General features: G+C 59.3%; 101 protein-coding genes and 1 pseudogene (2 of these 102 only partly in view). 57 read left to right on the top strand and 45 right to left on the bottom strand.

The annotated features are described in order from the left end of the window. The 3 genes from ureG to BLW50_RS28660 all read left to right on the top strand — a co-directional run. Window positions 1–493, top strand: partial view of an urease accessory protein UreG gene (ureG, locus tag BLW50_RS28670; RefSeq protein ID WP_090710235.1) — the 3' portion only. The gene continues 158 nt to the left of window position 1, outside the view; the window shows 493 of its 651 coding nt (coding positions 159–651); its start codon lies beyond the left edge, outside the window; its stop codon occupies window positions 491–493. A gap of 151 nt (window positions 494–644) precedes the next feature. Beyond that, entirely contained in the window at window positions 645–1,697 is a 1,053-nt protein-coding gene (locus BLW50_RS28665) for an alpha/beta hydrolase (protein WP_090710233.1), read from the top strand. A gap of 64 nt (window positions 1,698–1,761) precedes the next feature. Continuing rightward, window positions 1,762–2,811 (top strand): AI-2E family transporter, encoded by a 1,050-nt coding sequence (locus BLW50_RS28660; protein ID WP_090710229.1) that lies wholly within the window; start codon window positions 1,762–1,764, stop codon window positions 2,809–2,811. A gap of 15 nt (window positions 2,812–2,826) precedes the next feature. Here BLW50_RS28660 and BLW50_RS28655 read toward each other — a convergent pair whose 3' ends face one another. The 4 genes from BLW50_RS28655 to ureA form a co-directional block, all read right to left on the bottom strand. After that, window positions 2,827–3,879, bottom strand: coding sequence for an urea transporter (locus BLW50_RS28655; protein WP_244544511.1), 1,053 nt, complete (start codon window positions 3,877–3,879; stop codon window positions 2,827–2,829). A gap of 62 nt (window positions 3,880–3,941) precedes the next feature. Next, window positions 3,942–5,645 carry an urease subunit alpha gene (gene ureC, locus BLW50_RS28650; RefSeq protein ID WP_090710223.1) on the bottom strand — a complete coding sequence of 568 codons (1,704 nt, stop codon included), beginning with the start codon at window positions 5,643–5,645 and terminating at the stop codon, window positions 3,942–3,944. 2 nt (window positions 5,646–5,647) lie between these two features. Then, window positions 5,648–5,959, bottom strand: coding sequence for an urease subunit beta (locus BLW50_RS28645; protein ID WP_090710220.1), 312 nt, complete (start codon window positions 5,957–5,959; stop codon window positions 5,648–5,650). 10 nt (window positions 5,960–5,969) lie between these two features. Beyond that, window positions 5,970–6,272, bottom strand: a complete 303-nt coding sequence (gene ureA, locus BLW50_RS28640) for an urease subunit gamma (protein ID WP_090710218.1) — start codon at window positions 6,270–6,272, stop codon at window positions 5,970–5,972. Between the two features lie 494 nt (window positions 6,273–6,766). Here ureA and BLW50_RS28635 point away from each other — a divergent pair, with 494 nt between their 5' ends. From BLW50_RS28635 to BLW50_RS28625, 3 genes are all read left to right on the top strand, one after another. Then, the gene (locus BLW50_RS28635) at window positions 6,767–7,273 is read left to right on the top strand and encodes an urease accessory protein UreE (RefSeq protein ID WP_090710216.1); all 507 of its coding nucleotides are present in this window, start codon (window positions 6,767–6,769) and stop codon (window positions 7,271–7,273) included. 66 nt (window positions 7,274–7,339) lie between these two features. Beyond that, entirely contained in the window at window positions 7,340–8,533 is a 1,194-nt protein-coding gene (locus BLW50_RS28630) for a M14 family metallopeptidase (RefSeq protein ID WP_090710213.1), read from the top strand. Between the two features lie 88 nt (window positions 8,534–8,621). After that, a complete protein-coding gene (locus BLW50_RS28625) occupies window positions 8,622–9,692 on the top strand; it encodes a patatin-like phospholipase family protein (protein ID WP_090710211.1) in 1,071 nt (356 codons plus the stop codon). 59 nt (window positions 9,693–9,751) lie between these two features. Here the strand turns inward: BLW50_RS28625 and BLW50_RS28620 are convergent, their stop codons facing one another. From BLW50_RS28620 to BLW50_RS28595, 7 genes and pseudogenes are all read right to left on the bottom strand, one after another. After that, window positions 9,752–11,587, bottom strand: coding sequence for a metallophosphoesterase family protein (locus tag BLW50_RS28620; protein WP_090710209.1), 1,836 nt, complete (start codon window positions 11,585–11,587; stop codon window positions 9,752–9,754). Between the two features lie 194 nt (window positions 11,588–11,781). Next, the gene (locus BLW50_RS28615) at window positions 11,782–12,840 is read right to left on the bottom strand and encodes a helix-turn-helix domain-containing protein (RefSeq protein WP_090710207.1); all 1,059 of its coding nucleotides are present in this window, start codon (window positions 12,838–12,840) and stop codon (window positions 11,782–11,784) included. 11 nt (window positions 12,841–12,851) lie between these two features. Beyond that, window positions 12,852–13,715 (bottom strand): helix-turn-helix domain-containing protein, encoded by an 864-nt coding sequence (locus BLW50_RS28610; protein WP_170850437.1) that lies wholly within the window; start codon window positions 13,713–13,715, stop codon window positions 12,852–12,854. Between the two features lie 630 nt (window positions 13,716–14,345). Beyond that, window positions 14,346–15,335 (bottom strand): AraC family transcriptional regulator, encoded by a 990-nt coding sequence (locus BLW50_RS28605; RefSeq protein ID WP_170850436.1) that lies wholly within the window; start codon window positions 15,333–15,335, stop codon window positions 14,346–14,348. 1,099 nt (window positions 15,336–16,434) lie between these two features. Then, window positions 16,435–18,486 (bottom strand): elongation factor G, encoded by a 2,052-nt coding sequence (locus tag BLW50_RS28600; protein ID WP_090710198.1) that lies wholly within the window; start codon window positions 18,484–18,486, stop codon window positions 16,435–16,437. A 321-nt stretch (window positions 18,487–18,807) separates the two neighbouring features. Next, window positions 18,808–18,894, bottom strand: a pseudogene (locus BLW50_RS31185) (phytanoyl-CoA dioxygenase); the annotation flags it as partial. A gap of 16 nt (window positions 18,895–18,910) precedes the next feature. Beyond that, window positions 18,911–19,525: a TetR/AcrR family transcriptional regulator gene (locus BLW50_RS28595; protein WP_090710196.1), complete on the bottom strand. Its 615-nt coding sequence runs from the start codon at window positions 19,523–19,525 to the stop codon at window positions 18,911–18,913. A gap of 64 nt (window positions 19,526–19,589) precedes the next feature. Between BLW50_RS28595 and BLW50_RS28590 the strand changes: the two genes are divergently transcribed. The 7 genes from BLW50_RS28590 to BLW50_RS28560 all read left to right on the top strand — a co-directional run bounded on the left by BLW50_RS28590 (window position 19,590) and on the right by BLW50_RS28560 (window position 25,774). Then, on the top strand, window positions 19,590–19,997 hold the full coding sequence (locus BLW50_RS28590) for a hypothetical protein (RefSeq protein WP_090710194.1): 408 nt from the start codon (window positions 19,590–19,592) through the stop codon (window positions 19,995–19,997). Next, window positions 19,990–20,751 carry an SDR family NAD(P)-dependent oxidoreductase gene (locus BLW50_RS28585; protein WP_090710191.1) on the top strand — a complete coding sequence of 254 codons (762 nt, stop codon included), beginning with the start codon at window positions 19,990–19,992 and terminating at the stop codon, window positions 20,749–20,751. The genes BLW50_RS28590 and BLW50_RS28585 overlap by 8 nt, the downstream gene beginning before the upstream one ends. Before the next feature lie 516 nt (window positions 20,752–21,267). Continuing rightward, complete coding sequence (locus BLW50_RS28580; RefSeq protein ID WP_170850435.1) at window positions 21,268–22,401, top strand: ABC transporter substrate-binding protein; 1,134 nt, start codon at window positions 21,268–21,270, stop codon at window positions 22,399–22,401. A gap of 81 nt (window positions 22,402–22,482) precedes the next feature. Next, window positions 22,483–23,337, top strand: a complete 855-nt coding sequence (locus tag BLW50_RS28575; protein ID WP_090710186.1) for a branched-chain amino acid ABC transporter permease — start codon at window positions 22,483–22,485, stop codon at window positions 23,335–23,337. Window positions 23,338–23,346: 9 nt separating this feature from the next. Then, a complete protein-coding gene (locus BLW50_RS28570; protein WP_090710184.1) occupies window positions 23,347–24,309 on the top strand; it encodes a branched-chain amino acid ABC transporter permease in 963 nt (320 codons plus the stop codon). Beyond that, entirely contained in the window at window positions 24,306–25,055 is a 750-nt protein-coding gene (locus tag BLW50_RS28565; RefSeq protein ID WP_090710179.1) for an ABC transporter ATP-binding protein, read from the top strand. The genes BLW50_RS28570 and BLW50_RS28565 overlap by 4 nt, the downstream gene beginning before the upstream one ends. Window positions 25,056–25,057: 2 nt before the next feature. Further along, a complete protein-coding gene (locus BLW50_RS28560) occupies window positions 25,058–25,774 on the top strand; it encodes an ABC transporter ATP-binding protein (protein ID WP_090710177.1) in 717 nt (238 codons plus the stop codon). Here BLW50_RS28560 and BLW50_RS28555 read toward each other — a convergent pair. Both BLW50_RS28555 and BLW50_RS28550 read right to left on the bottom strand, forming a co-directional pair. Next, window positions 25,771–27,285: an amidohydrolase family protein gene (locus BLW50_RS28555; protein WP_170850434.1), complete on the bottom strand. Its 1,515-nt coding sequence runs from the start codon at window positions 27,283–27,285 to the stop codon at window positions 25,771–25,773. The genes BLW50_RS28560 and BLW50_RS28555 overlap by 4 nt on opposite strands. Window positions 27,286–27,303: 18 nt before the next feature. Then, complete coding sequence (locus BLW50_RS28550; RefSeq protein ID WP_244544534.1) at window positions 27,304–28,809, bottom strand: carboxylesterase/lipase family protein; 1,506 nt, start codon at window positions 28,807–28,809, stop codon at window positions 27,304–27,306. A gap of 230 nt (window positions 28,810–29,039) precedes the next feature. Between BLW50_RS28550 and BLW50_RS28545 the strand changes: the two genes are divergently transcribed. Then, on the top strand, window positions 29,040–29,909 hold the full coding sequence (locus BLW50_RS28545) for a VOC family protein (protein WP_139267779.1): 870 nt from the start codon (window positions 29,040–29,042) through the stop codon (window positions 29,907–29,909). Window positions 29,910–29,916: 7 nt separating this feature from the next. Here BLW50_RS28545 and BLW50_RS28540 read toward each other — a convergent pair whose 3' ends face one another. Together BLW50_RS28540 and BLW50_RS28535 are read right to left on the bottom strand one after the other, a co-directional pair. Continuing rightward, the gene (locus tag BLW50_RS28540; RefSeq protein ID WP_170850433.1) at window positions 29,917–30,894 is read right to left on the bottom strand and encodes a helix-turn-helix domain-containing protein; all 978 of its coding nucleotides are present in this window, start codon (window positions 30,892–30,894) and stop codon (window positions 29,917–29,919) included. A 314-nt stretch (window positions 30,895–31,208) separates the two neighbouring features. Then, window positions 31,209–32,324: an RHE_PE00001 family protein gene (locus tag BLW50_RS28535; RefSeq protein WP_170850432.1), complete on the bottom strand. Its 1,116-nt coding sequence runs from the start codon at window positions 32,322–32,324 to the stop codon at window positions 31,209–31,211. Window positions 32,325–34,106: 1,782 nt separating this feature from the next. Between BLW50_RS28535 and repA the strand changes: the two genes are divergently transcribed. From repA to BLW50_RS28510, 4 genes are all read left to right on the top strand, one after another. After that, complete coding sequence (gene repA / locus BLW50_RS28525) at window positions 34,107–35,315, top strand: plasmid partitioning protein RepA (RefSeq protein WP_090710856.1); 1,209 nt, start codon at window positions 34,107–34,109, stop codon at window positions 35,313–35,315. Further along, entirely contained in the window at window positions 35,315–36,334 is a 1,020-nt protein-coding gene (gene repB, locus BLW50_RS28520) for a plasmid partitioning protein RepB (protein ID WP_090710163.1), read from the top strand. Before repA ends, repB begins: the two co-directional genes overlap by 1 nt. A gap of 219 nt (window positions 36,335–36,553) precedes the next feature. Next, window positions 36,554–37,789, top strand: coding sequence for a plasmid replication protein RepC (repC, locus tag BLW50_RS28515; protein ID WP_090710160.1), 1,236 nt, complete (start codon window positions 36,554–36,556; stop codon window positions 37,787–37,789). 3 nt (window positions 37,790–37,792) lie between these two features. Then, on the top strand, window positions 37,793–39,385 hold the full coding sequence (locus BLW50_RS28510) for an MBL fold metallo-hydrolase (protein ID WP_090710158.1): 1,593 nt from the start codon (window positions 37,793–37,795) through the stop codon (window positions 39,383–39,385). A gap of 197 nt (window positions 39,386–39,582) precedes the next feature. On the opposite strand, the gene BLW50_RS28505 is transcribed toward BLW50_RS28510, so the two are convergent. Continuing rightward, a complete protein-coding gene (locus tag BLW50_RS28505; protein ID WP_090710156.1) occupies window positions 39,583–40,185 on the bottom strand; it encodes a cupin domain-containing protein in 603 nt (200 codons plus the stop codon). Beyond that, on the bottom strand, window positions 40,179–40,829 hold the full coding sequence (locus BLW50_RS28500) for a cupin domain-containing protein (RefSeq protein ID WP_090710154.1): 651 nt from the start codon (window positions 40,827–40,829) through the stop codon (window positions 40,179–40,181). Before BLW50_RS28500 ends, BLW50_RS28505 begins: the two co-directional genes overlap by 7 nt. A gap of 137 nt (window positions 40,830–40,966) precedes the next feature. Here BLW50_RS28500 and BLW50_RS28495 point away from each other — a divergent pair, with 137 nt between their 5' ends. From BLW50_RS28495 to BLW50_RS28465, 7 genes are all read left to right on the top strand, one after another. Then, complete coding sequence (locus BLW50_RS28495; RefSeq protein WP_090710152.1) at window positions 40,967–41,284, top strand: Rieske (2Fe-2S) protein; 318 nt, start codon at window positions 40,967–40,969, stop codon at window positions 41,282–41,284. Window positions 41,285–41,311: 27 nt separating this feature from the next. After that, window positions 41,312–42,496 (top strand): ABC transporter substrate-binding protein, encoded by a 1,185-nt coding sequence (locus BLW50_RS28490; protein ID WP_090710149.1) that lies wholly within the window; start codon window positions 41,312–41,314, stop codon window positions 42,494–42,496. 61 nt (window positions 42,497–42,557) lie between these two features. Beyond that, window positions 42,558–44,456: an ABC transporter permease gene (locus tag BLW50_RS28485; RefSeq protein ID WP_090710147.1), complete on the top strand. Its 1,899-nt coding sequence runs from the start codon at window positions 42,558–42,560 to the stop codon at window positions 44,454–44,456. After that, window positions 44,453–45,175 (top strand): ABC transporter ATP-binding protein, encoded by a 723-nt coding sequence (locus BLW50_RS28480; RefSeq protein WP_090710145.1) that lies wholly within the window; start codon window positions 44,453–44,455, stop codon window positions 45,173–45,175. Before BLW50_RS28485 ends, BLW50_RS28480 begins: the two co-directional genes overlap by 4 nt. A 5-nt stretch (window positions 45,176–45,180) precedes the next feature. Beyond that, window positions 45,181–45,909 (top strand): ABC transporter ATP-binding protein, encoded by a 729-nt coding sequence (locus tag BLW50_RS28475; RefSeq protein WP_090710142.1) that lies wholly within the window; start codon window positions 45,181–45,183, stop codon window positions 45,907–45,909. Beyond that, on the top strand, window positions 45,906–46,403 hold the full coding sequence (locus tag BLW50_RS28470) for a MarR family winged helix-turn-helix transcriptional regulator (protein ID WP_090710140.1): 498 nt from the start codon (window positions 45,906–45,908) through the stop codon (window positions 46,401–46,403). The genes BLW50_RS28475 and BLW50_RS28470 overlap by 4 nt, the downstream gene beginning before the upstream one ends. Window positions 46,404–46,485: 82 nt before the next feature. Continuing rightward, entirely contained in the window at window positions 46,486–47,670 is a 1,185-nt protein-coding gene (locus BLW50_RS28465) for a M24 family metallopeptidase (RefSeq protein WP_090710138.1), read from the top strand. Between the two features lie 64 nt (window positions 47,671–47,734). On the opposite strand, the gene BLW50_RS28460 is transcribed toward BLW50_RS28465, so the two are convergent. The 4 genes from BLW50_RS28460 to zwf all read right to left on the bottom strand — a co-directional run bounded on the left by BLW50_RS28460 (window position 47,735) and on the right by zwf (window position 52,068). Next, window positions 47,735–48,661, bottom strand: coding sequence for a class I fructose-bisphosphate aldolase (locus tag BLW50_RS28460; RefSeq protein WP_210186177.1), 927 nt, complete (start codon window positions 48,659–48,661; stop codon window positions 47,735–47,737). A 97-nt stretch (window positions 48,662–48,758) separates the two neighbouring features. Then, window positions 48,759–49,595, bottom strand: coding sequence for a Cof-type HAD-IIB family hydrolase (locus tag BLW50_RS28455; RefSeq protein WP_090710135.1), 837 nt, complete (start codon window positions 49,593–49,595; stop codon window positions 48,759–48,761). Continuing rightward, on the bottom strand, window positions 49,592–50,464 hold the full coding sequence (locus BLW50_RS28450) for a Cof-type HAD-IIB family hydrolase (protein ID WP_090710133.1): 873 nt from the start codon (window positions 50,462–50,464) through the stop codon (window positions 49,592–49,594). The genes BLW50_RS28455 and BLW50_RS28450 overlap by 4 nt, the downstream gene beginning before the upstream one ends. Then, a complete protein-coding gene (gene zwf, locus BLW50_RS28445) occupies window positions 50,461–52,068 on the bottom strand; it encodes a glucose-6-phosphate dehydrogenase (protein WP_090710131.1) in 1,608 nt (535 codons plus the stop codon). Before zwf ends, BLW50_RS28450 begins: the two co-directional genes overlap by 4 nt. Before the next feature lie 536 nt (window positions 52,069–52,604). On the opposite strand from zwf, the gene BLW50_RS28440 reads away from it, so the two are divergent. After that, window positions 52,605–54,797 carry an amylo-alpha-1,6-glucosidase gene (locus BLW50_RS28440; protein ID WP_090710129.1) on the top strand — a complete coding sequence of 731 codons (2,193 nt, stop codon included), beginning with the start codon at window positions 52,605–52,607 and terminating at the stop codon, window positions 54,795–54,797. Window positions 54,798–54,911: 114 nt separating this feature from the next. On the opposite strand, the gene BLW50_RS28435 is transcribed toward BLW50_RS28440, so the two are convergent. The 3 genes from BLW50_RS28435 to BLW50_RS28425 form a co-directional block, all read right to left on the bottom strand. Then, a complete protein-coding gene (locus BLW50_RS28435) occupies window positions 54,912–56,609 on the bottom strand; it encodes an amidohydrolase (RefSeq protein ID WP_090710127.1) in 1,698 nt (565 codons plus the stop codon). Between the two features lie 120 nt (window positions 56,610–56,729). Then, entirely contained in the window at window positions 56,730–57,698 is a 969-nt protein-coding gene (locus BLW50_RS28430; protein WP_090710125.1) for a Bug family tripartite tricarboxylate transporter substrate binding protein, read from the bottom strand. A 91-nt stretch (window positions 57,699–57,789) separates the two neighbouring features. Next, window positions 57,790–59,193, bottom strand: a complete 1,404-nt coding sequence (locus tag BLW50_RS28425; protein ID WP_244544510.1) for an MFS transporter — start codon at window positions 59,191–59,193, stop codon at window positions 57,790–57,792. Between the two features lie 323 nt (window positions 59,194–59,516). On the opposite strand from BLW50_RS28425, the gene BLW50_RS28420 reads away from it, so the two are divergent. The 3 genes from BLW50_RS28420 to BLW50_RS28410 are packed head-to-tail and all read left to right on the top strand — an operon-like array spanning window position 59,517 to window position 62,503. Further along, window positions 59,517–60,221 (top strand): FadR/GntR family transcriptional regulator, encoded by a 705-nt coding sequence (locus tag BLW50_RS28420; protein ID WP_090710121.1) that lies wholly within the window; start codon window positions 59,517–59,519, stop codon window positions 60,219–60,221. After that, a complete protein-coding gene (locus BLW50_RS28415) occupies window positions 60,221–61,483 on the top strand; it encodes a phenylacetate--CoA ligase family protein (protein WP_090710118.1) in 1,263 nt (420 codons plus the stop codon). Before BLW50_RS28420 ends, BLW50_RS28415 begins: the two co-directional genes overlap by 1 nt. 27 nt (window positions 61,484–61,510) lie before the next feature. Then, the gene (locus BLW50_RS28410; protein WP_210186176.1) at window positions 61,511–62,503 is read left to right on the top strand and encodes an NAD(P)H-quinone oxidoreductase; all 993 of its coding nucleotides are present in this window, start codon (window positions 61,511–61,513) and stop codon (window positions 62,501–62,503) included. A 384-nt stretch (window positions 62,504–62,887) separates the two neighbouring features. On the opposite strand, the gene BLW50_RS28405 is transcribed toward BLW50_RS28410, so the two are convergent. Genes BLW50_RS28405 through BLW50_RS28390 form a run of 4 tightly spaced genes read right to left on the bottom strand, consistent with a single transcriptional unit; the run spans window position 62,888 to window position 67,445 of the window. Beyond that, window positions 62,888–63,670 (bottom strand): alpha/beta fold hydrolase, encoded by a 783-nt coding sequence (locus BLW50_RS28405; protein WP_090710116.1) that lies wholly within the window; start codon window positions 63,668–63,670, stop codon window positions 62,888–62,890. Next, on the bottom strand, window positions 63,667–64,713 hold the full coding sequence (locus BLW50_RS28400) for a 2,5-dihydroxypyridine 5,6-dioxygenase NicX family protein (RefSeq protein WP_090710113.1): 1,047 nt from the start codon (window positions 64,711–64,713) through the stop codon (window positions 63,667–63,669). Before BLW50_RS28400 ends, BLW50_RS28405 begins: the two co-directional genes overlap by 4 nt. Beyond that, window positions 64,703–66,277, bottom strand: a complete 1,575-nt coding sequence (locus BLW50_RS28395; RefSeq protein WP_090710110.1) for a class I adenylate-forming enzyme family protein — start codon at window positions 66,275–66,277, stop codon at window positions 64,703–64,705. The genes BLW50_RS28400 and BLW50_RS28395 overlap by 11 nt, the downstream gene beginning before the upstream one ends. Window positions 66,278–66,299: 22 nt before the next feature. Next, window positions 66,300–67,445, bottom strand: a complete 1,146-nt coding sequence (locus tag BLW50_RS28390) for an acyl-CoA dehydrogenase family protein (RefSeq protein WP_210186175.1) — start codon at window positions 67,443–67,445, stop codon at window positions 66,300–66,302. Window positions 67,446–67,613: 168 nt separating this feature from the next. Here BLW50_RS28390 and BLW50_RS28385 point away from each other — a divergent pair, with 168 nt between their 5' ends. After that, the gene (locus BLW50_RS28385; protein WP_170850430.1) at window positions 67,614–68,222 is read left to right on the top strand and encodes a TetR/AcrR family transcriptional regulator; all 609 of its coding nucleotides are present in this window, start codon (window positions 67,614–67,616) and stop codon (window positions 68,220–68,222) included. A 293-nt stretch (window positions 68,223–68,515) separates the two neighbouring features. Here the strand turns inward: BLW50_RS28385 and BLW50_RS28380 are convergent, their stop codons facing one another. From BLW50_RS28380 to BLW50_RS28370, 3 genes are read right to left on the bottom strand one after another with little or no spacing between them, the layout of a single operon-like run. Continuing rightward, complete coding sequence (locus BLW50_RS28380) at window positions 68,516–69,022, bottom strand: VOC family protein (protein ID WP_090710103.1); 507 nt, start codon at window positions 69,020–69,022, stop codon at window positions 68,516–68,518. A 23-nt stretch (window positions 69,023–69,045) separates the two neighbouring features. After that, complete coding sequence (locus BLW50_RS28375) at window positions 69,046–70,083, bottom strand: CDP-6-deoxy-delta-3,4-glucoseen reductase (RefSeq protein ID WP_090710101.1); 1,038 nt, start codon at window positions 70,081–70,083, stop codon at window positions 69,046–69,048. 40 nt (window positions 70,084–70,123) lie between these two features. After that, window positions 70,124–70,729, bottom strand: a complete 606-nt coding sequence (locus tag BLW50_RS28370) for a glutathione S-transferase family protein (protein WP_090710098.1) — start codon at window positions 70,727–70,729, stop codon at window positions 70,124–70,126. Between the two features lie 232 nt (window positions 70,730–70,961). Between BLW50_RS28370 and BLW50_RS28365 the strand changes: the two genes are divergently transcribed. From BLW50_RS28365 to BLW50_RS28355, 3 genes are all read left to right on the top strand, one after another. Next, window positions 70,962–71,957 (top strand): ABC transporter substrate-binding protein, encoded by a 996-nt coding sequence (locus BLW50_RS28365; RefSeq protein ID WP_090710096.1) that lies wholly within the window; start codon window positions 70,962–70,964, stop codon window positions 71,955–71,957. 103 nt (window positions 71,958–72,060) lie between these two features. Continuing rightward, complete coding sequence (locus BLW50_RS28360; protein ID WP_090710094.1) at window positions 72,061–73,554, top strand: amidohydrolase family protein; 1,494 nt, start codon at window positions 72,061–72,063, stop codon at window positions 73,552–73,554. A 31-nt stretch (window positions 73,555–73,585) separates the two neighbouring features. After that, entirely contained in the window at window positions 73,586–74,509 is a 924-nt protein-coding gene (locus tag BLW50_RS28355) for an alpha/beta hydrolase (protein WP_090710092.1), read from the top strand. A gap of 235 nt (window positions 74,510–74,744) precedes the next feature. Here BLW50_RS28355 and BLW50_RS28350 read toward each other — a convergent pair whose 3' ends face one another. Further along, window positions 74,745–76,259, bottom strand: a complete 1,515-nt coding sequence (locus BLW50_RS28350) for a porin (protein WP_139267778.1) — start codon at window positions 76,257–76,259, stop codon at window positions 74,745–74,747. Window positions 76,260–76,551: 292 nt separating this feature from the next. Here BLW50_RS28350 and BLW50_RS28345 point away from each other — a divergent pair, with 292 nt between their 5' ends. The 6 genes from BLW50_RS28345 to BLW50_RS28320 are packed head-to-tail and all read left to right on the top strand — an operon-like array spanning window position 76,552 to window position 81,921. Further along, window positions 76,552–77,472 carry an ABC transporter substrate-binding protein gene (locus BLW50_RS28345; protein ID WP_090710087.1) on the top strand — a complete coding sequence of 307 codons (921 nt, stop codon included), beginning with the start codon at window positions 76,552–76,554 and terminating at the stop codon, window positions 77,470–77,472. Between the two features lie 25 nt (window positions 77,473–77,497). Beyond that, window positions 77,498–78,508 (top strand): ABC transporter substrate-binding protein, encoded by a 1,011-nt coding sequence (locus tag BLW50_RS28340; protein ID WP_170850429.1) that lies wholly within the window; start codon window positions 77,498–77,500, stop codon window positions 78,506–78,508. Next, window positions 78,505–79,266 (top strand): ABC transporter ATP-binding protein, encoded by a 762-nt coding sequence (locus BLW50_RS28335; protein ID WP_090710081.1) that lies wholly within the window; start codon window positions 78,505–78,507, stop codon window positions 79,264–79,266. The genes BLW50_RS28340 and BLW50_RS28335 overlap by 4 nt, the downstream gene beginning before the upstream one ends. Next, window positions 79,263–80,054 carry an ABC transporter permease gene (locus BLW50_RS28330; RefSeq protein WP_090710079.1) on the top strand — a complete coding sequence of 264 codons (792 nt, stop codon included), beginning with the start codon at window positions 79,263–79,265 and terminating at the stop codon, window positions 80,052–80,054. Before BLW50_RS28335 ends, BLW50_RS28330 begins: the two co-directional genes overlap by 4 nt. Then, window positions 80,054–81,424: a cytosine deaminase gene (locus BLW50_RS28325; RefSeq protein ID WP_170850428.1), complete on the top strand. Its 1,371-nt coding sequence runs from the start codon at window positions 80,054–80,056 to the stop codon at window positions 81,422–81,424. The genes BLW50_RS28330 and BLW50_RS28325 overlap by 1 nt, the downstream gene beginning before the upstream one ends. Window positions 81,425–81,453: 29 nt before the next feature. After that, window positions 81,454–81,921, top strand: a complete 468-nt coding sequence (locus BLW50_RS28320) for a MarR family winged helix-turn-helix transcriptional regulator (protein WP_170850427.1) — start codon at window positions 81,454–81,456, stop codon at window positions 81,919–81,921. 267 nt (window positions 81,922–82,188) lie between these two features. Here BLW50_RS28320 and BLW50_RS28315 read toward each other — a convergent pair whose 3' ends face one another. After that, window positions 82,189–83,106, bottom strand: a complete 918-nt coding sequence (locus tag BLW50_RS28315) for a LysR family transcriptional regulator (protein ID WP_090710072.1) — start codon at window positions 83,104–83,106, stop codon at window positions 82,189–82,191. A gap of 152 nt (window positions 83,107–83,258) precedes the next feature. Between BLW50_RS28315 and BLW50_RS28310 the strand changes: the two genes are divergently transcribed. Together BLW50_RS28310 and BLW50_RS28305 are read left to right on the top strand one after the other, a co-directional pair. Beyond that, window positions 83,259–84,878, top strand: a complete 1,620-nt coding sequence (locus BLW50_RS28310) for an FAD-dependent oxidoreductase (RefSeq protein ID WP_090710070.1) — start codon at window positions 83,259–83,261, stop codon at window positions 84,876–84,878. Between the two features lie 47 nt (window positions 84,879–84,925). Beyond that, the gene (locus tag BLW50_RS28305) at window positions 84,926–85,921 is read left to right on the top strand and encodes a Bug family tripartite tricarboxylate transporter substrate binding protein (protein WP_170850426.1); all 996 of its coding nucleotides are present in this window, start codon (window positions 84,926–84,928) and stop codon (window positions 85,919–85,921) included. 46 nt (window positions 85,922–85,967) lie between these two features. Here BLW50_RS28305 and BLW50_RS28300 read toward each other — a convergent pair whose 3' ends face one another. The 5 genes from BLW50_RS28300 to BLW50_RS28280 form a co-directional block, all read right to left on the bottom strand. Beyond that, window positions 85,968–86,453, bottom strand: a complete 486-nt coding sequence (locus BLW50_RS28300; protein ID WP_090710066.1) for a GlcG/HbpS family heme-binding protein — start codon at window positions 86,451–86,453, stop codon at window positions 85,968–85,970. Window positions 86,454–86,540: 87 nt separating this feature from the next. Next, the gene (locus tag BLW50_RS28295) at window positions 86,541–87,149 is read right to left on the bottom strand and encodes a response regulator transcription factor (RefSeq protein WP_090710064.1); all 609 of its coding nucleotides are present in this window, start codon (window positions 87,147–87,149) and stop codon (window positions 86,541–86,543) included. Continuing rightward, complete coding sequence (locus BLW50_RS28290; RefSeq protein ID WP_244544509.1) at window positions 87,146–88,618, bottom strand: sensor histidine kinase; 1,473 nt, start codon at window positions 88,616–88,618, stop codon at window positions 87,146–87,148. The genes BLW50_RS28295 and BLW50_RS28290 overlap by 4 nt, the downstream gene beginning before the upstream one ends. A 269-nt stretch (window positions 88,619–88,887) precedes the next feature. After that, window positions 88,888–89,286 (bottom strand): WGR domain-containing protein, encoded by a 399-nt coding sequence (locus BLW50_RS28285; RefSeq protein ID WP_090710060.1) that lies wholly within the window; start codon window positions 89,284–89,286, stop codon window positions 88,888–88,890. 172 nt (window positions 89,287–89,458) lie between these two features. Further along, window positions 89,459–91,330, bottom strand: a complete 1,872-nt coding sequence (locus tag BLW50_RS28280; protein WP_090710057.1) for a LysR family transcriptional regulator — start codon at window positions 91,328–91,330, stop codon at window positions 89,459–89,461. A 127-nt stretch (window positions 91,331–91,457) separates the two neighbouring features. On the opposite strand from BLW50_RS28280, the gene BLW50_RS28275 reads away from it, so the two are divergent. The 10 genes from BLW50_RS28275 to BLW50_RS28230 all read left to right on the top strand — a co-directional run bounded on the left by BLW50_RS28275 (window position 91,458) and on the right by BLW50_RS28230 (window position 102,699). Further along, window positions 91,458–92,630 (top strand): ABC transporter substrate-binding protein, encoded by a 1,173-nt coding sequence (locus BLW50_RS28275; RefSeq protein ID WP_090710055.1) that lies wholly within the window; start codon window positions 91,458–91,460, stop codon window positions 92,628–92,630. Window positions 92,631–92,726: 96 nt separating this feature from the next. Then, entirely contained in the window at window positions 92,727–93,593 is an 867-nt protein-coding gene (locus BLW50_RS28270; protein ID WP_090710052.1) for a branched-chain amino acid ABC transporter permease, read from the top strand. After that, window positions 93,590–94,438, top strand: a complete 849-nt coding sequence (locus BLW50_RS28265; RefSeq protein ID WP_090710049.1) for a branched-chain amino acid ABC transporter permease — start codon at window positions 93,590–93,592, stop codon at window positions 94,436–94,438. Before BLW50_RS28270 ends, BLW50_RS28265 begins: the two co-directional genes overlap by 4 nt. After that, the gene (locus BLW50_RS28260; RefSeq protein WP_090710046.1) at window positions 94,435–95,196 is read left to right on the top strand and encodes an ABC transporter ATP-binding protein; all 762 of its coding nucleotides are present in this window, start codon (window positions 94,435–94,437) and stop codon (window positions 95,194–95,196) included. Before BLW50_RS28265 ends, BLW50_RS28260 begins: the two co-directional genes overlap by 4 nt. Continuing rightward, on the top strand, window positions 95,183–95,893 hold the full coding sequence (locus tag BLW50_RS28255) for an ABC transporter ATP-binding protein (protein WP_090710041.1): 711 nt from the start codon (window positions 95,183–95,185) through the stop codon (window positions 95,891–95,893). Before BLW50_RS28260 ends, BLW50_RS28255 begins: the two co-directional genes overlap by 14 nt. Window positions 95,894–95,902: 9 nt before the next feature. Beyond that, window positions 95,903–97,282, top strand: coding sequence for a dihydroorotase (locus BLW50_RS28250; protein ID WP_090710039.1), 1,380 nt, complete (start codon window positions 95,903–95,905; stop codon window positions 97,280–97,282). After that, window positions 97,282–98,535, top strand: a complete 1,254-nt coding sequence (locus tag BLW50_RS28245; RefSeq protein ID WP_348272888.1) for a Zn-dependent hydrolase — start codon at window positions 97,282–97,284, stop codon at window positions 98,533–98,535. Before BLW50_RS28250 ends, BLW50_RS28245 begins: the two co-directional genes overlap by 1 nt. A gap of 11 nt (window positions 98,536–98,546) precedes the next feature. Then, window positions 98,547–99,635 carry a DUF917 domain-containing protein gene (locus tag BLW50_RS28240; RefSeq protein WP_090710035.1) on the top strand — a complete coding sequence of 363 codons (1,089 nt, stop codon included), beginning with the start codon at window positions 98,547–98,549 and terminating at the stop codon, window positions 99,633–99,635. An 8-nt stretch (window positions 99,636–99,643) separates the two neighbouring features. Continuing rightward, on the top strand, window positions 99,644–101,296 hold the full coding sequence (locus BLW50_RS28235) for a urocanate hydratase (protein ID WP_090710033.1): 1,653 nt from the start codon (window positions 99,644–99,646) through the stop codon (window positions 101,294–101,296). Window positions 101,297–101,334: 38 nt separating this feature from the next. Next, window positions 101,335–102,699: a UbiD family decarboxylase gene (locus BLW50_RS28230; protein ID WP_090710031.1), complete on the top strand. Its 1,365-nt coding sequence runs from the start codon at window positions 101,335–101,337 to the stop codon at window positions 102,697–102,699. 45 nt (window positions 102,700–102,744) lie between these two features. Here BLW50_RS28230 and BLW50_RS28225 read toward each other — a convergent pair whose 3' ends face one another. Next, the gene (locus BLW50_RS28225; RefSeq protein WP_090710029.1) at window positions 102,745–103,671 is read right to left on the bottom strand and encodes a LysR family transcriptional regulator; all 927 of its coding nucleotides are present in this window, start codon (window positions 103,669–103,671) and stop codon (window positions 102,745–102,747) included. Between the two features lie 213 nt (window positions 103,672–103,884). Between BLW50_RS28225 and BLW50_RS28220 the strand changes: the two genes are divergently transcribed. The 5 genes from BLW50_RS28220 (at window position 103,885) to BLW50_RS28200 (ending at window position 107,858) form a co-directional block, all read left to right on the top strand. Next, a complete protein-coding gene (locus tag BLW50_RS28220; protein WP_090710027.1) occupies window positions 103,885–104,340 on the top strand; it encodes a nuclear transport factor 2 family protein in 456 nt (151 codons plus the stop codon). 89 nt (window positions 104,341–104,429) lie between these two features. Next, complete coding sequence (locus tag BLW50_RS28215; RefSeq protein WP_139267777.1) at window positions 104,430–105,320, top strand: Bug family tripartite tricarboxylate transporter substrate binding protein; 891 nt, start codon at window positions 104,430–104,432, stop codon at window positions 105,318–105,320. Next, a complete protein-coding gene (locus BLW50_RS28210) occupies window positions 105,320–105,607 on the top strand; it encodes a UxaA family hydrolase (RefSeq protein WP_090710021.1) in 288 nt (95 codons plus the stop codon). Before BLW50_RS28215 ends, BLW50_RS28210 begins: the two co-directional genes overlap by 1 nt. Continuing rightward, the gene (locus BLW50_RS28205; protein ID WP_090710019.1) at window positions 105,607–106,803 is read left to right on the top strand and encodes a UxaA family hydrolase; all 1,197 of its coding nucleotides are present in this window, start codon (window positions 105,607–105,609) and stop codon (window positions 106,801–106,803) included. The genes BLW50_RS28210 and BLW50_RS28205 overlap by 1 nt, the downstream gene beginning before the upstream one ends. After that, a complete protein-coding gene (locus BLW50_RS28200) occupies window positions 106,800–107,858 on the top strand; it encodes an Ldh family oxidoreductase (protein ID WP_090710017.1) in 1,059 nt (352 codons plus the stop codon). Before BLW50_RS28205 ends, BLW50_RS28200 begins: the two co-directional genes overlap by 4 nt. Before the next feature lie 95 nt (window positions 107,859–107,953). Here BLW50_RS28200 and BLW50_RS28195 read toward each other — a convergent pair whose 3' ends face one another. The 5 genes from BLW50_RS28195 to BLW50_RS28175 all read right to left on the bottom strand — a co-directional run bounded on the left by BLW50_RS28195 (window position 107,954) and on the right by BLW50_RS28175 (window position 112,613). After that, on the bottom strand, window positions 107,954–108,985 hold the full coding sequence (locus BLW50_RS28195; protein ID WP_090710015.1) for an ABC transporter substrate-binding protein: 1,032 nt from the start codon (window positions 108,983–108,985) through the stop codon (window positions 107,954–107,956). A gap of 49 nt (window positions 108,986–109,034) precedes the next feature. Continuing rightward, on the bottom strand, window positions 109,035–109,883 hold the full coding sequence (locus BLW50_RS28190; RefSeq protein ID WP_090710013.1) for an ABC transporter permease: 849 nt from the start codon (window positions 109,881–109,883) through the stop codon (window positions 109,035–109,037). A 2-nt stretch (window positions 109,884–109,885) separates the two neighbouring features. Beyond that, a complete protein-coding gene (locus BLW50_RS28185; protein WP_090710011.1) occupies window positions 109,886–110,662 on the bottom strand; it encodes an ABC transporter permease in 777 nt (258 codons plus the stop codon). Between the two features lie 22 nt (window positions 110,663–110,684). Further along, window positions 110,685–111,515 (bottom strand): ABC transporter ATP-binding protein, encoded by an 831-nt coding sequence (locus BLW50_RS28180; RefSeq protein WP_244544508.1) that lies wholly within the window; start codon window positions 111,513–111,515, stop codon window positions 110,685–110,687. Between the two features lie 129 nt (window positions 111,516–111,644). Next, window positions 111,645–112,613 carry a LysR family transcriptional regulator gene (locus BLW50_RS28175; RefSeq protein WP_170850425.1) on the bottom strand — a complete coding sequence of 323 codons (969 nt, stop codon included), beginning with the start codon at window positions 112,611–112,613 and terminating at the stop codon, window positions 111,645–111,647. A gap of 136 nt (window positions 112,614–112,749) precedes the next feature. On the opposite strand from BLW50_RS28175, the gene BLW50_RS28170 reads away from it, so the two are divergent. Continuing rightward, window positions 112,750–113,667 carry a cupin domain-containing protein gene (locus BLW50_RS28170; RefSeq protein ID WP_170850424.1) on the top strand — a complete coding sequence of 306 codons (918 nt, stop codon included), beginning with the start codon at window positions 112,750–112,752 and terminating at the stop codon, window positions 113,665–113,667. Window positions 113,668–113,730: 63 nt separating this feature from the next. Here BLW50_RS28170 and BLW50_RS28165 read toward each other — a convergent pair whose 3' ends face one another. Beyond that, window positions 113,731–115,343: the 3' portion of a hydantoinase/oxoprolinase family protein gene (locus tag BLW50_RS28165; protein WP_090710005.1), read on the bottom strand. The gene runs 442 nt beyond the window's last position; 1,613 of the gene's 2,055 nt are visible here — the last part of the coding sequence; its start codon lies beyond the right edge, outside the window; it ends in the stop codon at window positions 113,731–113,733.

Below are 115,343 nucleotides of genomic sequence, written 5' to 3'. Positions count from 1 at the left end.
GGCAAAGCGCCAGGCTCTTTCAGAAGATCGCATCATGGGGGTGGAAACTGGCGGATGCCCACACACCGCCATTCGCGAAGATGCCTCGATCAATCTTCAGGCAGTCGCGGAAATGAGCGCCAAATTTCCCGATCTCGACATCATCTTTATCGAGTCCGGCGGCGACAATTTGGCGGCGACCTTCTCGCCGGATCTCGCCGACCTGACGATCTATGTCATTTCAGTTTGTCAGGGCGAGGAGATCCCGCGCAAGGGAGGGCCCGGCATTACTCGTTCCGATCTGCTCGTGATCAACAAGAGTGATCTCGCCCCTTATGTGAATGTCGATCTCGACGTCATGCGATCGGACACGCAACGCATGCGCGGCAAGCGGCCTTTTACCTTCACCGATCTCATGCGTGTGAAAGGGCTTGATGAAGTCGTCGACTTCATCGTGGCGAATGGGGGTCTATCGGCCAAGCAGAAAGACACCGATCTGATAACGGCAAGATAGAAACTTGAATTCCGGCTGCAAATTCCCGCGCGATTTCCGTCCGGCATCGTGGAGCGTTCGGACGGTTTTGGCTCGTTATTGCCATTTTTTATGCGGGCCTGTCATCGCCCTCGCATTGGGCTTGAGCGGGTGCGCTTCCGCGCCGGAGGGAATGTTGCAGCCGGTCAAACCCGCGCCAGATAGCGATCGCATCAAAATGTTGACGGCAACGACACGTGCGCCATCAGCGGACCCCGGCGTGCTTTTTAGCGGCGACCGGGGCGCGACGGTCTCGTTCACCGATATCGTCGTCTCTATCCCGCGCGAGCGAGAGGCCGGCACCGTCCAGCTGCCACGCACGACCCCGCCCAATCCAAAAACCGATTTTGCCGTTCTCTCCACCACGCCCATTCCTGCCGCACGGCTGGCGACATGGTTCAACGATGGCCGAAAGCACCGCGTATTTGTCTTCGTGCACGGGTTCAACACGCAGTTCGATCGCGCGGTCTTCCGTTTCGCGCAGTTAATTCACGATGCCGACGCCACGGCCGTGCCCGTCCTGTTCTCCTGGCCGTCGCGGGGCCGGCTGCTCGACTACAGCCGCGATTTCGACAATGCTTCCTATTCGCGCTCGGACCTCGCCAATCTGCTTAAAACGGCGGCCAACAGTGCCTCCGTTAGCGAGGTCGTCATTCTCGCTCATTCCATGGGAGGCTGGCCGGCGGTCGAGGCCGTGCGGCAGCTGGCCCTCGAATATCACGGTGTGCCGCAAAAGATACGCCAGCTCATTCTGGCATCGCCCGACCTCGACGTGGGCGTCTTCCGCCGCCAGATCGAGGACATGGGACCGCGGCGGCCTCAGATCACCTTGTTCGTCTCCCAGCGCGACAGAGCGCTGCAGGTGTCACGCTTCATTTCCCGGGGTGCGACCCGTCTGGGTGCGATCGACCTGACCCGCGACGAATACCAGCAGCAGTTAGCTGGGTTGAAAGGCATCACGGTTCTTGATCTCAGCGCCCTCAACGCCGGCGACCGCATCAATCATGATCTCTATGCCACGAGCCCTGACATGGTCCGGCTGATCGGCGATAGACTGCTTCAAGGACAGGTGATCACGGATTCGGACGTGGCACCGCCGGTCGCGGCGATTGATGCGCTGGGATCGACCGCGAGCTTTCTCGTCACCGCTCCCATCCGAGTATTCGATTCAGCGGCTTCTCGCTAATGATCTGGGCTCAGGCGATCGAAATCCATTACGGTTGCAAACACCATCCAAGCAGGGATCAGAGATGACTACGGGCAAACTCCGTCACGGCGCCGAGATCCTGATCGCCATCATCCTGGCCGTCGCGGCCCTGTCCATCGCCAGCTCGGTCTTTGCGCCTATCGCTTTGGCTCTCCTGATCATCGCTCTGGTTTGGCCGTTGCAGAAACGACTCCAGGATGTTCTGCCGCGGTTGATTGCATTGGCGATCAGCATGATCGTGGTGATTTGCGCTTTCTTTGCCTTCGGTTCCCTGATCGTTTGGGCTTTCGGCCGCGTTGGCCGCTGGATCATCGCTGACGCTGCCCGCTTCCAGCTTTTTTACGATCAGATCCTGGCGTGGTTGGATTCCCATGGCATTGCGCTAGCTGGCGTCTGGACCGAAGCCTTCAATGTTGGATCGATGGTGCGGATGGTCCAAACGGTCACCGGGCGGCTCAACAGCACGATGAGCTTCTGGGTCGTGGTGCTGGTCTATGTCCTGCTCGGCCTGTTGGAGGTCGATGATTTTGCCAGCAAGATGCGCCGCATGCGCAACGAAGTCGTGCATGATGTCGTGCTTCCGGGCCTCAAGGAAACGGCCGCGAAAATCCGACGCTACATGTTGATCAGAACGCTGATGAGTGTTGTGACCGGCGTGCTGGTCTGGGCGGTCGCCAAACTCGTCGGCCTGCAATTGGCCGAGGAATGGGGGTTCATCGCTTTCGCGTTGAACCATATTCCCTTCCTGGGGCCTCTGATCGCAACGGTGTTTCCAACTCTGTTCGCGGCAACACAGTTCGAATCGTGGTGGGCCGTAATTCTAATTTTTTCCTGTCTCAATCTCGTTCAGTTCATCGTCGGTAGCTATGTCGAGCCCCGTGTCGCCGGTAAGGCGCTCTCAATCTCCCCCGTGCTCGTCCTCTTTTCCGTATTCTTCTGGAGCTATTTGTGGGGTATTTTCGGCGCCTTCATTGGTGTGTCCATCACGATCACTCTGTTGACTTTGTGCGCTCACCATCCGTCGACCGCCTGGCTCGCCGAATTGTTTGGAGCGGTGGCGGTAACGCCATCGCGCGAGGCCTCACCTCCTTGAGTAGAGCGGACCGTGCTAGGACTCACCGGAAGCTAGATGGCGGCGCCGGTTGTCCTCCGGCGTCGTCGCTTCGGCCGGCGGCACCGGGATCAGCGACTTAAAGCCGTACTGACCGAGCAACATCAGCCACGTGACCAGAACGAATGTGGATGTAAGCACCGGCATGCCGATCGGCTTCAGGAAGATTGCAATCGAAGCCCATAACCAGGTGGTCACGACGATGCCAAACAGCGTGTAGAGAAAGCTTCTCCACGTCAGGACGAGAAAGAAGCCGCCGAGCGCAATGGCCGTCAGAGCGGCATTGTAGCCAAAGAGCCCGTCGCGGATAGCGCCCTCGGGACCGCCGAAGATCACGGCCACCAGCGCCGCGGAGGCTGCGCCGATGAGTGCCATGGCCGCTGAGATGCGGGAGTTCACCGCGATCCCGACGACGATCAGATATCCGCTGATCCAGTTGTCCTGAAAGAAGATCTGGCCGATGGCATTGCCGATTCCCATGTACCAGGTTGGCAGCACATAGGCGGTGACGGTATCGTACTGGTCGGGTGAAACCGGCTTTGCCAATGGGCCGGCTTCGATCGCGGCGAATTTGAGCACCGCGAACAGAAATAGCCAACCGATCAATACAAAGGGCGCCGTCAGCGCTGCCACCTTATGGGGACCCAACAAAGTTCCGATCGCCTGGAAGACGATACTGGTCATTGCCGCCGCGAAGACGATGTAGATCGTCATATGCGCTGATGGCACGGCACCGGTGCGGAAGCTGGCGCTGGTGAAGGCGATGAGGGCCAATGCGACGAGCGCGCCATTGAACCCGAACAAGCCGTCGCGAACGAGGCCCCGATCAGCCTGCAACAGCACTGCCATCGCGGTTGCCACGACGACGCCCAAAATGCAGATCGTGCCATAGATCCATGAATTGAAGAAAAGAGCGCCCAGGATGATCAATCCCGAGAGCGGATTGTTCTGGAATACGACCTGGCCAATACCGCGTAGACACCAGTCGACGAAACCCAGCGTCGCGTGATCCCGGTAGGTGTCCGGGAAAGACAATTGCGTCGAATTCACGGTGCCGCCTCCCCATTAAGCAAGACTCCCTTCGGTCCGTTGTGATCCGAACAGAGCGCGATCTAGAATAGGAAATAGCGCTGTGCCATCGGCAAGCTCTCGGCTGGCTCGCAGGTGATCAGTTCGCCATCGACCCACACTTGGTAGTTTTGTGGATCGACCTTGATGTCCGGCGTCATCGTATTGTGGATCATGTCCTTCTTGCGGACGCCACGCGTGCCCTTGACCGCAACGAGCTGCTTTTGCAAATGCAGCCGCTCGCCGATCTTGTCAGCCAAAGCGGCCTGCGACACGAAGGTGACGCCGGTTTTGCCGCGCGCCCGGCCGAGAACGCCATACATTGGCCGATAATGCACGGGCTGCGGTGTTGAGATCGACGCGTTCGGATCGCCCATGGGCGCCGTAGCGATCATGCCGCCGATCAGCACCAGAGACGGTTTGACGCCGAAAAAGCCCGACTTCCAGAGCACGAGGTCGGCGCGCTTGCCCACTTCGATTGAACCTATTTCGTGCGCGAAGCCGTGCGTGATCGCCGGATTGATCGTACATTTGGCGATATAGCGTTTACAGCGGAAATTGTCGTTGCGCGTGCTGTCTTCCGGCAACGGCCCGCGCTGCACCTTCATTTTGTGGGCCGTCTGCCAGCAGCGGATCGTGGTCTCACCGATACGACCCATAGCCTGGGAGTCCGATGACATCATCGAGAACGCCCCGAGATCGTGAAGGATATCTTCGGCGGCGATGGTCTCCCGGCGAATGCGCGATTCGGCGAAGGCGACATCCTCGGGAATCTCGGGGCTCAGATGGTGACAGACCATCAGCATGTCGAGATGTTCATCGATGGTATTGATCGTATAGGGCCGCGTCGGATTGGTCGACGAAGGCAGGATGTTTTCTTGGCCCGCCGCCGTGATGATATCGGGGGCATGGCCGCCGCCGGCGCCTTCGGTATGGAAAGAGTGGATGGCGCGCCCTTTCATCGCCGCGAAGGTGTCGGCGACAAAGCCGCTTTCGTTCAGTGTGTCCGAATGTAGCGCGACTTGAACATCCATCTCGTCGGCCACCGAGAGGCAGTTGTCGATGGCGGCCGGTGTTGTGCCCCAATCTTCATGCAGCTTAAGGCCAATGGCGCCCGCGCGGATCTGTTCGCGCAGTGGTTCCGGCAGGCTGGAATTGCCCTTGCCGAGCAGGCCGACGTTGATCGGCAGTTCGTCGACCGCCTCCAGCATACGATGAATGTACCAGGGCCCCGGCGTGACGGTGGTGGCGAGCGTCCCAACCGAAGGGCCTGTGCCGCCGCCGACCAGGGTGGTGGTGCCACTGGTAAGCGCCTCCTCCGCTTGCTGCGGCGCGATAAAATGAATGTGCGTGTCAATAGCGCCGGCGGTGAGGATCTTGCCTTCGCCGGCGATGACGTCGGTGCCTGGGCCGATGATAATGTCTATGTTCGGCTGGATGTCGGGGTTGCCGGCCTTGCCAATGACGGCGATCCGACCGTTTTTTATGCCGACATCCGCCTTCACGATCCCCCAATAATCGAGAATGATGACATTCGTGATGACGAGGTCTGCGACCTCGGCGGCGTTGCGCTGACTTTGGCCCATGCCGTCGCGGATGACTTTGCCGCCTCCGAAAGTCACCTCATCGCCATAGACGGTGTGGTCTTCCTCAATTTCGATCACCAGTTCGGTGTCGGCGAGGCGAATACGGTCGCCTTTCGTAGGGCCATAGAGCGAAGCGTAGTTTTCGCGCGTGATCTTTGCCATTTTCAGCCCTCCAGGCGTCCCATGATCTTGCCGTTGAAGCCATAGACGGCGCGCTCGCCGGCCAAAGCGACAAGCTCGACGGTGCGAGACTGACCGGGTTCAAACCGGACTGCTGTGCCCGCCGGGATGTTGAGGCGGAAGCCTCTCGTCTTGTCACGGTCGAAGCGCAGCGCAGTATTCGTTTCGTAGAAGTGATAATGTGAGCCAACCTGAATGGGGCGGTCACCGGAATTTGCGACATCGATCGACCGGGTCTCGCGGCCGACATTGAGTTCGATTTCGCCATCCTCGATAAAAAACTCGCCTGGGATCATGACGCGCCTCTTATGTAATCGGGTTATGGACGGTGACGAGCTTGGTTCCGTCGGGGAAGGTGGCTTCGACTTGGACGTCATGGATCATCTCCGGCACACCCTCCATGACGTCGTTGCGAGTCAATAAGGTTGCGCCGAAAGACATCAGCTCCGCGACGGTGCGACCGTCGCGGGCTCCTTCGAGAATTGCTGCGGAAATATAGGCAATCGCCTCCGGATAATTCAGCTTGACGCCGCGCGCTTTTCTGCGCTCGGCAAGCAACGCGGCAGTGAAAAGCAAAAGCTTATCTTTTTCCCGTGGGAGAAGTTCCATTGCTTATCCTCGCTCTTGCGTTCCTCAAACTGAAACGATCGAACCGCTCGGTTCAGATCGCCTCGTTCACGGCATGATAGCCTGAGCATATGCCATGATCGAATGAAAAGTGAATTGCCCTAAAATTCAAAACTGGAATGCCCCTGTCCAATGAGAACAGAGCTATTCCGGCATTCCGACATTTTGAAATTTTGTCAAACCCTGACGCGCTATAGCATAAGAGGAAAGGCGTTGTCGCCTTTGCGAAACGCTTAACCGATGGGTATCACTTCTTCGAACAGGACCGCTCGCTAACGGCTCGAAATTGTGCAGAGCGTCCATTAACTATGCACAGTGTCTCACAAGCGACTGCCTCTTTCTGTTTTGCGTTGCGGCTGTGACGGATAGTCGTCGGCTATCATCATAATCTCCTGGCGTGGTCTTCATTAGTTGCCCTTACCAAGGTAGAGTTAAGTGGCCGATCTAGCCGGCTTCCATTGATCATGGGGATTCGAATGTGGAAAGCGATAGCGGTTAGACGGGCCGTCGCCCCCCCCATCGACGGAGAAGCGCCGATCGGCCGATCTGTGCTGCAGCATGATGAACGCCATTTACGCCGGCGCACCATTGCTCTGGTAGATGGACGGACCGTTCTGGTCGATCTGCCGGAGCCAACGGTGTTGACCGCAGGTGATGCATTGATAATTGCCGGAGGGGGCGTCATCGGGATCGCCGCCGCGGCGGAACCGCTTTATGCTATCCACGGCCGCAACGCGACCCATGTCACAGAGCTTGTATGGCACATTGGTAACCGTCACTTAGCTGCGGCGATTAAAGGGGACCAGATCCTGATCCTGCGCGACCAGGTTATCAAGGCGATGCTTGAGCGCCTTGGCGCGCGCGTGGAGGAGATCGTGGCCGAGTTTAACCCGGTGCGGGGCGCTTATTCGGGGCACGGGAGCCACGAGCACCATCATTCAGGCCATGAGCATCACAGCCATCCCCATTCCGATCATCACTGATGATTTTCGCGACGAAGCTTATGCAAGTCGTTCGTGTCCAGATTCTAAAGCGTAAGGGATCGATCCATGGGGAATGAAAACGAAGAGGGGCTGGATCGTCGCGGCTTCATGATCACGTCAGCCGCGACGATCGGTGCGTCCACGACACTCATGACCGGCCCCGCGCGGGCGCAGACCAATGCCGTCCCTCGGAATATGTCTTCCGCTAAAACGCAAGGAACCGTCTACACAGGCGACGTGATCGACGGAAAGCAAGTTATCAGTGCGCTCGATGTGTCGGACTTGAAGCCAGGTAAACACAGCTTCTATTTCCAGGGCGTGCAGATGCCGACCGGCCAGCACTGGTATGTAGCGGTGATGGTTGCCAAAGGGGCGATGCCGGGTAAGCGACTGGGATTGATCAGCGGCGTGCATGGCGATGAAATGAGCTCCATTCATACCGTGCAAACTGTGATGCGGGAGCTCGATCCCTCCGCAATGTCTGGCACCGTGATGGCTGTGTTCGATGTCTCGCGTCCAGCCATCGAGGGGATGGCCCGAAGATGGCCTAGTTCGGGGCGCGGGGTGGATCTGATCGACATCAATCGGCTGTTTCCGGGCAATGAAGATGCTCCCGATGCCCCCCTGCGGCATGCCGGCCTCGTGTTCAATCGATTGCTGAGATCAAATCTCGACTATGCGATCGATTTCCACACCGCGGCCACCGGCATGGACATGACAGCCTTCCACCTGGCAAGGATGGATCTGCCTGAGGTCCGCGCGATGGCGGAGCTCTATCCAGTGGATCAGATCTTCGACAATCCGGCTTATCCCGGCCTTCTCGCCAATGCGCTCATCGATGCCGGCATCCCGGCGTTCACGCCGGAGGTCGGCCGTCCCCGCGTCTTCGATCATGAAATGATCGACTTGTTTGTCGAAGGAACGATGAACGTCATCAAGCATCACCGCATCCTATCCGGTCCTTTGGGCAGAACCGGCAAGGATTCGAATGTCTACATAGCCGATGGCATGCTGCCGATCATCGCGACACATGGTGGCTTCGTCGAACTTCTGGTCAAGCTTAACGACAGCGTCCAAACCGGCCAGCCTGTCGCTATCCAGCGCAACACATTCGGAGACGTCGTCGCAAACTATTCAGCCCCCCGTCCGGGCAAAGTTGGCGCCCGACGAACAGATGCGACCGCCGAGCCGGGAACGCCGATCATCTTCATGATCTTCGACAGCGCCAGTCCCGTGGGCGGCAACGAAATGGTTGAGTGAGCGTTCTTGCGGGCCGGGCCAACCAGATCTGGCTCCAGCTGAAAAGGTCCTCATGGAAAGCTGGTTCGGCCGGCAGAGGTGATGTTCAATGAGCAAGACGCGTCCTTCCCCCCATTCCCCCGAAAACGGCGGGCAAGACTCTGGGCGCGAACGGCTCAATATCGATCTCGCGTTGCAGGGCGGCGGCGCGCATGGTGCTTTCACATGGGGCGTGCTGTGCCGCATTCTCGAGGAAGATTGGCTCGATATCGAGGCCATCTCGGGCACATCGGCCGGGGCTATGAATGCGGCGGTCCTAGCTGCTGGCTTTGGAGCTGGCGGCCGCGACGGCGCGCGCGAAGCGCTCAACCAATTCTGGCGAAAGGTTTCCGAGGCGGCGAGATTTAGTCCATTCCAGCGTTCGCCACTTGATATTTTGCTCGGACGCTGGACGCTCGATACTTCCCCGCTCTTCGTCGCGTTCGATATGATGTCGCGGGTGGTCTCGCCTTACAGCCTCAACCCGATGGGCACCAATCCTCTGGGCAGTATCCTGGCTGAGATCATCGATTTCGAGGCGCTTGCGGAAAGCCCGATCAAGCTGTTCATCACGGCGACAAACGTCCGGACCGGCCGTGGCCGCGTTTTCCGTAATGCGGAGATCACACCCGATGTTCTGCTCGCGTCCGCCTGCCTCCCGACCATGTTTCAAGCCGTCGAGATCGATGGTGAAAGCTATTGGGATGGCGGTTATTCCGGCAACCCGATCATGACCCCTCTGATCGAAGAGAGTAACGCGCGCGATACAGTCTTGGTTCAAATCAACCCCGTGGACAGGCCAGGAACACCGCGGACCGCACGCGACATCCTAAACCGGCTCAACGAAGTTTCCTTCAATGCTGTGTTGCTGAAGGAACTGCGCATGATGGCGCTGCTGCAGCGCGAGGCGATCTCTAGTGCCAGCGAGGGCGGACGCTGGGCCCGCATGCGGATCCACCGTGTTACCAGCGATGCCATGACCGAGCTGGGCTATTCCTCGAAACTCAATGCGGAATGGTCGTTTCTAACGATGCTCCATGACGAGGGTCGGCGCTCCGCCGAGGCCTTCTTTCAGACGCATCGCGACGAGATCGGAAAGCGCTCGACACTCGACCTTGGCGAATTTACCAAAGGGGTTTGACCAAGTGGTCATGCGGCTGGATCATACAGCATCTGGCAAGCTCACGGAGAATTTAGGCATCACGCCGCGACCTCCGGCGATGACGGGGCGATTACGACGCGCTGCGGCTCCAACAGGGCGATCCCCTCGGGCACGGCCGCGAGCGTGTGAATATAGAAATAACTCGGTTTGGTGTCTGTCATTTCCATGACCGGCGAAGGCGCAGAAATGATCTTGAGCGCTCCAGAGCGTCCAATCCAATCAATATGACGATGCCCATGCATCGCGATCATGCGTGGCGCGATCGGTTGAAGGAGCCGCAGCAAGCGGCTGCCGTTGATGAGAGCCGTTCCGATCCGCTCCGACAAGGCTTTCGCGGGTCTTGGATATTCGGTCAGGTGGTGGTGGAGGGCCAAAATCCAGCGCGCCTTCGGAAATGTGCGGGTCGCGACGAGAACCGCCTGCATATCTTCCTCGGCGACGAGGCCGAGCGCGTTGGTGAAAGAGAAATTCGCTTCTGCATTTGAGTTCAGCAGGATAATGCCGAGCCCTTCTGGCTCCGCCGGAGGCAAAACCATCGGAAAGACGTCTGCCCAGATCGCGGCGAGGCCTGCCGACAGGCGCAGGCCGCCGCTGTCGGCAAAAGCCGCGATTTTTTTCCGGTGTGGCGCCACTGCGTCGGCGAGGCTGCCCGCCAGCTTGGTTCGGCTGTGGTCGAAGACCTGCACACGCTCGCCTTGAAGAGCCGCCATGACGGATAAGGTACGCATCTCGCGCAAACGTTTGCCTGGGCTCCCTGGCAGTTCAAGCCGGGCGGGGTTGGCGCGATCGACGATGTTAACGTCGTGGTTGCCCGGCAGAATCAGGCTACGTTCGGCAAGGGTACCGTGCCTCTCCATCGCGTCGAGGAATTCAGCCCATTCGGCCGAACGCCCGGCATCTGTCATATCCCCTGTGATCAGCAGCAGATCGAGCGGCTCGGCTGCGTGAATCTCCGCAAGTTTGTCGAGCACTTGCCGAAATCGCTCGTTGCCGCGCGGGCCAGCACGCCCGCTCTCGATCCTGAAGCCATATCGCTCCCCGACAACATGCACATCGGAGAGATGGGCAACGCGCCATCTGCGAGCTGCGGAGGGCGCGGTGTCGAAGCTCTCAAGATCGCGTGGCTGATCCATGAAGCCGTCGGCTATGCCCCAAAGCAACGACGCCAGGGCCAGATAGAGAGACATCACCACAACCGCATTGGCGAAGGCTGGAACGACAAGCTGCAGCGGATCGATGAAGTCAACGAAGTCGCTGGTCCAGCGTGTGGCAGGCCAGACGAGGGCAATGACCACGCTGGCGAGGAGGCAACCGAGCAATCCGGCACCGATCGCGCTCACGGCACGCAGGGTTGCGCGCTTATCCGGGTTATTGTGGATGGGAACGAAGTGTTCGGCTAGATGCTGCAACCCCTCCCGGCAGATGGCATAGCCCGGCTGAACCGCGAGCGCGTGCAGAGACCAGAAGCTCTTTTCTGCGATTCGAAGGAGTGGTCGAAAGCCATACCAGCCAGCCACGCCGACGAGAGCAAGCAGAACCAGAGAGCCGATCCCAGCGAGCGCCGCGATGCGTCCCGATACCTTCGCGACCCAAGCGGTCAGGATCAAGGGCGCGGCGCCCAGCAGGAGACTAGGGAGAGCCGCACCGACGATCCAGGTAAGCGCAAGTTTAACCAGGCTGATCTCGCCGAGCGAACTGCCGGCAATCGCGATTAGCGAGCGCTTCTTCGTGCTGGTTGCGTCGTCCTGGGCATCGCCGTTTCGCGGCTCGATAATCATGATGAGGAACGCTACTCTACCAATCCGCCATTGACAATCGGGCCGGGAACATCCTTCCAGCGATGCCGTTAACAGGCACTGGCCAGCGGCAATCATGTCTGAAACTGCTCACCCCCGGCCCCGCTATTGGCGTTTGCTATCTGGTTCTTCTTCTTTGAGCAGTTCCTAAACTGGCTCAGATATCTTCAGAGAAGAAGCCGGTCGATGCGATGGTTTCAGGACATGATCAGGCCTTCGAGACTCTCGTTCAAGCGAGTTTCCTAAGACAGAACGCGCTATTGGAACCGTAACTAGAGCTGACGGTTGCATAGATAATTGTTGAGCAGCAGGTTGCTTAGCGAAGCTGTATTTTCGCTGGATTGTTCCAATGAGGACGCATCATGAATGCCCAGCCAATCGGCGGCACGAGTGTCTTTTGGAGAAAATCTGAATTCTTTTTTGAATGCCCGGCTGTAGGTCGATGCATCGCTGAAGCCCCATTTCTCTGCGATGCTAGATATATGGCTGCCGTTTGCGCTGTCGGCCAAGGCATCTCGTGTCTTTAGCAATCGCTGTCGCCTGATGTAATTTGATATGCCTCCCATCGGCTCAAAAATCCGATATAAACGGGAGCGAGAAATATCGAGTTCATGACAGAGTCTTCCTGGCGTCAGATTTCGATCGGCAAGTCTCGTTGCAATGAACCTGGTCGCGCGAGCCATGAGGACCGCATCGATGGCTCCTTGCGCTTCGACGAAATGATCCCTGGATGGTGTTATACAAGCAGATATTAGACTGGTCGTAGCAGCGGCGATGAATGGAACGTCGTTCTCTGTCCGGTCGGCAAGAGAACCATATAGTAATATCATATAATCTATGATGAACCTCATCATGTCTGGGCGAATTTCGAGCGATAAAGATTGCAAGACAGCGAAATCTCGCGGAAGGAAGAGACAAAGAATGCCATCATCTTCGCCCTGATCTTGATGTGGAGCCGCTAGGCATTGCCAACGTAATTGGCTCATTTCCGGGCGCCCATTATCCGATGAAATGGTTTGTGGCATTGAAATGAGCCAATGGTCGAATATGGGGTTCTTCTTGCTGCTCCAGCGGCGGAAGTAACCAGTTCCGGGATATTCGATTAAGGCCAGAACGAGGCTACCCAATTGCCACACACGCTCACGCGCGGTGAACGTTTCGAACTTATCTCGAAGCAATTCGACGTCGGCAATGTTCGAGTGCCAACTCCGAAAGAGATCGTACTGTTCGGCAGGTGGCGCCGATGAGGTATTGATGTCGATTGCGCATTTCAAAGGCCGTTGACCTCCGGTTGCGCCGCTTCCGCCAGCAGTGCAGGCATTACCATGCATGTCGTACCTAATTATTTCGGAGAGAAGGAAAGGCCGAGAGAGTTGTTGATAAGGAGGTCTTGGAGCGTGCAACGCTCATCCCTTGCTTGACTGATACTCAGCCAAGCGGAGTGCTTGAGACCTCGCCATCCCAAATCGCGCGCCTCCTTGGGGGTTATGCCGAATTCTTTCTTGAACATCCGGCTGTAACCGGAGATGTCTGTGAAACCCCATTCTTCGGCAACGTTGGAGATCGTTCGTCGATCTGACTTGTCGGCTAAAATAGCGCGCGTCTTAAGCAATCGCTTGCGACGAATGTAGTTGGTGGCTCCTCCCGCCGGTTCGAATATCCGATAGAGACGGGATCGTGAGACGCCGGCTGCATGGCAGAGTTTGTCCGGCGTGAGATTGCGATCATTAAGCCGCTCTTGGACAATCTGGGCAATGCGAGCCGTTTTGACGGCATCGATCTGTCCCTGTGCTGCTGCGATATTATCGTTTGACGATGTAAGGGCCGCCGTGAAAATATTGCTCGTCGCTGCAACGATATGAGGTAGATCGCTTTCTCTAAGAATAGGAACCGAGCGGTATAAAAGAAGCATGTAGTCCGCCAAGAAGCTTAGCGTAACGTCGCGGATTTCGAGTCTTAAAAAATTGGTTCCAAGCAACGTGCGTGGCAAATAGAGCAAGATGAATAGATCATCATGGGTCAACCCACTATCGGGTAACGCTAAGCACCTCATTCGAGGCTTTCCTGCGATCATATCGCCGCCAAGGGAGTGAGAAAACGGTACCGACAGCACCAAATGATCCAGCAGTGGCCGTTTTTGATGCTCCCATCGAATGGTGTGTCCGGACCCAGGAAGCTTGATTGCGCTGAGTGCAAGATCTCCCAACTGCCATGTCTGCTGGCGAGCCGGGAATACAGGGCGCTCGGCTCGCAGTAGCTGGATTTCGGCGACCCCGGCGTACCAGGTTCGGTAAACGTCGAATTGTTCCGCTGGGGACGTCGACGAAGTATCCAGATCGATAGCAGGGCGGAGAGCCAAAATAATTCCGAAATAGGGGCAATCAGATCGCGGCTATCAGAGGCCTGAAGCCGACTAATCTCTATCCACTTTCCGACACGACACTGCCTAACGCGCAAGGAGCGGGCGCGCGCCTGGATGGCATATTAAGTGGCTGTGGGAGTGTCGTCTGTACCGTGTAGGGCCCGCCGGTTCTTGGTCCGGGCGGGGGAGTTTTTATCTTACGTTTCTAAAGGTTCGGGTGTCGAATGAGTTTCTTCGGCCGGGTTGCATTTCTCCGGCAACTGTCCTTCGGTCGGAACCGGCGTCGCGTTTAGTGCAGAGCTTCTCTGGAACGTTCCGAACCTGATTGGGTCTACAACGCCAGCTCATTCCGAGATGGGGTATGCGATGATGTCTAAAGGGAAGTATGCACGATCCAACTGAATGACAGGGCAGAAACTAACCGTTCGACCAGGGTCCTTGTTCCGCTTCCGAGAGCTGGCGACCTGCTCTCCCTCAATTGAAGATCGGATCATCCGCGTCTCCCCAAATACGTCGCCGCGTCTCGCTGGGCGAGCATCCAAAGAGCGCCGCATAGGCACCGGCGAAACGCCCGAGGTGCCAGAAGCTAAAGCTCATGGCGATATCAGTGATCGAGAGACGATTGCCCTCCGTTAGGATGAGGCCGTGTGCGGCCCGTAACCGTCGCTCCCGCTCATAGGCGCGAAGGTTTAGTCCCAGATGTTCTTGGAAAGCGCGCTCCAAGGTTCGCTCACCGACACCCAGTACGTCGCAGATGGCACTGACCGAAACCGGACTCCGCGGCTTCGTTTCGAGGATCGCGAGCGTGGCATCAACAATATTGCGCCGATCACGGGAGCCGAAGCTACGGGCGGACGGTACCTCCGTCCCCGAGAGCATCCGCGCGAGCGCGGCGCCCGCCTCGCTCGCTGCAACCGCCAAGCTGGGACCAAGGTCGCAGCTGCGTCGCGCTGCAAGTTCTGCAAAACGGACAGTCCGTAGCAGCTTCTGCTGAAGTTCTAGTTCGGCTCCTGGGGCGAAACGCTGCTCGTGCACCCCGGGCAACAGCCAGCTTCGTCGATTTGGGTTTGAAGCAGATGCTGCACGCAACGAATCGAGTGCGGAGTCGCGCAGACCGACCCGCATGAGGCGATAGCTGCCGGGCATCTCAAGGTTGAATTCCGTTCTCGGACCGAGGATCCGCAACCTTGGTATTTCACTCCGTTCCCCGTTGAAGTTGGTACCTTCGCCCCAAAGGAACACTGCTGTCAGGGCATTGTCATTGATCGCTCCCGACATCGCGATGCCACCTTTGTCTCGCAGGTCGAGGACGAACGCATCGCCATAGTCGATGGTCGCCAGTCGCGATGTGTGGCGTTGCGCACCGATCTGTCGGACATGGAATTCCGCGTCGGGATCGGACTCACGGGTGCGGGCCACGACTGAGTTGTATTTCCGTGCGTACCAGCTCGGGGCCCCCAGCATCCATAGCCTCCACAAGATGTCATCCATGCTACGGAATACCGGACTCGTCCGCTTTTCCTTAACTCGGACATCAGCAAACGATTAGGATCGTGACCCGAATTTAACCATCTTGCCGACGGCAATCACGTTCGTACTCATGGATTGAATGTCGCGATTCGTGCGACCTCGTAGCGCCTAATATCTAATTATGAATGAGGAAAGTGGAAGGCAACGTGCGAGTTTGTATACATGTGGTATCGTCGTTCTAGCGGTCTATTTGCTCGGATGTTGCAACTATCGTGGAGGCGGGCAGCGCACATATTGATCGTGAGACGAAATTTAATTCCATGAGCGATCGCATTATTTTGGATCAGTCAAGGGAAGGCATTCTCTTTGGCCAGGGCTGCGAGCCTGCTCCATGGGAAGCGAGCCGCCTCTATGATGGGGTCTATCTTGAAGTGCGACTTTACAGCGATACCGATAGTTTATCGCATGTAAGGAACCGTCGATGACGGTGATCGTGATGAGCCGCATGGAGATAGAGCGGTGCGGGCCTGGCTCGGCATGAGGATATTGCTTGCCGAAATCCAGCTGAGACCGCCGTTGCTGCAGACATATATATTGCTACCAGGAATCCACTCAGCCCTTGCTACGTCACACGCACCGGCCCGGTGTAGTAAGGTAGCCGGTCGATACGCGGAGACCAGCGCCCCTCCTCCACAACCTGGTTGACATACGCGGCGATGTCTTCCATCGGCCCCGTGGTCAGTTGCTTGCGGGAACCCGCGCCTCTCGCAAATACAGGCCGAACGGAAAGTGGTGCGGACGACGGGACGCGAACCCGTACTCTGACAGAGAAGCAGATTTTCTTACCGATTTTCGCCGCCGCCTTTTGGCGTTCGCTCGGTCGTGGTCTTTAAGATCGCGCGCAGGACGATGCCCTCTCCGGCAGACGGCAGCGAGACTGTCGCCATCCCAATTCCAGGAATAATGGAGAGCCCCCGCACGACGACAACACATCGCGCCGGCTTGCGGCGATCAAGCAGTGGGTCAAAAGCGCGTATAGAAACCGATGGGCGCCTACCACCTTTCAGACCGAAGTGACTCAGGAGATCACTGCCTAAGCCGCTGGACGATGGCTGGCGATGATTTGGCCTGCCGCCTGACCGGTCACCTCCGCCATATGGCCGAACTGGCGGGTAAAACCGCCGACGCCGGCCGTGGCCGAGCGCAGTTCCACGATCAGATCACCGATCAACGCTTCCGGCATCGTCGCTCGCACCACATCCCAGCCCAGCCATCCCTCGCGAGTACCGAAGCTGAGTATCTGGCCGCGTCGGCCAGATATGATCGAGTTGACCTTCGCGACGGCATCGCTCGGGCATACGATCTCCACGACATGGATGGGTTCGAGCAGCACCGGCGTACAATGCGGGAGTGCCTCTGTGACGCCGATGCGGGCGGCGGTGCGGAACGCCTGATCGGACGAATCGACGCTGTGATAGGAGCCGTCGGTCAGCGTCACCTCCACATCGACGACAGGAAAACCGAGCGGACCGTGCATCAACCCGTCGCCGACCCCCTGCTCGACTGCGCCGATGTAGTTCTTCGGCACCGCGCCGCCGACGATGGTCTCACGAAACACTGTGCCTGAGCCGCGCGCCAGCGGCTTGATGTCCAACACCACATCGCCGAACTGACCGTGGCCGCCTGATTGCTTCTTATGCCGTCCGCGCTGTGTGGTTGGCTTGCGGATGGTCTCCTGATAGCCGACCGGCGGCGCATGCTGCTTCACGCTGATACCGAAACGATCCTGCAACCGCTCCATCGCAACGCGTAGATGCATTTCGCCATGCCCCCACAGCACCATCTGATGTGTGATCGAATTGTGGACCACACTGAGCGAGGGATCTTCGTCGGTCAGGCGCGTCAATGCTTGTCCGAGCTTGACGTCGTCTTTGCGGTCATTTGCAATGATGGCAATCGCCAGCACCGGCGGAGCGGGCACGACATTGGCAAGGGCAGCAGGTGGGGTCTTGCCGGTGGTCAGTGTCTCGCAAGTCTCCACCGTTTCAAGCTTGCCGAGCGTCACCGTATCACCCGCCGCAGCGGAGCTGCGCTTGCCGTCGGTGCCGCTGTTCGTTGCAAAAATGCCGGAGACACGCCCCGTCTTCCCACCGGATGACATAACGGCATCACCGTCGGTGAACTGGCCGCGCAAGACGCGCGTGAGCGACAGTTTGCCGCCGTGCTGAAGGTGCGTGGTTTTCATGATGTAGGCCAGCCCCGTCTTCTCGTCGGACACACCAAGACGCCGCGCGGTGTTGGCCACGCCGGGCACTTCGTGGCGTAGCGCCTTCATCAGCCGCAGTATCCCGTTCTCGCGCGCGGCGGAGCCGAGCAGCACCGGACAGATTTGTCCTTGCCGCAATTCGCTGGCGAGTTCGTCGAACACCGCGTCGCGTGGCGGCGGAATATCTTCCAGCAGTTGCTCCAGCAGCCTGTCGTCGTGGTCTGCTAGCTTCTCCAGCATGATGAGACGGGCATCCTTCTCTCGGTCGAGATCACCCGGCTCAAGACCAATCACCTCGGAGGGCATATGTTCGCGATAGACGAAAGCGCGCTCGAGCGCGAGATCGACAAAGCCAGAGATGATGTCTCCCTTCCAGATCGGAATCTGCCGCAGTACAAGCGGCGTGCGCGACGCTGGCTGCAGCATCGCCAGCGTTTCGCGGATCCGCTTGTTGGCCTTGTCAATCTTGTTGAGAAACAGGAAACGCGGGATGCCAAGGTTTTCCAGTTCGCGGAGCAAGAGTTGCAACTGTGGTAGCTTGCGTTCGTCGGCCTCGCACACAACCACCGCAGCATCGACCGCGGGCAGAACCGCGCGCATCTCGTGTGCGAATTCCACCGACCCAGGACAATCGATGAACGTGAAGCTGTCGCCCATGAAAGTGGCGGTTGCCATCGTCAGGCCCACACTCATCTGATGCAGGCGCGCCTCTGGAGACGAATCCCCAACGGTGTTTCTTGCCTCGACTGCGCCTGCTTTAGGAATCGCTCCGGTTCGGCACAGGATAGCTTCGAGTAACGTGGTTTTACCACTTTGGAACGGGCCCACCAGTGCGATGCACCGGGGACCGCGTGGACTTCTTACATCATCATGTCCCATCTTCAGCCTCCTGTCTGAACACGGCCCTCTCTGAGTGAAGTACCAATGAGAAGCATGCCACAAGTCCGGGCCCATGGGGATGGTAAATCCGGCCGCAGTCAGGACATTCACGCCAGAAACCCAACACCCGGGGCAATATGAACCGCCCCAGGTTTACCGGAGGCTCCAACGCCTGAGACGTTGGAGCCATCATGAGCAAATGCCGGAAGTTCGCAGCCGTGCGATTTCGGCCGGTCCTCGATCACGCACACGAGCACTCATCCCGATAGGTCGCGATTATGTCGGTCGCCGCGAAGATCGGATGGGCGGCGCAGACGCTGATGCGTCGTCCTCCGTAACGTCGGAGAACAGGAACAGCATAAGCAAGGCGCGGCCGTGCCACGTGATGTTGACGCGCCACGCCGAATAGCTACAGGTCCTGAGCTTAGTTTTCGGCTGCGCGCCGGACTGCGTCCTCGACCGTCCGCCAGATGAGCGTGCAGATGACGTCCGGTGTCCGATCGACAGCCAACTCCGCGTAGGTTTGAAAACTGGTCATGACGAACAGCAAATCCGTCAGATCCTTGGTCGTCGCCTCGGCGAGGTCGCCCCGCGCTGCGAGACGGCCGACCAGCACCGAGATGGCCTTGCGGCGGCGTTCGTTGCGCTGACGAAGGCTGACTTCGAATTCGGCGTCGCCCAAGGTCGCTGCGTGCAAGCCGCCGAGCGATGCCTGATCGAAACTCCAGAAGCCACAGAAAACGTCGACCAGCCTACGCAGCGCCGCCCGCGGATCGGGGTCGGCCATGACATCGCGCAGCCGATGCAGCCCGCCATTGGCGGCGCGATCGTCGAAGACAGCTTCTAGCAGGGCGCGGCGGGAGCCAAACTGGTTGTAGACGGTCAGCCGCGTCACGCTCGCCTCCTTGGCGACGGACTCCAGCGAAAAGCCGCCGGCGCCCCGGGCGCGAAGTACCTCCGCTGCAGCCGCAGTGATGCGCAGTCGTGTCTGTTCGGCGGCCTCGGCGCGAACGCGGCTCCGGTACGGGCGCAGGGTCATATTGTCTTGTGCCTCATTTAAGTATACATATTGTAAAGTCAATTATCTACCAAGCGAGGCTTTGATGCAAGTGACCCTGATGATCGTGGCAGTGCTGCATGTGCTACCGGCAGTGTTCTGGGCCGGTACAACCTTTATGCTGGCGCGAACCGCCGGCGCCGGCGCGGAACAGCTGGCCATTCCCCAGATGGGAGCAGCGGCGGTGACCGTAATCGCCGGTGTAGCCTTGTGGGTCGTGCTGCATCTCGATGGCTCCGGAACCATGGAACGCGTACTAGCCGTTGGCGCAGGTTGTGCCATCGTGGCAGCCGGTCTGCAGGCGCTTTCGCTGCCGGCGGTCTGGCGATTGCGGACCGCCGCATCCGAGGCTGACGCGGCGGCGTCGCGCGGCAGGATCGCGATCGCCCAGCGCGTTGCTGCAGGGCTGCTGGCCGTGGCTGTCGTGTGCATGGCAGTGTCTCGCTATGTCTGAAGCTCTTAAGGGCCGCGTCGCACTTGTAACTGGCAGCTCGCGTGGCATCGGGGCTGCCGTGGCTAGGCTGTTTGCCAGCGAAGGCGCGCTGGTGGCGTTGCATGGGCGCGATACCGAAGCACTCGAGGCGGTGCGGCGCGATATCCACGATTTAGGCGGACAGGCGATAGAAGTTGCAGGCGATGTCACCGACTTCCGCGCGATCGAGACCATGCGGCTGCGTATCGAGCGCGAGCTCGGGCCGGTCGACATCTTAGTGGCGAACGCAGGCGGCAGCTTCACCCCGCCTGCAATGATCGAAGATATCCCTGAGGACGGGTGGCGCGCTTCTGTCGAGGGAAACCTCACAGCCACCTTCCTGACCCTGAAGTGCTTCCTGCCGAGCATGAAGGCGCGAAAGCGCGGCGCCATCGTAACAGTCTCGTCGGCTGCCGCGCGCAAACCGCACCCCCGCGCGCCCATCCCCTATGCAGTGGCGAAGGCGGGCATTGTGATTTTGACCCAAGATGTCGCGGCTCAGGCCGGGCCGTATGGCATTCGCGTGAACTGCGTCGCCCCCGAGACGATCCTGACCGAGCGCAATCTGGAGCGGATACCGCAGGCACAGCAGGAGCAGCTGCGTGCCGAACATCCCATTCAGCGCCTGGGAACACCCGAGGATGTGGCCCACGCTATACTCTATCTGACTTCGGACGCCGCCGGCTGGATCACCGGCGTCGTCCTCGACGTGGCGGGCGGTGCGGTGATGATCTAGCCGGTGTCGGACATACACCCTGACATTCGTTCTCAGCTGACACGGTCATCCAAGCTGGGGCGCCCGAAAGGATTCGAACCTCTGACCCCCAGATTCGTAGTTCATGAGATCTATCCTTTGTTTATCCGGGGATATCCGAATTCGCGATAACCTTCAGTCAACACTCGTTTTTCGGCCGCACCCTATCGAGTGGCACGTTGGCTGAGTTTGTCACTCCTCCGCTTAATCGCCCAGTTTGATCCCGTATTGCCCCGTGACGCGATCCCAGCCAGCCTTTTGTCCTGCACCGGTGCGCAACGGAGGCTGCGCTCGCACGCAAGCCGTGTGAGCCGCCACGGCCCAGAATAATGGCGCGGGGAAGAACAGGTCCGGGGCCTCTGCCCGTCGGCGCCGATCGCGAAAGGGATTTCATCAATGAAACGCAATTGGACGACATCGCTCTATCGAGCGGCACTGTCGGCGCTCGCCCTCGGCGCCTTTTCACAGGCCTCGGCGCAAGACGCCGTTCGCATTGGCGTGCTGTCACCCAATACCGGTCCTTTCGCGGTCATTGGTGAGGACGTGCGCAATGGCTTCCAGCTCTATTTCGATGAGATTAAGAACCAAGCCGCTGGGAAAAAAGTAGAGTTGATCTACGAGGACTCACAAGCCAAGCCCGATGTCGGTCTGACCAAAGCGAAGAAGCTCGTTGAAAGCGACAAAGTGAACTTCGTCGGCGGCGTCGTCTCGTCGAGCGTCGCCTATGCTCTGCGCGACTATATGGTCGCGCAGAACGTGCCGCTCGTCGTGTCTGTAGCCAGCGCGGACGGCCTCACCCAGGAACTGGCGGCACCGAACATTTTTCGCACCAATAGTTCCGGCAGCCAGGCGAGCCATCCCTTTGGCAAATGGCTGTTCGAAAAAGGCTATAAGCGCATCATCATGATTGCGCCGGGCTACGCCATGGGCTTCGAGCAGACGGGAGGCATTGCGCGGACCTATGTGGAGGCCGGCGGCAAAGTGGTGCAGACACTTTATCCGCCTCTCGGAGCAGCCGATTTCGCGCCGTTCCTCACTTCGATGAAGACTGATCAAGCTGATGCCGTCGTGGCGGTCTTCGCTGGCTCGGAAGCGATCAAATTCGTCAAGCAATATGATGAATATGGATTGCGCGGTAAAATTCCCCTCGTCGGAACGAGTCTTCTGACAGACGACTTGATTCTGGCGCAGCAAGGTAACGCCGCGCTCGGTATCATCACCGCAGCTCATTATTCCGCGGCTATCGACACACCCGGCAATCCTGCTTTTGTGAAATCCTACGAAACCAAGTATAAGCGCCCGCCGACGTTCTACGCTGAGGGCTCGTATGTTGCGGCCAAGGCCATTCACATGGCGATTGAGAAACTGAATGGCAACCTGACTGACAAGAACGCAGTCAACGAGGCGCTTAAAAACGTCGCCTTTGATTCACCACGCGGACCTTTCAAGTTCGATGCCTACAACAGTCCTGTGCACGACATCTATGCTTTCGAGGTTGCCCGTCAGAACGGAAAATTGGTCAATAAACCCATCGCCCGTTTCCCCCAGATTTCGCAGTTCTATACCTGGGAGCCGAAGCAATTTATGGCGATGAAGCCCTACCGTGATCTCGCCAACGACTGGGTTAAGTAAGTTCGCGTTTCCTTCGGCTGGCACAATCCCAGCCGAAGGAAACGTTGGTACGCCTCACCGGCGAGGCGCTTGGCGGAAACAATGGCCACCATTTCAATACAGGTTCTCAACGGGCTGACGCTCGCGATGCTCCTATTCCTGCTCGCGTCTGGCCTATCTATTATTTTTGGATTGATGCGGATCATCAATCTGGCGCATGGCTCTTTCTATCTGCTGGGTGGCTATATCGGCCTCAGCGTCATCAATGCTACGGACAGTTTTTGGTTGGGCCTTCTCCTAGCGCCAATTGTGGTTGGCGTAGTGGGCATGTTGACGCAACGTTTCTTGTTGCAACGTGTGCAGCACAATGAACTCGGCCAGGTGCTGATGAGTTTTGGCCTCCTGCTGATCATCTCCGACGCAACGCTCTGGTGGTGGGGTGGTTTGCCGCAAACCCTGCCCCGACCGGAATTCCTTGAAGGCTCCTATCGGCTCGCCGGCCTCGTCTTTCCGAAATATCGTCTTGCGCTGACGATTGCCGGCGTCGTGGTCGCTATCAGCCTGTGGTTGCTGATCGAACGCACCCGGATTGGCGCTATCATTCGTGCTGGTGTTGACGATGCCGACATGACGCGGGCGACTGGCGTCAATATCCGTCTGGTCTTCCTGATGGTCTTCGCCGCCGGCGCGGCGCTGGCCGCCGCCGCTGGCGTGCTCGGCGGCGCCATGCTGGGCGTCTATCCCGGCGCCGATTTCGAAGTTGTCCTGCAAGCATTTGCCGTCGTCGTCATTGGCGGGCTCGGCAGTTTGCGCGGCGCGTTCATCGGTAGCCTGCTGATCGGCCTCATCGACACACTCGGCAAGGCCATCGTGCCAGAGCTTGCCATGTTCACGGTCTTCGTGCCGATGGTCGCCATGCTGGCTATCAAGCCGAACGGCCTGTTTGGCCGCGCGTAGGGATCGTTCATGACCACCGCCACTGTCACAAAATCCACGACCTTCGCCGCCAGCGTCGTCGTGTTCGCCCTCGCCGCTGTGATCAGCACGTTTCTGCCATCCTACTATGCTGGGCTTATGATCGATGGCGTCATCTTCTCCATCCTAGCATTGAGCCTGAATCTGCTCCTCGGTTATACCGGCCTGCCTTCGCTCGGGCACGCCGCCTATTTCGGCGTCGGCGCTTATGTCGCTGGATTGTTCGCAATTCATGTCGGCGACAATTTCTGGCTCAGCGCGCTGGCAGCGGTGGCGTTCAGCATGGCGGTCGGTGCAATTTTTGGCGCCGTTGCGCTGCAAACAGTCGGCGTCTACTTCCTCATGATCACATTGGCGCTTGGCCAAATCACCTGGGCGATAGCTTTTTCCTGGCGCAGCTTGACCGGGGGCGATGACGGCCTGCGTGGCATCCCCCGTCCCAGCCTCGGCCTGCCAGGCATATCGCTGGCTGACACCAATACCTATCTCGTTTTCGTCATCGTCGCGGCAGCTGTCGCATTGCTGCTGATGCATGCGATCGTGCGTTCTTCCTTTGGCCAGGCGCTGCGTGGCATCCAGCAAAATCCGCAGCGCATGGCAGCCCTTGGCTATCGCGTCTGGCTGCACAAATACCTTGCCTTCATCCTTGCATCCGGTTTCGCTGGCTTCGCCGGAGTTCTCTTTGCCTATTACAAGGGCTTCATGAGCCCGGAATCGATAGGCGTGGTCGTCTCGGCCGAAATCACTTTGATGGTGATCGTCGGCGGTGCCGGCACGCTGCTGGGGCCATTCGTTGGTGCTTTTCTCATCGTTTTCCTCAGCCACGGCGTCAGTAGTTTCACCAATCGCTGGTCGATGATCTTAGGGCTGCTCTACATCGCCGTGGTGCTGCTCGCCCCTAACGGACTTGTGGCACTCTTTCGTGAGCGTCTGCGTGGAGACAAAAAGGCATGACATCTCCTGCTCTCTCCGTCAGCGCACTTTCGATTCAGTTCGGCGGCCTCCGCGCCGTGGACAATGTTACGCTGGAGATCGCTCCCGGCGAACGATTGGTCATGCTCGGCCCCAACGGTGCCGGCAAAACCACCTTGTTCAATATGATCGGTGGACAATTGACGCCAACGTCTGGCCGTATCCGGCTGTTCGACGAAGATATTACCGCACTGTCTCCGCAACAACGCGCCCGTCGTGGGCTGGCGCGAACGTTCCAGATCACTTCGCTGTTTCCTGAGATGACTGTAGCTGAGAATGTGCGGCTGGCCGTTTCCGCTCTGGCGACATCGGGTCTCGCCGCCTTCCGTGACGCGAGCGCGGATGGCCCAGTGCACCAGCGTGTCAGCAAAATTCTTGCCGAGTGGCGTTTTTCCGATCAATCAGAGGCGCTTGTGCGCGATCTTGCTTACGGCGACCAGCGCAAACTTGAGATCGCGATGGCGGTTGCCCATGAGCCTCGCCTCCTGCTGCTCGACGAGCCGACCTCAGGTCTCTCGGCTCTCGAGACCGACAATGTCGTTTCGCTGATCCAAGGATTGAGCCGGGATGTTGCTGTTCTTGTGATTGAACACGATATGGATGTCGCTTTCCAGATCGCTGATCGGTTCGCCATCTTGCACAATGGCCGGCTGTTCTTCAGCGGTTCAGCCGCCGAGGTGCGCGACAACAAAGATATCCAGCAAATCTACTTCGGCGACGAGATCTGACCATGGAACCGCTGATCACGATCGACGACGTTCACACCTACTACGGCGATAGCTATGTTTTGCAGGGCATTTCGCTACAGGTGAATCCTGGAGAGGTGCTCGCTGTTCTCGGGCGCAATGGTGTCGGCAAGACTACACTCGTGCGCTCGATCATCGGCTTTGTTCCGCCGCGCCGCGGTTCGATCCGTTTTGCCGGTCAGGAGATCGCGGGGCGTGTGCCAGAAACAATCAGCCGCGCTGGTGTCGCTTTGGTGCCACAGGGCCGGCGCACCTTCCGCTCCTTGAGCGTCGCCGAGACACTCGATGTCGCCAGTGGCTTGCGTCGGTTCGACAAACATGAGCTCGCGTGGACGCCGGAATGCGTTTATGCCGCGTTTCCCCGATTGAAAGAACGTCGTGACACCCGCGCCGGCAGTCTCTCGGGCGGTGAGCAGCAGATGCTGGCCGTCGGCCGCGCTCTCGTCGGCCATCCCCGCTTGGTCCTGCTCGATGAACCGACCGAGGGCCTGTCGCCATTGCTAGTCCGTGAATTGCAAACCGTATTGAAGGACGTGAAACGCAGCGGCTCGGCGCTCCTCTTGATCGAACAACGGTTGAATTTTGCTCTGTCGCTTGCCGATCGCGTCGTGATCGTCAGCAAAGGACGCGTTATCCATGAGACAACGCCCGAGGCGCTGCAGGCCGACGACGAGACCCGACACCGGTACCTCGGCGTTTAGCCGCAGGCAAAACGCGACAGGTGGACATCAGCCGCCCAGATGCGGCGGTCGGCCTCGGCGATGAATGGGCTGAGTAATTCGGTGCGGGCCTGCACGGCGGCTGCGTCACGCGCGAAGGCCGGCATGACGGCGTCGATCTCCCTGGCCAACGCTTCCTCGTCGATAGTCAGCAAGCGCCGATCGCGCATCACGATCCTGCCGTCGACGATAACGCTTGTGACGCTTCGCCCGGATTCGCCGTAGACAAGCTGCCGCGCGGCACTATTCAATGGCCGGAACACTGGATCGTTCAGATCCAACAGGGTGATGTCCGCCTTGTAGCCCGGCCGAATCGTACCGATGGATTGCTCCAGTCCAAGTGCGCGAGCACCATGTGCCGTTGCCGCCATAAGGGCGTCGCGCGCCGTCGGACCACCTTCGCGATGATCGGTGACAGCGGAGACCAGTGTCGCGATCTTCATCGCCTGGAACATGTTCTGAGCATCCGAGCAGGAACAATTGTCACAACCCAGCGCCGGATATACCCCGGCCTCGTGATAGCGGCGGAACGAGGCGATACCGTTCTTGGTCTTCAGATTGCTCATCGGGTTGAGCACCAGTCGCGTGCCGGAACGCGCGATCAATGCGCAATCAGGATCGTCAAGCCAAACGCCGTGAGCGAGCGTTAGATCAGGCCCGAGCACGTCGAGCTGGTCGAGATAGACGATCGGCGAACCTTCGAATGCAGCGAAGATGCGCTGCGCTCCCAATGCCTCGGCACGGGAGATCGCGACATGCGAAAACAGCCGCACACCATGGCGCCGGGCCACCGCGACGAGACGTAGCAGCAGATCTTGCGAACATCGCTCCGGGCTCGATGGACAGACCGCCCAGGCGATACGCCCCTCCCGCCGGTTTGGCATGTCGGAAAGAATAGCATCGATTTCCGCTACAGGCTCGTTGGCCTCGACAGGCGCGGGATCGCCCAACAGCGACACCATTCCCGCCGGTATGAGTTCCCGCCAGAACGGTACCGTGTCGAGTGGGCCAACATCCGCCGTTTGTAAGCCGAGCACCACGCGTAGGCCCGTCTCCTCATAGGCATCACGCACAACGCGTGCCTGATGCCGTGTCAGCGGCCATAGGCTCAGCATGTCTTGAACGGTTGTGATGCCCCCGCGCAGACATTCTGCAGCACCAATCAAGGTGCGGGCACGCAATTCCCGGTCGCTGCGCGGTGGATAAGAACGTGGCAACGCGTTGAGTGCCCAGCGTTCCAACGACGATGTATCGAAGGCCCCTTTGAGCAGCGCATCGTGGGAATGATAGTGCGCATTTACCAGCCCGGGAATGGCGAGCAGGCCAGTGGCTTCAATGATATCCGCTTGTGCAGGCGAACTCTGCCGCAAGTCGTCACCGACCGCTGCGATCGTATCGCCCAGCACAAGGATATCAACCGTCGCTGGCGTATGCGGATTGGCATCGAGATCGAGAACTCTTGCCTGCCGGATAAGAAGTGCGCGATCATTCATGCGGATTTCCATCGATGGCTAGCCGTATAGCTCGGCCGCAGAAGCAAAGTCGGCGGGATCATTCTCGGTACGGGCATTTTCATCGAAACATAGAGTGGAGCGTCGGGCACGATCGTAAACCGGCCAATCCGGCAATGCCGATGCCGACGCCGTGCCGGTGCGCGCAAAGGCCAACAATGAGGCGCGCATCGCCTGCGACAGGGCCGCAACGATCGCGGGATCCGCGCCGGCGATCATTGGTGACGCATTCCAGGCCTCGCCCGGACCAAAGACGAAGGGCAACTCCAGGCAATGACAGCTCTTTAACTGAAGATCAGGCGAACGCCAGTCGAAGGAATAGGTGAAAACCCGTGCTCCGGCATCAGCCAAATTTTCTGCCAGGCGCAGAGCCGGAAACAGGAAAATGTCCTCTGTGCCCAGCGCCACCAGATGGTCCGCGGGCCGGTCTTGCGGGCGAAGCTTCCGCACGCGGGCGAGCCGCGCCTCGGCAGCCGGGCCATACCAACCTCGCGCCCGGTCTGTAAGCCCCGCCTCGTCCAGCGCTTGGATAGCTGGATCGAAACTGAAAAAAGCGCACATTTCCTCTTGGGTCGCGCCAATTAGAAGATCGACGCCCCGCATGGCGCCAAGCGCCGCTTGATTGAACGGCTTATCTGCTGGCACGCCGACGCCGTTGGCGACGAGATGAAATGGTGGCGACGTATCCCCTGACCGAGCCTCGGCCCTCGCTGTTGCGGCCTGTGCCTGCAGCAATGCAGTCACGGGTAGCGCAAGAATTTTTGCGCGCACGTCAGTGCTTTCTGCGTCGATTCCAAGGTGCTGCAGATAAGCGGCGCCGATACGTCGCGCCGTCGTCTGGTCTTGCGGTCCCATGCCGATCGCGCCGCTCATAATAATCGCGCGCTTGACGCCAGCCGGCATAAGGCCGCCGGCGAAGAGTGCAACGATGGAATTGCCGCCAGCGGACTGGCCCATCACTATGATGTTGTCCGGGTCGCCGCCGAACCGATCAATATGCGCGCGCACGAATTGCAGCGCCAACGCCTGATCAAGCAAGCCAAGATTGCCGGGGGAAACGCCGGGAACATAGAGAAAGCCAAGGGCACCCAGACGATAATTGACGCCCACGACCACCACGTCGCCCTCCGCAGCAAGCCGGCGGCCGTCATACCAATCGAGACCTCCGGAACCGCTTGAGAAGCCGCCGCCGTGCAACCAGACAATCACGGGTCGACGGCCGTTCAAACCTGGTGTGGCAATCGTCAACGTCAGGCAATCTTCACTCTGTACGCGCTCGAAATCGCCCATGACCCGGGCGAGCCGTGAGGCAAGTTGCGGGGCAATGGGCGCCGGTCGGGTCGCGTCGAGAACCTCATGCCAAAGCCTGACGGGTTGCGGCGGTGCCAGGCGCAGCTCGGCGACCGGAGGCCGGGCAAACGGAACACCACGAAAATGATAGGTTCCATTTGATCCTATACCTCGCACGGGGCCCAGCCGCGTTTCGACAATAGCTTCCTTCGTCATGTCGTGCGCGCTCATCCGCTCTGCTCTCCGCTCCCTCGATGGTCGCAGATTAGCCCGATGGGGCGTACGGGCTTGCGCCAGAGCGCAAACCGAACTGTGCTAGAATGCCGCTTTCAACGACTGTTCGGAGCGGTGCGCTTCAAGACAATTGATCGTTCGCCACCGGACAAGTGACCAGCGATCCGACATGCGACAAGAAGGAAACTATCCGGGAGAAGGTGAGACAGCACATGATCGGCGATATCGATAGCGTGAACCATGTCGGCGTGGCCGTTAGGGATATGGAACAGGGCTGCGCGCTTTACGAAGCTTTGGGCTTTACCCTTTCGCCGTTGTCGGTTCACTCAGGCTCCGCCAAGCCTGGCGAGCCGGTGCAGCCAATGGCGACCGGCAATCGCTGCGCGATTTTTCCTCATAACTATATAGAAGTCCTCGGTATCGTGAATCCGGGGGCGCTCGACTGGAGCTGGGGGCAATTCATCGATCGCTTCCAGGGCGCGCATATCATCTGCTTTGGTTGCAAGGACGCCTCGGTCGTCGATGCGCGACTGAAGACGGCAGAAGTCAAGACTTCAGGCGTGATCGCCCTCCAACGCGATATCGGAACGGAAGATGGCGTTAAAACGGCACGTTTCGATTGCGTACATTTCGATCGCGCACTGACACCCGAAGGGTTGATCCAGGCGGCCCGCCACCGCAATCCCGAATATGTGCATCAGCCGCGCTATCTCGGGCACCGCAATGGCGCAACCTCGCTCGCCGAGGTGTTGCTCGTAACATCGGATGCCAACGCCACCGCGCGCCGTTATGAGACACTGACGGGCCAGAAGAGCCGGACGAAAGACGGCGATCCCGTTATCGACTTGCCGCTGGCAACGCGCCTGCGCTTTATGAATCCGGATAAAGCAGCTAGCAATATGCCCGGCACACTGTTCGCTCCGGCGCCGGCGATTGCGGCCATGACCTTCTCGGTCACCGATCTGGCGGCCGCGCGCAAGATCATCACCACCGCGGGCTTCCCGATCGTCGAGGCGACCAATCGCTTCTATGTACCGGCAGAGAACGCGCTCGGCGTCGTACATATCTTCCAGCAGGACTGAGCGGGGTTCAATTCGCCTGGCGCTGCGCCATCGCGCGTGCTCGAGCGACGGCGGGCGTCATACCAAAGCGCGCCTTGAATTGGCGGCTGAAGTGCGGGATGTCGTTGAAGCCCTCCCGTAATGCGACTTCGGTAATCGACAGCCGCTCGCAACGCGGATCGGCCAGCGCGGCATGGGCACGTGTCATCCGCTCCTCCCGCACCCAAGCCCCAAGCGTGTTGTTTGTGGACGCGAACAGCGTGTGAAGGTAGCGTTTGGAAATGCCGTGGGCCCGCGCGATCTCGGACGGCGTCAGGTCGGGGTCGGTTAAGCGACAACGTAAATAGGCTTTGATGCGAGACAGCAGCATCAGGGTGCGCGGACCGCTACGGCGTGACGTATCCCCCCGTCCCGCGTCCCCGGCCTCGAACGCCATGGCCAAGAGATCGAGGCATATATCGGCCGCTGCCGCTTGCTGCGACACGGTCATATCAGGCCCCTCCTCCACAAGCGTGGTAAGATAGGTCGCGGCGATGCGGCCGACGCCGCTATCCGTCTCGGGCATCACCGACAGATAACGCCCAGGATCGTCCAGCCGCCGTTCCAGGAGGGGCCGTGGAATGGCTATGAGAACACGATCGGTTCGTTCGATCACGGCCGACTCGTAGGGTACGGTCTTATCGAGCAGGAAAAGACCTCCGGTTGGGATCAGCGTATGACCGGTGGCGTGGTGAACCGTACTGGCGCCCGACAGGTTGAGTCCGACCAGGTATTGCGTCTGACCGTCGGCTTCGATGCAGCGCATCGAGCGTCGGAGTTCTATCGGATCCGATTGGATGCGCACGAAACGCAGCGGGCCGACGCTCATCTCTGCTATCTCGCAGCTAAAGCCGGCACGTCGACTAGGGTGAGCCTCGACCTTAGCCACCCGCGGGGCAACCAGCGCCTGATAACGTGAGAGCTGATCGGCACCGCCCAAATCTTGAGACGAATAGACCAATCGCACCAATCACCTCCCTACGCCTATTTGTTGGCGCGTCATCTATCTTTGCATGCTTAGCCCACCTGTTGCCACAACCCGTTTGCAGAGGCGTGCCGTCGGAGGAGTACGGTCGGAAGCAAATCTGGCGGGATCTAATGTGGCAAGAGAGAGTTTCTGTATTTATTGATAGGGTCTTCTTATAGAAGACTTTTTCGACACGAAGCGGCGATCAGATGTGCTGGCATTGCCGCGTGAATGGGCATACCAACCCTGCGCCGATGGGATTGATCCAAAGCGCTATCGATCTTGGGTGCCTTCACCTTATTTTGTTTCGCCCCTTAGATGATCCCCCAGGCCCTGTATCGCCCCCTGCCCGTTGTCTCGCGCAGACCGAGCGCTTCAATCAAATCCAAGGCCGCCCTGGTACTTACTCCAAGTTCTTCGGCAACCATTCCTCCAGAAATCACCCCCCGCTTCATCACAAGTTCGACCAGGTCTGGCAGCCGCGATGAGGATCGCCGCCCAGCAATCTTCCGCAACAGCCCAGCGCGGGCTGACAGCCAACGGGCGTGATCGACAAGGCCAGCTTCCGCGGCGGCCGCGATCGCCTCGAGTTGGGTGAGGAGACGTTGGGTCGTTCCGGCGGTCGGACTGAGCTGGCGCAGGCGCGGCGGGATCGCCCGTAGCCCGACGCTCAAGCACGGTAGATGGGTAGTCACTTTTCCGCGTTGGCGCAGGAGTGCTGCAGCAATGAGCCGACCGAGCCACGGTCGATGTGTGAGGGGTTGCTGGGTGTCCCAGTCGACGAGCGCGAGCGCAGCGGCGAGCGTCGATGGCAGATGCGTGGTTTGATCGATGCTGTCGCGCCAGAGATCGAAGCGGTCTTCTTCATCGCATTCGGCATTGTAGATGAGTGGAGTTTTTTGCCGCGGCGCGGCTGTGTCAGCGAGCGCCGCTTGGGCATTGGCGAGCGCGCTGTCGAGAGTGGCAAATGCCAACGTCAGATCATCGTCCGCGCTCGCCATCGCGTCGACGGAAGATGAGGTGTCCCGTACTGACGGGCGGTCTGCGTCGTCGGTCTCCTCTGCTGCCCCCTGCCCTCCCCTGCCGGCAAGATTTTGGAGCCGGTGGGCTCGGGCAGTCAGGGTCCAGCCGGCGTCGGTGTCGGCGATCTGACGCCGTGCGGAGAGGTATTCGCGTGCCCGGACGAGCTCGTGGCTGGGCGCACGGACGGCCATGTCGACGTCGGCGAGGACGAGGTCTTCTAGATGGACGAGCTCGCCTTCAAGAGCCAGGCTGGCAATGGCGTCGAGATAATGGGTACGGGCTAAAAACCCGTCGCGGATAGGGCTGGTTTTGAGGGTTTCGTCGAGGCGCGCGAGGCGATCTTCAGCCAGTGCCAAGCTGGGGAGAATATCTTCCCATTTGAGATCTGTCACCGTCCTGGAGGACATTCGTAACCTTCTGATAACCTTAATAAGATTCTCTCAAACGGAAGGTAACATATCTTTTGCTTCTGTCACTGCGTATGATCCCGATTTGTTCGATAAACACTGCTTATCGATAGTGATGAGGCTATGAGTTGATTTAGTAGTGCGTTCTGTGTGTTGGGATCTGAAATCCAACAGGTTTGGGTTTCGCCGTTTTCCGGTTTGATATCGGCAATCTGCTGATGACAGCTGAGCATTGCGGTTGTCCTTGGTACCGGCGAAGCCATGCCCTACTTTTTGTCTCCTCACGAATTTGCGGTTCTTGTTGGCGATTGAAGACAACCTACCTCCGGCGATTTTGGATCAAAAACTTGCTCGTGCTGTGAGAACGGCACAGGTCTCGTGCTGGTCGCTCTCGATCAGGTAGGGCTGGCCATACCGTTTTGATATCAAAGGATTGTACGTTCGTTTGTAGCGGCCCTACCGGTATCGATGTTAATCAGTGGGAAGTCAGTGCAGAGACACATCAGATAGACATCAATCGTCCCCGTACAGATTGTTGTGGGAACGTTTATCTGCCGGTTTATTCTTTCGCGGATTGCTCCGAGCGTGCAGGTCATGCATGAACTGAATGATTAAATCGATCAGGGATGGACGCCTGGCCTGACCCGGCAATTCTGCCGCCTGGAGGGATCGAGACTAACTCGCGAACTTGCTCACAGACGAAGATATGGCGGCCCTCAGCATTTGCTGCGCGGGGCATGGAAGGCAACTTTCTGCCCGGCGTTAGATCTGGCTAACTGGAAGGATGATCGTTGACGGCGACCGGTTTCCTGCCCTGGCCTGCGCTTGAAAAATTTATGCTTGCTAGTTCCCGTTTGCGTTATCTGTATGAGCAACATCGGCGGTAAAGTGAGCCGGCTGTAACGGAGCCAAGAGCTTCGAGATTGTTGCGCAGCTCCGGCCCGTATGCCCCTTCGGCCGTGAAGCGTCGGCTGTGGAATTGGGCAACCCTACATCGCCGGGAAAGATATAGAGGGACCATTTGTACCTCCGATTTTTCTCACTGCCTCGTGACTCGCTGTACGCGCCAGCGCTCGTCCATCGGCGAAAACTGACAGGCAGCCTCCCGAAATATCTTCGGTCTCCTGCTCTTCACCCAAGCCTCGGACGGTTTCTGCATTCGCGGGCGAGCAATCATTTGGCTTTGGAGGGCGTCGCAGCAGCGAGTTAACGATGCCGCGCGTCCAGTAGCTTCATGACGAGCAGCAGGTGCTTGCCCCTCGTGACCCGAAATCGACATAGGTTCTGAGCCTCGCGATCCATGTGGCAGAACTAAAGTGAGACCGCGGAAGAGGGCCCCAAGTGCTCCTAAAGGCAGCGCCTGTTGAGTAGGGGATTCTGGCGGAGTTTAGCGACCGCAGCATTGTATTGCCCGAGGCGATACGGCACGCGCCATCGGTCAATGCAGCGAGCGGGCGCTAAAAAGAACAAGGCCGCGCCTGTGGTGAGGCGGGAAATAACGGTTGCGTTGTACGTGTACAACTCCTGGGCCTCCCGAAGCATCCGCTGGAATCACCAGTGCCGCTAAGTTGTACGCGTACAACTTCAGCGATCTGACGCACTCGTGTCGGGATAGGCGGAAGCCGTTTCATGTCATTGTTCTAGATGGACTGTGGCAGTCGACGGCTGGTTAACTTTCGGTTAACCGAATACCTCTTGCCCGTAGATCAGAATCGGTTCTAACTGGCAATCAGCGCTTTTTGCGCCGACCAGCCAAAATAAGCGCAGATGCAGAGATCAGCGATGCCGAATTCCTCAATGCTCCTAGGTGAACCTCTTCCAGATTTGAGGTCGCTTATCAATGCTGATGCAGCGGAGCTGTCCAAGCGGCTGCGCGCTCAGCAATTGCGTGATTTCCCGCCGACGGCCGAAAAATCGATGCGGCGGTTTACGCCTGGCGAAGCGGCTAAATTCATCGGGATTCACGAAGGATATTTGCGGCAACTCGTCTCGGAAGGGAAGGGCGCTCCTGCAACTTCTCCGACGGGTCGGCGAACCTATTCAATCCAAGACGTCGAAGCCCTGCGCGTGGAGCTCGATAATTCCGGCAAGGGCGCTCGCCGTTACATTCCGCATCGTCGCGAAGGCGAGCCCTTACAAGTTATCTCCGTCATGAACTTTAAAGGAGGAAGCGGCAAAACGACGACCTCCGCTCACCTCGCTCAATATCTTGCCTTTCACGGCTATCGCGTGCTGGCGATCGACCTCGATCCTCAGGCTAGCCTTTCGGCTCTGTTTGGGCATCAGCCGGAATTGGACGTCGGCGAGAATGAAACGATCTATGGCGCTATTCGATATGGATCCGAGCGCCGCGATATGACGGAGATCGTTCGTGGTACATACATCCCCAACCTGCACATTATTCCGGGGCAGCTTGAGCTGATGGAATTCGAGCACGAGACGCCGAAGGCGCTCATGACTCGGACGAGCGACGATTCCTTGTTCTTTTCTCGTATTGGTCAGGCTTTGGCGCAGGTCGGTGATGCCTATGACATCGTTGTCATCGATTGCCCGCCGCAGCTCGGCTTCCTCACTCTTTCCGCGCTTTGCGCGGCGACAGCTGTTCTCATCACCGTCCATCCGCAGATGCTCGACGTGATGTCGATGTCTCAGTTCCTCAATATGACAGGGAGCTTGCTGGATGTTGTGGCTCAGGCTGGCGGTGCCACGCAGTATGATTGGATGCGCTATCTGGTGACACGTTACGAGCCGAGCGATGGTCCTCAGACCACGATGGTCGGACTGATGCGCTCGATTTTTGGTTCGCGCGTTCTAACCCATCCCATGGTGAAGAGCACGGCGATCGCCGATGCTGGCTTGACCAAGCAGACCCTTTACGAGGTGGAACGGCAGCAATTCACGCGCGGTACTTATGATCGCGCGGTCGAAGCTCTCGATCTCGTCAATGGCGAGATTGAAGGGCTCATCAAACAGGTTTGGGGCCGCAAATAATGGCGCGAAAAATCTCTTTTGATGTTCCTTCGTCCGAGGAAACAGTGCCAGAGGCAGCTACACCCGCGGCCTCCACGCAACCATTCCGCCCCTTATTGGGCCTGGAGCGAACGATAAAGCAATCAAGCGCGCTCGGCGCCATTTCTCAGTCTCTCGGTGGCATCAACGAGAAGGTAAAGCGCGCCGAGCAAATCGAACAAAAGCTGGTCGAAGGCCAGGTGATCGTCGAGCTTGATCCAGAACTGATTGATAATTCTTTCGTGCCCGATCGAATGGAGTCTACGGAGGAGCAGAATGCTGCTTTCCGGGAGCTTATTCGCCAGCATGGTCAGAATACGCCGATCTTGGTGCGGCCGAAGCCGAATACCACGGGCCGATACGAAGTCGCCTTTGGTCATCGCCGCCTACGTGCTGCAAGAGAACTCGCTATCAAGGTCAAGGCGGTTGTTCGGCCTCTGTCGGACGAAGAACTGGTTGTCGCTCAAGGCCAAGAGAACAGCGGGCGTACGGATCTGACTTTCATCGAGCGCGCTCGGTTTGCCGCGCGCCTGGAGGACAGAAAGTTTTCCCGTGAGACCATCATGGCTGCGCTCAACGTGGACAAAGCGGCACTGTCTCGTCTGATTGCGATTGCCACGCGTATCCCAATCCAAGTTGTCGAGGCCATTGGTCCGGCTCCCGCGTTTGGGCGCGTACGTTGGCAGGAGCTGATTGATCTGCTCGATCAGGATGGCAATCGTGCTCGCGCTTTGGAAATTGTGAAATTGTCCGATTTCCTGTCTTTGGAAAGCGATAAGCGATTTGAAAAGGTCGTGGACGGGCTACGGGCGAAGCCCACCCGCACGCGCCCGGAAACCTGGGTGGCCCGGGACGGAACGCACGCGGCAAAAATTACCCGCGCCGGGCGAAAGCTTTCGCTGACATTCGATGATCGCGTGGCGCCAAATTTCGGCGACTTCGTTGAGACGAAGCTCGAGGCGCTCTTTGATGAGTATCGAGCGGAGAATCCCTCGGCTTGAACGAACTCGGTCCGGCCGGGGAATCCGGTCAGACAGGGAGACTGCAACTAACAGTGGAGAAAAACAGCAAAAGAAAAAGGCCCCCGAAACAGCGTCCGGAAGCCCTTCTCATAGTTCGCACCTAGAGAATCTCACTTCCGCGAATCACAGTCAAGAGTCTCGTGAGAGACGAACGCCGTTTTGGTGAGCAATATTCTTTTGCCTAATTGAGGCAAAGACATGCAGCCACATTCACCAACGACGCCCTTTGGGCGGCGATCGCTGACGCTTGCCCATGTGGCAAGCCAGATCGCCGCCGGTACGCGCCAGCCCGAAAAGATTGTCCATAAATGGAAGATCTATCAGGCTATCTGTGCCGCCCGGCCGCTTCTGGGCGTGTCGGAGCGGGCCCTGTCGGTCCTCAACGCCTTGCTGACATTCCATCCAGAGACCGTCCTGACAGGCGAGGGGGATCTCATCGTATTTCCCTCGAACCAGCAGTTGTCGTTGCGGGCTCATGGCATGCCGGCGTCGACCCTTCGTCGCCACCTGTCGGTGCTGGTGGACGCCGGTCTTGTGGTGCGGCGGGATAGTCCGAACGGCAAGCGCTACGCGCGAAAAGGCAGGGACGGTCAGATCGAGCTGGCGTTCGGCTTCGACCTCTCGCCTTTGGTGGTCCGCTCGGAAGAGTTCGAAAGCTTGGCCGAGGCGGTGGCGGCTGAGGCACGGGCACTCAAGCTCGTCCGCGAGCGGATTACCCTGTGTCGGCGTGACATCGCCAAAATGATTGAGACGGGTATCGAAGAAAACGTGCCGACCCGACGTGCAGGGCAGGGGCCTGCGGACTGGCAGGAGATCCACGCGGGCTTTCGGGCGATCGTCGAGGGGATTCCGCGGTCTGCGGCGAGGGCCGAACTGGAGCCGATTGCGGAGGTCTTATCTCAGCTCGCGGATGATGTACTCAATCTCCTCGAAACATACATCAAATCTCAAAATATAAGCGGCAGTGAGTCTCAAATTGAGCGTCACATACAGAGTTCAAACCCAAACCCCTCTACTGACTTTGAACCTGACCTCCAAGGAGGCAGGGCGGCGAGAGTGGAGACTCTTATGTCGACATCGAAGCTGGCGGAGGGGTCCTATCCGCTGGGAATGGTGCTCGATGCTTGCCCCGATATCATCGACTATGCGTCAGGGGGGGAAATTGCGAATTGGCGTGACTTCGTGGCAACGGCCACGGTTGTCCGCTCAATGCTTGGCATCAGTCCCAGCGCTTATGAAGAAGCCCAATCAGTCATGGGTGAACGTCAGGCTGCTATCCTGGTTGCCTGCATCCTGCAGCGGAGTGCTAACATCAACTCCGCTGGTGGCTATCTCCGTGGGCTGACGCGAAAAGCGGAAGCTGGAGAGTTCTCGCTAGGTCCGATCCTTATGGCACAGATCAATTCTCGGTTGAGGGAAAAAAGGAGAGCGTAGGTCATGGTCGTCCGGATGCATGTTTTGGGCGCTGCCCATGTCGTTACGGGCTCGTCCTATCTCCTGGAGACCAATGGACGGCGCATTCTGATCGATTGTGGCATGTTCCAAGGATCGAAAACTTTAAAGGAGCTGAATTACCGGCCTTTTGCTTTTGAGCCGGAGCAGTTGCACGCGGTGCTGCTAACTCACGCACATATCGATCATTCAGGCCTCCTTCCGAAACTGACGAATGCTGGCTTTCACGGGCCGATCCATGCGACCCGCTCCACTGTGGAGTTGTGCTCGATCATGCTGCGTGACTCCGGCCATATCCAGGAGATGGAGGTGGAGCAGCTCAACCGTCGTCGCGCGCGCAATGGTGAATTACCGGTGGCGCCCATTTACACGGCTGAGGATGCGGTAGCTGCCATGAGTCAATTCCGGGCTGTGGGCTATGATGTTTGGTTGGACCTTGGATCGGGCGTTCGCGCTAGATGGTGGAATGCTGGTCATATTCTGGGCTCTGCTTCCATCGAGATTGAGGTGAACGAGGGTTCAGGCGAGCCTATTCGCATTTTGATGTCAGGGGATCTTGGGCCAGATGCGAAACTTTTCCATGCAGATCCTGATGGACCGAAGGGGCTTGACCTCGTTGTCTGTGAGGCGACTTACGGCGATCGCGATCGGCCGGAAACAACGATCGAAGATCGACGCGTTGAATTAGCAGGCGAGGTGCGAGCGGCCGCACAGCGGGGTGGCCCGCTACTGATTCCGTGCTTTGCCGTAGAGCGCACCCAGGAAATTCTCTCAGATCTGCTCGATTTGATGGATGGTGGTCAAATTCCGCAAGCCCCTATCTTTGTCGATTCGCCCCTCGCCATCAAAGCGACTGAAATCTTCCGAAGCCATGCGGGTGAATTGGAAGATGGTGAATGGCTGGCGCGGCTCACCAATTCTCCTCAGGTGCGTTTCACCGAGAGTGCCGATCAAAGCAAATCGCTCGCGCGACTCCGTGGTTTCCACATTATCATTGCGGCAAGTGGCATGGCCGACGCAGGGCGAATCCGCCACCATCTGAAGAATCATTTATGGCGCGCTTCCACGACGGTTCTGTTCGTCGGCTATCAGGCAGAGGGAACGCTTGGCCGTCTTCTTCTGGAAGGCGCATCGACTGTTACCATTCAAGGCGACGCGGTTCGGGTGAAGGCGCAGCTTCGGTACATCGACAGCTATTCTGGGCATGCTGACAGAAGCGAAATCCTCGATTGGCTCAAGGCGCGTAAGCCAATTCGTGGCGGCGTGGCACTCACGCATGCCGAAAACAAGGCTTTGACCGCTTTCATTCCGACCGTAGGCGCCGAGATCGTCGCACCGGAGCATGTGATTGCGCCTCATCTTGATGACATTCTTGAAATTGGTGTCGGCTCCTTGCGTCGTATTCTGCCGCCTGAGCCGCGCAGAGTTGAACCAGGACGGGCTGTCGGAAAAGATTGGCATAACGATTCCGCAGAGTTCCTGCTCGATCTGAAAGAGGCGTTGGACAAGGCCGCCGACGATCGTGCTCGGGGTGTTATTCTACGTCGGCTTAAGCGGGCGCTGGAAGATGTTGATTAAGCCAATCGTACGTTTGCCCCAATCTTAACTATCAACGAACTGAGGCTAGCCTGCTGACCTCAACTCGTTCTTTGAATCGTTCCGTGGTTTGATTCTTAGATTGAAGAAATTGCAGGCTCCGATCGGAGCGGGGCCGCAGCTATCCGAGCTTCAAATAGTGAGCATGCAGGTTGTGAGGCCGGTGTTTGAAGACCCTTCTAAACAGCCTGGCGGGCGCGCCGGGTGACGTCCGTGTCGTTTTGCGGATCGAACCCGTAGGTGAGGGGGTGCACGTGCTGACATTGCGGGCAGGTGCGTGAACCTGCATCGGTATTGAAGCGACTGATACCAGCTTCCGCTGCGTCAAGAAAGGCCTGAAATCCTTTGACCGTGACGTCTATCGTGACCGCGCCAAACAAAGTGCCGCAGTGCGGACACACCCAACCGTAGCTGACTTCGCCGGGACGTGCTTCCGAACCGCCAATGCACAGCGTGTAATAATGGCCATCGGTGCCGGGCGCGTCGAGCCAGACAGTGTCGACGTCGGCTCTCATCCAGTATCCAAAGAGATGGCGAACCTCGAACCAGGTCGAGCGTGTTACGGGATGCAAGATGGCCCGGGTCGAACTGATCGGGACCGGCAGAACACGCTGACCCACGAGCTCGTGCAACAGATAAGGCGAGACGTCCTGCTTCAGATGGCCAGACCAGATGGCGTAGTCGCCGAGCAGCGGCCAACTCGCTGAGCCTTCGATCATCGAACGGGTATAGGACAGAAGCGGGCCTCCACCCGGCGTGATTTGCGATTGTGGCCCTACCATTGCTTGCGCGCCTCGCGCATTTCCGGCGTATCGGTACTCATGAAACCCGAATAGGCTAGCGGATTGACGTGGCCGCAGTTCCAGCAGGTGCGCAGGCGCATATCGTCATTATATTCCCGCACCGCCGCCAGTTCCCAGCGCCAGAAGCCGCGAAAGCCTTCGCGTCCAGTAACATACTCGCTCATATGCAGAAGCGAAGTGCATTCTTCGCAATACCAGGCCGCACGATCCGTTTCTTCGCCTGTCGGCCTTCCCATGACGATGATGATGTGGTCGGGATCGCCGTTGACGCCTGGCACAGGAATGATCACTTCATCCTTGTCGTTGATGTGCCAGTAGCCAAAAACGAACTGTGTATGATGCGGCGTGCCGGCGCAGGTGATGTGAGCGACATAGGGAATGCGAGGCACTTGCACGATGCCTTTCGGGCCTATCTCGAAGTTCTTGCGCTCCTTGACCAGCTCCATCGCCAGCTTGGCATTACCGATCTCATCGCGTTTGGTGTGTGAGACCTGGCGGATGCCGTAGACATTGTCGCCGATCGGCATGAACCCCTGCAGCTTCTTGATCACCTTATCGTTCAGAAAGTCCCAGTCGTCGTGGATCTTCTCGATTGGTTCATCGACATAGATGTTCGTGTACATGCCGAACCCTCCCGTGCTGCGATTGGCTTTCCGCTAGCTCGATAAAATTGAGTTTGCCATTTTGACAGGAACATGTCAATTTTTCGCCGCATAAAAGCAACGGGCTGCAGCCTGTCGATGGCGGAGGGATATGGCGGATGGCATGGACGACGATTTGTCGCTCGGAAGAAATGCCGGCAGGCAGCATCAAACGTAAGCGCTTGCCGAACGGCGATCCGGTTGCCGTCGCGCGGTTGCAAGACGATCGCCTCGTCGCATTTCATAACGAATGTCCGCATTTTAAAGGGCCGCTTGGCACGGGCGCGATAAGGGATTCGACGATCATCTGCCCGTGGCATTTCTTTCGTTTCGATCTGATCACGGGGAGGGCGGTCGGCGTCGGCGAAAGCCTCATGAGACTCAAACTCTATGAAGTCCGCGAGCAGGATGGGGAAGTCGCTGTCGCGTTCAACTGACATCGGAAAGCTTGGGGGAGGGAATTGATGATGATGAAGCGTGTGGCATTGGCGGCTTTTACCTCCATATGGACGAGCATCGCCGCACCCGGTGGATTGGCAGCTCAGGAACCCATCAAGATCGGTGTACTGCATCCGTTGACCGGCCCGCTGGCTTTGGTCGGGATAGAATCCACCGATGGCTTCGTTCATTACTTTGAACAGATCGGCAATAGGGTGGCGGGCCGGCCGGTGACGATCCTGAAAGAGGATGATGCGGCCAATCCATCGCAAGGTTTGGAGCGAACCCGTCGCCTGGTGGAACGCGAACGAATCCATATTTTGTCAGGCCTAACCAGTAGTGCCGTCGCTTATGCGCTGCGCTCCTATGTGGACCAACGCCAGATTCCGCTTGTCATCATGGGGTCGGCCGGCGCCAATGATCTCACCGACAAGCAGGCTAGTTCCTATATTTTCCGCACCAGTTTCAGCAATCGGCAGCTTGCCGCGCCAATTGGTCAGTATGCTTGCGAAAAACTCGGCTTGAAGAAAATCGTCGTGATGGCTAGTGATTTCGTCACAGGCCACGAGCAATCCGCGGCGTTTGGTGAGCGATATACCAGGGCTGGTTGCACGGTGGTGCGTACGATCATGGTGCCGCTGGGCACATCGGACTTCACACCATTTCTAGGCCAGGTCGCGTCACTCGGAGCGGACGGTGTGTGGGCGATGTTCTTTGCCGCTGATGCCATCGCCTTCGTCAAACAATATGAAGCATTGGGGTTGAAAGACAAGCTGCCACTGATTGGCCCGTCTGGGTTGATCGACCCGGCGCTTCTTGGCGCTATGGGCGCGGCGGCCACAGGTATCATGGCGCCAATCTACTATACGACATTGCTCGATAGTCCGGAGAACAAAGCTTTCGTTCAGTCCTTCAAAGCTCGCTATGGACGTGAGCCTGGTGCCACGGCCGCATCCGGTTATATCGCGGCCATGGCGATCGCGCGCGCCATCGAGGCCATTGATGGGCGAGTGGAGGACAAGCCTGCCCTCCTCGCGGCGCTACGCCAAGTGCGATTGAAAACGCCGATCGGCATGTTCGAATTCGATGCCAAGCAGAATATCGTTCTCGATTTCTATCTTGGAAAAGTTGGCCCCAGTGAGAGCGGCTACACCTTGCAGGTGGTCGAGCCGCTGGAGAAAGCCGTCGACCAGTATGGGGTTGCCCGCTGACGGCGCTCCGCATTCCGACGTTTGACTCATCCTCCGAAAGCATCGCTATGGAACTGTGCTTATGATGGCCCTGCAGTTGGTCAATGGGATTGCCTACGGCAATCTTCTGTTTCTGATCGCGGCGGGTTTCACGCTGATCTTCGGTATCCTGCGCGTTATCAATATGGCGCATGGATCACTGTTTCTGCTCGGCGCCCATGCGGCGATCTCGGCAGCGACCGTGACCCAGAGTGTTTGGGCCGGAATTCTTGCCGGATCGCTCGTCGCGGCGCTTCTGGGGGCCGTGATTGAGCGAACTTTACTCTATCGCATCCAAGGTAATTATCTGGCTCAGGTGATCGTCACCTTCGGTGTTCTGATGATCGTCGGCGATCTGTTTCAGGTCTACTGGGGCGGCACGCCACGCATCTATGCGCTGCCCGACAGTTTGCGCGCCTCCGTTTCGTTGGGAGCGCTACGTTACCCTGTCGATAGGCTCATTCTGGTGGCCGTCGGCCCAGCGATTGCGATTGCGTTGTGGTTTCTCATCGAGCGCACGGCGATTGGCGCGAAGGTGCGAGCTGCGGTCGACGATGAGGAAATCGCTCAGGCGATTGGCATTAGCGTGCCCCGCCTGCGTGTCTTCGTTTTTGCATTGGGTAGCCTTCTGGCTGGCCTCGCCGGTGCGCTGGGATCGACCTTCATCGGTGCCAAGCCAGGGGTCGATCTCGACATCATCCTCCTGGCGCTTGTGATTGTCGTCATCGGCGGCCCAGGCAGTCTCGTTGGTTCTTATGTCGCGGCGCTTGCCATCGGCATGATCGATTCCATTGGCAAAAGCCTATGGCCTGAGCTTTCGATGTTTCTGCTCTTCGCGCCGATGCTCGTTGTCTTGATTGTTCGGCCGTATGGGCTGTTTGGTAGCCCGCCGGGTGTGGCCGCCGCCGCGCGACAAATCAAGCCCATCAGCATTCCAGCGCCCAATTGGGTCTGGAGAGCCTTTGACGCCGTGCGAAGAGCGACGGCTGTCTGCTCCTGGCCGATAGCCGTCGCTTTCGCGCTGAGTGTCGCCATGGCCATCCCAGCTCTAGGTTCAGGATTCCTCGTCACGGTCGTGGTCTTGATGCTGATCTGGTCGGTGTTCGCCATCGGGCTTAATGTCATGCTTGGCTATGGTGGCATGCCGTCGCTCGGCCATGCGCTGTTCTTCGGCGCGGGGGCCTATGCCATGGCCTGGTCGGGATTTGCCGGCTTGAGCGGCTACGTCGGCCTTGTAGCGGCCATTGCCTGCGCCTGTGCCGCGGCGCTCTTCCTGGCTGCCGTGGCAGTGCGCGCGCGGGATGCGCAATTGCTGCTCGTCACCCTCGCCGTGGCCCAAGTTGTGTGGGGCGTCGTGTTCAAATGGCGCTCGGTGACCGGCGGCGATGACGGCCTAATTCATCCGCAGGCATTTCCGCTGATGTCGACGGGTATGTCGCCGTCGACCAATCTCTATGTTCATGTCGCCGCCGCCTTTGTCTTGGCGTTGATCGCTTATGCCTGGTTTGTGCGATCGAACTTTCGGTTACTTCTGACCGGCGTGCGCACGAACGAACCGCGACTGCTGGCCTTGGGTTATCATGTCGATCTTCTGCGCTTCAAAGCCATCCTGGTGTCGAGCGCCTTTTCCGGTTTTGCCGGCGGCCTTTATGCCATTTATTCGGGCTTTGCTGCGCCGGAATTGTTCAGTGTTCATACGTCAGCGAAGGTGTTGCTGATGGTGGTGATCGGCATGGCTGGAACTTTCTTTGGACCCATCGTCGGTGCGGTCACGATCATCGGAATGGAAGAAGTTTTCTCTGGTTGGACCGAACGGTCGAACACATTGCTCGGTGCACTCTACATTCTCGTAGCGCTCTTCGTCTTCGGGGGTATCAGATTGGTCCGCCGGCGTGTTGGTGCGCGTAAATCCGTACCGCTTGCGTCGGCGGTCTTGCCATGAGCGCCGCTGCTGGAGTTGCCATCTCGGTTAAAGGCCTGAAGAAATCCTTCGGATCGATCGAAGTGATCCGCGGTATCGATATTTCCTTTTCGCACCACGAGAGACATTTGGTCATTGGTCCAAATGGAGCGGGGAAGACGACCTTCTTCAATCTCCTCAACGGCCAATACAAGCCGAGTGCCGGCCAGATCGAATTCCTTGATGTCGACGTCACGTGTATGTCGGTACGGCAAAGGGCTCTTCTGGGCCTCGGGCGGACATTTCAGATCGCCAGTCTGTTTCAAGATCTGAGCGTGCGCGACAATCTGCGGATCGCCGCTGGCGCGCCGCAGGCTGGGAGCCGTAGCGGAAAATCTGCCGAGGAAAATGCTGCCCATGCGCTTCAGTTCTGTGGCCTGAAGGCTGACGGCGCCGTGCGGCACCTCTCCTATGGCGAGCAGCGGCGATTGGAAATCGCCATGGGGTTGGCGACGGCGCCAAAGATCCTGTTGCTCGACGAACCGATGGCCGGTCTCACCCAGATCGAACGTGGCGTCGTCGCCGAGCGCATCATCGAACTCAGCGCCTCCACCGGCATCCTTTTGATCGAGCATGATCTGGAGGTGGCGCTTAAATTGGCGGATCGGCTGACGGTTCTACATCTTGGCCAGGTGGTGGCTCATGGGGCGGTGGCCGCGGTGATGGAGGATCCCTTCGTGCGCAAAATCTATCTTGGTTGACCAGAATGAGTGACCTCACCGTTGTCGATCTCGATGTCATGTTGAACGGTGCCCATATCGTTCAGGGCATCTCGTTCGGCGTCCCACAAGGGCGTTCGATCGCCATTCTCGGTCCCAATGGTGCGGGCAAGACCACATTGGTTCGCGCTCTCATGGGGCTGGGCGCCAGCGTCTCGACGGGGCGCATCATGATCGGCGCGGCCGACCTCATAGACCGGCCGGCCTGGGAACGGGTCGACAATGGCATCGCCTATGTGCCGCAATCGCGGCGCATTTTTCCATCTCTGACGGTCGACGAACATCTCACTGTGGCGATGCGGAACGGTCTTGAAGGGCACAGCTGGAGCCGCGAGGCAATTTTCCAGCTATTTCCCAATTTAGAGGTACGGCGGGCGGTGCGCGGCGGGTTATCGGGTGGCGAGCAGCAGATGCTGGCTATCGCTCGCGCTCTGGTCAGCAATCCGCGTCTCATCATTCTTGACGAGCCGACGGAAGGCTTGTCGCCGGCTATGGTGCGCCGGGTGATGGATGTGTTGCAGGAGCTGAAGCGCAGGGGGATCGGCATCCTTCTGGTCGAGCAAGATCATCGCTTTGCGGCTGAGATCGCCGATGAAATTTATGTCTTGCAGGCGGGGCGAATCGTGTTCCACGGTAAGGCTGCGGACGAAGCGGAAATCAAGCGGGCCGTCGAGGCCACCTTTGGTTTTGGAGATAGGATCAAGACGGAAACATGAGCAAGAGTTCGAAACGGGCGGACCGGGCAGAGGTGGATGCGAAGATCGAAGCCCAAACCCCGAGCGGCGCTGCCTATACCGCGTTAATGTTCGAAATATTCCGGATCAACAGTCGCATCAACATTTGGGGGGATCGCTTCTCGGCCGGCAGCGGTCTCACCGGTGCGCGCTGGCGTGTGCTGGGATCGATCTTGCCGGCGCCAAAATCGGTGCCGCAGATCGCGCGGGAGCGGGGCCTGGCGCGTCAATCAGTGCAGCAGATCGCCAATTCTCTGGTCGGCGACGGACTGGCCAAGTTCAAAGACAATGAGCGGCACAAGAGTTCGAAATTGTTGGCGCCAACAGCCCTCGGCCGCAAAACTATTCTGCAACTCAACGCCCGTTACGCTGCCTTCTCCAATGTGATTGCCCATGATTGCACGGCCGCCGAACTGAAGGCAGCGATGAAGCTTTTGGAGAAACTGTCGGAGCGGCTTGATATCGAGGATTTCTGATTCAAACCAGCATCGAGCCATTAACACCGACATAAGCGTCAAAAATGGCGTCTCGCGATAGAGGCCACGGAGGAATTGAGCCATGCCAAATATCGACGTACCGCGCTTTTCAATGGCTGAGCGCGATCGTCGCTGGGCCCGCGTTCGCGAGCTGATGGCCCGTGATGGCATGGATGTGATTGTCGCGACACCGCATACGGGGCATCACGATCATTTCTCGGCCTATTCGCGTTATCTGACGGGGCTTGGTGGCTATTCTTTGGAGGTCGGTGCGGTGTTTCCCCTTGACGGCACGGTCACGGCGATCGTGGTCCCCGACGTGGCCCCACGGAAGTGGCACGCGCAACAGGATTGGGTCACCGATATTCGAAGCCACGGGCGCGCCTTTGGCGATGGAATTATCACCCGTCTAAAGGAATTGGGGCTCGACCGTTCCCGCATTGGCTTGGCAGGGCTTACGGGTGTGCCGCGTTTCGCGGACGGTCTCGTGACGCACGCTTTCTACGAGAAACTGCGCCAGGCCTTTCCAAATGCCGTGCTCTGTGACTGTACGCGTCTTCTCGATGTTGCCCGTTACACAAAGGGCCCCGAAGAAATAGAGTTCCTCCGCGGCGGCGTTGTCCAAGCGGAGGCGGCGATTGCTGCGCTGCAGGCGACGGCCCGACCTGGCATAAGCGAGAATGAAGTCTATGCTGCGATGCTGGCTGCTATGGTCGCGCGTGGCAGCGAAGTTCCGGCGATGATCATGTGGTCGGCGGGGAGGCCTGAGGCGCTTGTCTCGGCTGGTCTGCCTACAGCACGGCGCTTTGAGCCAGGCGATTTCATTCGCGTCGAGGTCGAAAGCCGCTACGCCGGCTATTGCGGGCAGGTCACGCAGATGGCGGTGTTGGGGCAAATCCCTCCCGGCTACAACGATCTGTGGCAGCTGCAACAGGAGGCGGTCGCACTTTGCAGCGAATGGGCGAAGCCAGGCATTACTCTTGGTGAATTGGCGACGCGCACGGAGGCGATCGCGAAAAATACGCCTTGTCGCATTCGTTTCCTGATGCATGGGCGCGGCCTCGGCGACGATGCACCGATCTATGTCTTTTCCGCTGCCGACGAGATCAAACGGTGGGTTCTGGAGGAGAACGCATCCTTTATCATTAAACCTATGGTGATCCGTGATGGCTACGCCGATGTTGTCTGGGGTGATTCCGTGATGATTACTCTAGCGGGTGCTCAGCGGCTGGGAACGATCGAGCCCACCATTCTCGAACTCTCCTGAACCGGATTTTCTGGTCGTTCCATGCCGTGGCATAGTATGTCAGCGCTCGCGGAGCCTGATGCTACTAGGCTGCGGCTGCGTAGATATCTATGACCTCTCCCAGCATTCGGAGCGCCGCCTCCTTGGGGCGTTGGAACGAATTGCGGCCAATGATAGAGCCAAACCCGCCTCCAGAATGGATAGCGCGAATTTCATCGAGCAATTTGTCATCATCAAAGATGGCGGCTCCCCCGGAGAAGATGACGATACGGCGGCCTGCGAAAGCACAATCGACCACATGACGAACCCGCTCAGCCAGGGTTGCGATCGGAATGCGCCGTTCGTTATAGACCTTTCGAGCTGCTTCCTGCTCGATGTGCGCCGTTGGTAGCTTTACCTTGATGATATGCGCCCCGAGTTGAGCTGCGATCTGGACGGCATAACCAACTACGTCGATCGCTGTTTCCCCCTCCTGGTTCAGGCCCGACCCGCGCGGATATGACCAGACGACAACCACGAGCCCGTTGCGCTTCGCTTCCTCGGCGGACGCACGAAGCTGCTCGTACATCTCAAGCTCGTGTACCGATCCTGGATAGATGGTGTATCCGATAGCGCTGCAACCAAGACGAAGCGCGTCTTGCACACTTCCCGTCAGGGCCTGGTTTGGATCTTTTTCATCCCGCAGGCTGTCATTGTTGTTCGCTTTGAGAATGAGCGGGATTTCTCCCGCAAAATCTCGCGCTCCCGCCTCCAGAAAACCGAGCGGGGCCGCATAGGCATTGCAGCCGGCTTCGATCGCGAGTTCGAAATGATAACGCGGATCGTAAGCCGGCGGATTGGGCGCGAACGAACGTGCCGGCCCGTGTTCGAACCCCTGATCGACCGGTAGAATGACCAGCTTCCCGGTGCCCGCCAGCCGGCCGTGGTTCAACAGTTTCGCGAGGTTTGTCAGCGTCCCGGGATTGTCTGCACCATACCAGCCCAGGATTTCCTTTACGCGCGGTCTCATCATCTTCCTCCTGTCGGGCCCGTAGATCGGCCCCATGTGACATCGGCTTCGTTAATCCGCGCCGCAGGCAGCCTGTTGGATCGCAGCAGACCTCCCGGGATCAAGTATCTACCGAGCGGAGGACAAATTTCCGCAGCGCCTTGGCAAAACCTTCGTCCTCGTTGCTGTCGGTGACCGCATTCGCCTGTGCCTTAACATCGTCGCTTGAGTTTCCCATAGCGATGGAAAATCCGCTCTTGCGAAACATGAGAACGTCATTAGGCATGTCCCCGATCGTGGCGATATGCTCGGGAGGAATGTCCAGAAATTTAGAAAGGTTTGTCACGACCGCACCTTTGTTGGCTTGCGGATGGGTGACGTCGAGATAGTACGGCTGCGAGCGTGTCGCACTAACTTCACCGTCGAGTACGCTCTGCGCCAGCTTCTCGCAGGCTGCGACCCGGCCAAGATCATCAGAAACCCCAACGATCTTCACCGCATCCGCTAAATCCGAATCGGTGAAGGCGGACACGATCCTAGCATTGAACTTGACCGTCCAGGTTTCCCGCGCAACATGCGGCGCATTCTGGTCGCGGATCAGCCAATCTGTTTTCGTATAAACCCATGCATCTAGTCCCTGATCGAGAAAGAGTTTCAGAGTCTGTTTTGCTGCAGTGGGATCAAGCGTGTGGCTGTCGATGACCGAGAAGTCAGGTTTGACAAAGATGCCGCCATTGAAGCCGGCTATAGGAGTTCGCAGCGCCAACGGATCGATCAACATTGCCATTCCGCGCGGCGGCCTGCCGCTGGTGATGGCAAACACGATGCCTGCGGATTGAAGGTCCTTCACGGCCATCACCGCCTCGGAGGTCAGCACTTTCTCCGGGGTAAGAAGAGTGCCGTCAACATCGGCGAGGACAAGCGCAATTTTCGCCGCAGCGCGAGCAGAGTCTGTCATACGTTTATTCCTCCACCGGCTCCCACCGAAGCGTCGGAACGATGGCCCCCGAGGACGAATCTCTCGATCGCATTGGCAAATCCATCGTCACCATTGCTATTGGTCACAAAATCCGCAGCCCGCTGCACCGCCGGTGCAGCATTTCCCATGGCAATACTCAGACCACTCCTTTCAAACATCGTGACGTCATTGCTACCGTCACCAATGACGGCGATTTCCGCCAGCGGAATGGCTGACAGCTTCGCGAATTCCGATAGCGCCGCACCCTTGTTCGCTAGCAGGTGTGTAATGTCGAGGTAGTAAGTCTGCGAACGCACGACAGAGACTTGGCCGGCGAGCAGGGCTGAGACATCAGCCTCACATTTTGTAAGGAGCGCGGAATCCCTGCTGACACCGACGATCTTCGACGCGGAATTAAGCGCGGATCCAAAATCGTCGACGACTGTCGGTCGGAAGCCAACGGTACGTTGCTCGAGCGCGGCATAGGGCTCCTCAGGATCGCGCAGCAGCCAATCCCGATCACTAAAAACCCATACCTGCGCGCCGAGCATATCGAGCTGTTCGACCGCACGATGGGCGACGTCGGGGGGCAGCGGATGCTCCACGATTATCCTAAGATCTGGGTCCGTCAACATCCCACCATTGAACCCGATCAACGGCGTCTTAATTTTGAGAGGCTCGACAAGCATGAACAGGCCGCGTGGTGGCCGGGCGCTGATGACGCCAAATATGACGCCGCTGGCATGTAGCTTTGCAACGGCTGACCGGGCACGCGTTGTCAAAGTCTTATCGTCGGCCACCAGCGTTCCATCGACGTCCGACACAACGGCGGAAATTTTAGGCGAGGGAGTTCGCTTATGCGTTATCATGAAGAGCTTCCTGCGTCAGTTCCATCGATGTTTCGCCAGTGACGGTTATCGCTCTTCAAAAGCGCGTCCGCTTCGCTCGGTCCAGAGCTTCCTGCGGGATAGGTCGGTAACACTGTCATGCGGTCTGCGGCCCATGCATCAAGAACTGGCTGCACGATGCGCCAAGTTTCCTCCACCATGTCTGCCCGCATAAATAAAGTGGGATCGCCGATCATCACGTCATAGATCAACGTTTCGTATCCAACATTTGGCTCCTCGGGGAACCAGTCGGTATATCGAAAGTCCATTTTAACAGCAGCAAGGTCAACCACTGGGCCGGGACGTTTGATCTCAAGTTGTAGGGAAATCCCTTCGTTTGGGGAAATGGTCAGGATCAGCCAATTGGGCCGCAAAGAGCCGACGGGTGTATCCTTGAATGACGCGTAAGGCGCCTGCTTGAAGCAGATTGCGATCTCCGTAAGGCGTTGCGACAGGTGCTTGCCGGTACGGATATAAAAAGGCACTCCGGCCCATCGCCAGTTGTCGATCTCAAGCGCCATGGCGATGTAGGTTTCCACCTTCGAATCCGAAGCCACATCAGGCTCTTGCCGATAGGCTTTTACTTCCTTGCCCAGTATTGTGCCGGCGCCATACTGGCCGCGCACAGCGCATTGCGGCCGAGCGACAGGCATTGAGGCCAGTACCTCCGCCTTCTTGTTGCGAATAGCGGCAGCACCGAATCCGGTCGGTGGGTCCATGGCCACCATTGAAATCAGAGAAAACACGTGGTTCGGGACCATGTCGCGCAGTGCACCGGTCGCCTCGTAGAACGTGCCGCGCTCCTCCACGCCAACGGTCTCAGCCACAGTGATCTGCACATGATCGATCCGATCACGATTCCAGATCGGCTCAAACAACCCATTGGCGAAACGGAAGGCCATAATACTCTGGACCGTTTCCTTTCCAAGAAAGTGATCGATCCGGAAGATCTGGTCTTCGCTCAGTGTGCGCTTGATGCGCTCATTCAATTCGCGCGCTGAGTCTAGGCTATGACCGAACGGTTTCTCGATCACGACGCGTCGCCAGAACTTGCGCTTATCGGTTTGATGCTCATCTTGATTGGTGAGCTTCGCTTTGCCGAGCTGGTCTACCACCGTGCCGAAGAGCCTATCGGCAACCGCGAGATAGAAGACGACATTGGCCGCCGTGCCGTGCACCTTTTCGGCTTCGTCAAGGCTGCCGCGAAGTGTCTCGTACAATTCAGGCTTGGTCAGGTCGCCCTGGACATAGGACATCTTGTCGGAAAGTTGCTTCCACGCAACCTCGTCAATGTGATCAACATTGAACTCCGTCGCCATATTGCCGACAAAGCTTTTCAGCGTGTCGTAAAGATGATGCCTCCAGCTTTCGACGGTTCCTGCCGACCGAGCTACACCGATCAGCGCAAACTTTTCCGGCAGCAGCTTGGTGCGGGCGAGATTATAAAGCGCTGGTATGACGAGCCGCTTGGTCAGATCACCAGTAGCGCCGAAAATCACCATGGCACAGGGATCAGCTTGGCTGAGCTGGCGTTGCGGTGGAGACGCTGTCACCGGCGGGGCCGGACCTGAACGGTTGCCTGGCATGCGCTACTCCGCTGCCTCTTGCGCGGATGCTCGTCGTTGCGACTTCTTGGCTTTCGCCAAGGGGTGGATAGGACCGTTGCCTTCAATGTGACCGCCGAAGCTCGAAGCGCGTGACCGAGCACATTTTTCGGCGTAAATTCAAATTTTAGCAGGAGATCCTCGATCGGCCTCGATCGACATATGTCGTCCCTGTACCGACAGTTGAACTTACGCCTACGCCTTAAAGTTCCGGCCCAGGCGACGGAAATATGATAAACATTGGGGCGTCTGCAGTAGCAGACTCGGAAACTACTTAGATCCGGCTATCGTGCTGTTTAACCAACTCCCGAATCCGACTGGGTTTGCCTGTAAAGAAGTTTAGTTTCCAAGCCTGCGATAGGGAACATCTTGGCGATAAGATAAGCGCGATTTGAGTATCCGGATTCGATCGCAGTCCTCCCTTTAATCAGCATGTGGGAGGCCTTGCTGGATTTGCGACGTCAAAGACGCCGGTCTTCAGTGGCCGTGAACGGGTAGCTTCGAGAAGGATTGCGCGCATGGCGTTCAGGGTTCAGGTTGGCCCAGACCAGATCGCGATCCATCAGGGGCACACGGTTTTGGTGACCGAGCCCGACGGCCAGATCAACTGGCCCAGCAAACGCGGTCTATATTTCCGCGATACGAGGGTCATCAGTGCTTGGGCGATCTATGCCAACGGCGAACCGTGGGACTTGCTGAACGGCGGCGCCGTTGCTCCCCACGCGGCGCGGATATTCCTGACCAACGGCGCGTTCGTAACCGAAGGTGGCCCGATCGCGGCGCGTACACTGGGCTTGGTGATCGGCCGTCATATCGATGGCGGACTGCATGAAGACCTCGACATCACCAACAACAGTCAGCAGCCAGTACGTTTCAACCTGGAGATCGCGATCCGCGCTGATTTCGCTGACATTTTCGAGGTGAAGGGTGAGGACATCGTTCGGCGAGGCCGCATCACCACCGCGTGGTCAGCCAAGCGGGAGATACTCCGTATCACCTATCGCAATAAGGATTTTTGTCGGGAAGTGATCATCCGCACGAGCGAGGGAGTGGGCAAGCCGACGGTGAACGCCAACGGGCGTCTGAGTTTCGATATCGCGCTGAAGCCCGGGCAAGCCTGGCATCGTTGCCTCATTTATGGCCTAGTGGACGGCTCGAAACTTATTCGGGGCCCGAAGGAATGCCATCACGGACCATCGGACCATGCCGACAAGATGGACGAATGGCAGCGTACGGTTTTGAAAATTACCTCCAGCAATGAGGAGTTCTATCGCTGCTATAGTCAGGGTATACAGGATATGGCGGCCTTGCGGCTTCCGTTGCAGGGTACGGATCATATGGTGTTTGTACCGGCCGCCGGATTGCCGTGGTTCCTGGCGTTGTTTGGCCGCGATACCCTTATCGTCTCTTTGCAGACGATGATCGTCTATCCGGAGTTCGCGGCCGGAGCACTGGAAGTCCTGGGGCGATATCAGGCGACACAGCGCGACGACTACCGCGACGCCGAGCCCGGGAAAATATTGCACGAGCTGCGTTATGGCGAGCTGGCACATTTCAAGTTGATCCCACACACCCCTTACTACGGCACCGCAGATGCGACGCCTCTATATCTTGTAGCGCTGCACGCTGCCTGGCGCGCCACCGGCGATGCCGCGCTCATAAAACGCCAACTGCCCAACGCCGAGGCCTGCCTTACCTGGATCGACAAATACGGCGATCGAGACGGCGACGGTTTCCAAGAATACCAGACGCGATCGACCGCTGGCTATGAGAACATGTCGTGGAAGGATTCTGGAGATGCCGTCATGTATGCCGACGGCTCGCTGGTCCGCGGGCCCAAAGCGTTATGCGAATTACAGGGCTATGTTTATGACGCGTGGCTGCGGATGGCCGAGATCTACGACGAACTGGGGAACAGACGACGCGCCAATGCGCTGCGAAAAAAAGCGGCGGCGCTGTTCAAGAAGTTCAACGATGACTTCTGGGATGAGAAAACGGGCTTCTATGCCTATGCATTGGATGGTGACAAGAAAAAGGTTCTATCGGTGACCTCCAATGTCGGCCACTGCCTGTGGTCAGGCATCATCGCGCCGGAACGTGCAGCCATCGTGGTCAAGCGGCTGATGCAAAAAGATATGTGGAGCGGCTGGGGCATTCGAACGCTGTCGGCGAATCATCCTTCGTTCAATCCGTACAATTACCAAACCGGGGCGGTTTGGCCGCATGACAATTCGCTGATAGCATTCGGCATGCGCCGTTACGGCTTTGCGGCGGAGGCGGCAAAGGTGGCACGCGATATCAGCGGAGCCGCGCGCTATTTCCTGCTGAACCAATTGCCGGAGCTATATGCCGGTTTACAACGCGACCCCACAAATTTTCCGGTGCAGTATCTTGGTGCCAACGTGCCACAGGCCTGGGCCGCCGGATCTCCATTCATGCTATTGCAGGCAATGTTGGGTCTCGAGCAGGACGCACCGCGGGGCAAATTATATGTCGATCCCGCGCTGCCTGACTGGCTGCTGGACATAACATTGACTGACCTGAGACTGGGAAAGAAAAGCTTCGATATCCGCTTCTGGCGGGACGGCAAAGACACGCTTTTCAAGGTGCTTAAGGGAAATCGAGAGGTCGTGGAACGTCGGGCTGTGTGTGCTCACCAGAACGCAACCAGCATTTCCACCCAGTCGTCTCGTAAGGACGTGCAAACTTAGAAGCGACAGCGTTGTTACAGACTGGAGTATAAGCAGCATAAGCGCTACATTCTTGCTCTCGGCAGTCTAAGAAATTTATTCTGATCGCGTACTTGCTGGACAGTCGATTAGAACTCAACTTGCATGTGGTTGCGCTATCGCCCGCTCATAGACGACCGCGCCGCCGACTACGGTCATGTCGGCAAGGATATGACCAATCCGATCTTCGGGACAGGTGAGGAGATTCTCGGAGAGCACGGCGAAGTCGGCGAGCTTGCCGACTTCCAGCGTGCCGCGTTCGTCTTCCTCGAACGTGAGATAGGCACCGCCTGCCGTCGCGCAGTGAAGGGCTTCACGACGGCTGATCGCCTGGTCGGCAGCCACGATAGCGCCGCTGCGTTCGCGCCGTGAGATGCAGTGGCCGATCGAGGCGAATAGGGTCGGAGGAACGTTGTCGCTGCCGAGAGATACGGGAACGCCCGCATCGATTAGGGCTCGCAGTGGCACGATCTCGCTTTCGCGTGCCTGGCCCAGTGTCGCCTTCTGCTGCAAACCCTGCTTGTAGAGAAAAGCGCTGGTGTGCGTGGTGATGACAAGGCCAAGATCCTTGATCAGGCGAATGTCGTCCGCGTCCAAGCTCATGATATGGCCGAGGACCCAGCGTTGCCCGGCAATGGGAGCGATTTTGTCAACCTCAGCGAAAAGGCGCAAGTTGCTGGGCCAGATGCCGGTGACGCGAATGCCGGCGCGCGCCGCTTCGACGAGCAACGGCTGCAGGATCGTTTCCGGCAAGGCCGAGCAGTGAAAGCCCGCCCAGCCGGTCTGCGGGAAAGCGGCGGCGCGCAACTTTTGCTCAGGTGAGTCGTCCGCCTCGCAGAACATGCCCTGCACGCGCAGCCATTCGTCACCGAGGCCTCGCCCGGCGAGCCACTGGCCCCACGATTTCAGAACATCAACGCAATCGGCCAGATTTGAGGAGCGCCAGGCCGGACTGAACATCAAACCGGCGCGGACAGTCAACGCATTGCTGGCACGCAGATGTTTGTAGGTGGCGATAACATCCGTCGACGCACCGTGGCCTTCAAATACACCGGTCGTACCGAAGCTATTGTAGATGCGCATCGACTCCCGCAGTCCCGCAATGCGTTGATCACGCGTAAAATTCGGGGCGCTGCGCATCAGCGTATGTTCAACCACCGGCATCTTGTTCCATTCATAGAAGATGCCGTCCGGTTCACTGGTCGAGGGATCTACACCGATCTGGACGCTTTCCACCGGCGCCTTGCTGTCGCGGGTAATGCCGGCCAATTTCAGGGCGGCGCTGTTGGCGACGGACACCAGCGGCAGGGACGGGCGCCAATAACCCCAGATGGAGCGGATGTAGACTGGATTATCAGGAGCAGCGCGGTCGAGGTCCCAGCGGTTCGGATAGCGTTTCTCGGCAAGCGTACCCGGCAAGTTGTCGAAGGTGGGCGGTAGGCCGAGCGGATTGGTGACGATCCACTCGCCCGGCTGTCTGGTTGCTGCAAGTGCCGCGATCTTATCCACCACCTGTTCAACACTGGTCGCATCGGCGAGCGGTGGCAGGATGCTCTTCATGCCTTCGCGATCCATATGGGCATGGCCATCGATGAGACCGGCGATCACCGTGCGATTTTTGAGATCGATCACCCGGGCGTTTGCCGCCATGGCTTGCCGGATCTCCGCGACCGAGCCAATGGCGGCGATCCGCGATCCACGCGTTAACAGCGCGCGCGCTTGTCCATTGGGCAGAATGATATTGCCGTCGAGGAAAGCGGCTTCGGAGGCGGAATGGCGAATGGCGTCGGACATGTCTCACTCAGTCAGGTTGGCTTGTATCAGGTGAGCAAACTTATGGGAGCGCGGCGCACGTTCGCCAAGCCCAAAACGCAGAAAGACGGTCTGGCGCTGTCCACAAGGCGGATCGCGACATTAGTCGGCGAAAAAGCCGGATGCCTTGGCGCTGTCGTGCCAGCGATCGAGTTCGCGAAGATCATACTCCTGCAATTCCCTCGACGTGCTGCTGACTGGGATGATATCCATCTTTTGGATGCGATCTTTCACAATGGGATCATCCAGTGCGGCCTGAGCTGCTCGGCTCAGGCTTTCACTAAGCTCGCGGCTCATGCCTCCTGGACCGTAGAAGGCAACCCCGCCCGTCGCCTGTAGCTCCGGATAGCCGAGTTCCGTCATCGTCGGCACGTCGGGCATGAGGATGGAGCGTTCCTTGCTAAACGTTGCCAGAACGCGGAGCGTGCCAGCTTTATGCTGTTGGCTCAGATCACCGAGCGCCAGCACGGCCGAAGGCACGGCATCGCTCAACAGCGCATTGACGGCATCGGCAGCGCCTTTGAACCAGACATGTTGCAGGGGTACGCCGAGTACGCTGGCCATCTGCACGCCGAGCAGATGTTGCGGGCTGCCGCTCGACGGCGAGCCGTAGAAGGCGGCTTTCGGGTTGGCTTTTGCGGCATCGATAAAATCCCGCACCGTCTTGATGGAGGAATTGGCGGGTACGGCGAAGCCGAAGTCCCAGGTCACCAGCTTCGAGATCGGCGTCAGATCTTTGAAGGGGTCGTAGCCGAGATTTTTGAAGACGTGCGGATAGAGATGAACAATGGCGCCGGGCGTGACCAAGAGGGCACTGCCATCGGGCGGGGACGATTTGACGGCCTGTACGGCAATACGTGCCGATGCGCCTGGCCGATTTTCGACGATTACACTCTTGCCCAGGCTCGCCTGCAGTTTATCGGCGAGCAACCGGGCCAGCACGTCGACCGATCCGCCAGCGGGAAGGCCGACGAAGAGGCGTACGGTTTGCTGTTGAGCATTTGCCGGACTTGCGATGATGTGCAGGAGAAATGCAGCCGCGAGGGCCGTATGCCGAAGTGATAAGCACATTCATGTCTCCCTCTGAAGTTTTCTACGATACTTTATTACACTCCCCAGACTGGACGCAGAAGCGATACCAGTCCGGAGAGGCCGATGCCGACTATTTTTGCTCCTCGTGCGCCGTTTCGCGCAACAACATCAGGCAGACGAGGCTGATGGCTGCAACGATCGCGACGTAGAGCGACACCGACCATGTCTGATTGTTGCTCATGCTGTAGAGCGCCACCGCCAGGGTCGGGGCGAGGCCGCCGCCAAGCACCGCGCCGAGCTGATAGCCCAGTGACGCGCCGCTGTAGCGAACCTGCGTGCCGAAATGCTCGCAGAAGAAGGCGCCGATCGGTCCGAACATGATGGCGGACACGACATAAGCCATGCAAATCGCGACATAGACCGCCGTCGGCGTACCGATATCGAGAATACGGAAGAAGATGAAAGCGTAGGCCGCGATCGCTACCGCTCCGACCATCAGCACCGGTTTGCGGCCGACCTTGTCTGAGATGGCGGCGAACAGCAGCACCGACAGCATTTGCAGCACCGCGCCGGCCATTGATGCATTCAAAATCAGGCTGCGCGGCAGCTTCAACTGTTGCGTCGCATAAGTGAGTGTGAAAGTGAAAACAAGATAGATGAAGGTATTGTAGCCGAGATTGGTGCCTGCCGTGAGCAGGATGGCCTTCGGATAGTTGCGGATCGCATCGAGAATGGGAACGCGTAAGACCGCATTGCGCTTGCGCAATTCATCGAACGATGGCGACTCCGCGATGCGCAGGCGAATATATAGACCGACTGGAATCAAGATCGCGCTGATGAGGAAAGGCACGCGCCAGCCCCAATCGCGGAAAGCCTGCGGATCGAGGCCACCCAGCGCCGCAAAAGCCAGGAGTGCGAGAAGGCTTCCCAGACCAATGCCCAGCATGGCCCAGCTACCGTAAAAGCCGCGCCGGTTCGGCGGCGCATGTTCGACCGCCATCAACACCGCGCCGGCCCATTCTCCGCCCGCCGAAAAGCCCTGGATCAGCCGCAGGAGCACAAGCGCGATCGGTGCCCAGATGCCGATCTGTTCATAAGTTGGCAAGCAGCCGATGAGGAACGTGGCGCCACCCATCAACACCAGCGTCAGCACCAGCATGCGTTTGCGGCCGATGCGATCGCCGAAATGGCCGATGATGATGCCGCCCAGTGGTCGCACGATGAAGCCTGTGCCGAAGGCGGCGAAAGCGAGCAGGGTGCCGGTCAGCGGGTCCTGCGCCGGAAAGAACAATTGGTTGAAGATCAACGCCGCGGCGATGCCGAAGGCAAGGTAATCATAATATTCGATGGCCGTGCCGATGCACGAGGCCAATGCGACCCGAAACATGTTGGATGTTCGTGGTGCGGCCGCGGCCGTGGTGTTCACTTGCGTCATGATGTGCTCCCCCGAGATGATGCTGGCCGCGCCCGGCGCCCGTGGCCGATGCGGTGCAGGCGGCGCCCGCAGCAGTGCCTCTCGGGCAAGGTTGGGCATCAGGACTCTTCTGTCGGCGCCCGGCCTCTTGGGGCCGTTTGCCGCTGGCTTTCCCGGCCATTCATGGGCCGGTCCCCTCCGTTGCGTCCGTTGACGTCCCCCTTGCCGTTCGGTCTGGTGCCGACGGCCGAAACTTTCTGTTGCCAATCCCCTCCCGCATCTAACATTATATGTTAGACATTAGACATATGCCTTGCCGTCCGAGTCAAGCCTGTTCAGTGGTTCCCGATACAGGGATTACAAATGGTACGAACTGCGGGAGGCGGGTATGAACCATTCGGGCGGCCATCCGGCCGCATGCCGAGCCAGATAGTGAAGCCTCCATGCCATCAAGCCCACTCCTGAAGAACATCGAAGTGATCCGTCAGGGGCGCAAATCGGAATCCGTCGTCCAGCAGATGCGCGATGCGATCAACCGCGGCGATCTCGGTCCTGGCGCGAAATTGCCGTCCGAGCCGCGACTGGCGGAGAGCTTCGGCGTCTCTCGTACGGTTATCCGCGAGGCCGTCAGGGTGCTGGAGACCCGTGGTTATCTGGAAGTTCGTCGCGGCTCGGCTGGTGGCACCTTCGTTTCCGAGCGCGTGCCAGATGAATTCCGGCCATCGCGGAACAGCGTCGCTCTGCCGGTGACGGACGATGGTCAGTTGCTTGAAGTGCGCCTCAGCATCGAGCCCGGGTTGATGCGGACGGTTGCCTGCCGCTCGCCGCGCGATCTGCTTGATCTACGCACGGCCCTGTCCCATTCGGCCAATCCGAACTTAACCCCGGCGCGGGCGATCAACGCGCTCACAGACTTCCACATCACGCTCGCTCATCTCGCCGCCAATCCACTGTTCGGCTATTTCCTGGCGGAGTTAGTCCGGCCGATCCGGACCTCGATCAGTCCGCGTGTCCAGGATCGTGCCTGGGTCATCGAATGCCATGCCCAGCACGAAGCGATTGCGCGCGCGGTGGAGGAGGGCGACAGCGAACGTGCGGTGGAGCTGATGAAGGCCCATCTGCTTTTCGAACATGGTGCCGATAGCTGATGGCTGCGGCCCGATTCTACTGCGCCGATCCGGATGTCGCAGTGCTACAGGCGCAATTGCAGCGCCTCGTGGCGCGCTCGCCTTTCTATGCGCAGAAGCTCAAGGGCGTAGCCGTCGCGAAACTCGATCATATGCGCGACATTGCCGATCTGCCGATGATGGTCCTGTCGGAAATCCGCCTGAGCCAGACGCAGGCGCCGCCGCTCGGCCACCATGCCGTTGCCGATCTGAAAGATGTGCGCTTCATTCATTCATCGTCGGGCACGACCGCGCCGCCGCACTATGTCGGCATCACGGCGCGCGACTGGGAAAGCTGGGTGGCGACGGCGCAGGAATGCTTCTCCATCAATGGCGTGGGCGAGGGCGATGTCGTGCTCGACGCGCTCGGCTTCGGCATGTTCACTGGCGGCTTGCCGATCGCGGCTGGGTTTCAGCGGCTCGGGGCGACAGTGGTGCCCGCCGGCCCGGTCGATCCGCAACACCTGTTGCGCATCGCCAACGACACGCGCATCAACTTCATGATCTGCACGCCGTCCTATATCGATCACTTGACCGATTATCTCGGCGCGGACGGGCTGAACATCCCGACCTTGCGCGGCATTCTGCTCGGCGCCGAGCCGGGCGGCAGCATTCCGGAATTGCGCCGCGTCATTGAGCGCGTCACTGGCGTTCCGGCGGTCGAGGGTCTTGGCAATGCCGATCTCCTGCCGGTTTACGGTGCGCGCTGCGGCCTGTCGGAAGGCAATCATCTGGTGGCGACCAACGGCCTGCTGCTCGAATTGGTCGATCCGTTGACGGGGCGTGTTCTGCCTTTTGAAGATGGTATCGAAGGAGAACTGGTGGCCACCCACCTGACACGCGAATGCACGCCTGTGGTGCGGCTGCGCACCGGCGACATCGTGCGCGCCCATCTGTCGGCCTGTCCGTGCGGGCGCACGACGCCGCGCCTGACTTGCCTCGGCCGCATCGATGATGCGATCGTCATCGAAGATCGCCGCATCCTGCCTTCGCAGGTGCAGGCCGTGGTTGCTGCGTTCAATCCCGAAACGACCTTGGCGTTCGAAATTGTCCACCGGCAGAACGATGACCGTCTGCATCTGCGCGCCGAATACGGTCTCGACGTCAGCGATGTCGCTCACCTCGAGCGGCGTTTGGCCTTGGCTTTCGCTGAACGGCTGCAGGTTCCGAGCGAGATTACTCTGCTGCCGCCCCATACGCTGCCACGCTACGAGATGAAGTCGCGGCGGCTTTGGCGCGCCTGACCATCCTCACCTACCAATGAGAAGCGCATGACAAAGACGATGCAGGCTGTCGAAATCACGCAACCGGGCGGTCCCGACGTGCTGCGGATGACGACGCGGCCGGTGCCGACGATAGCGGCCGACGACGTGCTCGTGCGCGTGGCGGCTGCCGGCGTCAATCGGCCGGACGTGGCGCAGCGCAGCGGTGTCTATCCGCCACCGCCCGGCGCGAGCGACATTCCCGGCCTTGAAATCGCCGGCCGCATCGAACAGGTCGGCGGGGCCGTATCGGGTTGGAAGGTCGGCGATGAAGTCTGCGCCTTGGTCACAGGCGGCGGTTACGCTGAATATTGCGCGGTGCCAGCTGGTCAATGCTTGCCGGTGCCAAAGGGTCTCAGCCTGATCGAAGCGGCATCCTTGCCGGAAACCTTCTTCACCGTGTGGAGCAATGTGTTCGATCGCGGTCGGTTGACGGCCGGCGAAACCTTGCTGATCCAAGGCGGTTCTTCGGGCATCGGCGTTACCGCCATTCAGATGGCGAAAGCGCTGGGCAGCCGCGTCATCACCACTGCGGGTAGCGACGACAAATGCCGCGCCTGCCAGGACTTCGGCGCCGACGTGACGATCAATTACAAGACGCAGGATTTCGTCAAAGTGGTGAAACAGGCGACCGAAGGCAAGGGCGCCGACGTCATTCTCGACATGGTCGGTGGCGATTATCTGAAGCGCGAAATCGCCTGCGTGGCCTTGGAAGGCCGTATCGTGCTGATCGCTTTCCTCGGGGGTTCGCAGGCGCCGATCGACATCATGCCGCTGATGCTTAAGCGTGCCTGGATCACCGGTTCGACGTTGCGGGCTCGCCCCGTTGCCTTCAAGGCGGCGATCGCGACGACGCTGCGCGCCAAGATCTGGCCGTTGATCGAAGCGGGGCGGATCAAGTCGGCCGTTCACCAAGTCTTCACGCTGGAAGAGGCGGCTGAGGCGCACGCGCTGATGGAAACCTCGACGCATATCGGCAAGATCGTTCTCACCGTGCCATAAGGACAAGGGGCGCGGTGCTGGCGTTTCAGGTTAGCACTGTGCCGCAGCTATTTATGGCATATACGGTTGTCCCGCATTTGCGCTTTTTGCCCGCTTGACAGTGTCCTTCCATGGGGTTGTTCCTCAGAATCGCGGGACACCCCCTCCCTGAGGGCTCTTCGGACCCCAGAAGGTGCGCTCAGCGAGGACCTTCCGTCTTCTAGAATAGGAAAGTGGGGCGGCGGAATTATGTTTGGCCTGTGTGACGAACGGCTGCGTGATGGATGCGCGCGATGCGCTCCATAAGAATAAAGTGGTTGCCCTGGATCCCCGATCGCCTGCCGCGCAGGCGTCGGGGATGACACCGAGGCCTCTCTATCGCGTTTCCAGAACCGCGATCCCGCCTCAAACCGCTTTGATAAACGTGGTCAGCGCATGGTCGAAGCGTTCCGGCGCTTCGATGTTGGGCAGGTGGCCGAGGCCCGGCATCGATACATGGCGGGCGTGCGGGATTTTCTCCGCCATGCGCTCCATCACGATGAGAGGCGCGGCGCGATCGTGCTCGGCTGACAGAAGCAGGGTCGGCACGGCGATCTTCGTCAATTCTTCCTTGCGGTCGAAGCCGACCAGGCAGTCGAGCGCGGCGCGATAGGTCTTTTCCGGCACTTGCCACATGGTGACAATGGCCGAATCGACGGCCTCGTGGCTGGCGGCGGGGCTGAACAAGGTCGGGGTCGCTTCTTCGGCGACATCGCGCATCGTGCCGCCTTCTTCCAGCTTGCGCAGCCGGGCCGAGACGAACTGCTTTTGAAATTCGCCATCCTTGCGGCCGAAGGCCGGGCTGGTGCAGGAGAGCACGAGTTTCGACACGCGCGCCGCATGGTCGATCATGAATTCCTGCGCCAGCATGCCGCCCAGCGAATGGCCGACAAGAATGACCTTGTCGAGCTTCATGGCATCGAAGAGACGCGCCAAGGCATCGGCCCAGGCCGACAGGCTCATCGGCGTCGTTTCCGGCGAGGCGCCATAGCCCGGCAGATCGGGCGCGATGCAATGGTAATGATCGCCGAGCGTGCGCAATTGCGGCACCCAGCTTTCGCTGCTGCCGCCGAGGCCATGCAGGAACACGATGGGCTGGCCTCGGCCGCGCGTCTTTGCGGCGAGTGTGTTGGCTGCAAGCTCGGTCATGCTAGCACCTGCGTCAACGCGCCGGCTTCCACGAGCACCGTATCGTCCACCTTGATGGTGCAGCCGCGCACGGGAATGTCGAAATGGCCGAGGGTGAACCGGTCAGCGAATTCGTTGGCGCCGGTAGAGAACAGGAAGTTGCCGGCGAAGGCGCGCAGCTCCGTGCCGTTGGTGTCGCGCTGGTCGTACATGGTCAGCGCCTCGTAGCGCGCATCCGGATGCAGGCCAATGCCGACATGAGCGACTGCATAGGCATTCCTGTCGCCCCACACCGCCAGATAGCGGCGCATCAGTTCGGCGTCTGTACCTTGCCCGGCGATATCAACGACGAAATCGTTCTCAAGGGTTAATGTCACGGGCGAGTCGAGATAGCGTTTGAAGGTGAGATTGATGTCTCCGGCATCGATCACCAAAGTGCCGTTGACGGTGTTGGCGCGCGGGAAATTGACGATAAGCCCGCCGGGCCAATGTGCCAATGTGCCGGGCTTGTCGGTATAGCCCCAGATCGGCACGTGCACGGTTTTAACCAGATCGATGTCGAGGTTTGTACCGGCGGCCGATGTCACCGTCATGCGGCTGGCGTTCTTGCACAGTTCGCGCGCGCGCAGGCAACGCTGCCGGATCGTCTCATCCGGCACCAGCCGTTCGAGCGCATCGGGATGTTCGTTGCTGATGTTGAGAATGCGCGTGCCGGCCTGCAGGATTTCGCGGGTTTCCGGCGCATGCATCAGCCCTTCGACCGTTAGATCGATGACGACGGGGCAGGCTTTCAGCGCTTCGATCACCGGGCGCTGGCCGCCGATGGCGGCGCTGGCGCCGGTGGAACGGATCGGCACGCGGATCTTTTGCGCCGGCGTCGGCACGCTCACGTGAAAGGGCCGCGCGCCCATGCGCAACAGGGCCAGCTCGGTCAGGTGGATGTTGAGCGCGCGCGATTGGCTTTCCGCCAGAATGGCGACATCGTCGCCCGCGCCGATCTTGCTGAGCGTGAACACTTTCTCGAAGGCGGCGATCCACCGTTCCTCGATCCGGTCATTGAGCATCGGAAGGCCCCCCTTTTTGCCGCAGCGCCTGCCGATAGAGTTTGTTCGTTGGTCCGGTCGGCAGGCGGTCGTGGAAATAGATTGCTTTAGGAATCTTCCGGCCGGACAGCAGGCCGGCGCTGACGCAGAATTCACCGATGGCGGCGGCCGTCAGATTGACATTGCGCGACACCACATGGGCGACGACGCGCTCGCCCCATTGCGGATCGGGCTCGCCGACCACGGCGGCCATGGCGATATCCGGGTGGGTGAGCAGGGCGGCTTCCACTTCCTCGGCATGGATCTTGACGCCGCCACTGTTGATGCGGTTGTCGATGCGCCCTTTGACGAAGACATAGCCATCGGCATCGATCAGGCCGAGATCGCCGCTGCGCCACCAGCCGTCGATGAAACGCGCCGTTGTCAGTTCGTCGTTCTTCCAATAGCCGCGAGCGAGCGAAGCGCCGCGTATGGCGATCTCGCCGGTTTCGCCTGGCGCGACATCGCGCAATACGTCGCTTTCGGGATCGACGAGACGCAGGTCCGCATTGGGAACCGGGCGGCCGACAGACGCGGCCTTGCCCGGTTGGGCCAATACATCGAGACCGCCGGCAATGCCGCAGGCGCAGCCGATCTCGGATGCGAGATAGGCAGTGCGCACATCAGGCGCGATCACCGCCAGAGCATCGATCAGGCGCGAGGATCCCGGCTCACCGGAAAAGAAAGCCACCTGCAGGGCCGAGAGATCGTGTTGTTCGGGCTCCGCGGCGACGACCATGCGCCACACCGTGGGCACCAAAGCCGCGATAGTGATCTTTTCGCGCGCCAGCAGGGCCAGATAATCCTGCGCGCTCGTCCATTCTGAAAAGCAGATGCGCGCTCGCGCCGCGAAGAACGGCAGCATGGTGAATATCCATGCGGCGAAGGACGGTTGCATGCCGATGGCGACGCTGTCGCGGGCGCTACATTGCCCGTAGATCGCGGGGCCTGAAGCGGCTGTCGCCAACAGGCTGCGATGGCTGTGCAGGATGGCTTTCGGCTTCCCCGTCGTCCCGGACGATAACAGCAGCATGGCTGGATCGTCCGAAGTCACGGGGCGAAGGGCGGTCGGTGCTGTCGCGGCGACAGTGCCGCCGAAGTCGATGGCGGTGGCATCGGACTGGACGATCCCCACAGGCACGCCAGCGCTTTCGGCGATGCGTGCGCCCTTGGTGCGATAGAGGTCTTGTGGCCCGACGATGAGCAGCCGCGCCTCGATCTGGCGCAGCACCGCCGCATTGTGATCCTCGCGCTCATAGGCGTGGATGAAGCAGCAGACCGCGCCTAGCTCCAGGGCGGCGAACAGTGTGATCGCCAGCGCGATCGTGCTGCCGCCGAGCAGGGCGATCGTCGAACCGTGGCCGATGCCCTGTTGGATCAGAGCCTCGCGCAGCGGGCCGATGCGGGCATGGGTCTCGGCGCCCGTCAGCCGTAGATCGCCTTCGCACAGCAGTGGCTCATGCGCTGTCCAACGGCAAGTCGACAGCACCATTGCCGGGATGGTGCCGTGCTCAAGGGAGAAAGACGTCAAAGACAACCCGGACATGACAGATTCTGACACGGTGATCTTACAATTTCCTGCCTATAATATATTTCATCACTTCATTGGTGCCCGCATAGATACGATGCACCCGCGCGTCCGCCCAAGCCCGCGCGATGGGGAATTCCCACATATAGCCGTAGCCGCCATGCAACTGTAGGCATTTGTCCAGCACCCGGTCGGCGAGCTCCGTGGTCCAGAGTTTCGCCTTGGCCGCGACATCCATGCTCAGTTCGTCCGTCGCATGCAATTCGATGCAACGATCGACGAACGGGCGGGCCACTTCCACCTCGGCGGCGATGCCGGCGAGTTCGAACTGGGTGTTCTGAAAGTCGAAGACCGTATGGCCGAAAGCCTTACGTGTCTTGGTATATTCGATGGTCTGATCGAGTGCCGCTTCGGCGATGACGACCGAGCGCACGGCAACGACCAGGCGTTCGCGCACGAGGCCGTGCATGAGCACTTTCCAGCCTTCGTTCTCGCCGCCGACGATGTTTTCGGCGGGCACGCGCACGTCCTCGAAGAACAATTCGGCGGTGTCCTGCGCCTTGTTGCCGATCTTCTTCAGATTGCGACCACGCCGGATGCCGGGCGAATTGAGATCGACCCAGAACATGGTGACGCCTTTGGCGCCCAGTTCCGGTGAGGTCTTTGTCGCCAGCAGGATATGATCGGCGATATGGCCGTTGGTGATGAAAGTCTTGGCGCCATTGATAACGTAATTGTCGCCGTCGCGCACGGCGCGGGTGCGCAATTGCTTGAGGTCGCTGCCGACGCCAGGTTCCGTCAGACCGATGGCCGAGATCATCTCGCCGCTGGCCATCTTCGGCAGCCAGCGCTGCTTTTGCTCTTCTGTGCCAAAGGCCATCAGGAAGGGCGCGATGATGTAGCTGTGCATGTCCCAGGCAGGGGCGGCGATGCCGTAGCGGCCGAGCTCTTCCAGAACGATGGCATCGTGGCGGAAGTCGCCGCCGGAGCCGCCATATTCCACAGGAATGCTGGTGCCGAGGAGGCCGATCTCACCGGCGCGTCGCCAGATCGCCGCGGGCGTGGCGCCGGCCTCTTCCCAGCTTTCGTACTCCGGCAGCACTTCCTCGCGCAGGAAGCGTGCGATTGAACCGCGCAGAATCTCGTGCTCTTCGTCGTAAACCGTCCTTGGGATGCCGAAATTCACGCCCCTAGCCTCCATACCATTCTGTTTGGTATGGAGTGTAGAAATTCCATGGCCGCTGTCAAGGAGATCGGCATGAAGCCAAGTTTGAGCAAAATCACAGCGGATAAATCGATGTCTGGCCGGGGCAAGGCGTTGCGTCGGCCGCCCGCAGGTCGAAATGATGGGCCCATGAATGATTCCGTGAGTGCGAAAACGAGCGAGACGACCGGCCGAAAGACTGCGGAGACGCGCCAGCTCTCCCGTCAGGATTGGGTCGACCATGGCGCCTGGCTTTTAGGCGAATCCGGGCCCGATGCGGTCCGCATTGAGCGACTGTGCTCTGGCCTCAATGTTACCAAGGGCAGTTTCTACTGGCACTTCAAATCGCGCGCCGATTTTCTAGAACAGATGTTGGCGCATTGGCAGTATAAGGAGACCCAGGCGATCATCGACGAGATCGAGGCGCAGACCAGCTCGCCCGTCGAAGCCGTGAAACGGCTGTTCGAGAAAGCCAATGCTGGCACAGTGAACTTCCGCGCTGAACTGGCGGTGCGGCAATGGGCGATCCAGGACGATAAGGTTGCGCAAGTCGTGCGGGCCGTTGACGAGCGCCGCCTGGATTTTCTGTTCCGCCAGTTTCAGGCGATGGGCTTTTCCGAGGCCGACACGCGTATGCGGGCACGTCTTCTGTATTCGCTCATCTTTGGCGAAGCATTGATTCAGCAGTCGGAGCCGCGCAGCCAGCGCAAGGCGCGATGGCTGGCCAGTTTGCACTATCTGACGAACGGCGATGTGTGAGACTCAAGTCTTTCACCGTTTCACGGAAGCGGTGAAAGACTTCAGATTTTTATGTTGACGCGTTTCTTCACGCGAGCGGGTGTCCACTTCGTTCGAAAACGCTATAAGCTGAGATTCATGATCCGTTCCTGGATCGCCTTAGCCGCCGCCAGCCAGATATTCAAGCAACCGGGCAGCCCTCTGCATAGGCCAGCACCGGCATCGACAGTGCGCCAACGCCATTGAAGACCGCGCGCAACCGATTATTGATAACGCAGTGTCTCGCGACGATGCGAATAGCGGGTCTAGTGCTTTCAACTGGCAGGTGTTCTCAGTTGTGGAAAGCGATCGCCGAAATCAAAGGCATCGTCGTGGAAAAACTCGGCATGGTGGAGAATTTCCCACCAGTTATGATCGAGATCTTCAAAATAAAATCCGTATGATCCGTGAGACATTTGCGGTGGCTTGATTTCGAGAATGCCGTATTTATCCTTGTACTCCAGGCACATCTTATAGGCATCATCGACATATTCTTGCGTGGGGGCTTCGAGACCCCAATGATGAAGGATGGAGTTTGGCTTCACCTGATCGCCGACCTGGACCACTACGATATGGAGCTTGAGGCCGTGACGAATACACATCGCCCGTTGTGCGTGCTGAGCGCATTCGAAGCCGAGGAATTCCTCATAAAACTTTCTGGAATTTGCCATATCCCGGCACATCAGCGTGCCATGGGATAGCATATAGGTTTGTAAGATCGCGTCCTTCTTTGGCGTGGTATCGACGAACGGTTCGAAGATTTTTTCCCTGATCAAGCTCATACTCTGCTCCTATCGAAGATCCGTTATCTGTCCGACTGGGACAGAAATTCGTCGGCGAGAAAGTCTCTCGCGTCCATGTTGCATTTTGTGGCGAAGTCGGAGCGTGCGGCGCGGATCATAAGGGGTGCTCCGCAGGCATAGACCTGATGGCCGCTAAGATCAGGGTGGTCCTTCATTACCTGTGCATGTACAAGGCCCGTCGAGCCACTCCAGGCACAGGCGTCGCTTGGTTCCGACAAGACCGGCACGAAGCGAATACTTTCATGTTCTTCGCTCCACCTCTGTGCAAGATCGAAGAGGTAGAGGTCGGCGCGCCGTCGGCCACCCCAATAGAGATCTATTTTTCGGCTCCTGTGGATGCCCCTTTTGATGATGTGCTCCATCATCGCTTTGATGGGTGAAAAGCCGGTGCCGCTGGCGAGAAAGATAATCGGCTTATTGCTTTTTTCCTGCAGAAAGAAAGTACCGAGAGGGCCTTCAAATTTCAAAAGCTGGCCAACACGCAGGCCATTAAAAAGTTTGTCTGTGAACAATCCGCCGGGCATATGGCGAACCTGGAGCTCAAGCTCGGTCACACCCTCGGGTTTGCAGTCATTGGCAATCGAATAGGTGCGCTGCGTTTTGTCATCGATGATGAGGCCGATATGCTGGCCTGGCGCATAACGCATATTCTCCATTGATGGTAGTCGAAGCCGAACGAGCATGACGTCGGGAGCGACCTTGTCGAGCCCGATTACGCGACAGGGAACGGTCTTGATCGGGAATGATTCGATACCGGAGAGCTCGTCGGTGTCTATGAGGAGATCCGACTTTGCTCGTGCTTGACACAAAAGTGCGAAACCATCTGCACGGTCCTGCTCGGAGAGGTGCGAGTCGCCATAGAGGCTGCCTTCATAGGTAACGGTGCCGCTGAGAACCGGGGTCTTGCATGTCTGGCAAAGGCCCGTCCGGCACGAATGCCGTAGCACATAGCCGGCGCTCAAGGCAGCTTGCAGCACGCTTGCACCAGGGATAGCCGGAAAGCTGTGTCCCGTGGACCGATTTGTAATCGTAAACGACATTCCCCCTCCGGGCTTCTAACGCAGATGGCGTTGGAACGCGCTACTTCATAGCCATGCCGGCGGCGACGCCTGGCCGCGCACTCATTCGTTCGAGCCATCGATTGAGATGGACCATGCCGCCGTGCCGTTCGATGACGCCCAGACGGCGCATCACTGCGGGATATAATGCGAAGTCGGCCAGAGAGACCTCTTCGGCCAGATAGTCACGACCTTCGAGCTGCCGATCGCATGCGCCAAGCATGTTCAAAAGCCACTGCTCCCAAAACCGCGTGTTGGCTTCCGATCTTTCGGGAACGTCATTCTGGCTCATATGAAACGCGCTGCTCGATGCCGAGACATCCGAGAGGGCATGCGCGAACCACTGCAAGGCCATCGCCCGGCGGCCTAAATCGGCCGGCCAAAACCGTCCTGTCTTCAAAGCAACGTACTCAAGGATCGCGCCAGACTGCGACAGTACCAATGGTCGACCATCCAGCCCTTCGGAATCGCGGATGACTGGAATGGTTCCGCTGGGGTTGAGCTTGAACAGCTCTTCCGGTTTGGCGGTGAAATGGATGCGATGCGGCCGAAACTCCAGCTCGGCCTCTCTCAGAATGATGCACGCACGATAACCGTTGCCGGTAGGGGCGTAATACAAATCGATCATCACCCCTCACCCATGATTAGGACGGCTGTTTCCCGTCGTCAGCCCTTTTCGCGGGCCAAAATCTTTCGACCTTGAATATGCAATTTATATTTACGTCCATACTAAATAATGTATATGTGTACCTAAAGCAGGTCAATGCATACACAGAAAATTATTCTGAACGTTTGATGGGAGGGCGGTCGCCGCTGTCGGGCGGACCCAACCGCTGCACGAATTCGTTTGGGGGGCTTGTATGACAGTCCAATCGAGGAAGACGCTGCGCAGCTTCGTTCTGGCTACCTTTTTTTGGGTCTTCGCATCGCCGATTTCGGCTTCTGAAAAAGTCACCTTCAACATGTCTTGGCTTCCGCAGGGAAGCCAAAGCGGTTTTCTCGTTGCTAATGCCAAAGGCTTCTATTCCGACGTCGGTCTTGAGGTCACCATTTATCAAGGTTACGGCGGTCAGCGCACGGTCAACGAGGTTGCGCAGGGGATGTTCGATTTCGGTTACGGCGACCCGTTGAGCGTGTTTCTCAACCGCGTCAACGGCGGCAACACCTTATACATCTCTGCGATCAGCAACTCTAATGCTGGAGCGATCTGCTACCTGAAGGGCGACCGGGATCTGACGTTGGCGGATCTGGCGGGTAAATCGGTCGGGGCTGGCGCTACTTCGGTTATGCAGAATGTCATTCCGATCTGGCTCGAGCTAAATAAGCTGCCTCGAAACTATCTTAAAGTCCTGCGCGTCAGCCCTGGCGTGGTTAATACCTCGCTGCTTGAAGGCAAGATCGATCTCGCCGATTGCTGGGAGGGGAACAGTCTTCCGCTGCTCGTCGAGCAGGCGGCCCAGGCGGGCAAGAAGATCGGCGTCATTCGCTATCGCGAATCCGGCTACGACACGTACGGCGGCGGAATCGTAGCTAGCGAAGAGTTTTTGAAGAAGCGACCACAGATCGCTGGGAAGTTCATTGAAGCCTCTTTCAAAGGCTTTGACGCTGCTTTTGCCGCGCCTGATGAAGCTGCCGATCTGATTCTCAAACAGTATCCGACGCTGCAGAAGAGCATTCTGATCGCCCAGATTAAAGAGGTGGCTGCAATTTTCGATCGAAAGCAGCTAGCACTCGATATGAATCGGGGCGATATCCAGCCAAGTCGCATCCAGGAAAGTCTCATTCTGTTCCGCAGGATGTTCAATACTGGCGAGAACATCAAACCATCCGACATCTACCGCAATATCGAACGCTGACGACATCCAAAGTTCAGAACTTGGATATGCACATAATCGTCATCCTTCGGCGTTCGGCCTCCCGGTGGTGACGAAGCGTTTGCAGAGGCGAGGGGGGGAATTCATGCAAGTCAATCGACGGACAGTTCTCGCTGCCGGCGCCGCTGGCATCGGTCTTGTCACCACACGAAGCGTCCAATCTCAGCAGGCTCCGGAATATGCGGCCTCCAAGGCACCTGCCGGACAGCTACCCCGACGCGGCGAATACATCATTCGCAATGCCTACCTGCTGACCATGGACAGCCAGCATAACGAAATTCCATCGGGCGATTTGCATGTGCGCGATGGCGTCATCGTTGCCATTGGCCCCAATCTCAACGCGCCGCAAGCGGAAGTAATCAACGGGGCTGAGACGATCTGTATGCCCGGCTTTGTCGACACCCATTGGCATTTGTGGGTCACGAATTGCCGGCAGTGGTTGCGTACCGATGACATCCGCTATGACAATTTTCCGGTGACGACCCGCATCGGCGCCCGCACGACGCCGCTGGATGCCTATCGGACCGCACGCTGGGCACTGGCCGATGGCATCCTCTCCGGCGTCACGACCCTCAACAATTTCTGCCACAACACACGTGGTCCCGAATGGGCCGATGCGGAATTGAGCGCCATGCGCGACATGGGCATTCGCGGCCGTTTCTCTTACGGCGGGCCGCAGCAAGGCCGCTCCGATCAACCGATGGATCTGGCCGGTCTGGCGCGAACCAAGAAGGAGTGGTTCTCCGATCCTGCAGCAACCGACAATCGGCTGTCTCTGGGCATCTGCTCGCGTAATCTCGTCTCAGGCCAGAGCCTGCGCTCGGCCATCACTTACGACATCGCTAAACGAGATTGGGGCGGCGCGCGCGAACTCGGCCTGCCGATCACTCTGCACGCTTCGCCGGCAGGGCTTGTCTTCGAATTGGAGAAGAACAACCTGCTGGGCCCCGATGTGGAGCTCTTTCATCCGATGTTCACGGTGGAGGAAGAGCGCGCCATTCTCAAGAGCCGCGGCACGGCCTTCTGCTGCGCGCCGACCGGCGAGGCCCAGCGGCCACGGGTCGATATCGAGAAGAGCGCCGGACGCGGCATCACGCCGGAAGGTGGCGAGATTCAGCTCAATGAGTTGCTGCATTCCGGCGTGCAATGCGGTTTCGGCATCGACGAAACAGTGGCCGGCAATACCGACTTCTTCGCCATCGTGCGCATCATGTACAAATATGATCGGCATCGGCTGGGCTATGGCGAGCGCAACCTTCTCACCACCAAACGGCTGCTGCAATTGGCAACCATCGAAGGTGCGAAGGTTCTGGGCCTCGAAAAGACCATCGGCTCCCTCACCGTCGGCAAGCGTGCCGATCTGATCCTGGTCAGTATCGACGATTTCAACACCGGGCCCATGACCAACCCGTGGGACACGCTCGTGCTGCATGCCCATCCGCGCAATGTTTCGCTGGTGATGGCCGATGGCCGCGTGCTCGCGAAGGGCGGCGAGTTGACCAGTGTCGATCGTCGCAAGCTGCTGAGCGACATCCGGGAAACGAACGCACGCCTCGCGGCTTTCGTCGATCCGGCCTGATCCGCACCTGATCATTTTGGAGGAGATTCATATGTTCAGACTACGGCATATTCTTTCCCTAATCGGCTTAGCTATCATTGTCGTCGGTCCGCTCGACGCCGCGCGAGCCGAATATGCGGTGACGACGCGCAACGACATCGCCTTCGTCGAGCACGATAAGGAGAAGCTCGTCGGCGATCTCTATATGCCGCAGGGCCTTGAGAAAGCGCCGGTGCTCATCGCTCTGCATGGCGGCGGCTGGATCATGGGTGATCGCAAATATTACCTGACATGGGGCCCCTATCTGGCCAAGAATGGTTATGCGGTGTTCTCCGTTGAATATCGCCTCAACAAGCCAGGTGCGCGCAGCTATCCGGGCGCAATCCATGATATCAAGGCGGCTATCCAATATGTGCGGGCCAATGCGGCAAGCCTGGGTGTCGATCCAGATCGAATCGGCTTGATCGGGGACAGCTCCGGCGCGCACTTGGCAGCCCTGGTCGGGCTGGCAGGCGAGGAGCCACTCTATTCGAGCGCGTATCGATCCGATCCTCACGCCGATATGTCGACAAAAGTGAAAGCCGTCGTCGGCTTCTATGGCATCTATGACATGCCGGCGATGTGGCAACGCTATCAGACAACGCGTCCTTACGAGAATATGACCGAGGTATTTCTGGGCGCGCCACTCTACGTCAATCGCAAAGTCTATTATGAATCATCACCTCTCAACTATGCGACGGTCGATAAGAGGGGCATCCGTTTCATGCTCGTTTACGGCAAGGAGGATAACGTGGTTGATCCTGCGAGTCAGAGCGATGCTTTCTTATTAGCCTTGAAGCAGGCAGGTATTTACGTGCGAGCCATTGCTGTCCCCGGCGCCGGTCATTTCTTTGTCACCGATCCTGTGGATCAGACCAGTTATGGTGGCGTGATTGGCCCCCAGGTGCTTCGGTTTCTTAAAGAAAGTGGCTTCTAAAACGCACCCCGCGATTGATGAATCGATTGAGAAATGACGACGGCGTCAGCCATGATTTAGGGTCTATCTTGATGGAGGTGGACGTAGGGAAGGACACGCTGCGTGAGAGAAAATATCCATGCCGAAACTGATGCTTGAGTAATGAGCGAAAGGCCAGTCTGGCCCTTCGCTCATTGGCCGCTTCAGGGTGTGGGTTTTCTGTGCTGAGGCAAATGTCCGCCGATGAGATCGAAGTCTAGAAAACCCGCTCGGCACGCATCCGCACGGTCCAGTTGCCGGGGCTGATATTGGCCAGGCACATGGGGGAGGCGGGTGCGCAGGGCACGGCGGTGGGTGCACCACCGGCGAAGCCGGCCAGACGCTGCGACAGGCGCGCATAAGAGAGCTCCACGCCGAGATCGAAATTGCGGACCGGCGACCAGATCAAGCTGCCCTGCGTCGACCAGCTGGTGACGGTCGAAAGGCCGCCGTTCGTCCAGTCGGTGTTGCGGGTCACGGTGCCTGGCGTGAGCCGGACCAACGAGGCAAAGAAATGCGAGCGCAGGGATGGCGTCCAATAGTGGGTGAAGATGCCGGCGATGTTGAACGCGCCGGTCTGTTCCGCGCCGGGGCGCGTGCAGCCAGCGCTGGGGCAATAGATCGTCATGTTGCGGTCCGCCCGCAGGAAGCCACCGAGATAGCTCGCGGTGAAGCCGAGATTGCTGTTGATCCCGGTGAACGCCACATAATCCAACGCGCCGACGCCATAAGAGATCCAGCCCTGAAAATGATCGCCGGCGGCGATCATCGGCAGGTTGACGCGCAAACCTGCGCCGACGGCCCAGCCTGTCTTGCGCATCATCGGGCCGGTTCCGCCCGTCGTGGCCTGCACGGCCGGCGTGGCGAAATTCGCGGTGTTTTCGAGCACCGCGCCCGACACCATCGCCGCGCCCCACGACTGGTCGAGACGAACATTGGCGACAACGGCTGGCAGACGCTGCGGCCCGTTGCCCGTCGCCGTGGCGGCTGTCGCCGACCAGGGATTGAAGCCGAGCGCGCCAGCCGTGCCGGACTGTGGCATGTCGCCCCGGTTTTCCAGCGCCAGCGTCGCGGACAGACCGCTGCCAAACGATGCCGTGTAAGCGATCTGGCGTGTGCCGCCGGGGAAGCTACCGAACCATGGCGTATGCAGCGGAAAGACCGTGAGGAACTGGAAATTAGTCGCCGCTTGGCCGATGGTGAAGCCGGCGAAACGGATATAGGCGGCTTCGATGAAGGTCGGCGCATTCGTGCCCGCATTGGCGAAAAGGCCGGAGGCGTAGCCAAGATAGGGCGCTGTTTGCGCCAGGCCGGATTGTGCCGCGAAACGCAAGGTCATCGCGGTCTGCACCGTTCCCCATGCCGATTGCGTGCGCGCATCCATGGTCAGGATCGCGCGCGCATACCAGCCTATGGAATCAACCGCATTGGCGCTGACGAAAGTGGCGCTGGCATTGCCGCCGCCGGGAGGCCCGGCATAGGCCGGGCCACCGGCAGAGCGCATTTGCACCGCATTCTTGGCCGGCGTGTACCAGCTATCGACACGAACGCGCCCGCCAATCTTCAGGCAGGTGTCGGTGCCAGGAATCCAATAGAAGCCTGCACCATAGGCGTCGCACACGCGCACATATTCGACGGGCGCGGATTTGCGGCCCGGCAAATCCGCCGCCTGCGCGGCAACGGGCAGCAGCATGGCCGCTCCGCTGGTCAACACCACAGCTAATCTCGTCATCGGTCCCCCTTTTTTGAGCAGGTCCACACACGCCCCTGCCTGGCGATCTAAAAATTTTTGACAGCGAAAATTTACATGATAATGTCATGCAATTCTCTGTGGGTCAACGCGGCTGAAAGCGAGGCGACAAGCACGAGGAGAAGCGATCGCCTCACGGCGTTGCTTTCAGATGTGGTGGAGGGTGCGCAGACAACGTCGCGGCCGAGGGGCTCGCGTGCGGTGTTGCCGCGCGTATGACGTCAAAAGAAACGCCTGCGGCGCAGGTCGTTTATCTGAGTGAGACTAGACAATCATGAAATTGAGAATCGACAATCATCCCGATCCGATGATGGGGCTTCTGCCGCTCTTTTGTGCGATTGACTTCGGCTTGTTCCGCAAGCGCGGGATCGATCCCGTCTTCGTCGACCGCACCAATGTACAGGCGATCGAGGACATGCGCGCCGGCCAGATGGATATTTCCTTCTCTGGCCCAACCTTGACCATCATGGCGCGCGAGCGCTTCGGGCTCGACACCAAGTTCGTCTCGGCGGCGGCGCTGCGCGGCTCGATGAACGGTCATACGGCTGATTTCATGAATATCGTCGCGCGCGATGGCATTCAGATCGAAAAGCCGCAGGATTTTGAGAACAAGACCTTGGCGGCCTTCGCGCTTGATGGCGGCATCACCCATTCGGCGCCGCTCTATCTGTTCAACAACCATGGCGTCGATACGAACAAGATCGCGTGGAAGACCATGCCGTTCCACAAAATGCCGGACGCGCTGGCGGCGGGCGAGGTGGATGTCGCCATCTGCGTCGAGCCGTTCATCACCATCATGCGCCGGCGCGGTCTGGGGCGGGAGGTGGACGAGGTTTTCGGAGCTGGTTCCCTTGCCATGGCGGCGACGGGCAATCCTTCGCTTGTCTCCAACTGGTGGACGACGAAGAAGACTTATGCCGAAAATCCCGAGCTTTTCATCGCCACCAATGACATTCTGAACGAGGCGATCGCCGCCATTTATGACGATCCATCCGCCGCGCTCGACGCCATGGCACGCCAGACTGGACAACAGATCGGCATTCTCAGGGAGATTGGTTTTCAGACCACGCTCTTCCACGCTTTTCCGCTGAACGCACCGGACGTGCAGAACATGTACGCCGGCTGGGTCCGCGTTTTGCATGGTGCGGGCCTCCTGGAGAAGCCCATCGACTGCAGCGGCTTTTTCGACGCTTGAAGACGAGACAATGAGGGAAGGGATGATGACACAACGATTGATCCAGGCGAGCTTCGCGGCTCTCCTGCTGGCCGGCGCGCCTTTTGGCGCATCGGCTCAGACGCCGGAGACGGCGCCGCTGGAAAAAGCCTCGCTTTATATCGGCTGGCGCGCCGAGGCGGAGTTCGGCGGCTTTTTCCAGGCCGTGGCCAAGGGCATCTATAGAAAGCACGGTCTGCAGGTCGATATCCAACTCGGCAATCCGCAAAGCAATCCGGCGCCATTGCTGATCTCCGGCAAGGTGACATTCTCGATCGGCAGCAGCGGTTCGGCGCTCAACGCGGCGCGTGAGGGCGCGCCGATCACCGCCATCGCCGCAATCTTTCAGAAGGACCCGCGCGTTCTCCTCGGCCATCCCGGCCAAGGCTACGCCAAGCTGGAAGATATGGTCGATCGCACCGCCTATATCGGTGCTTTGGGCATGGCGACGTTCTGGCCGTTTCTGCGCCAACGTTTCGGCTTCAAGGATCGCAACGTCAAACCCTACACGTTCTCCATCGCGCCTTTCCTTGCCGACAAGGCGTCGATCCAGCAAGGCCTGGCGACGACCGAACCCTATGCGTTACAGAAGGCCGGCATGGAAAAGCCGGTCATGTTCCTGCTCGATGACTATGGCTATCGGCCCTATGCCGTGACCATAGCGGCGACACACAAGACGATCGCCAGCCGGCCAGACTTTGTTCAAAAATTCGTCGATGCCTCGATCGAAGGTTGGGCTGACTATCTTAACGGTGACGCGAAGCCGGGCAATGATCTCATCAAGCAGAACAACCCGGACATGTCCGACGACCATATCCGTTTCGCGATGGATGTGATGCGCCGCGATGGTTTCGTCGAAGCGGGCGATGCACGCCAGCTCGGCATCGGCGCCATGACCGACGAGCGTTGGAAGGACTATTACAAGGCTCTGGTCGACAGTGGCGTTCTGCCGGGCAATGTCGATGTGTCCAAGGCTTACACCCTGCAGTTCGTCAACAAGCGGGTGGGGTTGAAATGACCGACGTGGTGAAGGAGGGCCGCACGCTGGAACTGCGTGGCATTTCCAAGACATTCAATTCGGGAACGACGGCCGTCGAAAATCTCGATCTCGACATCCGCTCCGGCAGCTTCGTCAGCCTGCTTGGTCCATCGGGCTGCGGCAAAAGCACGGTGCTACGGATGATTGCCCGCCTGATCGAGCCGACCACGGGCACGATCAGCGGTGTGGGCGGGGCAGGGCGCATCGGCTTCGTGTTTCAGGAACCGACCTTGATGCCGTGGGCGGCAGCGCTTGAGAATGTTATGCTGCCTTTGAAACTGGCGGGTGTTCCCAAGGCCGAGCGCCGGGCCCGCGCTGCCGATGCGCTGGCCAAAGTCGGGCTGGCGGGTTTCGAGAACGCCTATCCGCGTGAATTGTCCGGCGGCATGAAGATGCGTGTGTCCCTGGCTCGCGCCATGGTCACCGAGCCGGAGGTTCTGCTGCTCGATGAGCCGTTCGCGGCGCTCGATGAAATCACGCGCTTCCGGCTGAACAACGATCTGGCGCAGCTTTGGGAAAGCCAGAGATTCACCGCCATCTTCGTCACCCATTCGGTCTTCGAATCCGTCTATCTGTCGGAGCGGGTGGTGGTAATGGCCCGGCGCCCCGGGCGCGTCTTCGATGATCTCACCATTGAAGCGCCGTCGGCCCGTGGCGAGGAATTCCGCACGTCGGCTGCTTATGCCGATCTGTGTCGCAAAGCGTCCCATGCCCTTGAAAAAGCGATAGCAGCATGAACGATTCAAAAAACATACGCCGGATTGCCCTGCCTGTCGGCCTCGGCATCATCTGTATCGTCCTGTGGGAAGTGATCGTGCGGACTTTCGATGTCTCGCCGTTCATTTTCCCCGGGCCGGTGAAAATCATCGAAGCTCTGATCCGCGATTGGGGGCTCCTGTCGCACGCCTTGCTGGTGACATTGGAGATCACGGCGATGGCCTTCGTCTGCGCCGTTGTTGGTGGCGGCCTCATCGCTGTCTTCTTCAGCCTGTCGAAGACCATCGAGACGACACTGTTCCCCTATGCGGTCATCATGCAGGTGACGCCGGTCGTCGCCGTGGCGCCGCTGCTCATCATCTGGATCGACAATGTTTATCTGGCATTGTTGGCCTGTGCCTGGTTGGTCGCCTTCTTTCCGGTTCTGTCCAATGCGACCGTGGGTCTCAACAGTGTCGATCATAATCTGCGCGATATGTTCCGCCTTTATGGCGCGACGCAAAGCCAGACCTTGTTGAGCCTGCGCATCCCCGCCGCCATGCCGTATTTCCTGACGGGCGTGCGCATCTCCGGTGGTTTATCGCTGACCGGGGCAGTGGTGGCCGAATTCGTCGCCGGCACCAGCGGACAAGCGTCGGGCCTGGCGTATCGCATTCTCGAGGCCAGCTATCAGTTGCAGACGCCGCGCATGTTCGCCGCCCTGTTTCTGATTTCGCTCACCGGCGTGGCGATTTTCTTGGTGACCACGTATATGTCGCATCTGCTGCTGAGCCGCTGGCATGAGAGCGCATTGGTGCGGGAGAAATGATGGGGCATCCGCTGCAACACATGCTGCAAGACTTCATGCTGCAAGATTCGATGCTGAAAGACTTGGAGCGGGCCGATGGCCCGCTTCGCCTGTCCAACTGCCAGGTGCCCGTTGGGGCGCTGGCAGCCACCGACGTGCGGCCGACGCGCGATGGTCTGGCGGCCGTCAATATCGATATCCAAGGTCGTCAGATCGTGGCGATCGCACCGGCGCGCGAAGGCAGCGACGCCCCATCGATGGGCGGCGCCCTGGTCTTGCCGGTGTTCGCCGATCTCCACACCCACCTCGACAAAACCTATATCGCTCATCGTGCCGACAATCGGCGCGGCACCTTGTGGGGCGCGGTGGAGGCAACGCGCGGCGATTACGTCCATTGGACCGAACAGGATTTGCATGACCGTGCCACCTTCGCTCTGCGTTGCGCGGAGGCTCACGGCACCGCCTTCATGCGCAGCCATCTCGATTCGCTCGGGCCGCAAGCGGAGCGGTCCTGGCGCGTGATGGACGGTTTGCGTCGGCAATGGGCCGATCGGATCAAGCTGCAACTCGTCGCTATGGTGCCAATAGAATTCTATCTGCAGGACGGCGCCAAAGGACTGGGCGCGCGCGTTGCGGCGGCCGGCGGATTGCTCGGTGGCGTGGTCAGGGTGATGGGGCTCCCGCCGGAAGAGGAGGCGAATGTGCAAGCGCGCGCCCTCGACGCTCTGTTCGCGCTGGCCAGGCTCTATGATCTCGATGTCGATCTGCATGTAGATGAAACGCTCGACACGCAGGCGAATGGGTTGGAGGCTGTGGCGGCGGCGACCCTGCGCCATGACTGGTCTGGCCGCGTCACCTGCGGCCATTGCTGCAGTCTTTCGATCCACGACGACCCGAAACGGGAGGCGATCCTCGCGCTGTGCGGGCAGGCGGGGGTGCGCATCGTCAGCCTGCCGCTGATCAACACCTTTCTGCAGGATCGCGGCGAGGGCCGCACGCCGCGCTGGCGCGGTCTGCCGCCATTGCAGGAAATCGCTGCCTGCGGCATTGACCATGCGCTGGCGAGCGATAATTGCGGCGACCCCTTCCACCCCTATGGCGATTACGACCTGCTGGAAGTGTTGCGCGAGACGGCGCGGACGGCGCACCTGCCAAATCTGGCGGCCTGGTCGGCGGCGGTGACGACGCAGCCGGCGGCCGCGATGGGGTTCGACAGCCGGTTGCGACCGGGCGGGTCGGCGGATCTGATTGTTTTCAACGCCCGAAGCATGGGCGAATGGCTGCGGCGTCCGCAAGCCGACCGCATCGTGATCCGAAACGGCCGCCGCTCGACCGCCGCCTTGCCAGCGTTCAGCGATCTCGACAGTTTAACGCCGATCGGCCATTACTAGTGCTTGTTCGCCTTTTAAGCAGAGACGGCATGAGCGCCCCCCGAACTTCTTTTCCCGCGGCCGATCTGATTGCGCCGCATGTCAATACCCTGTCCAAATATCTGACTCGCGCGGCGGTGAACCAAGCGCGGAGCAACTTTGAGCTCGGGCAGGTGGAGTGGCAGGTCGTCACCTTGCTCGGCGTGTTTCAGCCGATCTCGATCCGCGAATTGACCTTTCACGCTTTGCTTGACGCGGCCCAGGTCAGCCGCGCTGTCGCGGCGCTGGCCAAGCGCGGCCTTGTCTCGCGCCGTCAAAGCCCGGAGGATCGCCGCGAGGCCAAATTGACCCTGACGGCGGCCGGCCGTTCGCTGCACGCCGATCTGACGGTGGCGGCGGTCGAGCGCAACAATACGTTGCTGGAAGGTTTTTCCGCCAAGGAAACGCGCGCCCTGATCGAGAAGCTCGATATTTTGATCGAGCGTGCCAAAGTTCTGGCCGACGAAAGTAAAGGTTAGAGAGAAGCCTTGATCCGCTGAGCTCCAAGGGGCGCATGTCCAACCAAATGAATCGGCGGATGCTGGCAAGGAAAGCCGTCGCCTATGCGATTGGAAGCGAACTGGGTCATTCTGGCAGAGGAAATTGATAGGTTTTGATCATTTCGAAAGAGTCTGACGCCGTCATGGTCGATGGGGACGCGATCTTTTTTAGTGTACTTGTCGTGTTCATAACTTTTAGCGACTTGGCGAAGCTCATTGGGAGAGTTGGTGGGTTGCCAATGAGCTCTATCCGATCAATCTACGGTTTCTGACGATCTTTTCGGTGAGCTTGATAAATTCCGCCGCAGTGCGCGACAGAGGGCCACCCTTGCGCCGGACGACCCCGACTTCCCGCGGAATGGCCGGTTCGATCGCGACGACGGCGACCGGCAGATCGCCGTTTAGATAGATGGTCGGCAGAACGGTGACGCCGAGATTGGCCGATACCATCGCCAATGCGGTTTCGGGCTGCGCGACCGTAAAACGGGCCACGAATTTCCGCCGGCGACGGATGAATGCTGCTTCGACACTGTCGCGAATGTTCGAGCCTCTTTTCATCGTAATCAGAGGTTGGCCGGAAATGTCCTGAAGCGTCACTGTCCTGCGTCTCGACAGGGGGTGCGACTGTGGAACGACCACGGCGAAGCGGTCCATGATCAGGGGTGAGAAAGCCAGGCTCATCCGGCCCGCGGGTTTGGGCATGAAGCCCATGTCCGCTTCGCCGTCTTGAACAGCCCGTTCGATTTCGCTGGCCATCATCTCCATGACCTCGACGTGGACGCTGGGGTATTGTGCGCCATAGGCTTCGAGCGCAAACGGCAGTACTTTGCTGGTGATCGAGGGGACGGCGGCGATCACGAGGCGCCCCCGTTGGAGAGAGCCGTAGTCGCGCATTTCATGCACGCCCACGTCGAGATGATCTACGGCACGGGTTGCGTGAACGAGAAACCGCTTTCCCTCCGCCGTCAGTTCGACCTGCCGGGTGGTGCGGCGAAGCAGGGATACGCCCAGGAATTCCTCAAGCTCCTGCAGATGTGCGCTAATGGCGGGCTGCGTCAGCCCCAGGCGCTTGGACGCCCGTCTGAACTGCATCTCCTCCGCCACGACCATGAAGCTGCGGATGCGCACAAGACTGAGGCCGGCTTTGGCAGGCGCTTTGGACATTGATAACCTCTGCTGATCAATGAATTACATAATACAAATTGACGATTTTGCCCATCCGCCGTTCCTTACTGCGTCAAGGCAGGCGCGTAGACAGATTGCCAACCGGCTTTCCTGCGCGAGGCGAACAGTATTCAGGGGAAGCGTTGCGAAAGATGGAGAGGACACCTGTTTTGATCATCGGCTCGGGGCCGGTGGGGCTTTGCCTGGCGATTGATCTTGCCTATCGCGACATCCCCTCCGTTATCGTCGAACGGACGGATGGTGCTGTGAAGCATCCCAAGGCGGGGTCGCTCTCCAACCGCACCATGGAATTCTGCCGGCGCTGGGGAATCGCCGAAGACATCCGGCAATGTGGGTTTCCACGCGATTACGGCCTCAGCATGGTGTTCTGCACGTCGATCGTCGGCCACAATCTGGGGACGCACGTCTATCCCAGCATGGATGCGGACGTGATGCCGCCGCAGTCGCCGGAGAAGAAACAGCGGTCGCCGCAATTGTTCTTCGATCCGATTTTGGCGTCCTGGGCGAGAAAAAGCGGCAAGGTAACTTTTCTCTACCGCACTGAATATCGAGCTCTGCAGCAGGACGAGAACGGCGTGAAGGTGTCGGTCAGGGACCTGGCTTCTGATCGCGATTTTACGATCGAAGCTGATTATCTGGTCGGTTGCGATGGCGCTGCGAGCGGCGTGCGGGAGGCCCTCGGCATCGAACTGCAAGGTCGTAAAGCGCTCGACTATTCGGTCGCCGTATTGGTCCGGATCCCAGGACTGCGGCAGGCCCACGCGAAGGGTGATGCCGAGCGATACATTTTTGTGGGGCCAGCGGGAACGTGGGGCAATTTAACAGCAGTCAATGGCAGCGATCTTTGGCGTCTGACTGTACTTGGAGCGCAGGATCATATCGACATGGGCAGCTTCGACCCTGCCGGCTGGATGCGCAAGGCGCTCGGCTCCGACGATATTCCATTTGAGATTATCGATACCATGCCGTGGCGACGGGCAAGCCTTGTGGCGGAGTCTTACGGGGAGGGCCGTGTTTTCATCGCGGGCGATTCCGCGCACACGATGTCGCCGACCGGCGGTTTCGGCTTTAATACGGGCGCTGGCGATGCGATCGACCTCTCCTGGAAGCTCGAAGCGGCGCTTCGCGGCTGGGCTGGTGAGCATCTTCTGTCGAGCTACAGCCTGGAACGTCAGCCGGTCGGCACGCGCAATGCCGGCGTTGCGACCCAGAACTATTTTCATCTCACCTCCGCAGCGAATTGCCGGAACATTCTCGATGAGAACGCGCAGGGTCAAAGCACCAGAGATCGAATTGGCGCGGAGATCACCACCGCCACGATGACGGAATGGGAAACCATCGGTGTTAATCTCGGCTATCGATATGAGAATTCATCGATCTGCATTCCCGACGGAACACCTATGCCTGCGGATGACGCGTCGGCCTATGTGCAAACCGCGCGGCCCGGGCATAGGGCGCCCCATGCCTGGCTGACGGATGGGTCGTCGATCATCGATGCCTTCGGGGCTGGCTTCGTTCTTCTCAGATTTCCGGGAAGCGAGAACCCAATCGCGTTGGTTGAGGCCGCAAAAGCGCGAAATGTTCCGCTGCGCGTCGTTGACGTTGGCGAAGAGCATGTCGCTGCTCTCTACGAGAGAAAATATGTTCTTGTTCGCCCCGACGGGCACGTGGCTTGGCGATCCGACAGTCTTCCGTCCAACGGGATCGAAGTCATCGATCGCATCAGGGGCGCGTCGGGCAGGGCGGTCTGACCTGACCCATATAACCGCGAAGCGGAAAAATGAGGGGAGATGTTTCTGTGTTCGAAAGCGCGAAACCGCTCTTGAGATTGGCGCTTCCCGCTCTTATGGCGCTGCCGGTCTTCTATGCATCGCAGGCCGTTGCGCAGGCGTATCCAGATAAACCCATCAAACTGGTGGTTCCTTTCGCCGCGGGTGGAACGACCGATGCGTTGGGGCGCATATTCGCGCAGGCCTTCTCTCAATCCATTGGCCAATCCGTTGTTGTCGAGAATCGCCCCGGTGCGGGATCGGCATTCGGCATCGATATCGTCGCTAAATCGCCGGCCGATGGATACACTCTCCTATGGGGCTCAGCCGACGGATTGGCGGTGTTGCCAGCCATTCGAACGAACCTTCCCTACAATGCCGAAAAAGACCTTACGCCGATCACGCTCTTTGCTGCCGCTCCTTTTGTCTACGCGCTTCATCCGAGCATCCCGGCCAAAAGCGTCGCGGATTTCGTTCGTTATGCGAAAGCCAATCCGGGCAAGATCAACTATGGGTCGCCAGGTGTTGGGTCGGTCGCGCATCTGGCAACGGCGCTTCTGGAGACTCGCATTGGCATCAAACTGACGCACGTGCCTTACAAAGGCGGCTCGCAGGCCATCAGCGATCTGATTTCCGGCCAGATTGAGATGACGACCACCTCGCCCACTGTCATTCTGCCGTTCGTCCAGGCGGGATCGATTTCCGCCATTGCGCAAACGGGGCAAATGAGATCGCCTTTGCTGCCGAATGTGCCGACAATGGTCGAAGCCGGCTACGGCGATTTTGTGGTGGGGAGCTGGTTTGGCCTCCTCGGGCCGGCCAATTTGCCCGATGGCGTCACAAAAGCGTTGAAAGAGACCAGCGAGCGCATCAAGGCAAACCCGGAGCTGCAGACGCAGTTCAAACAGGTGGGCGCCGATTTGATGGATGCGCGATCCATCGATTTCAAGGCATTTATCAAAGACAACATCAAAATGTGGAAGGATGTTGTTTCAAAAGCTGGTATTCAGGTCCAAACGGAGTAGGCGCGGCCCACCGCGGGGGCGGGCCGCATAGTGTTGCATGTTTGGCTTACTGAGCCGCGTCGATCGCCTTCAGACCGGCGGCAGCGCAACCGGCATCTATGTCACCGGACGGTGCGCCGCCAACGCCAATGCCGGCGACCAGAGCCTTGCCGAGCTTAAGCGGCAGACCGCCAGCCTGAATGACCATGCGCGCATCCATGTCGCGCAGGCCCGCGTTGGCTGGCTTCGTGGCAATGAACTCGGCAAGACCGGCCGTGTCACGACCCATGGCGGCGGAGGTGAAAGCCTTGCCCTGCGCGCTCGTCGCCGTATGCGGACCGGAATTATCGGCCTTCAGCAGCACTTTGGTCGAGCCGTCGCGCGCCACGACGGCGACGCTGACATTGTGGCCCTGGGAGACACAGGCCTTCAGCGCAGCATCCGCGGCCTTGGTCGCGAGGTCGAGCGGCAGGTAAGGCGCGGTCGGCAGTTCCTGCGCGGTGGCAGCAAGCGGAGCAAGAAACGTGATTGCCAGTACGAGGTTGCGGATCATCAGGATCTCCTTTCCAATCAATGGAAGGAAGCTAATCCGGCCGCGACGTGTCCGGTATTCGTAGGCCTTGCGGCAACATCCGTAGTTCTACGGATTTTCGCGCCCCTCGAGCCAAAAGCGCGTTATCTCCGCCTGCGAGGTCGTGCCGAGCTTGGCGCCGATGGCGGCGCGATGGCTTTCTACCGTGCGCGGCGACAGGCCGAGGCCCTCGGCGATCTGGCGCGTCGTAAAACCTTCGGCGATCCGATCGAGGACCTCGCGTTCACGCGGTGTCAACGCTGAGAGCAATGCCAGCGTCTCCGCCTTCTCGGCGCGGCGGCTGAGTATACGCTCCAGCGCGCCTTGCCCCTTCTGGATCGCGTCGATCAAGTCCTGCTCGTCGATCGGCTTGGACAGAAAGTCGACCGCACCGTTGCGAAACGCGCGGCGACAGGCTTCGATGTCACCATGGCCAGAAATCACGATGGCCGGCCAATCGATGCCGCATGCAGTGAGCTGCTCCTGCAGCTTTAGCCCGGAAATCGCGGGCATGCGAATGTCGAGGATCAGGCAGCCGGGCTTCAGCTTTGGAACTTGGGCTAGAAACGCTTGCGGGTCGCCGAAGCTGATGGTTTCGATCCCGACGGTGGACAGAAGCAAGCCGAGGGCCCGACGCACCGCCTCGTCGTCATCGACCAGATAAACCGGGCGGCTCATTGTCGTACCTCCTTGGCACTCTCCTTGCGCGGCAGCACGACCTGGAAGGTGGCGCCGGGCCCATCGTTGATCAGCGCGATTTCTCCGCCGGTGCGTTCCACCAGACGCTGGCTCAGCGCCAGGCCAAGGCCGGTGCCCTCGACGCGGGTCGTCATGAATGGCGTGAAGAGACGTGGCCGCAACGCCTCGGATACGCCGGGGCCGTTGTCGATAACCTCAAGTACGGTTTGTCGCTCATCCTGCCGCAGAGTAACTGCGACATGACCCGCATCGTCCCCATCGCTCGCCGCCTCGATGGCATTACGCACGAGGTTGAACACCACCTGTTCCATCTCGACGGGATTGGCGATCACGGAAACAGGCTCCCTCGGAATATCGAACTCAAGCCGCGCACCGTGCGCGGCCGCTTGCGGCGCCAGCAGCGCGCGTACATTGCTCAGGGTCTCACGTAGATCGAACGCCGATGCCGGTGCCGTCTGCGGGCGCGACCAGTTGCGAAACCGCTCCAGGATCGCGGATGCCCGGCGTGCCTGGGCCACAGTGTCGTCCAGCACTGGAACCAACGCCGTTATATCTCCCCGGCCGAGTATCCGTCGTCCGGCCTGCGCCTGTGCAAGGATGGCGGTTAGCGGCTGCGTCAACTCATGCGTGAGGCCGCTTGCCATTTCGCCCAAGGCATTGACACGCGAAGCATGAGCGAGGCGCGAATCCAATGCGCTGAGCCGTGCCTGCTCTATCGCCGCACGGGTACGCGCTCGCTGGCGCAGGGCCAAGAGCGCAGCAAAATAGGCCACGCAGACAGCGATGAGTACCAAGCCTGTCTGCACGGGAGGATAGAGGTCGGCAAGTCCGATTTTCATTCCGGTTTCAAAGGGCAACGGCTGGGACGCACTGCCGAGCGCCTTTGAAAAGCGAACTGTCGCGGGCGTCCCAACTTGGCCAATAAGCGGATGGCCATCTGGCAACGACAGGCTAAGCACGACGCCAGGGCGCGACCAGAACGGTTCCGCTTCGCCAAGCAGCTTTTCCGCATCAATACCCAGCATCAACCCGTAACGCGCTGCATCCGAATTGGGACTGCGCTTGACCATAATGTAATGATGCGTCCGCCGGGGATGCGGCAATAGGGCGATCCGCCCATCGGAGGCTTTGGCGGCCGAACGGACAAGCTCCGCGGCAACCGGATCGAGTGGTTCCGTACCGACTGTTTGTCCTGAGGGATCGAGAGGAACGAGCTGCACTTCATCGATGCGCGGATAAAAGCGCGAAATCGTTGCGGCAACATCAAGAAACAGGTCGTGTCCTTTTTCTTCCGCGGCGACCGCAATTGCGGACAATGCCGTCAGGTGCGCATCGTGCTGGTCGGCGCGTTGGGACGCGAGCCGATGCAGAATGATGCTTTCCTGCTCCAGTTCGGCAGCCAGCGTATGGCGCTGAATGATCGCAAGCGTGCCGACAGCAGCAAGCAACAGAAAACACCCAACGGCGACCAGCTTGAGAGGGCTTTCAAGGAAAGGGCGATTAGCACGTATCATCGGAGCATTCTTGCAGTTTTCCCGCGCAACTGAAATGCAAGTTGCAATTTTTGTTCAACGCAAGTTGTCCTTAAACGTCAATCGAGAACAATGGTGATCAAGGAATGCCGGAAGGCAATAGTGCACTTTTGGGAGTCTTGGGCAATTTGCACGGTTGTTGGCTGGAAGCTGTCCTCTGATCCTTAAGGCGGGAAAGGGACGTTTCATCTCGTTCTGGGTGGCGAGGATGTACGGCGGCCCTTGGCGCGCACTTGAACGGAGTTATGGATGGTGAATTCGCTCGCTCCGGCAGTGTCGGGAAGGATCGCTCCGGGCCGAGGAGGATGCGAAAATGTGGGCGAGGCTCGAAAGCGACCGCCTACCTCGACGTAACCGCGGCGGCATTTTTGGCGCAGGAGTTTCGTCAGCTCCAGATTCGCTTCCTGCGTCGTGTCATAGAGATCGATACGACGTCGTCCGATTGTTCCAATTCGCCCCCACTGTCGAACGACCGAAGCCGAACTGAAAAGGGTGGGCTGCAGCGAGATCGAATAGAAGCGCGCCATGTTGCGGCTATGGTCTATGCGACGAAGATGGATGGAAAAATCGAGATCGTTGGACATGCCAAGGAATCTCGTCGGTCTCGGGTCGGCAGTCCAATTCGTTCTTTGAATCATGTCATGGCATTGATTCACGGAATGAATCAATTGCCAGCCGAAAGGTCGCTTCAACTCAGATTGAGCTAAGGCAATACTGTCTCGTCCAAGTCTTCACTGTCAGGTACGGCATCTGCAGCTAAACGCTCGTCAACTGCGCCAGCTGCGCCCGCAGAAGATCGCTGAACTTGCCTTCCCACGGACGATTCTGGTGGCGAGAAAGTCGGACCGCACGCAGCTGGCGGAGGATCGAGGGGCGCACGATCGCGTGGGCTTCAAGGACCTGAGTTTCGAGACTGCGCCGCACCGCCGATGCGGGCATGGCCGTGGCCCAGCCGCCTGATTTCACCAGGCGGATGGCGGCGGCCATGGAATCAAGCTCCAGTTTCGGCACGAGCGGCAGGCCGGCGTCGGCGAATTTGCGATCCAGAAGTGCGCGCAGGCCATGGCGCTGCGATGGCAAAACAAGATCGAGCTTGCCGATGTCGGCCATTTTGATGGGCCCTGTCGGGCAAATCGATTGTCCGGCTGCGGTCAGAATCGAGAGCGGTTCGGCAAACAACACCGTTTCCTTGAGCGCGGTATGGGTGTGCAGATCCTCGACGATGGCGATGTCGACCACGTTTTCGGCCAGCCAGTCCAGCAGGACGCCGCTGTGCGATTCAACGATCTTGAGTTCGACGTTCGCAAAGGCCTTCTGCCATTGCAGGATCGTGGCGGTCATCGCGCGAACAAGAAGACTGTCCTCGTCTAGTCCCGGCAGAACACCGACGCGCAGGGTGGTGCGTGCGCGCAGCGGTTTTGCCGTGGGGTTGCGTCCTTCCTGGCGCAGCGCTTCCAGGATCGGCGCGTAGATCTCACGCACTGTATAGGCGAGCGCCGTTGGGTGAATGCCTTGCGACGTGCGCGTGAAAAGGGTGCCGCCAAGGCTCTGTTCCAGCGTCCGGATCTGCATGCTGACGGCCGGTTGAACGACATTGAGTTTTGCCGCGACCCGGGTCATGGACCCCTCCTCGAAAGCACGCAGGAAATAGCGCAATTGCCGCGTCTCGGGAGGCGCCTGGGTTTCACTTGTTTCTTCAGGGTTTCGCTTGGCTTTGACGATTTGCGCTTTCAACACCGCGCAATAGGCGCGCTGCTCGGGGCGGCCCTGATCATCGCAGGTGATCGTGAGGCGCAGCGGCGGAAGCACTTTCGTGACATCGCGCACGAGCAACCGGGGATGTTGCAGAATTCGTGGATTGATCGCCAGGCGCGGCGCAAGAATCCGTCCGCTGTTTTGTGCCAGCAGAACGGCGATCAATTCATCCGCATCCTCGGCATGGTGATGAAAAACATATTCGCCGCCGATGGGCCATTTCTTCAAGGCTTCGCGCACCCTGAGTGGCAGGGCGGGAAGATTAATGTCTCCATCCAGGGTCTCGACGCGCGGCTGCGCGCGGCGATCCTGCGCCGGTCCGCCTATGCTGATCAGCAGCCATTGGTCGGAGATCGCGGTGCCGTCTCCTGCGAGATCTATATCGTGATCGATCTGTATCAGCTCGTCGCGCGGCGCGGGGCCGATCTCCGAGGGGAAATAAGTGGTTCTGATCTGCGGGGCTTTGACCGCGAGGGCTTGGCCGGCTTGGCGGCAGGCCCGCATCAATAAGCTCGCCGCCGAATAGGGAATTTGAACGCGCAGCGTCCTGATCGGCGCGGTCTCGGCGGCGCGAACATAATGGAGGCCGTGCATGGCGGCATCGAGCAGCGGCGATACTTTTCGATACAGACGCTGCGCCGATTTGGTCGGCCGCAGGCCAATCGGCGTGCGCCCGAAGAGCACATCGTTCAATTCGATCTCAAGCTGACGGATCTGCGTGCTCAAAGTCGGCTGCGTCACCTGGCAGGCTGCGGCCGCGGCGCTCATGCTGCGCTGCTCAACCGCCGCCGTGAAATACTGTACCTGCCGAAAATCCATGAATTTCAACCCTTCGCGCGGAAGGATGGTATAGGAAAATCTGATATCCGTCATTCTCAATCGATATTGGTCGATGCGCGCGGGGCTGCTTACTCTGCCGCAGAATTGCCGCTTTTGACGAAGGCGGCACGATCCGAGCGCAATGCCGAAAACGGCTCCGTCCTAGGTAGAGGGTAAGACGATGAAAGCTCATTTTTCCTATGTTTCCGCTTCCGCCTTAATAGGCGCCGCAGCCCTGGCGATCGGTACGCTGGCGGCCTTTCCGGCAGCCGCTCAGGTTAAGATCGGTTTCCAGGCTCCCCTGACGGGTCCGGCCGCCACCGATGGCGTCTCCGCCAAAGTGGCCTCCGAGCTGGCGATCGAGCGCATCAACGCCAAGGGCGGCATTCTCGGCCAGAAGGCCGAGCTGGTGACCTATGACGATCAGGCCAAGACCGAAGACGCGGTCTTCACGGCCAATAAGCTGATCGGCCAGGACGGCGTGAAATTCGCCGTGTCGGGCAGCTATTCCGCCTCCGGCCGCGCCGCCGCGCCGATCTTCCAGAACGCCAAAGTGCCGTTCATCTCCGCTTATGGCGTGCATCCCGATATCACGCGCACCGGCGAATATGCCTTCCGCACCGTCCATCTTGGCCAGCCGCAGGGCCGCGCCGCCGCCAAATTCATCGGCGACACCCTCGGCAAGAAGCGGATTTCCGTCATCTCGATGGACAACGACTATGGCCAGGCGACGCTCGAAGGTTTCAAAAGCGCGGTCGATACGTTCGGCATAAAAGTTCTCGGTGAATATTCTTACCCGCTGCGCGACCGGCAGTTCGGTTCGATCGTCGCCAGCGTCAAGCGCGACAATCCGGAAGCGGTCTATATCACCGGCTATTTCTTCACTGGCGGTCCGCTGGTGACGCAGCTCCGCGCCGCCGGCATCACCGTGCCGATCATCGGCTCGCAGGCCTTCGATGCGCAAAAGCTCATCGAAATCGCCGGTCCTGCGGTGGAAGGCGTCTATATCGTCGGCGGCCTCAACCGCGACCCGTCGAACGAAGAGCTGAAGACCTATCTGGCCGATTTCCAGAAGCGCGCCGGCTATCCTGGTGAAAATGTCGGCGCGACCGTCTATTCGGCGATCGTTCTGATGGCTGACGCCATCAACCGTGCCGGTACGCTGGATCAGGCCAAGGTGCGCGACGCGCTCGCGAACACGAAGGACTTCCCGCATCTTGCTGGCAAACTGGTCAGCTTCAATCCGCTGCGCGAAATCAACATGCCGATGAACGTCAATATTGTGAAGGACGGGCAGTTCCGCCACTTCACCTGGATCGATGATCTGAAACTGCTCGCGCCGCCGACCGAATAAGGCGGTTCACCCGGGTAACGTCAGGGCCAATGCGGGCGCAAGCCCGGGCCCTGACGATCGGTCTCGATATCCGGTCTCTCCTGTGGGATCACATTTGTGTATTACGTCGATCTTCTTCTCAACGGCCTGATCTTCGGCAGCATGTACGCGCTGATGGCCATCGGCCTGACGCTGGTCTATGGCCTGCTGCGGATTCTTCATATCGCGCACGCCATCGTCTATGCGCTGGGCGCCTTCATCACCGTGATCGTCGCCAATGCCACCGGCAGTATCGCGCTCGGCATCGTGGTGGCCATCGTCGTGTCGGCCATCTTCGGCATGGGCGTCTATCGCGTGCTCTACCAGCCGCTGCTCAGTCATCCGCCCTATGTGGCGATGATCGCTTCGATCGGCCTGCTCATCTTTATGGAAGATGCGTTCCGCATCGTGTTCGGTGAACAGGGGCTGACCTTCACGCGCAATCCCTATCCGACGCAGATCTACGATGTGTTCGGCGTGACGATCAACACGGTGCAGATCGCGATGATCGTCCTGTCGACGGTCTGCCTGGTTGCCTTGGCCCTGTTCACGACGCGCACGCGCATGGGCATCGCCTGGCGCGCGACAGTGTCCAATCCCGTCATCGCCACCAGTTTCGGCGTTGACGCGATCAAGGTGCGCTACCTGAATTTCATGATCGGGTCGGCCCTGGCGGCGCTGGCAGGAGCATTGATCGCGCTTCTGAACAATTTCGTCGAGCCGACCATGGGCTTTGTCGTCAGCTATAAGGCGCTGGCCATTATCGTCCTGGGCGGCCTGGGCAGCATGCGCGGCACGTTGATCGCGGCGCTGGCGCTCGGCCTGGTCGAATCCTTCGGCACGATCTGGGTCGGTTCCTATCTCGACCGCGACGCGCTGGCCTTCCTGTTTCTAATTATCGTCCTGATGGTGCGTCCCCAGGGCCTGACCGGGGCACGTGCATGACCCTGTATGCTTACAGTCTTCTCTCGATCCTCGGCATCAATATCATGCTGGCGGTCAGCCTGAATCTGATCAGCGGCTTCTGCGGTCAGTTCAGCCTGGGCCACGGTGCTTTCTATGGCGCGGGCGCCTATGCGGCGGCGCTGTGCGCGGTCGCGGGCTATCCCGTGCCGGTCGCTTTGCTGGCCGGCATGGCGGTGGGCGGCGCGCTCGGCTTCATCGTCGGCTTCGCCTCCGTGCGGCTGCGCGAAGATTTTCTCGTGGTGACGACGATCGGCGTCAGCTTTCTGTTCGTCGGCTTCGTGCGCAAGCAAAAGTGGCTCGGCGCCGAAATGGGCATCAGCAAGATTCCCGCCAGCGGCCTCGGCCCCGAGGGCAATGCGGTGATGATCCTGCTGTTTGCCGCAGCCACCATCGCGTTGTGTCTCTATCTCAACCGCAGCTGGCTCGGCTTCGCGTTCCGCGCGGTGGGCGATGATGAGCAGGCGGCGCGGACGATCGCCATTCCCGTCTCCACTTATAAACTGCTGGCCTTCGCCATCGGCACGGCGATCGCCGGGCTGGCGGGCGGCCTCTACACCTATTTCACCCAATTCATCGTGCCCGATTCCTTCACCTTCATTCTGTCGGTGACGGTGATGGCGATGGTGGTGATCGGCGGCATCGGCTCGACCTGGGGCGTGGTGATCGCGGCGATCATTCTGACACTGCTGCCGGAGGCGTTCCGTTTCATCAACGACTATCGGCTGCTGATTTTCGGCGGTGTGTTGATGCTGGTCATGCGGTTCGCTCCGGGCGGTCTCGCCGGGATCGCGACGTCGCTCACACGGAGGCTGCGCAAGGCATGACAACGCTGCAAGTCGAATCCGTTTCCATCCGCTTCGGCGGCGTTCAAGCCCTGACGGATGTCAATTTCTCCGTCCAGAAGGGCGAGTTCGTCGGCCTGATCGGCCCCAACGGCGCCGGTAAGACGACCTTGTTGAAAATCATCGCCGGCATTCTGACGCCCGACACTGGCCGCGTCATGCTTGAAGGTGCTGATGTAACGCGTCTGCCGACGGCCAAGCGCGTGCGCAAGGGGCTGGCGATCACCCATCAGATCGTGCGGCCGTTCCGCTCGATGACGGCGCTCGACAACACGGCGCTGGCGGCGGGATATAAGATCACCTCCAATCCGCTGACCGCCGCCTTCCATTGGCGGCGGGTAATGCAGACGTCTCGCGCCGCGGAAATGCTCGCCAAGGTCGGCCTTGGCGGCCTGGAACACCGTGATGTCAGCGCCTTGCCTCTGGGCAATCTCAAGCGGCTGGAAGTAGCGCGCGCCCTGGCGCTCGATCCGTCCGTCATCATTCTCGACGAGCCGCTGGCCGGCCTCAACCACCGCGAAGCGGAGCAGCAAGCCGATACGCTTGCCGCGCTCAATGCGGAAGGGCTGACCATCGTTCTGATCGAACACAATCTGAGCGAACTGGTGCGTGTCTCCAAGCGTTTGCTGGTGCTGGACGGCGGCAAGATCATCGCCGATGGAGCCCCGGCCGAAGTGATGGCCAATCAGGCTGTTCGCGAAGCCTATGTAGGAAAGGCCGACGATCATGCTGCGGCTTGAACATCTGAGTTGTGGATATGGGCCTGTCGTTGCGGTCGAGGACGTGAGCTTCGAACTGCCGACCCATTCCTCGTTGGCGCTGCTCGGGCCGAATGGCGCCGGCAAGACGTCGACCATCATGGCGATCATGGGCCACACCACCATTCAAGGTGGCCGCATCCTGTTCAACGATCAGGACATCACGCGCCTGCCGCCGGTGAAGCGCGTCGAACTGGGCATCGCTCTGGTGCCGGAAGGCCGCCGCCTGTTCACCGATCTGTCCGTCGAGGAAAACCTGACGGTTGGCGGCTATCGCCTGCCGGTCCAGCGGGACCGCATCAATCGCCAGCGCGTCTATGATCTGTTCCCGCGTTTGTCCGATCGCCGCAAGCAGATTTCCGGCTCCCTGTCGGGCGGCGAGCAGCAGATGCTGGCGATGGGCCGGGCCCTGATGACGGAACCGAAGCTGCTGCTGATCGACGAATTGTCGCTCGGCCTGATGCCGAAAATGGTCGACCTTTGCTTCGGCGCGCTGGCGACCCTGAAACAAGAAGGCGTCACCATCCTGCTCGTCGAGCAGAACACGGCGCGTGCGCTCGATTTCGCTGAGAATGTCTGTGTGATGACGTCCGGCGTGCTGGCGTTCTCCGGCTCTTCCAAACAAGCCAAAGCTGACGAGAACCTCTTTGATGTTTTCGTCAATGCGGCGCATGAGTGAGTGACTGTGATGAGTGATTTCGATCTTGTCGTAACCGGCCGTGTCGTCCTCACCGACCATGTGATCGACAATGGCTATGTCGCCGTTCGCGGCGGCATCGTTGAACGGGTCGGCGCTGGCACGCCGCCGCAGGCCAGGGAACGAGCCGACTTTGGCGCCGCCTATGTGCTGCCGGGCGCCATCGATTCCCAGGTCCATTCGCGCTCGCAGAAAGACCAGGAAGATTTCATCTGGTCGACCCGCTCAGCCGCCGCCGGCGGTGTCACGACCATCGTCGACATGCCTTATGATGAAGGGTTTCTGGTGTCCTCCGGCGAGCACGTTCGCCGCAAGGCTGACGAGGCGGGGGCGCAGGCGCGCGTCGACTTTGCGCTCTATGCCACGATCGATCCCGAGGAAGGCGCCAAGCGGATCGACGAAATGGTCGCGGCGGGCGCCGCCTCGTTCAAATTCTCGACTTTTGGCACCGATCCGAAGCGGTTTCCGCGCATCCCCCCGCAGACCCTTCATGCCTGTTTCAAGGCAATCGGTCGCCATGGACTGATCGCTGGTGTTCATAACGAGAACGACGAAATGGTGCGCGCCGCCATTCAGGCGGTGGAAGTCTCCGGCATCCGCGATTATCGCGCCCACGCCATGTCGCGTCCGCCGGCGACGGAAACCCTGGCCATGGCGGAGGTTTACGAACTGGCGGCCGATGCCGGCTGCTCCGGGCACATCGTCCATTGTTCGCTCGGGCGCGGCTATGACCTGTGCGCGGGCTATCGGGCGCAGGGATTCGATCACACCATCGAAGCTTGCATCCACTACCTGACCCTCGACGAAGAAAACGACGTGGCGCGGCTCGGCGGCAAAGCGAAGATCAATCCGCCGCTCCGCCCGCGCCGGGAAGTCGAGGCGCTCTGGCGTCATCTCGCCGCCGGCAATGTGACAGTGGTGTCCACCGATCATGTGAGTTGGTCGGAAGATCGCAAGACCAATCCGGACATGCTGAAGAATGCCTCCGGTGTGCCGAGCCTCGAAGTGCTCTATGCGCTGCTGCTGAAGGGGCTGACCGAACGTCGCCTTGATGTCACCTGGGCGGCGCGCCTCCTGGCCGCCAATCCGGCGCGCCTGTTCCGCATCGGCCATCGCAAAGGCGCGCTCGAAGCGGGCCGCGATGCCGACATCACGGTGATGGCCCATCGCCCGGGCCGCTACGATGCGGCCGCGAGCGGTCACAACTTCGTCGGCTGGAGCCCGTATGAGGGCATCGAACTGCCGTATCGTCCGGTGGCGACTTTCCTGCGCGGCAAGGCGATCTTCGACGGCACCAACGTTCTGGCCGCGCCGGGCAACGGCACCTTCGTGCATCCGGTTCTGGCGAGCCGGGCGGAGGCCGCAGCCTGATGAACAAGCTGCCGATCAATCAGGACCGCATGTGGAACGATATAATGGCCCTAGCGGCCATTACCGATCCGGACAGGCCTTACACGCGCCGCTCTTTCTCGCAGCGTTTTCTTGAGGGACGCGAGTGGCTGCGCCAGCGTTTCGAGGAAGCCGGATTGAGCGTGCGTCTCGATCAGGCGGCCAATCTGATCGGACGTGTGGAAGGCACGGAGGCGGCCGCGCCGCCGATCATGCTCGGATCACATTCCGACACCGTGCCCTCGGGCGGGCGCTTCGATGGCATTGCCGGTGTCATCGTCGCGCTTGAAATCGTCCGCGCCATGAAGGATGCGGGCTATCAGCCGCGCCACCCGGTCGAAGTGGTGGATTTTCTGGCCGAAGAGCCCAGCGAATACGGCATTTCCTGTGTCGGCAGCCGCGCCATGGTCGGCGCGCTCGACGACAAGATGCTGGCCTATACCAATGCCGCTGGCGAAAAGCTGGCGGACGCGATCCGCCGCGTTGGGGGTGATCCGGACCGGCTGGCGCAGGCGCGCCGCTCCGATGTTGCCGGCTTTCTCGAACTGCACATCGAGCAGGGCCTGGTGCTGCAAAACAACAAGATCGATCTCGGCCTGGTGTCAGCGATCGTCGGCATCACCCGCATCGAGGTCGTCTTCAAGGGCGAGGCCGATCATGCCGGCGCGACGCCGATGAGCTATCGGCGCGACGCCAGCCTGGCGGCGGCGCAGCTTCTGCTCTTCGTCAACCGGCGGGCGAAGGAGCTGGCGGGGCAGGGCAAGGGCCATTTCGTCGCCACCACGGGCATTATCGACATTCATCCCAATGCCTCCAATGTGGTTCCCGGCGAAGCGCGTCTCGTTTTCGACATCCGCGCCGAGGATTATGCTTTGGTGGCGGAATTCAAATCGGCGCTGGAACGCGGAAGCCGCGCCTTTGCCGCTCAGGAAAATGTCGAATTGAAGCGCTACGCCATTCTCTCTGACACGCAGCCGACGGCTTGCGACAGCCATCTGCGCGACCTGCTTGGGCGGGGCGCGAAGCGCTATGACTTTTCGGCGATGACCCTGGCCTCGGGCGCTGGCCACGATGCCGCCTTCGTCGCCAAGATCGCGCCGAGCGCCATGCTGTTCATTCCTTGTCGCGATGGCAAAAGCCACGCGCCGGAGGAATGGACCGAGCCGGAACAGATCGCGGCGGGCGCCGCCGCCATGTATGAAGCCGTGCGGCTTCTCGACGGACACAACAGCTGACGGAGCCGAAAATGGGACGGATTCTTAACGCGCGCGACGTGGAATGCGCCGGCAAGGGCGGAGCGGTTTTCGCAGCGGGTGGCGGCGGCTGGGCCGATCACGGCCGCATGCTGGGCACGGCGGCGGTCAATGCCGGCCAGCCCGAACTGGTGTCGATGGATGAAGTGCCTGATGACGCCTGGATCGCTACCGCCGCCGCCATCGGCGCGCCGGCCAGCACCACCGAATGGCAGATGCTCGGCGTTGATTACGTCAAGGCCGTGCAGCTGGTGCAGAAGGAATTGGGCGCGCCGATCTATGGGCTGATCATCGGCCAGAACGGCAAATCGAGCACGATGAATGCCTGGCTGCCGTCGGCCATTCTCGGCACCAAGGTCATCGATGCGGTCGGCGACATTCGCGCGCATCCGACCGGCGACATGGGTTCGATCGGCCTCGCCAATTCGCCGGTGCCGATGATCCAGTCGGCGGTCGGCGGCAACCGCAGCAAGAACGCCTATATCGAACTAGTGGTGCGTGGCGCGACAGGCAAGATCTCGCCGATCCTGCGCACGGCCTCGGACATGTCCGGGGGCTTCATCGCCTCCTGCCGCAATCCCGTGCCCGCATCCTATGTCAAAAAACATGCGGCGCTCGGCGGCATTTCCATCGCGTTGGCGTTGGGTGAAGCGATTTTGAACGCGGAAGCCAAGGGCGGCGCGGCGGTGATCGACGCCATCTGCCGGGAAACCAAGGGCGAGATCATCGGCCAGGGCAAGGTGATGAAGAAGGCGGTCACATATACCAATGAAGCCTTCGATATTGGTACCATTACCATCAACGAAGGCGCCAAGGCGATCACCTTGCATGTGATGAATGAATATATGGCGGTACAGGATGCGCAAGGCGCGCGCCTTGCCACTTTCCCCGATGTCATCACCACGCTGGATAAGAACGGCGTTCCCGCCAGCGTCGGCGAAATCCGTGAGGGCGACGAGCTTCTGGTGCTGCGGATCGCCAAGAATGTGATTCCGCTCTCGTCCAGCGTCACCGATCCGTCGGTCTATCCGATCGTCGAAAAGGCGCTCGGCCTCAATCTCACCGATTACGCATTAAGCTGAGGTTCCAGATGGCGAAGCGTACATTCTCGGTCACCTCCGGTGGGCAATTGCGGTGCAAGGGCTGGCGGCAGGAAGCACTGCTGCGTCTTCTGGAGAATGTCCTGGCCGTCGGCGAGGACCCGGACAATCTCGTCGTCTACGCCGCGCTCGGCCGTGCGGCGCGCGATTGGCCCTCGCACGACAAGATCGTCGAGACGCTGAAGACGATCGAGGACGGCGAGACCCTGCTGGTGCAATCGGGCAAGCCGATCGGCGTCATCAAGACCCATGCCAAGGCGCCCGTCATCATCATGGCCAATTGCAACATGGTTGGCCAATGGGCGAAGGCCGAGAATTTCTACGAGCTGGCGAAGAAGAATCTGATCTGCTGGGGCGGCCTCACCGCCGGCGACTGGCAATATATCGGCTCCCAGGGCGTCATTCAGGGCACCTATGAAATTTTCATGCGCATCGCGGCCAAACATTTCGGCGGCGATCTGGCCGGGCGCTTCGTGCTCACCGCCGGCATGGGCGGCATGGGCGGGGCGCAGCCGCTCGCCGGAAAAATGGCGAAGGCGGCGATCCTGTGCGTCGATGTCGATGAATCCCGCATCGACAAGCGCATGGCGATTGGCTTTGTCGACGTCAAAACCAAGTCGCTCGATGAAGCGCTGGAAATGATCCGCCAGGCGCAGGTGGAGAAAAAGCCTTTGTCGGTGGGCCTCTGCGCCAATGCGGCCGAAGTCTATCCGGAGATCGTCCGTCGCGGCATCGTGCCCGATGTGGTGACCGACCAGACGGCGGCGCATGACCTCGTCTATGGCTATGTGCCTGCTGGCCGCAGCCTCGAAGATGTACGTGAGATGCGCAACGGCGATCCGAAGATTTTGATGGATGAATCGATCAAGTCGATCGTGCGCCACGTGTCAGCGATGCTGGACTTCCAGAAAAAGGGCGCGGTTGTCTTCGACAACGGCAATCTCATCCGCACCCATGCCAAGAACGGCGGCGTCGCCGACGCGTTCGATATTCCGATCTTTACCGAAGCTTTCCTGCGGCCGCTGTTCGCCCGCGCCATCGGCCCGTTCCGCTGGGTGGCTCTGTCGAATGATCCAGAAGACATTCGCAAGATCGATGACCTGGTGCTCGAGCGTTTCGGCGACAATCAGATTGTCTCGAACTGGATCAGGCTGGCCCGCCAGCACGTGCCGTTCGAGGGGCTGCCGGCGCGCATCGCTTGGCTCGGCCATGGCGAGCGGACGGAACTGGGGCTCGCGGTCAACAAGATGGTGCGCGATGGCAAATTATCGGGTCCGGTGGCGTTCACCCGCGATCATCTCGATGCCGGCGCCATGGCGCATCCCAATATCATGACCGAGAACATGCGCGACGGATCGGATGCGATTGCCGACTGGCCGCTGCTCAACGCCATGGTCCATTGCGCCTCGCAGGCCGATCTGGTCGCCATTCATTCCGGCGGCGGCGGTTACTCGGGCTATATGACAAGTGCCGGCGTTACCTTGGTGGCGGATGGTTCGGAAGCGGCCGATGAGCGTCTCTCCCTGTCGTTGACCAACGATACGACCACGGGCGTGATGCGTTATGCCGATGCCGGATATGAGGAGGCTTTGGACGAAGCGCACCAGAAGAACATCCGGCATTTCCGGTTGCCGCCGCAATAGGCCATTGTAAGCATTTCAGACAGGCGAGTACGCAATCCATGACCGATCAAAGCATGCGCGGGTTTATCTCCGTCCTCGAGCAAAGGGGCGAGCTGCACCGTGTGAAGCGGCTGGTCGACCCGCGCTTCGAGCTGGGCGCGGTGATGGCGCTCAAGGATCGGGGCCCGGGCCTGTTGTTTGAAAAGGTCGGCGCCGCCGATGCGATGCCGGTGGTCGGCAATCTCCTGGCGACACGCGAACGCTTCGCGCAGGCCCTGGGCGTGGAGCATGAAGAGCTGGACGCGAAATTGTGGCAGGCGCTGGCTCATCCGATCAAGCCGGTTCTGGTCAATGCGGCGCCGGTCCAGCAGGTGGTGCACGCGGACAACATCGATCTGGCCGGCCTGCTGCCGGTGCCGACCTGGTTCGAGCGCGAGACCGCGCCCTATATCACCGCCGGCGTCATCATCGCCAAGGATCCGGAAACCGGCCGCCGCAACGTCTCGATCGCCCGTTTGCGCCTGGAAGGCGGCGGACGGATCATGGCGGGCATCGCCAAGAACCATCACCTCTATATCCTGGCCGAGAAGGCCAAGGCGCTTGGCCGCAAGCTTGAAATCGCCGTTGCCATCGGCAATCACACGGCGGTGCTGCTTGGTTCGCAGCTCTATCTGGGGCTCGGCGATGACGAATACGACACGGTCGGCGGTCTGCTTGGCGAGGCACTGCAGCTTGTTCGCTGCAAGACAGTCGATCTGGAAGTTCCCGCTCACGCCGAGATCGTGCTGGAAGGCCATCTCGATCCGGAAGCGTTGATCGACGAAGGGCCGGTCTCGGAATTCCATGGTTTCTACGTCAACTATGGTCCTGGGATGGGGGGATCGATCCACTGCGTCACGCATCGGCGCGATGCGATCTATCAGGCGATTTTGCCGGGCTATGCCGCCGAACATTGCCTTCTCGGCGGCGTCGCGATCGGTGCGACGCTGTGTCAGGCCCTGCAGCGCATGATTCCCGCCGTGCGGCGCGTCGTCATCACCGAAGGCGGCATGGGCCGCCTGCATGCGGTGATTTCCATGCATCAGCCGCGCCTTGGCGAAGGCGCGCGCGCCGTCATGCTGGCCATGGGGCATGTCAACCTGCTCAAACTGGTGATCGTGGTCGAGGACGATGTCGATCCGGAAAACTGGCGCGAGGTGGAATGGTCACTCGCGGCGCGTTTTCGCGGCGGCGAGGATTTGATTGTCGTGCCGCATGTCAAGGCGGACCGGTGCGATCCGGTGCATGAAAATCTCACCGTGACCAAAATCGGCATGGTGGCCACGACGCGGCCGGGCGATGGCGAAACCGACACCCGCTCGGAATGGGCTCGTGCTCCCCTTTCGCTTCTAAATCGTGTTCGAGATGATCTGAGTAACTACTAACCGACAAGCGCGAATTGAAGAATAGGCTAGGCGCGGTATCGTCTATCAAATAGTTTTGGGCCGGCTGCCACGACTTCGCACGACCTGTTCCATGTGTCGAAGAAACTCAACCGCGATCTGCGACAGGGGTCCTCCTCTTCTGCTCACAACGCCTATCTCTCGAATAATAGCAGGCTTGATCTGCACGACGGAAACCGGAAGGCTTCCGCTGAGGAAGACAGTCGGCAGTATGGACACGCCAAGATCCGCGGCGACCATCGCCAATGCCGTTTCCGGCTGTGCAACGGTGTAGCGCATTGTAAACTTCTGCTTACTCCTCGCAAATGCCGCTTCAACACTGTCTCGAATATTCGATCCCCGCTTTATTGCGATGATGGGTTGATGTGAGAGTTCTTGCAGTGTCGTCGACTTTCGGTTGGCCAATGCATTTGCAGTTGGAACGACCGCGACGAATTGGTCCGCAATGAGGGGCGAAAATGCAAGGTTCGTTTTCTTTGCTGGCCTTGGAACGATCCCTATATCCGCTTCGCCCTCGGAGACTGCCCGCTCTATTTCGCTCGACATCAGTTCCATGATTTCGACACGCACATTGGGGAGTTGGTGTCCGAAACGTTCGAGAGTGAGGGGTAGGACCTTCGACGCGATCGAGGGCACGGCGGCAACGACTAGGCGCCCTCGTTGATGAGAGGCATGGTCGCGCATCTCATGTACGCCTACGTCCAATTCGGCGACGGCGCGTGTAGCGCGCGCTAAGAAGCGCTTCCCTTCCACCGTCAGCTCCACTCGTCGAGTGGTGCGGCGAAGCAATGCGACCCCAAGAAATTCTTCCAGTTCCTGGATATGAGTGGTAACGGCCGGCTGTGTCATTGCCAGCCGTTCTGAGGCCCTTTTGAATTGCATCTCTTCGGCAACAGCGATGAAGCTCCGGATACGGACAAGACTGAGACCGGCCTTAGCAAGCGTCTTTTTCATTTATAATCTCTGATAATAAATGGTTTATATAATACAAATTGACGAATTATGCCACGGACTGTTTTGTACTCGGACGAGGCTTCAGAGGCTTTTTGGCGCAGCGGTATCGAGCAAGCCGCAACGTGAAGAATACCTGTCCGGATCGGCGAAACGTCCAAAGAGCTGGAATCGCAGGGGCGATAATTTCGTTTGCATGCAAGGGTAATGACCTAAATGGCGGCCGCTGATGAGATAGAGCAATCTTGCGCGAAACTAATTGTTGCTCTCGCTGACTACACCGACAATAGCGACTATGAGGCCGCTCTTAGCTTGTTCGATGAAAATGCCGTGATGGATCGAGACGGTCAGCGGTTTATCGGAATCGAAAGCTTGCGCGCAGTTTATGCAGCGCGGCCGGTAAATCGTGTCACTTGCCACATTCTCTCGAACATCGCGATCGATGTGCTCAGCACGCAAACCGCGGTTTCGCGTTGCCTGGTCACGGTCTATCGACACCATGGCGATAGCGCGACAACGCTCCAGCCTCCGTATCCACTTTCCAGTCCCGAAACCATTGGCGAGTATCGCGACAGGTTCGTGCTCACACCGTCCGGTTGGCGGTTTGCCGAGCGGATCACGCGCTCGATGTTTCAGGCCGGCGGCAGTTCGTTAAAGTCACCGGAGGTGTGATCTTGAAAATTCTCGCTCGCATAATCCTGCTCGCTGGGGCGATCGTCGCTGGGGGCGCGGCATCAGGACAAGACTATCCGTCTCGGCCCGTGCGCATCATCGTCGGCTTCCCGGCCGGTGGCTCGATGGACATTGTCGCCCGCCTTCTCGGGGAGAAACTCGGCGCCCAAATGGGGCAACCGTTTATTGTCGAAAATCGGCCGGGCGCACTCGGCACCATCGCATTGAACACCATGATGACGATCCCGCCGGACGGTTATACGCTGCTCTTGGGGACGAACACACAGATCCAGCGCACCACGACCGTTGAGAATAATCCCTATCGCTTACTTGAGCCCATCGCTCTGACCGGGGTTATTCCGGTGACGCTGTTGGTCAATCCGGGGCTCGGGGTCAGCACTTTGCCGGAGTTGATCGAGAAGTCCCGCACGGCCAACTCGCCTTTAACGTTCGCGACGCCCGGCCAGGGTTCGGCGATGCTGCTCGCCATGGAAATGTTGCAGCAACGCGCCAACCTGAAACTGCTCCATGTGCCGTACAACGGCGGTCCGCCGGCCGTGAGTGATGCTGCCGCCGGACACGTGAACATGGTGTCGATCGGGCTTCCGACTGCGCTGGGGCAGGTGAACGGGAATGTCCTGAAGCCGCTTGTGGTCCTGCAGGAGGAGCGTACCCGGCTGCTGCCCGATACGCCGACAGTGCGCGAGGCGACGGGCATCGGCGGGATCAATTTCCTTGTTTGGATCGCTCTGTTCTCACCGCCGAAAACGCCCGTCGATATCGTGAAGCGTCTGGAAGCGGAGACCGGGACGGCCCTGGCGGATAAAGACCTGCAGGCCAAGTTTGCCGAAGCGGCGATCGACGTGAGATTCGCCAAGGGTGCGACGCTTGCCGATCTCATGGCGTCCCAGATTCGGTTGTCGCTCGAAGCCTTGAACGCGGCTGGTGATGAAGAGCAAAGCAGCCAGGGAAGGAAGTGATGGATCGAGTGCTCAAGATAGATCCGCAAGACAATGTCGCGACATGTCTTGCGGAATTTGCCGCAGGCGCAGAGATCGAGATCGTCGATGCGTCGGGCCAGTTGCAGGTGCGGTTGCGCTCTGCGATTCCGTTTGGTCATAAGTTCGCGCTGACCAATATCTCGGCTGGGGCTCCAGTGCTTAAATATGGCGTCGTCGTCGGGCGCGCCACCCAGGCGATCGCCGCCGGCGAGCACGTGCATCTGCACAATATCGAGAGCAATCGGGGCAGGGGAGATCGCTCCTAATGACGACGCCTTCTTCAGCGCACGACATCTTTCTTGGATATCCACGTCCGGATGGGCGTATTGGCGTGCGCAATCATGTCGCGGTCATCGCTGTGATGGACAATGTCAATCCGGTCGCGCGTCGGATTTGCGCACAGGTGCCAGGAACCGTGCCCATCTGCGTCGCTTACGGTCGCGGCATGGTGGCGGAGGATCGCGATCAGCATGATCGCGTGCTGATCCATTACGGCATGCATCCGAACGTCGCCGCGACATTGGTCATCGGCCTCGAATCGGTGACGGCGGAGCGATTCGCTCGGGCCATTGCGGGTGCCGGCAAGCCGGTGGAATGGATCGCGGTGCAATCGCTTGGGGGCACCGTCAAGGCCGTCGCTTGCGGCATCGAGAGCGCGGCGAAGATGGTGGCAGCGGCTGCGTTGATCGAGCGTGTTTCCACGCCGCTTTCCGCGCTGACTGTCGGACTTGAATGTGGCGCGTCGGATGCCACGTCAGGCCTCACTGCCAATTCGGCCATCGGTCGTGTCGCTGATCTGGTGGTGGACGCAGGTGGCACCGCGATCCTTTCGGAAACGGATGAAATCATCGGCGCGGAACATCTCCTGTCCCAGCGTGCGGCGGCGCCGGAAGTGTCGGAGCAGTTGCTTACCGCAGTTGCTGACGCGGAGGCACAGGCGCGTTTCCAGGGCATTCAGCTCTTGCCGCTCGGTGAAGACAATATCATGGGCGGGCTGTCGACGATGGAGGAGAAGTCGATGGGCGCCGTGCGAAAAGGCGGTACCTCTCCATTGATGGAAGTGGTCGGCTATGGCGAGCGGCCCTCGCAACGCGGCCTGATCTTCATGGACGCGCCAGCGCCCGGCGTCGAGAACATCGCCGCCATCGCCGCCGGAGGTGCGCAGGTTATTTTATTCGCCACCGGCGTTGGCAATCCGATCGGTCATCCCCTCGTGCCGACGATCAAGGTCACCGGTAATCCCGGCACCGCACGGACGTTCGCGGATAACATCGATGTGGATCTTGGCGGCATCATCACCGGCGAATCCGACATGGACGACGCAGCCGAACGTCTGAAGGCGACGCTTCTCTCTGTGGCCAACGGCGTGCAGACGCGTTCCGAAACCTTGGGCGACACGGAAATATCGATCTCCCGTGTCGATGTGGCGTTCTTGAAAGCCCGGCGGAACCTAGGCTCATGATGTCTGCTACCACGTGGTCGATAGACAGTCTTGAGAGCTGGGCAACACGGCTACTGGTGGTATCGGGCCTGGCGGCGCAGGATGCAGCCGCGATCGCCGGTCTCATCGTGCGCACAGAAGCACGCGGGGTCGTCACGCACGGGCTGTCGAGGCTGCCCAGCTATGTCGAAAAGCTTCAATCGGGCGAATATAATGCGCATGCGCACATCACGCATACGATGAAAGCTGGAGCAGTGCGGCTGGATGGCGATGGGGCGATGGGTCAGCTCGCCGGGCTTCGCGCTATCGAGAAGTGTTGCGAGCTGGCGCGCGAACAGGCCGTCACCTTGTGCTTCGCGCGCAATCTGGGCCATTTGGGTGCGGTCGGGCTCTATCCGCTGATTGCGGCTGAACGCGGTTTCGTTGCGATTGCGATTCAGCGCACGCCGCCCTTGCTGGCGATGCCTGGTTCCAGCGGTCCATTGATCGGACATAATCCGATCGCGTTTGCTGCGCCAATTCCAGACAGCGAACCTTTGGTCTTTGACATGGCGTGCAGTGTCGCGGCACGGGGCCATGTTTTGCTTGCCGTCGAGCGCGGCGAAGACATCCCCGGAGGCTGGGCCGTCGATGAATTCGGCACCCCAACCACCGATGCGAAGAGTGCCCGCGATGGCATGTTATTGCCGTTCGGCGGGTACAAGGGGCTCGGCATTGCAATGCTGGGAGAAATATTGGCGGGGAGCCTGGCGGCCGATATGGACGATCGCGAGCGCATGCAACCAGCGGCGGCGGCGAGCCTTGGGGCGGGGGCACTTGGCGGGCAAACCGCCTTCTTCCTTGTGATCAATCCCGCGCTCGCCACGGAGACCCTGACCTACGCCGCTTTGGCGACCGACTGGACCCGGCAATTTGCGGCTAACGCGGGTCCGGCGGCACGTCTGCCCGGCCAGCGTGCCGCGACGCTCGAACGCGCGGCGCGTGATCGCGGTGTCCCGGTTGCTTCAGATGTGGTTGAACGATTGCTCACCTTGAGCGAGCGTCTTGGCGTAGCAGCGGCATCGCCGATGCAATGACGGGGGTATACTCAGAACCTCCCTCGCATCGTCCTTTACCGAAGGCGTGCGGAACGGGCCATCTATCGGTTATGCCGCAGGATTGATGAGAAGCGTCACTTTTGCGTCGGCAAAAAGGCCTCGGTGGTATATTTTGACAGATCGTCCGGCTTGTCGAGCAGTTTCAGTTCCAACAAGTCGCTGCTCATGGCGCTCAACGCGTCTTTGTTAAAACGCCCATTTCGCACGAGATAAGACTTTCCCATCAGCTCGTCGTATATCTTCTCAGCCACAGGCTGTGTGATGCGCAGAGCCTTCACAGAGAAAGCAACCGATTCAGTTCGGTTCTTGTAAGCGTAGTCGATTGTTTCTAGCCACGCAGACAGGAACGAACGTACTGCCTCGGGACGTTTAGCAATCATATTGTCGGAGGCGAAGACCACCTGATTTTGGAAATCCTTGATTATATCGCCAAATCGCACGAGGATTCTGGCTTCTCCTCGTGTTTCAAGTTCAAGCGCCACACTGATATCGACGACGGCGGCATCAGCGCCTTTTGTCCGGAGCGTGGCAATCCGAGCAGGCGTGTCACCCACGGACACGCGGCGAATATCAGTTGCGGTCCAACCTTGGCGAACCGCGAGCCGGGATACGGCCCAATCGGTGAGCGAGCCGGCACTTGTTACGGCTGCTATACGACCCTTCAATGCTGAGACGTCCTTGATTGAACCATCATCGCGCGTCAACAAAACAAGCAATTGCGGCGGCCCGCCGATGGCTGCGACAGCTTTGAAGGGGACGCCTTTAGCCGCGAATGCGATGGTGGTTCCCGAGGCAAGAGCTATATCGATGCTGCCTGCTATGACGGCCTGCACCATCTTGGCTTGCGTGAGTAGGGTGACGTCGAGATCAAGATTGTGACGTTTAAAGATGCCGCGATCGACGCCGAACTCAGCAATCACCAACGCAAAGTCGTCGGCCGCTTTTGCCACAGTGATCCGCTCAGCGCCGCTCGCTGGCGTATTCTGAGCGCAGAGTCCGATAATGGCGCATGACGCGATTGCCGCGGCCTGCAAACTGCGGCGCGCCGTGCGTAAGAATGAAATCCATGGGCCAAACGACATCGGCTCTTGCTGCATCTTGTTCATTCCGACCGTCCCTCCCAGGCTTTCAGTGGCAAACCGCGCTTACCGGTGGCTATCCATCGCGCCAAAAACTGATCCGTGCTTCCAGCCGGCGTAAGCCTTCGTTGAGCACAATCGCAAGCGCGGCGATCAAGGCGACAAGAGCGAACAGCAGCTTCGGCTCAAAATTGATCGCAAATTTCTGCGCAAAATAACCGACACCGGTCTTGGATGCATAGAGTTCCGCCAGGATGACGCCGAGCAAGGTCGCATTGAGGCCGAGCCGCATGCCGGCGAATAGACCGGGCGCGGAATGCGGCAAGAGCACATTGAGGAGAGTTTGCCAACGGCTGGCTCCCATCGATCTGGCGCTTTTGAGGAGCACGGAAGGCACGTTCCCCATGCTTGCCGACACGGTTATAATGATGGGGAAAATTCCATGGCTCACGCCGTAAGCGATCTTTGAAGCAGGTCCAATGCCAAATGACATCATAAACAACGGAATGATGGTGACCTGCGGCAGCGCGTAAAGCATGACGACAATGGGCATCAGGCTGCGATGGGCGAAACCAATACGACCCAGAAGCAACCCACTGCAGAAGCCAAAGAACAAGGCAAGGGCGAACGCTATCAACACTTCCCAGCCGGTGGTGAGAAGCGCAGGTGCTATTCCAGGAACGGTGATGAGTTGCGGCAGAGCGACGATAATCTGTAGTGGTGTGGCGATGAACAATGGGTCACCGAAAGCGCGGCCAGCGATCTCCCAAACTGCGAGAAGCATCAGAACGAAGAGCGTGCGGGTGATACCGGGACGATCCATTAAGCTCCCTAAAAGGCCAAAATAGCCTGATCGCGCACGATGAGTGGTCGAATATTCTGCTGCTGGTACCAGAGCTGGGCTGCTGTCGCGTGTACCGTGCATGGCTATTCCCACTGTCCTTTTCTTTCAGCAAACTGCAGCAGCACGTTTAGAGCGGCAGCGATCAGGACAGCGAAAGCGATGAAGGCATACATGCGTGGCATGGCGAGCATTTCGACGCTCTCGACGATGCGATGGCCAAGGCCGGCATAGGAACCGATCGCTTCGGCTCCTAGGATGGAGAGAAACGCGACAATGAATCCCATCCGCAGGCCGGTAAGAATAACCGGCAACGCGCCGGGCAAAATCACGCAACGAAAAATCTGCTTGCGGGTGGCGCCCATCGAGCGCGCCACCTTGAAATAAGTAGGGTCTATATTGGAGATGCCAGCTATGGTGCTGAGAATGATAGGAAAGAACCCGGTCGCAACGCCCATGACGATTTTTGAGGTAATTCCTAGGCCAAATAGCAGGATGAAGAGCGGCACGAACATCACAGCAGGAATGGAGTTCAAGCTGGATAACAACGGTTCGAACACACGCACGCGCCAATTGCTTGTTGCGATAAGATATCCAAGGCCGAGGCCGGCGCAGGTCGAGATCGCAAAGGCGATAGCGACCTCCAGCATTGTGACGAAAAGGTCTTTGGCGAAGGCGCCCGTGGACAGAAGTTCTATGAATTCCCGCCACACAGCATCCGGGGCGGGTAGTGCCAATGGGCTGATCCAACCGAAGCGAGCACTGGCATACCAGAATAGCCAGACGCCAAAGACGAACGTGAATTGAACTAAGCGGCTCGTCACACTATTGCCGGAGCGCAGGATTGTCGAATCCAATTGCATGCCCGCCTCGTTTCAACGTCATTCAGATGATAGATTGGGCAACAGTCTTGCGAATCTCGTCGTGCAGCAGATCGTAAAGCGTGTTGCGGAGAGCGGCAAAACGATCTGACTTCATAAAGGCTGGCGTGCGAGGGTGTGGCTCATCGACATCAATAACGGTTTTTATGGTTCCAGGACGAGCGGAAAAAACGGCGACCCGATCCGCCAGAAAAACCGCTTCGCTGAGGCTGTGTGTGACGAACAGAATAGTCTTGCCAACCCGGCTCAGGAGCTGAGACAGATCTTCGCCCAGGACCATGCGTGTCTGCTCATCGAGGGCAGCGAATGGCTCGTCCATGAGCAGTATGTTGGTGTCAAGGCTCAATGCACGCGCCAAAGCGACTCTCTGTTTCATTCCGCCAGATAGTTGCGAGGGAAAGTGCTGAGCGAATTGCGGCAAGCCGACTTGGGTTAGCGCCGCGGTGGCGCGTGCGTCCCGCCGGGCTGGGGGAACGCCTTGGAATTTGAGTCCCACGGTGATGTTGTCATGCACCGAGTACCAGGGGAACAGGGCGTTTTCCTGAAAGACAAAAGCGATGTCGGCAGGGCGTGGACCATCAACGATGTCTCTGCCAATCGTAACGGTTCCGCCTGAGGGCGTTACCAGACCACCGATGATGTTAAGAAGTGTGGTCTTGCCGCATCCACTGGGGCCAATAAAGCACATGAGCTCGCCGGCGCGAATATCGAGCGAAGTCTCTCGTAGTGCCACTACGCGGCGCTGGTCGCCGGCTCGGCCGAAACCGTGAGAGACATTGCGAACGCTGATAGCCGTTTCGCGGCACACGTCCTGATCGTTCAGCGCCAGTGTCAAGCCCGCCTTCCTCCCTCGCACTGTTCGCGACCGCTCAAGGCCCGCTGTCGTTATTGGGAATGATTATAGGGGAAGCGGGCATGCCGTCCAAAACAAAACGGGTCAAGCCGCCATGCCGTTTCGGCATAGTCATCGCTGACCGGTGCTTTCCTGGGCCGGTGCTTTTTGCACATGGATCGTCGCTGCTGATCCCGGCCAATGACGACTTTGTCCGAGCCGGCGTATCTCTTCGAAGATGACGGTTCTGACCGCCTCGACACGGCGGATGGTACGACGACCGGAGTTCCAGGCGAGCGTCAGCGTCCATGGAATTTCGGGCCGCCGCAAGCGTGTGGCCGATAGGCGACCACTCGCTACCTCATGACTGACGGCACTCAGCGGCAGAATCGTATAGCCAAGGCCGGCGGCGACAACCGCCTTCGTTGTGATAAAGCCGTCGACCTGGACAGCAATATTGAGCTTGTCACTGCGTGACCCGAGGGCCTGATCGATCACAAGCCTCATGCCATGGGTCGCATTTGGCAGGACAAGCGGTAGGCTCTCAAGCTTCATTCCAGCTTTGACGGGCAATAATCCCACGTTTTTGCCCGGACCGATCAAGTACATCTGCTCCGTCACCAAGGGCATGAACTCAATGCCCTGTTGCGCCGGCGGATTGTGCAACAGACAAAGATCAAGCTCATGCTGGAGCAGCTTGTCATAAATGAAGGCGCTGAATCCCTCGACCAAATTGATGCGAATATGTGGATGGCGGGTGGCGCAGGCTGCGATCGCGAGTGGCGCGATCATTTCATAGCTCGCCGGAGATAAGCCGATTGTCACCGTACCGCTGATCTGGTGCGCTTGGGAGCGGATGTCATCTGCCGCCTGCTGTGCCTGCTGAAGCAGGAAGTGTGCGCGTTGCAGGAGCATCGAACCAGCTTCGGTCAATTCGAGGTGGCGGCCAGTGCGCAGGAAGAGTTCGGCGTTGAGTTCCGTTTCAAGTTTCCGGATCTGGCGGCTAAGAGCCGGTTGGGCGATCCGCAACAACGTCGATGCTCGTGAAAAACTTCGCGCTTCGGCGATATAGACGAAGTAGCGCAGTGACCGTAAATCCATCTCCCGCTCCATACCATTCAGGCATAGCGGATATATTTCTTATATCTTCGACAGATAGCAAGTCATCATTCTATGAATCTGCTGACAGGCAGGAGAGCCAACGAGCGGGGACAGCTCGAAGCGGAGGAGAATGAGCATGAACGATGTGGTCTTGGTAGACACTCAAGCAATGCCTTTTGAGGAGGTGCGTCGTGGCCGGGTTCATATGATCCGCCGTAAACGCTTGCCTTTGGAGAGCGGTATTCCCGGTGTTACGATGGAATATTCTTTGTCCATCGTACCAGATGGCTATTTCACCCCGCGCCATCGGCACAACTTCGATCAGATCCGCTATACGTTAAGTGGGATCCAAAGCACAGGTCTGGGCGACCTCGGTCCCGATGAATGCGGCTATTTCCCCGAGGGGTCCCACTACGGTCCGCAGAAACAGGAGGGAGAATGCGCTTGCCTGGTCCTGCAGTTTCAAGGTGCGAGCGGTGAGCATCTGCTCAGCAACGAGGAAATGAACGCCGGATATGAAAAGCTACAGAAGGCCGGTGGCAGGTTTGAGAACGGCATCTACACAGAGCAGCTGCCTGACGGGCACCGTCGCAATCGCGATTCCTACGAAGCTATTTGGGAGGAGACCGAGGGGCGGGAACTGACGTTTCCGTCCCAACGTTATCGCCAGCCGGTGATGATGCTCACCAAGAATTATCGGTTTTGGCCGGATCGCAGGCGCCCTGGTGTTGAAATCAAGCATATCGGCACATTCAGCGAAGCGCGTACTGCTATCTTCTTTATGCGGCTCCAGGGCGGCGCGTCTGTTCCGGCCGGAACGCAGGAGGATGCGGAACTGCGGTATTTGATCAATGGCAGCTTTCGGTATGGCGGGAAAATCTACGGCGAAGGTACGTATATGTTTGTTCGCAACGGTGCCAAGATCGAGGAAATGGTGTCGCAGGATGGAGCCACTTTCTTTGTCATCGGCCTGCCCATGCTGGCTGATCTTGGCGCCCTCGTCGCATCTGGCCGTAAACTACCCTGGGATGAGGGGCGTGTAGCAGCGGAATAGAGGAAAGATACCTTACTAATGGCGCGGGGGAGAATGGCGGTCGCTTGGTGTGTCCCGAGTTGGCTATGCGCCGCTCGTTCGCTCGATAATAATATTGCCGAGTGTGTCGACCCGGGCTTGAAGGTCGGGCTCAACGAAAATCGTTGTGTCCTGCTGTTCGAGGATCGCCGGCCCCGACAGTACCGCGCCGACCGGAAGCTGATGGCGCGCATAGATCGTCGCTTCGTGCCAGCGGCCATCCACGTAAACCGGACGCGTGCCTTGCTTCGCGCTTTCGATACTGCCGCCTGATGGCGCCAGCGCGGCAAGATCGAGCTTGGGCCTCCGGCCGATCAGCGCGACGTGCAGGTTGAGGACGCGGATCGCGATGCCATCGAGCAGGCGGCCGTAGACCTCACGATATTTTCGCTCGAAGGCCTGGCGGATGGCTGCTCTATCGAGCGTGCGGCCTCTCGCCCAATCGATGGGGACAGCGACGGTGTGCGTCTGCCCCAGATAGAGCATGTCGCAGGCGACATGGATATCGCGGCCGGTGAAGGCGACATCGGAGCGATCGAGAAGCCGTTCGCCGTCCTCGATCATGCGGACGATCTCGACGTTGAAGGCGTCGAGGTCGATCTCTTCGAGCGTGCGATTAACGGTCTGCACGAAGTCATGACGCATGTCGGCGATGACGCAGCCGAGCGCCGAAGTCACGCCGGGATAGGGCGGAATCAGCGCGGCCTTGAGGCCAACTTCCTTGACCAGGGCGCCGGCATGCAGCGCGCCGCCGCCGCCAAACGGCATCAAAGCGAAATCACGGGGGTTGTGGCCGCGCTCGATGGAAACGAGGCGAATGGCGCCCGCCATCCGGCTGTTGGCGACACGCACGATCGCCTCGGCGGCGGCAACCGGATCAAGCCCCAGGGGGATGCCGACATGTTTGGCGATAGCGGATTTCGCGGCTTCGACATCAAGCCGGGCGAGGGCGCCGCCGATCGGTCGCTCGGCATTGATGCGGCCGAGCACCACATTGGCATCGGTCAAGGTCGGTCGATCGTTGCCATGGCCGTAACAGACGGGGCCTGGAACGGCACCGGCCGATTCCGGACCGACCTGCAGCAAGCCACCGCGATCGAGCGAGGCGATGGAGCCGCCGCCCGCGCCAATGGTCGTGATCTCGATCATCGGCGTCCGCACGACAAGGCCGAAATCGATGGCGGTTTGCGCCGCCAGCGCCGTTTGTCCGCCGGCGATCAGCGACACGTCGAAGCTCGTGCCACCGACATCGCCGGTGACGACATTTGGGAAGCCGGCGGTCTCGGCGATATGCGCCGCCGCGATCACGCCGGCGGCCGGGCCGGAGAGGGCTGTGCGGACGGGACGGGCCTTGGCCGTTTCGATCGTCATCACGCCGCCGTTCGACTGCACGATCAGCAACTGGCCGGCGAAGCCCTGCGCGCCGAGGTCTGCTTCCAGACGATCGAGATAATCGGCCACGACCGGCTGCAGATAGGCATTGAGGACCGTGGTCGAGGTCCGTTCGAACTCGCGGATCTCGGGCAGGATCTCACTCGACACATTCACATAAGCATTCGGCCAGACGCTCTTGAGCGCTTGTGCGGCGATACGCTCGTTCTGCCCGTTCGCATAGGCGTTGATGAAGGTCACCGCCACGGCCTGCGCGCCAAGAGCAA

This window comes from Beijerinckia sp. 28-YEA-48 (assembly GCF_900104955.1).
Taxonomy (GTDB): Bacteria; Pseudomonadota; Alphaproteobacteria; order Rhizobiales; family Beijerinckiaceae; genus Terripilifer.
Note: the sequence above shows the minus strand (reverse complement) of the source record. Positions and strands in the feature narration are given on the sequence as shown.

Excerpts from the sequence above, each read along its gene's own strand:
- BLW50_RS28665 (WP_090710233.1), top strand. The coding sequence starts at position 645 with ATGTTGCAGCCGGTCAAACCCGCGCCAGATAGCGATCGCATCAAAATG.
- BLW50_RS28660 (WP_090710229.1), top strand. The coding sequence starts at position 1,762 with ATGACTACGGGCAAACTCCGTCACGGCGCCGAGATCCTGATCGCCATC.
- ureC (WP_090710223.1), bottom strand. The coding sequence starts at position 5,645 with ATGGCAAAGATCACGCGCGAAAACTACGCTTCGCTCTATGGCCCTACG.
- BLW50_RS28645 (WP_090710220.1), bottom strand. The coding sequence starts at position 5,959 with ATGATCCCAGGCGAGTTTTTTATCGAGGATGGCGAAATCGAACTCAAT.
- ureA (WP_090710218.1), bottom strand. The coding sequence starts at position 6,272 with ATGGAACTTCTCCCACGGGAAAAAGATAAGCTTTTGCTTTTCACTGCC.
- BLW50_RS28635 (WP_090710216.1), top strand. The coding sequence starts at position 6,767 with ATGTGGAAAGCGATAGCGGTTAGACGGGCCGTCGCCCCCCCCATCGAC.
- BLW50_RS28630 (WP_090710213.1), top strand. The coding sequence starts at position 7,340 with ATGGGGAATGAAAACGAAGAGGGGCTGGATCGTCGCGGCTTCATGATC.
- BLW50_RS28625 (WP_090710211.1), top strand. The coding sequence starts at position 8,622 with ATGAGCAAGACGCGTCCTTCCCCCCATTCCCCCGAAAACGGCGGGCAA.
- BLW50_RS28620 (WP_090710209.1), bottom strand. The coding sequence starts at position 11,587 with ATGATTGCCGCTGGCCAGTGCCTGTTAACGGCATCGCTGGAAGGATGT.
- BLW50_RS28615 (WP_090710207.1), bottom strand. The coding sequence starts at position 12,840 with ATGCATGGTAATGCCTGCACTGCTGGCGGAAGCGGCGCAACCGGAGGT.
- BLW50_RS28605 (WP_170850436.1), bottom strand. The coding sequence starts at position 15,335 with ATGCTGGGGGCCCCGAGCTGGTACGCACGGAAATACAACTCAGTCGTG.
- BLW50_RS28600 (WP_090710198.1), bottom strand. The coding sequence starts at position 18,486 with ATGGGACATGATGATGTAAGAAGTCCACGCGGTCCCCGGTGCATCGCA.
- BLW50_RS28595 (WP_090710196.1), bottom strand. The coding sequence starts at position 19,525 with ATGACCCTGCGCCCGTACCGGAGCCGCGTTCGCGCCGAGGCCGCCGAA.
- BLW50_RS28590 (WP_090710194.1), top strand. The coding sequence starts at position 19,590 with ATGCAAGTGACCCTGATGATCGTGGCAGTGCTGCATGTGCTACCGGCA.
- BLW50_RS28585 (WP_090710191.1), top strand. The coding sequence starts at position 19,990 with ATGTCTGAAGCTCTTAAGGGCCGCGTCGCACTTGTAACTGGCAGCTCG.
- BLW50_RS28575 (WP_090710186.1), top strand. The coding sequence starts at position 22,483 with ATGGCCACCATTTCAATACAGGTTCTCAACGGGCTGACGCTCGCGATG.
- BLW50_RS28570 (WP_090710184.1), top strand. The coding sequence starts at position 23,347 with ATGACCACCGCCACTGTCACAAAATCCACGACCTTCGCCGCCAGCGTC.
- BLW50_RS28565 (WP_090710179.1), top strand. The coding sequence starts at position 24,306 with ATGACATCTCCTGCTCTCTCCGTCAGCGCACTTTCGATTCAGTTCGGC.
- BLW50_RS28560 (WP_090710177.1), top strand. The coding sequence starts at position 25,058 with ATGGAACCGCTGATCACGATCGACGACGTTCACACCTACTACGGCGAT.
- BLW50_RS28555 (WP_170850434.1), bottom strand. The coding sequence starts at position 27,285 with ATGAATGATCGCGCACTTCTTATCCGGCAGGCAAGAGTTCTCGATCTC.
- BLW50_RS28550 (WP_244544534.1), bottom strand. The coding sequence starts at position 28,809 with ATGACGAAGGAAGCTATTGTCGAAACGCGGCTGGGCCCCGTGCGAGGT.
- BLW50_RS28545 (WP_139267779.1), top strand. The coding sequence starts at position 29,040 with ATGATCGGCGATATCGATAGCGTGAACCATGTCGGCGTGGCCGTTAGG.
- BLW50_RS28535 (WP_170850432.1), bottom strand. The coding sequence starts at position 32,324 with ATGTCCTCCAGGACGGTGACAGATCTCAAATGGGAAGATATTCTCCCC.
- repA (WP_090710856.1), top strand. The coding sequence starts at position 34,107 with ATGCCGAATTCCTCAATGCTCCTAGGTGAACCTCTTCCAGATTTGAGG.
- repB (WP_090710163.1), top strand. The coding sequence starts at position 35,315 with ATGGCGCGAAAAATCTCTTTTGATGTTCCTTCGTCCGAGGAAACAGTG.
- repC (WP_090710160.1), top strand. The coding sequence starts at position 36,554 with ATGCAGCCACATTCACCAACGACGCCCTTTGGGCGGCGATCGCTGACG.
- BLW50_RS28510 (WP_090710158.1), top strand. The coding sequence starts at position 37,793 with ATGGTCGTCCGGATGCATGTTTTGGGCGCTGCCCATGTCGTTACGGGC.
- BLW50_RS28505 (WP_090710156.1), bottom strand. The coding sequence starts at position 40,185 with ATGGTAGGGCCACAATCGCAAATCACGCCGGGTGGAGGCCCGCTTCTG.
- BLW50_RS28500 (WP_090710154.1), bottom strand. The coding sequence starts at position 40,829 with ATGTACACGAACATCTATGTCGATGAACCAATCGAGAAGATCCACGAC.
- BLW50_RS28495 (WP_090710152.1), top strand. The coding sequence starts at position 40,967 with ATGGCATGGACGACGATTTGTCGCTCGGAAGAAATGCCGGCAGGCAGC.
- BLW50_RS28490 (WP_090710149.1), top strand. The coding sequence starts at position 41,312 with ATGATGATGAAGCGTGTGGCATTGGCGGCTTTTACCTCCATATGGACG.
- BLW50_RS28485 (WP_090710147.1), top strand. The coding sequence starts at position 42,558 with ATGATGGCCCTGCAGTTGGTCAATGGGATTGCCTACGGCAATCTTCTG.
- BLW50_RS28480 (WP_090710145.1), top strand. The coding sequence starts at position 44,453 with ATGAGCGCCGCTGCTGGAGTTGCCATCTCGGTTAAAGGCCTGAAGAAA.
- BLW50_RS28475 (WP_090710142.1), top strand. The coding sequence starts at position 45,181 with ATGAGTGACCTCACCGTTGTCGATCTCGATGTCATGTTGAACGGTGCC.
- BLW50_RS28470 (WP_090710140.1), top strand. The coding sequence starts at position 45,906 with ATGAGCAAGAGTTCGAAACGGGCGGACCGGGCAGAGGTGGATGCGAAG.
- BLW50_RS28465 (WP_090710138.1), top strand. The coding sequence starts at position 46,486 with ATGCCAAATATCGACGTACCGCGCTTTTCAATGGCTGAGCGCGATCGT.
- BLW50_RS28460 (WP_210186177.1), bottom strand. The coding sequence starts at position 48,661 with ATGATGAGACCGCGCGTAAAGGAAATCCTGGGCTGGTATGGTGCAGAC.
- BLW50_RS28455 (WP_090710135.1), bottom strand. The coding sequence starts at position 49,595 with ATGACAGACTCTGCTCGCGCTGCGGCGAAAATTGCGCTTGTCCTCGCC.
- BLW50_RS28450 (WP_090710133.1), bottom strand. The coding sequence starts at position 50,464 with ATGATAACGCATAAGCGAACTCCCTCGCCTAAAATTTCCGCCGTTGTG.
- zwf (WP_090710131.1), bottom strand. The coding sequence starts at position 52,068 with ATGCCAGGCAACCGTTCAGGTCCGGCCCCGCCGGTGACAGCGTCTCCA.
- BLW50_RS28440 (WP_090710129.1), top strand. The coding sequence starts at position 52,605 with ATGGCGTTCAGGGTTCAGGTTGGCCCAGACCAGATCGCGATCCATCAG.
- BLW50_RS28435 (WP_090710127.1), bottom strand. The coding sequence starts at position 56,609 with ATGTCCGACGCCATTCGCCATTCCGCCTCCGAAGCCGCTTTCCTCGAC.
- BLW50_RS28430 (WP_090710125.1), bottom strand. The coding sequence starts at position 57,698 with ATGTGCTTATCACTTCGGCATACGGCCCTCGCGGCTGCATTTCTCCTG.
- BLW50_RS28425 (WP_244544510.1), bottom strand. The coding sequence starts at position 59,193 with ATGCCCAACCTTGCCCGAGAGGCACTGCTGCGGGCGCCGCCTGCACCG.
- BLW50_RS28420 (WP_090710121.1), top strand. The coding sequence starts at position 59,517 with ATGCCATCAAGCCCACTCCTGAAGAACATCGAAGTGATCCGTCAGGGG.
- BLW50_RS28415 (WP_090710118.1), top strand. The coding sequence starts at position 60,221 with ATGGCTGCGGCCCGATTCTACTGCGCCGATCCGGATGTCGCAGTGCTA.
- BLW50_RS28410 (WP_210186176.1), top strand. The coding sequence starts at position 61,511 with ATGACAAAGACGATGCAGGCTGTCGAAATCACGCAACCGGGCGGTCCC.
- BLW50_RS28405 (WP_090710116.1), bottom strand. The coding sequence starts at position 63,670 with ATGACCGAGCTTGCAGCCAACACACTCGCCGCAAAGACGCGCGGCCGA.
- BLW50_RS28400 (WP_090710113.1), bottom strand. The coding sequence starts at position 64,713 with ATGCTCAATGACCGGATCGAGGAACGGTGGATCGCCGCCTTCGAGAAA.
- BLW50_RS28395 (WP_090710110.1), bottom strand. The coding sequence starts at position 66,277 with ATGTCCGGGTTGTCTTTGACGTCTTTCTCCCTTGAGCACGGCACCATC.
- BLW50_RS28385 (WP_170850430.1), top strand. The coding sequence starts at position 67,614 with ATGAATGATTCCGTGAGTGCGAAAACGAGCGAGACGACCGGCCGAAAG.
- BLW50_RS28380 (WP_090710103.1), bottom strand. The coding sequence starts at position 69,022 with ATGAGCTTGATCAGGGAAAAAATCTTCGAACCGTTCGTCGATACCACG.
- BLW50_RS28375 (WP_090710101.1), bottom strand. The coding sequence starts at position 70,083 with ATGTCGTTTACGATTACAAATCGGTCCACGGGACACAGCTTTCCGGCT.
- BLW50_RS28370 (WP_090710098.1), bottom strand. The coding sequence starts at position 70,729 with ATGATCGATTTGTATTACGCCCCTACCGGCAACGGTTATCGTGCGTGC.
- BLW50_RS28365 (WP_090710096.1), top strand. The coding sequence starts at position 70,962 with ATGACAGTCCAATCGAGGAAGACGCTGCGCAGCTTCGTTCTGGCTACC.
- BLW50_RS28360 (WP_090710094.1), top strand. The coding sequence starts at position 72,061 with ATGCAAGTCAATCGACGGACAGTTCTCGCTGCCGGCGCCGCTGGCATC.
- BLW50_RS28355 (WP_090710092.1), top strand. The coding sequence starts at position 73,586 with ATGTTCAGACTACGGCATATTCTTTCCCTAATCGGCTTAGCTATCATT.
- BLW50_RS28350 (WP_139267778.1), bottom strand. The coding sequence starts at position 76,259 with ATGACGAGATTAGCTGTGGTGTTGACCAGCGGAGCGGCCATGCTGCTG.
- BLW50_RS28345 (WP_090710087.1), top strand. The coding sequence starts at position 76,552 with ATGAAATTGAGAATCGACAATCATCCCGATCCGATGATGGGGCTTCTG.
- BLW50_RS28340 (WP_170850429.1), top strand. The coding sequence starts at position 77,498 with ATGACACAACGATTGATCCAGGCGAGCTTCGCGGCTCTCCTGCTGGCC.
- BLW50_RS28335 (WP_090710081.1), top strand. The coding sequence starts at position 78,505 with ATGACCGACGTGGTGAAGGAGGGCCGCACGCTGGAACTGCGTGGCATT.
- BLW50_RS28330 (WP_090710079.1), top strand. The coding sequence starts at position 79,263 with ATGAACGATTCAAAAAACATACGCCGGATTGCCCTGCCTGTCGGCCTC.
- BLW50_RS28325 (WP_170850428.1), top strand. The coding sequence starts at position 80,054 with ATGGGGCATCCGCTGCAACACATGCTGCAAGACTTCATGCTGCAAGAT.
- BLW50_RS28320 (WP_170850427.1), top strand. The coding sequence starts at position 81,454 with ATGAGCGCCCCCCGAACTTCTTTTCCCGCGGCCGATCTGATTGCGCCG.
- BLW50_RS28315 (WP_090710072.1), bottom strand. The coding sequence starts at position 83,106 with ATGTCCAAAGCGCCTGCCAAAGCCGGCCTCAGTCTTGTGCGCATCCGC.
- BLW50_RS28310 (WP_090710070.1), top strand. The coding sequence starts at position 83,259 with ATGGAGAGGACACCTGTTTTGATCATCGGCTCGGGGCCGGTGGGGCTT.
- BLW50_RS28300 (WP_090710066.1), bottom strand. The coding sequence starts at position 86,453 with ATGATCCGCAACCTCGTACTGGCAATCACGTTTCTTGCTCCGCTTGCT.
- BLW50_RS28295 (WP_090710064.1), bottom strand. The coding sequence starts at position 87,149 with ATGAGCCGCCCGGTTTATCTGGTCGATGACGACGAGGCGGTGCGTCGG.
- BLW50_RS28285 (WP_090710060.1), bottom strand. The coding sequence starts at position 89,286 with ATGTCCAACGATCTCGATTTTTCCATCCATCTTCGTCGCATAGACCAT.
- BLW50_RS28280 (WP_090710057.1), bottom strand. The coding sequence starts at position 91,330 with ATGACGGATATCAGATTTTCCTATACCATCCTTCCGCGCGAAGGGTTG.
- BLW50_RS28275 (WP_090710055.1), top strand. The coding sequence starts at position 91,458 with ATGAAAGCTCATTTTTCCTATGTTTCCGCTTCCGCCTTAATAGGCGCC.
- BLW50_RS28265 (WP_090710049.1), top strand. The coding sequence starts at position 93,590 with ATGACCCTGTATGCTTACAGTCTTCTCTCGATCCTCGGCATCAATATC.
- BLW50_RS28260 (WP_090710046.1), top strand. The coding sequence starts at position 94,435 with ATGACAACGCTGCAAGTCGAATCCGTTTCCATCCGCTTCGGCGGCGTT.
- BLW50_RS28255 (WP_090710041.1), top strand. The coding sequence starts at position 95,183 with ATGCTGCGGCTTGAACATCTGAGTTGTGGATATGGGCCTGTCGTTGCG.
- BLW50_RS28250 (WP_090710039.1), top strand. The coding sequence starts at position 95,903 with ATGAGTGATTTCGATCTTGTCGTAACCGGCCGTGTCGTCCTCACCGAC.
- BLW50_RS28245 (WP_348272888.1), top strand. The coding sequence starts at position 97,282 with ATGAACAAGCTGCCGATCAATCAGGACCGCATGTGGAACGATATAATG.
- BLW50_RS28240 (WP_090710035.1), top strand. The coding sequence starts at position 98,547 with ATGGGACGGATTCTTAACGCGCGCGACGTGGAATGCGCCGGCAAGGGC.
- BLW50_RS28235 (WP_090710033.1), top strand. The coding sequence starts at position 99,644 with ATGGCGAAGCGTACATTCTCGGTCACCTCCGGTGGGCAATTGCGGTGC.
- BLW50_RS28230 (WP_090710031.1), top strand. The coding sequence starts at position 101,335 with ATGACCGATCAAAGCATGCGCGGGTTTATCTCCGTCCTCGAGCAAAGG.
- BLW50_RS28225 (WP_090710029.1), bottom strand. The coding sequence starts at position 103,671 with ATGAAAAAGACGCTTGCTAAGGCCGGTCTCAGTCTTGTCCGTATCCGG.
- BLW50_RS28220 (WP_090710027.1), top strand. The coding sequence starts at position 103,885 with ATGGCGGCCGCTGATGAGATAGAGCAATCTTGCGCGAAACTAATTGTT.
- BLW50_RS28210 (WP_090710021.1), top strand. The coding sequence starts at position 105,320 with ATGGATCGAGTGCTCAAGATAGATCCGCAAGACAATGTCGCGACATGT.
- BLW50_RS28205 (WP_090710019.1), top strand. The coding sequence starts at position 105,607 with ATGACGACGCCTTCTTCAGCGCACGACATCTTTCTTGGATATCCACGT.
- BLW50_RS28200 (WP_090710017.1), top strand. The coding sequence starts at position 106,800 with ATGATGTCTGCTACCACGTGGTCGATAGACAGTCTTGAGAGCTGGGCA.
- BLW50_RS28195 (WP_090710015.1), bottom strand. The coding sequence starts at position 108,985 with ATGAACAAGATGCAGCAAGAGCCGATGTCGTTTGGCCCATGGATTTCA.
- BLW50_RS28190 (WP_090710013.1), bottom strand. The coding sequence starts at position 109,883 with ATGCACGGTACACGCGACAGCAGCCCAGCTCTGGTACCAGCAGCAGAA.
- BLW50_RS28185 (WP_090710011.1), bottom strand. The coding sequence starts at position 110,662 with ATGCAATTGGATTCGACAATCCTGCGCTCCGGCAATAGTGTGACGAGC.
- BLW50_RS28175 (WP_170850425.1), bottom strand. The coding sequence starts at position 112,613 with ATGGATTTACGGTCACTGCGCTACTTCGTCTATATCGCCGAAGCGCGA.
- BLW50_RS28170 (WP_170850424.1), top strand. The coding sequence starts at position 112,750 with ATGAACGATGTGGTCTTGGTAGACACTCAAGCAATGCCTTTTGAGGAG.